General features: G+C 75.7%; 111 protein-coding genes and 4 tRNA genes (1 of these 115 cut by a window edge). 69 read left to right on the top strand and 46 right to left on the bottom strand.

The features are described 5' to 3' along the window. Both ACI78R_RS12815 and ACI78R_RS12810 read right to left on the bottom strand, forming a co-directional pair. Positions 1–1,033 carry the 5' portion of a hypothetical protein gene (locus ACI78R_RS12815; protein ID WP_457040998.1) on the bottom strand. Its footprint begins 11 nt before the window's first position, so only the first 1,033 of its 1,044 coding nucleotides appear in the window; it begins with the start codon at positions 1,031–1,033; the stop codon falls past the left edge of the window. Beyond that, a complete protein-coding gene (locus ACI78R_RS12810) occupies positions 1,033–1,986 on the bottom strand; it encodes an NAD(P)/FAD-dependent oxidoreductase (protein WP_457040997.1) in 954 nt (317 codons plus the stop codon). Before ACI78R_RS12810 ends, ACI78R_RS12815 begins: the two co-directional genes overlap by 1 nt. A gap of 50 nt (positions 1,987–2,036) precedes the next feature. Between ACI78R_RS12810 and ACI78R_RS12805 the strand changes: the two genes are divergently transcribed. After that, the gene (locus tag ACI78R_RS12805) at positions 2,037–2,837 is read left to right on the top strand and encodes a TrmH family RNA methyltransferase (RefSeq protein WP_083628212.1); all 801 of its coding nucleotides are present in this window, start codon (positions 2,037–2,039) and stop codon (positions 2,835–2,837) included. A 4-nt stretch (positions 2,838–2,841) separates the two neighbouring features. Here ACI78R_RS12805 and ACI78R_RS12800 read toward each other — a convergent pair whose 3' ends face one another. Together ACI78R_RS12800 and sepH are read right to left on the bottom strand one after the other, a co-directional pair. Continuing rightward, the gene (locus tag ACI78R_RS12800) at positions 2,842–3,315 is read right to left on the bottom strand and encodes a general stress protein (RefSeq protein ID WP_073418472.1); all 474 of its coding nucleotides are present in this window, start codon (positions 3,313–3,315) and stop codon (positions 2,842–2,844) included. Positions 3,316–3,372: 57 nt separating this feature from the next. Continuing rightward, positions 3,373–4,245 carry a septation protein SepH gene (gene sepH, locus ACI78R_RS12795; protein WP_457040996.1) on the bottom strand — a complete coding sequence of 291 codons (873 nt, stop codon included), beginning with the start codon at positions 4,243–4,245 and terminating at the stop codon, positions 3,373–3,375. Positions 4,246–4,411: 166 nt separating this feature from the next. On the opposite strand from sepH, the gene ACI78R_RS12790 reads away from it, so the two are divergent. Further along, a complete protein-coding gene (locus ACI78R_RS12790; RefSeq protein ID WP_083628214.1) occupies positions 4,412–5,665 on the top strand; it encodes an osmoprotectant NAGGN system M42 family peptidase in 1,254 nt (417 codons plus the stop codon). A gap of 13 nt (positions 5,666–5,678) precedes the next feature. On the opposite strand, the gene serC is transcribed toward ACI78R_RS12790, so the two are convergent. Both serC and ACI78R_RS12780 read right to left on the bottom strand, forming a co-directional pair. Beyond that, positions 5,679–6,794, bottom strand: a complete 1,116-nt coding sequence (gene serC / locus ACI78R_RS12785; protein WP_457040995.1) for a phosphoserine transaminase — start codon at positions 6,792–6,794, stop codon at positions 5,679–5,681. 98 nt (positions 6,795–6,892) lie between these two features. Next, positions 6,893–8,023, bottom strand: coding sequence for a citrate synthase 2 (locus ACI78R_RS12780; RefSeq protein WP_073418477.1), 1,131 nt, complete (start codon positions 8,021–8,023; stop codon positions 6,893–6,895). Between the two features lie 162 nt (positions 8,024–8,185). On the opposite strand from ACI78R_RS12780, the gene pdxH reads away from it, so the two are divergent. Further along, positions 8,186–8,833, top strand: a complete 648-nt coding sequence (gene pdxH, locus ACI78R_RS12775) for a pyridoxamine 5'-phosphate oxidase (protein ID WP_457040994.1) — start codon at positions 8,186–8,188, stop codon at positions 8,831–8,833. Between the two features lie 131 nt (positions 8,834–8,964). After that, complete coding sequence (locus ACI78R_RS12770; protein ID WP_457040993.1) at positions 8,965–10,251, top strand: MFS transporter; 1,287 nt, start codon at positions 8,965–8,967, stop codon at positions 10,249–10,251. Between the two features lie 63 nt (positions 10,252–10,314). Here the strand turns inward: ACI78R_RS12770 and ACI78R_RS12765 are convergent, their stop codons facing one another. Next, positions 10,315–10,992: a UdgX family uracil-DNA binding protein gene (locus ACI78R_RS12765; protein ID WP_457040992.1), complete on the bottom strand. Its 678-nt coding sequence runs from the start codon at positions 10,990–10,992 to the stop codon at positions 10,315–10,317. Between the two features lie 85 nt (positions 10,993–11,077). Here ACI78R_RS12765 and ACI78R_RS12760 point away from each other — a divergent pair, with 85 nt between their 5' ends. The 3 genes from ACI78R_RS12760 (at position 11,078) to ACI78R_RS12750 (ending at position 14,173) form a co-directional block, all read left to right on the top strand. Further along, the gene (locus tag ACI78R_RS12760) at positions 11,078–12,004 is read left to right on the top strand and encodes an ABC transporter ATP-binding protein (RefSeq protein ID WP_457040991.1); all 927 of its coding nucleotides are present in this window, start codon (positions 11,078–11,080) and stop codon (positions 12,002–12,004) included. Then, entirely contained in the window at positions 12,001–13,209 is a 1,209-nt protein-coding gene (locus ACI78R_RS12755) for an ABC transporter permease (RefSeq protein ID WP_457040990.1), read from the top strand. Before ACI78R_RS12760 ends, ACI78R_RS12755 begins: the two co-directional genes overlap by 4 nt. 103 nt (positions 13,210–13,312) lie before the next feature. Next, positions 13,313–14,173, top strand: a complete 861-nt coding sequence (locus ACI78R_RS12750; protein ID WP_457040989.1) for a tetratricopeptide repeat protein — start codon at positions 13,313–13,315, stop codon at positions 14,171–14,173. Here ACI78R_RS12750 and ACI78R_RS12745 read toward each other — a convergent pair. Then, on the bottom strand, positions 14,170–15,081 hold the full coding sequence (locus ACI78R_RS12745) for an SMP-30/gluconolactonase/LRE family protein (RefSeq protein WP_457040988.1): 912 nt from the start codon (positions 15,079–15,081) through the stop codon (positions 14,170–14,172). The genes ACI78R_RS12750 and ACI78R_RS12745 overlap by 4 nt on opposite strands. 57 nt (positions 15,082–15,138) lie before the next feature. Between ACI78R_RS12745 and ppc the strand changes: the two genes are divergently transcribed. After that, positions 15,139–17,946 (top strand): phosphoenolpyruvate carboxylase, encoded by a 2,808-nt coding sequence (gene ppc / locus ACI78R_RS12740; RefSeq protein ID WP_457040987.1) that lies wholly within the window; start codon positions 15,139–15,141, stop codon positions 17,944–17,946. 25 nt (positions 17,947–17,971) lie between these two features. Here ppc and ACI78R_RS12735 read toward each other — a convergent pair whose 3' ends face one another. Then, on the bottom strand, positions 17,972–18,901 hold the full coding sequence (locus ACI78R_RS12735) for a glycosyltransferase (RefSeq protein ID WP_457040986.1): 930 nt from the start codon (positions 18,899–18,901) through the stop codon (positions 17,972–17,974). A gap of 78 nt (positions 18,902–18,979) precedes the next feature. Here ACI78R_RS12735 and ACI78R_RS12730 point away from each other — a divergent pair, with 78 nt between their 5' ends. After that, complete coding sequence (locus ACI78R_RS12730) at positions 18,980–20,050, top strand: inositol monophosphatase family protein (RefSeq protein WP_457040985.1); 1,071 nt, start codon at positions 18,980–18,982, stop codon at positions 20,048–20,050. Here the strand turns inward: ACI78R_RS12730 and ACI78R_RS12725 are convergent. Next, positions 20,047–21,459, bottom strand: coding sequence for an NAD(P)-binding protein (locus ACI78R_RS12725; protein WP_457040984.1), 1,413 nt, complete (start codon positions 21,457–21,459; stop codon positions 20,047–20,049). The two genes, ACI78R_RS12730 and ACI78R_RS12725, sit on opposite strands and share 4 nt — an antisense overlap. 84 nt (positions 21,460–21,543) lie before the next feature. Here ACI78R_RS12725 and ACI78R_RS12720 point away from each other — a divergent pair, with 84 nt between their 5' ends. Next, a complete protein-coding gene (locus tag ACI78R_RS12720) occupies positions 21,544–21,852 on the top strand; it encodes a putative quinol monooxygenase (RefSeq protein WP_073418493.1) in 309 nt (102 codons plus the stop codon). A 96-nt stretch (positions 21,853–21,948) separates the two neighbouring features. Here the strand turns inward: ACI78R_RS12720 and ACI78R_RS12715 are convergent, their stop codons facing one another. Genes ACI78R_RS12715 through ACI78R_RS12705 form a run of 3 tightly spaced genes read right to left on the bottom strand, consistent with a single transcriptional unit; the run spans position 21,949 to position 24,493 of the window. Then, on the bottom strand, positions 21,949–22,758 hold the full coding sequence (locus ACI78R_RS12715) for an Fpg/Nei family DNA glycosylase (protein WP_457040983.1): 810 nt from the start codon (positions 22,756–22,758) through the stop codon (positions 21,949–21,951). Then, positions 22,751–24,124 (bottom strand): cryptochrome/photolyase family protein, encoded by a 1,374-nt coding sequence (locus ACI78R_RS12710; protein ID WP_457040982.1) that lies wholly within the window; start codon positions 24,122–24,124, stop codon positions 22,751–22,753. Before ACI78R_RS12710 ends, ACI78R_RS12715 begins: the two co-directional genes overlap by 8 nt. 48 nt (positions 24,125–24,172) lie before the next feature. Continuing rightward, positions 24,173–24,493, bottom strand: coding sequence for a GNAT family N-acetyltransferase (locus ACI78R_RS12705; RefSeq protein ID WP_073418500.1), 321 nt, complete (start codon positions 24,491–24,493; stop codon positions 24,173–24,175). Positions 24,494–24,992: 499 nt separating this feature from the next. On the opposite strand from ACI78R_RS12705, the gene ACI78R_RS12700 reads away from it, so the two are divergent. Next, complete coding sequence (locus tag ACI78R_RS12700; protein WP_457040981.1) at positions 24,993–26,630, top strand: alpha/beta hydrolase; 1,638 nt, start codon at positions 24,993–24,995, stop codon at positions 26,628–26,630. Between the two features lie 37 nt (positions 26,631–26,667). Here the strand turns inward: ACI78R_RS12700 and ACI78R_RS12695 are convergent, their stop codons facing one another. After that, entirely contained in the window at positions 26,668–26,964 is a 297-nt protein-coding gene (locus ACI78R_RS12695; RefSeq protein ID WP_457040980.1) for a hypothetical protein, read from the bottom strand. Positions 26,965–26,992: 28 nt separating this feature from the next. Further along, on the bottom strand, positions 26,993–28,537 hold the full coding sequence (locus tag ACI78R_RS12690; protein WP_457040979.1) for a PucR family transcriptional regulator ligand-binding domain-containing protein: 1,545 nt from the start codon (positions 28,535–28,537) through the stop codon (positions 26,993–26,995). A gap of 130 nt (positions 28,538–28,667) precedes the next feature. Between ACI78R_RS12690 and ACI78R_RS12685 the strand changes: the two genes are divergently transcribed. Next, positions 28,668–29,165 carry a nucleoside deaminase gene (locus tag ACI78R_RS12685; RefSeq protein WP_083628222.1) on the top strand — a complete coding sequence of 166 codons (498 nt, stop codon included), beginning with the start codon at positions 28,668–28,670 and terminating at the stop codon, positions 29,163–29,165. After that, complete coding sequence (gene codB / locus ACI78R_RS12680) at positions 29,162–30,481, top strand: cytosine permease (RefSeq protein WP_457040978.1); 1,320 nt, start codon at positions 29,162–29,164, stop codon at positions 30,479–30,481. Before ACI78R_RS12685 ends, codB begins: the two co-directional genes overlap by 4 nt. Before the next feature lie 30 nt (positions 30,482–30,511). On the opposite strand, the gene ACI78R_RS12675 is transcribed toward codB, so the two are convergent. After that, complete coding sequence (locus tag ACI78R_RS12675) at positions 30,512–31,228, bottom strand: phosphatase PAP2 family protein (protein WP_457040977.1); 717 nt, start codon at positions 31,226–31,228, stop codon at positions 30,512–30,514. 466 nt (positions 31,229–31,694) lie between these two features. On the opposite strand from ACI78R_RS12675, the gene ACI78R_RS12670 reads away from it, so the two are divergent. Continuing rightward, positions 31,695–32,426 carry a hypothetical protein gene (locus tag ACI78R_RS12670; protein WP_457040976.1) on the top strand — a complete coding sequence of 244 codons (732 nt, stop codon included), beginning with the start codon at positions 31,695–31,697 and terminating at the stop codon, positions 32,424–32,426. 5 nt (positions 32,427–32,431) lie between these two features. Here the strand turns inward: ACI78R_RS12670 and ACI78R_RS12665 are convergent. Further along, positions 32,432–32,507: transfer RNA gene (locus tag ACI78R_RS12665), tRNA-Arg, on the bottom strand. A 91-nt stretch (positions 32,508–32,598) separates the two neighbouring features. Between ACI78R_RS12665 and ACI78R_RS12660 the strand changes: the two genes are divergently transcribed. From ACI78R_RS12660 to ACI78R_RS12640, 5 genes are read left to right on the top strand one after another with little or no spacing between them, the layout of a single operon-like run. Next, entirely contained in the window at positions 32,599–32,925 is a 327-nt protein-coding gene (locus tag ACI78R_RS12660) for a hypothetical protein (RefSeq protein ID WP_139252798.1), read from the top strand. 45 nt (positions 32,926–32,970) lie between these two features. Then, positions 32,971–33,417: an SRPBCC family protein gene (locus ACI78R_RS12655; protein WP_073418522.1), complete on the top strand. Its 447-nt coding sequence runs from the start codon at positions 32,971–32,973 to the stop codon at positions 33,415–33,417. Positions 33,418–33,457: 40 nt separating this feature from the next. Further along, positions 33,458–34,312, top strand: coding sequence for an NAD-dependent protein deacetylase (locus ACI78R_RS12650; RefSeq protein WP_457040975.1), 855 nt, complete (start codon positions 33,458–33,460; stop codon positions 34,310–34,312). Beyond that, complete coding sequence (locus ACI78R_RS12645; protein ID WP_457040974.1) at positions 34,309–34,608, top strand: biopolymer transporter Tol; 300 nt, start codon at positions 34,309–34,311, stop codon at positions 34,606–34,608. The genes ACI78R_RS12650 and ACI78R_RS12645 overlap by 4 nt, the downstream gene beginning before the upstream one ends. A 31-nt stretch (positions 34,609–34,639) precedes the next feature. Next, a complete protein-coding gene (locus ACI78R_RS12640) occupies positions 34,640–35,602 on the top strand; it encodes an MSMEG_6728 family protein (protein WP_457040973.1) in 963 nt (320 codons plus the stop codon). A 30-nt stretch (positions 35,603–35,632) separates the two neighbouring features. On the opposite strand, the gene ACI78R_RS12635 is transcribed toward ACI78R_RS12640, so the two are convergent. Next, positions 35,633–36,052 (bottom strand): PaaI family thioesterase, encoded by a 420-nt coding sequence (locus ACI78R_RS12635; RefSeq protein WP_457040972.1) that lies wholly within the window; start codon positions 36,050–36,052, stop codon positions 35,633–35,635. Then, a complete protein-coding gene (locus ACI78R_RS12630) occupies positions 36,049–36,411 on the bottom strand; it encodes a VOC family protein (RefSeq protein ID WP_457040971.1) in 363 nt (120 codons plus the stop codon). The genes ACI78R_RS12635 and ACI78R_RS12630 overlap by 4 nt, the downstream gene beginning before the upstream one ends. A 90-nt stretch (positions 36,412–36,501) precedes the next feature. Here ACI78R_RS12630 and ACI78R_RS12625 point away from each other — a divergent pair, with 90 nt between their 5' ends. After that, entirely contained in the window at positions 36,502–37,200 is a 699-nt protein-coding gene (locus ACI78R_RS12625) for a YbaK/EbsC family protein (protein ID WP_457040970.1), read from the top strand. Here the strand turns inward: ACI78R_RS12625 and mscL are convergent. The 3 genes from mscL to ACI78R_RS12610 form a co-directional block, all read right to left on the bottom strand. Further along, a complete protein-coding gene (mscL, locus tag ACI78R_RS12620) occupies positions 37,197–37,622 on the bottom strand; it encodes a large conductance mechanosensitive channel protein MscL (protein WP_457040969.1) in 426 nt (141 codons plus the stop codon). The genes ACI78R_RS12625 and mscL overlap by 4 nt on opposite strands. Before the next feature lie 13 nt (positions 37,623–37,635). Beyond that, positions 37,636–38,235, bottom strand: a complete 600-nt coding sequence (gene cpaB, locus ACI78R_RS12615) for a Flp pilus assembly protein CpaB (protein WP_457040968.1) — start codon at positions 38,233–38,235, stop codon at positions 37,636–37,638. Between the two features lie 84 nt (positions 38,236–38,319). Beyond that, positions 38,320–38,658 carry an FmdB family zinc ribbon protein gene (locus ACI78R_RS12610; RefSeq protein WP_457040967.1) on the bottom strand — a complete coding sequence of 113 codons (339 nt, stop codon included), beginning with the start codon at positions 38,656–38,658 and terminating at the stop codon, positions 38,320–38,322. A 154-nt stretch (positions 38,659–38,812) separates the two neighbouring features. Here ACI78R_RS12610 and ACI78R_RS12605 point away from each other — a divergent pair, with 154 nt between their 5' ends. Beyond that, positions 38,813–39,391, top strand: a complete 579-nt coding sequence (locus ACI78R_RS12605; protein WP_073418550.1) for an MBL fold metallo-hydrolase — start codon at positions 38,813–38,815, stop codon at positions 39,389–39,391. On the opposite strand, the gene ACI78R_RS12600 is transcribed toward ACI78R_RS12605, so the two are convergent. Then, the gene (locus ACI78R_RS12600) at positions 39,388–39,795 is read right to left on the bottom strand and encodes a YkvA family protein (protein ID WP_073419508.1); all 408 of its coding nucleotides are present in this window, start codon (positions 39,793–39,795) and stop codon (positions 39,388–39,390) included. The two genes, ACI78R_RS12605 and ACI78R_RS12600, sit on opposite strands and share 4 nt — an antisense overlap. A 76-nt stretch (positions 39,796–39,871) precedes the next feature. Here ACI78R_RS12600 and ACI78R_RS12595 point away from each other — a divergent pair, with 76 nt between their 5' ends. Together ACI78R_RS12595 and ACI78R_RS12590 are read left to right on the top strand one after the other, a co-directional pair. After that, complete coding sequence (locus tag ACI78R_RS12595; RefSeq protein ID WP_457040966.1) at positions 39,872–40,351, top strand: SRPBCC family protein; 480 nt, start codon at positions 39,872–39,874, stop codon at positions 40,349–40,351. Further along, complete coding sequence (locus ACI78R_RS12590; RefSeq protein ID WP_457040965.1) at positions 40,348–41,028, top strand: maleylpyruvate isomerase family mycothiol-dependent enzyme; 681 nt, start codon at positions 40,348–40,350, stop codon at positions 41,026–41,028. The genes ACI78R_RS12595 and ACI78R_RS12590 overlap by 4 nt, the downstream gene beginning before the upstream one ends. An 11-nt stretch (positions 41,029–41,039) precedes the next feature. Here the strand turns inward: ACI78R_RS12590 and ACI78R_RS12585 are convergent, their stop codons facing one another. After that, the gene (locus ACI78R_RS12585) at positions 41,040–42,341 is read right to left on the bottom strand and encodes an aminotransferase class I/II-fold pyridoxal phosphate-dependent enzyme (RefSeq protein WP_457040964.1); all 1,302 of its coding nucleotides are present in this window, start codon (positions 42,339–42,341) and stop codon (positions 41,040–41,042) included. A gap of 245 nt (positions 42,342–42,586) precedes the next feature. Here ACI78R_RS12585 and ACI78R_RS12580 point away from each other — a divergent pair, with 245 nt between their 5' ends. Together ACI78R_RS12580 and ACI78R_RS12575 are read left to right on the top strand one after the other, a co-directional pair. Beyond that, on the top strand, positions 42,587–43,669 hold the full coding sequence (locus ACI78R_RS12580; protein WP_457040963.1) for an LLM class flavin-dependent oxidoreductase: 1,083 nt from the start codon (positions 42,587–42,589) through the stop codon (positions 43,667–43,669). Between the two features lie 9 nt (positions 43,670–43,678). Continuing rightward, positions 43,679–44,080 carry a VOC family protein gene (locus ACI78R_RS12575; RefSeq protein WP_457040962.1) on the top strand — a complete coding sequence of 134 codons (402 nt, stop codon included), beginning with the start codon at positions 43,679–43,681 and terminating at the stop codon, positions 44,078–44,080. Positions 44,081–44,190: 110 nt separating this feature from the next. Here ACI78R_RS12575 and ACI78R_RS12570 read toward each other — a convergent pair whose 3' ends face one another. Genes ACI78R_RS12570 through ACI78R_RS12555 form a run of 4 tightly spaced genes read right to left on the bottom strand, consistent with a single transcriptional unit; the run spans position 44,191 to position 48,913 of the window. Next, positions 44,191–45,708: a carboxyl transferase domain-containing protein gene (locus ACI78R_RS12570; RefSeq protein WP_457040961.1), complete on the bottom strand. Its 1,518-nt coding sequence runs from the start codon at positions 45,706–45,708 to the stop codon at positions 44,191–44,193. Then, complete coding sequence (locus tag ACI78R_RS12565) at positions 45,705–46,895, bottom strand: CaiB/BaiF CoA transferase family protein (protein ID WP_457040960.1); 1,191 nt, start codon at positions 46,893–46,895, stop codon at positions 45,705–45,707. The genes ACI78R_RS12570 and ACI78R_RS12565 overlap by 4 nt, the downstream gene beginning before the upstream one ends. Positions 46,896–46,911: 16 nt before the next feature. Continuing rightward, positions 46,912–48,273, bottom strand: a complete 1,362-nt coding sequence (locus tag ACI78R_RS12560) for an SLC13 family permease (protein ID WP_457040959.1) — start codon at positions 48,271–48,273, stop codon at positions 46,912–46,914. Positions 48,274–48,319: 46 nt separating this feature from the next. Then, positions 48,320–48,913 (bottom strand): 5-formyltetrahydrofolate cyclo-ligase, encoded by a 594-nt coding sequence (locus tag ACI78R_RS12555; RefSeq protein ID WP_073418558.1) that lies wholly within the window; start codon positions 48,911–48,913, stop codon positions 48,320–48,322. 81 nt (positions 48,914–48,994) lie between these two features. On the opposite strand from ACI78R_RS12555, the gene galU reads away from it, so the two are divergent. The 6 genes from galU to ppk2 all read left to right on the top strand — a co-directional run bounded on the left by galU (position 48,995) and on the right by ppk2 (position 54,361). After that, positions 48,995–49,909 (top strand): UTP--glucose-1-phosphate uridylyltransferase GalU, encoded by a 915-nt coding sequence (gene galU, locus ACI78R_RS12550; protein WP_073418559.1) that lies wholly within the window; start codon positions 48,995–48,997, stop codon positions 49,907–49,909. A 31-nt stretch (positions 49,910–49,940) separates the two neighbouring features. Next, a complete protein-coding gene (gene glp, locus ACI78R_RS12545; protein WP_454554280.1) occupies positions 49,941–51,335 on the top strand; it encodes a molybdotransferase-like divisome protein Glp in 1,395 nt (464 codons plus the stop codon). A gap of 1 nt (position 51,336) precedes the next feature. Continuing rightward, on the top strand, positions 51,337–51,963 hold the full coding sequence (locus ACI78R_RS12540; protein WP_073418560.1) for a GNAT family N-acetyltransferase: 627 nt from the start codon (positions 51,337–51,339) through the stop codon (positions 51,961–51,963). A 157-nt stretch (positions 51,964–52,120) separates the two neighbouring features. Further along, the gene (gene sepX / locus ACI78R_RS12535; RefSeq protein ID WP_457040958.1) at positions 52,121–52,840 is read left to right on the top strand and encodes a divisome protein SepX/GlpR; all 720 of its coding nucleotides are present in this window, start codon (positions 52,121–52,123) and stop codon (positions 52,838–52,840) included. Between the two features lie 70 nt (positions 52,841–52,910). Next, a tRNA-Ala gene (locus tag ACI78R_RS12530) sits at positions 52,911–52,984 on the top strand. A 135-nt stretch (positions 52,985–53,119) separates the two neighbouring features. Beyond that, a complete protein-coding gene (gene ppk2 / locus ACI78R_RS12525; RefSeq protein WP_457040957.1) occupies positions 53,120–54,361 on the top strand; it encodes a polyphosphate kinase 2 in 1,242 nt (413 codons plus the stop codon). On the opposite strand, the gene ACI78R_RS12520 is transcribed toward ppk2, so the two are convergent. From ACI78R_RS12520 to ACI78R_RS12510, 3 genes are read right to left on the bottom strand one after another with little or no spacing between them, the layout of a single operon-like run. Then, entirely contained in the window at positions 54,324–55,115 is a 792-nt protein-coding gene (locus tag ACI78R_RS12520; RefSeq protein WP_457040956.1) for an enoyl-CoA hydratase/isomerase family protein, read from the bottom strand. The genes ppk2 and ACI78R_RS12520 overlap by 38 nt on opposite strands. A gap of 42 nt (positions 55,116–55,157) precedes the next feature. Then, the gene (locus ACI78R_RS12515; protein WP_457040955.1) at positions 55,158–56,444 is read right to left on the bottom strand and encodes an MFS transporter; all 1,287 of its coding nucleotides are present in this window, start codon (positions 56,442–56,444) and stop codon (positions 55,158–55,160) included. A 42-nt stretch (positions 56,445–56,486) separates the two neighbouring features. After that, positions 56,487–58,013, bottom strand: coding sequence for a dolichyl-phosphate-mannose--protein mannosyltransferase (locus tag ACI78R_RS12510; RefSeq protein WP_457040954.1), 1,527 nt, complete (start codon positions 58,011–58,013; stop codon positions 56,487–56,489). Positions 58,014–58,067: 54 nt separating this feature from the next. On the opposite strand from ACI78R_RS12510, the gene rsmI reads away from it, so the two are divergent. Then, entirely contained in the window at positions 58,068–58,919 is an 852-nt protein-coding gene (gene rsmI / locus ACI78R_RS12505; RefSeq protein WP_457040953.1) for a 16S rRNA (cytidine(1402)-2'-O)-methyltransferase, read from the top strand. 66 nt (positions 58,920–58,985) lie between these two features. Here the strand turns inward: rsmI and ACI78R_RS12500 are convergent, their stop codons facing one another. The 3 genes from ACI78R_RS12500 to corA all read right to left on the bottom strand — a co-directional run bounded on the left by ACI78R_RS12500 (position 58,986) and on the right by corA (position 61,164). Next, a complete protein-coding gene (locus tag ACI78R_RS12500; RefSeq protein ID WP_457040952.1) occupies positions 58,986–59,633 on the bottom strand; it encodes a DUF559 domain-containing protein in 648 nt (215 codons plus the stop codon). Positions 59,634–59,657: 24 nt separating this feature from the next. Continuing rightward, positions 59,658–59,909 (bottom strand): hypothetical protein, encoded by a 252-nt coding sequence (locus tag ACI78R_RS12495; protein ID WP_457040951.1) that lies wholly within the window; start codon positions 59,907–59,909, stop codon positions 59,658–59,660. A 163-nt stretch (positions 59,910–60,072) separates the two neighbouring features. Further along, positions 60,073–61,164, bottom strand: coding sequence for a magnesium/cobalt transporter CorA (gene corA / locus ACI78R_RS12490; protein ID WP_457040950.1), 1,092 nt, complete (start codon positions 61,162–61,164; stop codon positions 60,073–60,075). A 135-nt stretch (positions 61,165–61,299) separates the two neighbouring features. Here corA and ACI78R_RS12485 point away from each other — a divergent pair, with 135 nt between their 5' ends. The 8 genes from ACI78R_RS12485 to ACI78R_RS12450 all read left to right on the top strand — a co-directional run bounded on the left by ACI78R_RS12485 (position 61,300) and on the right by ACI78R_RS12450 (position 70,454). Beyond that, complete coding sequence (locus ACI78R_RS12485) at positions 61,300–62,814, top strand: amino acid permease (RefSeq protein ID WP_073418567.1); 1,515 nt, start codon at positions 61,300–61,302, stop codon at positions 62,812–62,814. A gap of 102 nt (positions 62,815–62,916) precedes the next feature. Next, on the top strand, positions 62,917–63,531 hold the full coding sequence (locus ACI78R_RS12480) for a hypothetical protein (protein ID WP_454553983.1): 615 nt from the start codon (positions 62,917–62,919) through the stop codon (positions 63,529–63,531). Positions 63,532–63,568: 37 nt separating this feature from the next. Further along, positions 63,569–65,365: a methionine--tRNA ligase gene (metG, locus tag ACI78R_RS12475; protein ID WP_073418569.1), complete on the top strand. Its 1,797-nt coding sequence runs from the start codon at positions 63,569–63,571 to the stop codon at positions 65,363–65,365. Then, on the top strand, positions 65,362–66,234 hold the full coding sequence (locus tag ACI78R_RS12470; RefSeq protein WP_457040949.1) for a TatD family hydrolase: 873 nt from the start codon (positions 65,362–65,364) through the stop codon (positions 66,232–66,234). The genes metG and ACI78R_RS12470 overlap by 4 nt, the downstream gene beginning before the upstream one ends. Before the next feature lie 128 nt (positions 66,235–66,362). Next, positions 66,363–67,202 (top strand): hypothetical protein, encoded by an 840-nt coding sequence (locus ACI78R_RS12465; protein WP_073418571.1) that lies wholly within the window; start codon positions 66,363–66,365, stop codon positions 67,200–67,202. A 315-nt stretch (positions 67,203–67,517) separates the two neighbouring features. Continuing rightward, entirely contained in the window at positions 67,518–68,621 is a 1,104-nt protein-coding gene (locus ACI78R_RS12460; RefSeq protein ID WP_457040948.1) for a ubiquitin-like domain-containing protein, read from the top strand. A gap of 145 nt (positions 68,622–68,766) precedes the next feature. Continuing rightward, positions 68,767–69,498, top strand: a complete 732-nt coding sequence (gene rsmA / locus ACI78R_RS12455; RefSeq protein WP_454553987.1) for a 16S rRNA (adenine(1518)-N(6)/adenine(1519)-N(6))-dimethyltransferase RsmA — start codon at positions 68,767–68,769, stop codon at positions 69,496–69,498. Beyond that, positions 69,495–70,454: a 4-(cytidine 5'-diphospho)-2-C-methyl-D-erythritol kinase gene (locus ACI78R_RS12450; protein WP_457040947.1), complete on the top strand. Its 960-nt coding sequence runs from the start codon at positions 69,495–69,497 to the stop codon at positions 70,452–70,454. The genes rsmA and ACI78R_RS12450 overlap by 4 nt, the downstream gene beginning before the upstream one ends. A gap of 38 nt (positions 70,455–70,492) precedes the next feature. On the opposite strand, the gene ACI78R_RS12445 is transcribed toward ACI78R_RS12450, so the two are convergent. Beyond that, positions 70,493–71,116 carry a TetR/AcrR family transcriptional regulator gene (locus ACI78R_RS12445; RefSeq protein WP_457040946.1) on the bottom strand — a complete coding sequence of 208 codons (624 nt, stop codon included), beginning with the start codon at positions 71,114–71,116 and terminating at the stop codon, positions 70,493–70,495. A gap of 32 nt (positions 71,117–71,148) precedes the next feature. Further along, positions 71,149–72,138: an acyl-CoA desaturase gene (locus ACI78R_RS12440; RefSeq protein WP_073418576.1), complete on the bottom strand. Its 990-nt coding sequence runs from the start codon at positions 72,136–72,138 to the stop codon at positions 71,149–71,151. Between the two features lie 203 nt (positions 72,139–72,341). Here ACI78R_RS12440 and ACI78R_RS12435 point away from each other — a divergent pair. From ACI78R_RS12435 to ACI78R_RS12385, 11 genes are all read left to right on the top strand, one after another. Then, positions 72,342–72,414 (top strand) — tRNA-Gln (locus ACI78R_RS12435). 44 nt (positions 72,415–72,458) lie between these two features. Beyond that, positions 72,459–73,970: a bifunctional UDP-N-acetylglucosamine diphosphorylase/glucosamine-1-phosphate N-acetyltransferase GlmU gene (glmU, locus tag ACI78R_RS12430; protein ID WP_457040945.1), complete on the top strand. Its 1,512-nt coding sequence runs from the start codon at positions 72,459–72,461 to the stop codon at positions 73,968–73,970. A gap of 13 nt (positions 73,971–73,983) precedes the next feature. Continuing rightward, positions 73,984–74,964: a ribose-phosphate diphosphokinase gene (locus ACI78R_RS12425; protein ID WP_457040944.1), complete on the top strand. Its 981-nt coding sequence runs from the start codon at positions 73,984–73,986 to the stop codon at positions 74,962–74,964. A 169-nt stretch (positions 74,965–75,133) separates the two neighbouring features. Continuing rightward, a complete protein-coding gene (locus ACI78R_RS12420) occupies positions 75,134–75,838 on the top strand; it encodes a 50S ribosomal protein L25/general stress protein Ctc (RefSeq protein ID WP_073418580.1) in 705 nt (234 codons plus the stop codon). Between the two features lie 41 nt (positions 75,839–75,879). After that, positions 75,880–76,497 carry an aminoacyl-tRNA hydrolase gene (pth, locus tag ACI78R_RS12415; RefSeq protein WP_457040943.1) on the top strand — a complete coding sequence of 206 codons (618 nt, stop codon included), beginning with the start codon at positions 75,880–75,882 and terminating at the stop codon, positions 76,495–76,497. Between the two features lie 487 nt (positions 76,498–76,984). Beyond that, positions 76,985–78,277: a glycoside hydrolase family 26 protein gene (locus ACI78R_RS12410; RefSeq protein ID WP_457040942.1), complete on the top strand. Its 1,293-nt coding sequence runs from the start codon at positions 76,985–76,987 to the stop codon at positions 78,275–78,277. 99 nt (positions 78,278–78,376) lie between these two features. After that, complete coding sequence (gene mfd / locus ACI78R_RS12405; protein ID WP_457040941.1) at positions 78,377–81,916, top strand: transcription-repair coupling factor; 3,540 nt, start codon at positions 78,377–78,379, stop codon at positions 81,914–81,916. A gap of 56 nt (positions 81,917–81,972) precedes the next feature. Beyond that, a complete protein-coding gene (locus tag ACI78R_RS12400; RefSeq protein ID WP_457040940.1) occupies positions 81,973–82,977 on the top strand; it encodes a SurA N-terminal domain-containing protein in 1,005 nt (334 codons plus the stop codon). A 4-nt stretch (positions 82,978–82,981) separates the two neighbouring features. Further along, positions 82,982–83,884 carry a MazG family protein gene (locus tag ACI78R_RS12395; protein ID WP_457040939.1) on the top strand — a complete coding sequence of 301 codons (903 nt, stop codon included), beginning with the start codon at positions 82,982–82,984 and terminating at the stop codon, positions 83,882–83,884. A 117-nt stretch (positions 83,885–84,001) separates the two neighbouring features. Continuing rightward, on the top strand, positions 84,002–85,222 hold the full coding sequence (locus tag ACI78R_RS12390) for a glycosyltransferase (RefSeq protein ID WP_457040938.1): 1,221 nt from the start codon (positions 84,002–84,004) through the stop codon (positions 85,220–85,222). A gap of 20 nt (positions 85,223–85,242) precedes the next feature. Next, positions 85,243–85,404, top strand: a complete 162-nt coding sequence (locus ACI78R_RS12385) for a hypothetical protein (RefSeq protein WP_457040937.1) — start codon at positions 85,243–85,245, stop codon at positions 85,402–85,404. A gap of 166 nt (positions 85,405–85,570) precedes the next feature. Here ACI78R_RS12385 and ACI78R_RS12380 read toward each other — a convergent pair whose 3' ends face one another. Beyond that, positions 85,571–86,212 carry a hypothetical protein gene (locus ACI78R_RS12380; RefSeq protein WP_457040936.1) on the bottom strand — a complete coding sequence of 214 codons (642 nt, stop codon included), beginning with the start codon at positions 86,210–86,212 and terminating at the stop codon, positions 85,571–85,573. 169 nt (positions 86,213–86,381) lie between these two features. Here ACI78R_RS12380 and eno point away from each other — a divergent pair, with 169 nt between their 5' ends. The 4 genes from eno to ACI78R_RS12360 all read left to right on the top strand — a co-directional run bounded on the left by eno (position 86,382) and on the right by ACI78R_RS12360 (position 89,734). Continuing rightward, positions 86,382–87,662 (top strand): phosphopyruvate hydratase, encoded by a 1,281-nt coding sequence (gene eno / locus ACI78R_RS12375; protein ID WP_073418607.1) that lies wholly within the window; start codon positions 86,382–86,384, stop codon positions 87,660–87,662. Positions 87,663–87,666: 4 nt separating this feature from the next. Then, positions 87,667–88,200 (top strand): FtsB family cell division protein, encoded by a 534-nt coding sequence (locus tag ACI78R_RS12370; protein ID WP_336032869.1) that lies wholly within the window; start codon positions 87,667–87,669, stop codon positions 88,198–88,200. Between the two features lie 83 nt (positions 88,201–88,283). Continuing rightward, positions 88,284–88,787 carry a DUF501 domain-containing protein gene (locus ACI78R_RS12365; protein ID WP_217651104.1) on the top strand — a complete coding sequence of 168 codons (504 nt, stop codon included), beginning with the start codon at positions 88,284–88,286 and terminating at the stop codon, positions 88,785–88,787. Beyond that, positions 88,784–89,734: a Ppx/GppA phosphatase family protein gene (locus ACI78R_RS12360; RefSeq protein WP_175562778.1), complete on the top strand. Its 951-nt coding sequence runs from the start codon at positions 88,784–88,786 to the stop codon at positions 89,732–89,734. Before ACI78R_RS12365 ends, ACI78R_RS12360 begins: the two co-directional genes overlap by 4 nt. A 10-nt stretch (positions 89,735–89,744) precedes the next feature. Here the strand turns inward: ACI78R_RS12360 and ACI78R_RS12355 are convergent, their stop codons facing one another. Then, the gene (locus ACI78R_RS12355; RefSeq protein WP_073418609.1) at positions 89,745–90,038 is read right to left on the bottom strand and encodes a DUF4235 domain-containing protein; all 294 of its coding nucleotides are present in this window, start codon (positions 90,036–90,038) and stop codon (positions 89,745–89,747) included. Positions 90,039–90,101: 63 nt separating this feature from the next. Here ACI78R_RS12355 and ACI78R_RS12350 point away from each other — a divergent pair, with 63 nt between their 5' ends. From ACI78R_RS12350 to ACI78R_RS12330, 5 genes are all read left to right on the top strand, one after another. Continuing rightward, positions 90,102–90,902 (top strand): uracil-DNA glycosylase, encoded by an 801-nt coding sequence (locus ACI78R_RS12350; RefSeq protein WP_457040935.1) that lies wholly within the window; start codon positions 90,102–90,104, stop codon positions 90,900–90,902. Between the two features lie 9 nt (positions 90,903–90,911). Next, the gene (locus tag ACI78R_RS12345; RefSeq protein WP_457040934.1) at positions 90,912–92,279 is read left to right on the top strand and encodes an NAD(P)/FAD-dependent oxidoreductase; all 1,368 of its coding nucleotides are present in this window, start codon (positions 90,912–90,914) and stop codon (positions 92,277–92,279) included. Positions 92,280–92,308: 29 nt separating this feature from the next. Then, positions 92,309–92,382 (top strand) — tRNA-Leu (locus ACI78R_RS12340). 135 nt (positions 92,383–92,517) lie between these two features. Then, positions 92,518–94,149, top strand: a complete 1,632-nt coding sequence (locus ACI78R_RS12335; protein ID WP_457040933.1) for a M28 family metallopeptidase — start codon at positions 92,518–92,520, stop codon at positions 94,147–94,149. A 210-nt stretch (positions 94,150–94,359) separates the two neighbouring features. Beyond that, complete coding sequence (locus ACI78R_RS12330; protein ID WP_073419524.1) at positions 94,360–95,262, top strand: Bax inhibitor-1/YccA family protein; 903 nt, start codon at positions 94,360–94,362, stop codon at positions 95,260–95,262. Positions 95,263–95,379: 117 nt separating this feature from the next. Here the strand turns inward: ACI78R_RS12330 and ACI78R_RS12325 are convergent, their stop codons facing one another. Both ACI78R_RS12325 and ACI78R_RS12320 read right to left on the bottom strand, forming a co-directional pair. Then, complete coding sequence (locus tag ACI78R_RS12325) at positions 95,380–96,600, bottom strand: acetyl-CoA C-acetyltransferase (RefSeq protein WP_457040932.1); 1,221 nt, start codon at positions 96,598–96,600, stop codon at positions 95,380–95,382. A gap of 137 nt (positions 96,601–96,737) precedes the next feature. Next, positions 96,738–97,727 carry an SGNH/GDSL hydrolase family protein gene (locus ACI78R_RS12320; protein WP_245794265.1) on the bottom strand — a complete coding sequence of 330 codons (990 nt, stop codon included), beginning with the start codon at positions 97,725–97,727 and terminating at the stop codon, positions 96,738–96,740. 98 nt (positions 97,728–97,825) lie between these two features. Between ACI78R_RS12320 and ACI78R_RS12315 the strand changes: the two genes are divergently transcribed. Then, a complete protein-coding gene (locus ACI78R_RS12315; RefSeq protein ID WP_457040931.1) occupies positions 97,826–99,190 on the top strand; it encodes a DUF2252 domain-containing protein in 1,365 nt (454 codons plus the stop codon). Here ACI78R_RS12315 and ACI78R_RS12310 read toward each other — a convergent pair. The 3 genes from ACI78R_RS12310 to ACI78R_RS12300 are packed head-to-tail and all read right to left on the bottom strand — an operon-like array spanning position 99,156 to position 103,055. Next, a complete protein-coding gene (locus ACI78R_RS12310; RefSeq protein ID WP_457040930.1) occupies positions 99,156–99,614 on the bottom strand; it encodes a GNAT family N-acetyltransferase in 459 nt (152 codons plus the stop codon). The two genes, ACI78R_RS12315 and ACI78R_RS12310, sit on opposite strands and share 35 nt — an antisense overlap. After that, complete coding sequence (locus tag ACI78R_RS12305) at positions 99,611–101,590, bottom strand: VWA domain-containing protein (RefSeq protein WP_457040929.1); 1,980 nt, start codon at positions 101,588–101,590, stop codon at positions 99,611–99,613. The genes ACI78R_RS12310 and ACI78R_RS12305 overlap by 4 nt, the downstream gene beginning before the upstream one ends. A gap of 1 nt (position 101,591) precedes the next feature. Beyond that, a complete protein-coding gene (locus ACI78R_RS12300) occupies positions 101,592–103,055 on the bottom strand; it encodes a sigma 54-interacting transcriptional regulator (protein ID WP_245794266.1) in 1,464 nt (487 codons plus the stop codon). A gap of 76 nt (positions 103,056–103,131) precedes the next feature. Between ACI78R_RS12300 and ilvA the strand changes: the two genes are divergently transcribed. The 5 genes from ilvA (at position 103,132) to ACI78R_RS12275 (ending at position 109,401) form a co-directional block, all read left to right on the top strand. Then, positions 103,132–104,343, top strand: coding sequence for a threonine ammonia-lyase (gene ilvA, locus ACI78R_RS12295; protein WP_457040928.1), 1,212 nt, complete (start codon positions 103,132–103,134; stop codon positions 104,341–104,343). A gap of 115 nt (positions 104,344–104,458) precedes the next feature. Continuing rightward, positions 104,459–105,505, top strand: coding sequence for an ATP-binding cassette domain-containing protein (locus tag ACI78R_RS12290; protein WP_457040927.1), 1,047 nt, complete (start codon positions 104,459–104,461; stop codon positions 105,503–105,505). Further along, positions 105,502–106,311: an ABC transporter permease gene (locus ACI78R_RS12285; protein ID WP_336032855.1), complete on the top strand. Its 810-nt coding sequence runs from the start codon at positions 105,502–105,504 to the stop codon at positions 106,309–106,311. Before ACI78R_RS12290 ends, ACI78R_RS12285 begins: the two co-directional genes overlap by 4 nt. Before the next feature lie 145 nt (positions 106,312–106,456). Continuing rightward, positions 106,457–108,520: a M3 family metallopeptidase gene (locus tag ACI78R_RS12280; protein WP_457040926.1), complete on the top strand. Its 2,064-nt coding sequence runs from the start codon at positions 106,457–106,459 to the stop codon at positions 108,518–108,520. Beyond that, positions 108,517–109,401 carry a hypothetical protein gene (locus ACI78R_RS12275; protein ID WP_457040925.1) on the top strand — a complete coding sequence of 295 codons (885 nt, stop codon included), beginning with the start codon at positions 108,517–108,519 and terminating at the stop codon, positions 109,399–109,401. The genes ACI78R_RS12280 and ACI78R_RS12275 overlap by 4 nt, the downstream gene beginning before the upstream one ends. A gap of 76 nt (positions 109,402–109,477) precedes the next feature. On the opposite strand, the gene ACI78R_RS12270 is transcribed toward ACI78R_RS12275, so the two are convergent. After that, positions 109,478–109,798 (bottom strand): RNHCP domain-containing protein, encoded by a 321-nt coding sequence (locus ACI78R_RS12270; protein ID WP_457040924.1) that lies wholly within the window; start codon positions 109,796–109,798, stop codon positions 109,478–109,480. A gap of 14 nt (positions 109,799–109,812) precedes the next feature. Then, positions 109,813–110,313 carry a transcription elongation factor GreA gene (gene greA, locus ACI78R_RS12265; protein ID WP_073418623.1) on the bottom strand — a complete coding sequence of 167 codons (501 nt, stop codon included), beginning with the start codon at positions 110,311–110,313 and terminating at the stop codon, positions 109,813–109,815. A gap of 217 nt (positions 110,314–110,530) precedes the next feature. Between greA and mca the strand changes: the two genes are divergently transcribed. Then, positions 110,531–111,418, top strand: a complete 888-nt coding sequence (gene mca, locus ACI78R_RS12260; protein WP_457040923.1) for a mycothiol conjugate amidase Mca — start codon at positions 110,531–110,533, stop codon at positions 111,416–111,418. Then, a complete protein-coding gene (locus ACI78R_RS12255) occupies positions 111,415–111,732 on the top strand; it encodes a hypothetical protein (protein WP_073418625.1) in 318 nt (105 codons plus the stop codon). Before mca ends, ACI78R_RS12255 begins: the two co-directional genes overlap by 4 nt. Positions 111,733–111,801: 69 nt before the next feature. On the opposite strand, the gene ACI78R_RS12250 is transcribed toward ACI78R_RS12255, so the two are convergent. Continuing rightward, the gene (locus tag ACI78R_RS12250) at positions 111,802–112,356 is read right to left on the bottom strand and encodes an AMIN-like domain-containing (lipo)protein (RefSeq protein ID WP_457040922.1); all 555 of its coding nucleotides are present in this window, start codon (positions 112,354–112,356) and stop codon (positions 111,802–111,804) included. Positions 112,357–112,663: 307 nt separating this feature from the next. On the opposite strand from ACI78R_RS12250, the gene ACI78R_RS12245 reads away from it, so the two are divergent. Further along, on the top strand, positions 112,664–113,272 hold the full coding sequence (locus ACI78R_RS12245) for a hypothetical protein (RefSeq protein WP_457040921.1): 609 nt from the start codon (positions 112,664–112,666) through the stop codon (positions 113,270–113,272). Positions 113,273–113,413: the final 141 nt, after the last annotated feature.

The following is a 113,413-nucleotide window of genomic DNA, read 5'->3' as shown; positions in this document are numbered from 1 at the left end:
GGGCGCGCCGCCGCCTCGCCACCGCGTCGACCAGCACGATGAGCAGCGCCGGGACCACGCACCACAGGCCCAGCACCGCGTACGCCCGTGCCACCCCGTCGCCCTCGAAGTAGGTGACGCCGCGCAGGGCGCGCACGGCCACGCCGGGCGGCAGGATCCCCGCGAGCGGCTGCAGCCAGCCGGGCAGGTACTCCGCCGGGAGGTTCCCGGTGCTGGTCGCGTTGCCGAGGATGAGCAGCCCGACCGAGGTGACGAACGTGCCCGCGGAACCGATCAGCCGCAGCACCAGCGCCGCCGTCGAGGCGATCGACAGCGCGAGCAGGGCCACGAGCCCGCCCACCGCGAGGAACCCGGCCGGGACCGAGCCGAACGCGACGTCGGCGAGCAGCGCCACCGCGACCCCGGAGACGGAGGCGAACAGCAGCGCGCTGGCGATCCGCTTGGCCAGCCCGAGCTGCGGGGCGGCCTGGTAGGTCTGGATCCCGAAGAGGAAGCCGCCGAGGACGACGCCGAACGACGCGTAGAAGATCGCCAGCCCGCGGGTGTCGCCGGCCGCGAGCGGGACCAGGTCCTGCACCTCCAGCTGGGCGCCGGCCTGCTGCGCGACCGGGCCGAACGCCTGGGTCAGGGTCTGGGTGACGCCCTGCCCGTGCGCGCCGGCGACGAGCAGCTGCGGCGCCCGGCCGCCGAGCACGAGCGCGCCGTAGACGTCGTTGCGGCGCACCGCCTCCGCAGCCTCCGGGCCGCCGGCCAGCGGGACCACCCGCAGGGCGCCGGGCCGGTCCCGCTCCAGCCCGTCGCGCACCTGCTGGACCTGCTCCGGCGGGCCGGCCACCCCGACGGCCAGGTCGTGCGGGCGCGGGTCGGAGAAGGCGGCGAGGAACACCGCGACGAACGCGGTGCCCACGACGACGGCGATCAGGGCGGGCACCAGGACCGCCCGCACCGCGGCCTTCCCCCGCGAGCCGCCCGAGCGCTCGGCCTCGGCGTCCTCGTCCGGCGGGCCGGGCGGGGGAGCGACGCCGCCGGGCATCAGGCCCGGCCCAGCGCGGTGCCCAGCAGGTGCCCGGAGGTCCAGGCGCTCTCCACCTTCGACGGCGCCCGCCAGCCGTCGCCGCACGCCCCGACCCCGTCGGCCAGGCCGTAGGGCTCCTCCCGCGGCGCGGTCGGCTTCGCGTACGTCCAGCGGTGCACGTGCGTCCACGCCGGTGGCGCGTCGATGCCCAGCGCCCGGCACACCGCCGTGGTCACCTCGGGCACCGCGCGGGCGGGGTCGTCCAGGTGCGCGGCGGCGGTGCCCGGCGTCGTGTGGGCGACCAGCACCGGGGCGCCGTCGCCGCGCCGGTCGCCGTCATCGGCCACCCACTCGACCACCGGGTCGTCGTTGACGAAGGCGCCGTGCAGGTCGGCCGGCCAGCGGCGCGCGTCCCAGCCGAGCGCGACGGCGAGGGTGGGCTGCCAGCCGTGCTCCGCCTCGTCCCCGAGGAGCCGGCCCGCGAGGTCGGCGGGCAGCAGGCGGCGGGCCTGCGGGTCGGGCAGGGCCAGCACGACGGCGGGCACCTCCTCGCCGTCGACCCGCGGGCCCGGCCCCACCCGCTCGACGGCGTGCTCCTGCGCGACGTCGAGGCCCCCGGCCAGGTCGGCGACGAGCGAGCGCAGGCCGCCGGGGGCGGCGTAGCGGACCGGGCCGCTGCGGGTCTCGCGGATCCCGTCGGGCCCGGCCACGGCGAACGTGTCCGTCCACGGGCGGGCGAGCCCGCGGTCCACCCACCCGTCGACGACGGCGGCGAACGGCGAGCCGTCGGAGGCGGTCAGGTAGCTGGCGCCGAGGTCGGTGGCCCGGCCCTCCAGCGTCCGCGACGCCATCCGGCCGCCGGGCCGGCGCCCGCGGTCGAGCACGCGCACCGGCCTCCCCGTGTCCGCGAGCGCCCGGGCGCAGGCCACGCCGGCGATGCCGGCTCCGACGACGACGGTCTCGTTGCGCACCACTGGATCCTGCGGGGCGCACCGCCGCGGCGCTCGGGGAGGATGCCCCCGTGGCCGAGCCGATCCCCGACGTCGCCGACGAGCGGGTCGCCGACTTCCGCGACCTGCACGCCGGCGACCGGCCGGCCGGGCGGGAGCGCGGCACCGGCCCGGTGATCGTGGAGGGCGTGCCCGCGGTGCAGCGGCTGCTGGCCTCGCCGTACCGGGTGCGGGCGGTGCTCGGCGTCCCCGGGCGGCTGGCCGAGCTGGACCTGCCGCCGGGGGTGCCGGCCTACGAGATGGACAAGTGGGCTCTGTCGGAGCTCATCGGATTCCGGCTCACCCGCGGGGTGCTGGCCTCGGCCGACCGGCGCCCGCCGGCCGACCTGGACGCGCTGCTGGCCGGGCCCGACCCGGCCGCGCCCCGGCGGCTCGCGGTGCTCGAGGCGCTCAACGACGCGGAGAACCTCGGCTCGATCGCCCGCTCGGCGGTCGCCCTGGGCGTCGACGGGCTGCTGCTCGACCCCCGCTGCGCCGACCCGCTGTACCGCCGGTCGGTGCGGGTGTCGATGGGGCACGTGCTCGCGCTGCCCTTCGCCGTCCTGCCCGACTGGCCCGGGGGGCTCGCGCGGCTGCACGACGCCGGCTACCTCACCGTGGCGCTGACCCCGGCCGCCGACGCCGTCGACCTCGGCGACGTCGACCCGCGGGCGCACCCCCGCACCGCCGTCCTGCTCGGCGCCGAGGGCCCGGGGCTCACCCCGGAGGCGCAGGCGGCGGCGCGGGTGCGCGCGCGGATCCCGATGCGGGCGGGCGTGGACTCCCTCGGCGTCGCCGCGGCCGCCGCCGTCGCGTTCGCGACGCTGCGCTAGTCGCTCAGTTCCGCAGCGACCAGCGGGCGAGGATCGCGCGGGCGTCCTCGGCGCGCGAGGGGTCGCACATGACGTCGTACCGGCTCGCGGTCACCTGCGAGACGCTGGTGAAGTCGCGCTGGCCGCGGGTGGCGGCGTAGCCCATGGCGGCGAACAGCGCGCCGAAGACGAGACCGATGAGCAGGCCGGTGAGCACCGAGCTGATCCAGCTCGTGCCGCTCGGCGCGAAGATCCCCAGCAGCAGGCCGACGAACAGACCCCACCAGGCGCCGCTGGCCGCGCCCGCGGCGAGCGCGCGGCCCCAGGTGAGCCGGCCGGTGACCCGCTCGACCATCTTCAGGTCCGAGCCGATGATCGTGACGTTCTCGACCGGGAACTTCTCGTCGGACAGGTGGTCCACCGCCGCCTGCGCCTGCTGGTAGCTGTCGTAGGACCCGACCTGGACGCCCCCGAGGGGCATGGACACCGACATCGACATGCCCGGTGGGTACCCGGGCCGATCGGTCGGACACGTCCGGTCGGTCACAGCCGCAGGTCAGCGGTTGCGTCGGACCCCGAAGACGATGTCCTCCCAGGCCGGGACGCGGGCCCGCGGGTCCTCGTCCTCGCCGTCGGTCTCGCCGGTGCGCAGGACCACCGTGTCGTGCTCGGCGATCTCGTCGTCGGTGAGCTGCACGGCGTCGGTGCGCCGCTCGGCGGCCGGCGGGGCGACGGGCGCGGGCGGCTCCTCGGCCGCGGGGGCCGGCGTCCGCTCGGGGACCGCGGCGCTGCGGTGCACCGGCATGATCGGCCGCTCGGCCGGGACGCCGGGGACGACGCGCACCAGGCGGGTGCCCTCGGCGAAGTCGCGGGTGCCCTGGTCGGCCGGGGTGACGGTGCGCGCCGGGACGTCGTAGACCCAGAGGGTGGTGCCCTCCTTGGCGCCCGCGCGCCAGGCGGCGGTGACCACCCAGGTGCCGTCCTCGGCGCGCGCGGCGTCCCACCGGACGGCGTCGAGGTCGGCGCCGAGCAGCCGCAGCCGCTCGGCCATGAACTGCTGCAGCGGGGCGCCCGGGATGCCCTCGGACAGCCGGACCCGCGCCTCGCGGGCCTGCTCGGCCAGCCGCGAGCGCTCCTGCAGCACGGTGTGGGCGAAGCGCATGATCCGCTCGACCCGGGTGCCGGAGGACGCCGCGACCTGCTCCGGGGTCTCGCCGGCGCGGATGCGGGACTGGATGACCCGCGGGGAGAGCCCGCCGTCGGCCTCGATCTGGCCCAGCCGGCGGGTGTCGCCGCGGGCCGCGGCGCGCAGCCGGTCGTCGACCGGGAGCTCGAAGCGCTCGCCGTCGTCGGTGCCGTCGGCCCCCTCGGCGGCGAGTACCAGGCTGCGGCCGTCCTCGGACAGGCCCACGAGACGCAGGGAGCGCACGGCGGACCTCCTCGGACGACACGGACGGACCCGGTGACACTCCGGGCCTGGGGCGAGGCTATCCGCGTGGGCGCCCGCGCGGGTGCAGGCGGTCCGGCGTGGCGGGCGCCGCCCGGCGCTGCCCGCCCCCCGGTCCGGCCGCCGCGCCGCCCTAGACTCGGCTCCCATGCTGACCGGTCCCCGCGACGACGCCGGCCTCGTCCGCGACGAGTCCGCGCCCGACGCCGAGCCCGACGCGCGCTTCCTCCCCTCGCCGGTCGACGCGGGCCAGAAGCGCCTGCCGATCGACATGGACTACGTGCAGCGCGTGATGATGGAGCTGCTCACCATCCCGAGCCCGTCGGGGCGCACCGACCACGTCATGCAGGTCATCGGCGGCGAGCTGCGGGCCCTCGGCCTGGACTTCGAGGTGACCCGCCGCGGCGCGCTGATCGCCGAGCTGCCCAGCCGCGCCCCCGGTGCCGACCGCACCGTGGTCGTGCACGCCGACACGATCGGCTGCATGGTCAGCCAGCTCAAGGACAACGGCCGGCTGGCCATCGTCCCGGTGGGCACGCACAGCGCCCGCTTCGCCGAGGGCGCGCGGGTGACGATCTTCAGCGACGACGTCTCCGGCGACTACTGGCACACCGGCACGATCCTGCCGATCAAGGCCAGCGGGCACCGGTACGGCGACGAGGTCGACGAGCAGGGCGTGGGCTGGGACTTCGTCGAGGTCCGCGTCGACGAGGTGGTGCACAGCCGCGCCGACCTCGAGCGCCGCGGCATCCAGGTCGGCGACTTCGTGGCCATCGACGCCCAGCCGGTGATCACCAGCGGCGGGTTCGTCAACTCCCGGCACCTCGACGACAAGGCCGGCATCGCCGCGGCCCTCGGCGCGTTCAAGGCGATCGTCGACCACGGCGTCGAGGTCCCGGTCACCGCGCACCTGCTGGTCACCATCGCCGAGGAGGTGGGCCTCGGCGCCAGCCACGGCCTCGACGCCGACGTCGCCGAGCTGGTGAGCATCGACACGTCGGTGGTCGCGCCCGGGCAGTCGTCCTCGGAGCAGTGCGTCAACATCGCGATGCAGGACTCCACCGGGCCGTTCGACTACCACCTGACCCGGCACCTCATCGACCTGTGCCGCGTGCACGACGTCCCGCACCGCCGCGACGTCTACAAGTACTACCGCTCCGACGCGGCCTCCGCGCTGGAGGCCGGCGCCAACACCCGCGCCGCGCTGATCGGCTTCGGCATCGACGGCAGCCACGGCAACGAGCGCACCCACCTCGACGGCATCCGCAGCACCGCGGAGCTGGTGGCGCTCTACCTGCAGACCGACCTCACGTTCCGCAGCTGGGACCGCACGCCGACCGGCGACCTGCGCGACTTCCCGAGCACGGCGGTGCAGCCCGCCGACGGCGAGCAGGCCCGCTGACCTGCCGGTCCGACTACAGCCGCTCGACGACGAAGTCGACGCAGGCGGTCAGCGCGCTGACGTCGTCGGGGTCGACCGCGGGGAACATGCCGACCCGCAGCTGGTTGCGGCCGAGCTTGCGGTAGGGCTCGACGTCGACGACGCCGTTGGCCCGCAGCGTCCTGGCCACGGCCGCGGCGTCGACCGACCCGTCGAGGTCGACCGTGCCGACGACGAGGCTGCGGTGCGCGGGGTCGGCGACGAACGGGGTGGCGTACGGCGACGCCTCCGCCCAGCCGTAGAGCCGCCCGGAGGACTCCCGGCTGCGCGCGACGGCGCCGTCGAGACCGCCCAGGCCCAGCATCCAGCGCACCTGGTCGGCGAGCAGGAACAGCGTGGCCACGGCCGGGGTGTTGTAGGTCTGGTCCTTGGCGCTGTTGTCGACGGCGGTGGCGAGGTCGAGGAAGCCGGGGATCCAGCGGCCGGAGGCCTTGATCTCGGCCACCCGGGCCAGCGCGGCCGGGCTCATCAGCGCGATCCAGAGGCCGCCGTCGGAGGCGAAGGACTTCTGCGGCGCGAAGTAGTAGACGTCGGCCTGCGCGACGTCGACCGGCAGGCCCCCGGCGCCGCTGGTGGCGTCGACCAGCACGAGGGCGTCGTCGTCGGCACCGGCGGGGCGGACCACCGGCGCCATGACGCCCGTGGACGTCTCGTTGTGCGCCCAGGCGTAGGCGTCGACGCCGGGCTGCCCCTCCGGCAGGGCGAGCGAGCCGGGCGCCGCCGCCGCCACCACCGGCTCCTCCAGGAACGGCGCCTCGGCGATCGCCGAGGCGAACTTGGCGGAGAACTCGCCGTAGGTGCCGTGGGCGCTGCGCCGGCGGACCAGGCCGAAGGTGGCGACGTCCCAGAACGCCGTCGAGCCGCCGTTGCCGAGCACGACCTGGTACCCCTCGGGGAGGGAGAACAGCTCGCCGAGACCCTCCCGCACCTGCGCGACCAGGTTCTTCACCGGCGCCTGGCGGTGGGACGTGCCCATGAGCCCGGCGCCGTCGGAGGCCAGCGCCTGCAGCGCCTCGGGGCGCACCTTCGACGGGCCGCAGCCGAACCGGCCGTCGGCGGGGAGCAGGTCGGCGGGGATCTCGATGGTCATGCCGGGTGCCTCTCGGGCTCGGAGGGGGACCGACGGCGACGGCCCGGGCCCGCACGCAGCGGACCCGGGCCGTCGTCAGCCGGGAGTGGTGCCTGGTGTCAGGCGGGCGCGGCGGCGTCGACGGCCTTGACCTGGATGGTGTCGAAGCCCTCGACCTCCTCGGGCTTGCGCGCCGCGGGCCCGACGTAGCGGGCCGACGGGCGCACGAGGCGGCCGGTCTGCTTCTGCTCCAGGATGTGCGCGCACCAGCCGGCGGTGCGGGCACAGGTGAACATCGAGGTGAACATGTGGCTCGGGACCTCGGCGAAGTCGAGGACGATGGCCGCCCAGAACTCGACGTTGGTCTCGACCGGGCGGTCGGGGCGCCGCTCGCGCAGCTCCTTGAGCGCGGCCTGCTCGAGGGCCAGGGCGGCGTCGAAGCGCGGGGCGCCGAGCTCCCGGGCGGCCTTGCGCAGCGTGCGGGCGCGGGGGTCCTCGGCCCGGTAGACCCGGTGCCCGAAGCCCATCAGGCGCTCCTTGCGGTCCAGCAGGTCCTTCACGTACTTCTCCGCGTCGCCGCTCTTCTCGACCTCGTCGAGCATGTGCAGCACGCGGGAGGGGGCGCCGCCGTGCAGCGGGCCGGACATCGCGCCGATCGCGCCGGACATGGCGGCCGCGACGTCGGCGCCGGTGGAGGCGATGACGCGCGCGGTGAAGGTGGAGGCGTTCATGCCGTGCTCGGCGGCCGACGTCCAGTAGGCGTCGACGGCGGCGACGTGGGCCGGGTCGGGCTCGCCGCGCCAGCGGACCATGAAGCGCTCGACGATCGTCTTGGCCTCGTCGACGCGGCTCTGCGGCACGGCCGGCGTACCGATGCCGCGGGCGGACTGCGCGACGTAGGACAGCGCCATGACCGCGGCGCGGGCCAGCTGGTCGCGGGCCTCCTCGTCGGAGATGTCCAGCAGCGGGCGGTAGCCCCAGAACGGGGCGAGCATCGCCAGCGCGGCCTGCACGTCGACGCGGACGTCGCCGCTGTGCACCGGGATCGGGAACGGCTCGGCCGGGGGCAGGCCGGGGCCGAACTTCCCGTCGACCAGCAGCGCCCAGACGTTGCCGAAGGTGATCTTGCCGACCAGGTCCTCGATGTCGACCCCGCGGTAGCGGAGCGAGCCGCCGTCCTTGTCGGGCTCGGCGATCGTGGTCTCGAAGGCGATGACGCCCTCGAGGCCGGGTACGAAGTCGTCGGCCATCTCGCATGCTCCTCTGCGCGCGCGGACCTCGTGCCCGCACGTTCCGCGGCGCACGACTGCACCGCGACACTAGGCCCAGCAGCCGCCCGCCCTCCACGCGGGGCTGCCGCCCAGCGGGAGCCGCCCGGAGCCGTGCCGCGCGGGCGGTGTCAGCATGGCGGGGTGGCCGACCTCTCCCGCATGCGCAGGGACTACGACCGTCCGGGGCTGCGCGAGGAGGACCTCGCGCCCACCTGGCTCGAGCAGTTCGACCGGTGGTTCCGCGACGTCGTCGCCGCCGAGGTCCCCGACCCCAACGCCGTCGTGGTGGCCACCGCCGACGCCGACGGCGCCCCCGACGCCCGCATCGTGCTGCTCAAGGGCTACGACGAGGCCGGCTTCGTCTTCGGCACCAGCTACGCCTCCACCAAGGGCGCCCAGATCGCGGCCAACCCGCGCGCCGCGCTGGTCTTCCCCTGGCACGCGCTGCAGCGCCAGGTGCGGGTGACCGGCCGCGTCGAGCGGATCGGCGACGCCGCCTCCGACGACCTGTGGGACCCCCGCCCGCGCGAGGCGCAGCTGGCCGCCGTCGCCTCGGTGCAGTCGACCGTCGTCGACTCCCGCGACGAGCTCGAGTCCCGCGTCCGGCTGCTCGACGAGGAGACGACGACGGAGAAGGTGCCGCGGCCGCCGACGTGGGGCGGCTACCGGGTGGTGCCCGAGCACGTCGAGTTCTGGCAGGGCGGTCCCGGCCGGCTGCACGACCGGCTGCGCTTCGTGCGCGACGACGAGGAGGGCGGCGGCTGGGTGCTCCAGCGGCTCGCTCCATGACGAAGGACCCCGCTGCCCCCCACCCCTCGCAGGCTCGGGGCGGGCCCCTGCAGCAGGGCCGTTCCAGCACGTCACCATCGGGGGACGAGCTGCCCGTCGACCCGGTCGAGCCGGGGAAGGTCGCCGAGCCCGTGCCGGTGCCGGCCCGGCGGTCGTCGCGGAGCTGGACGATCGACACCAGCCCGCTGCGCGACCCCGGCTACCGGCGGCTGTTCTGGGGCCTGACCACCACGATGGTCGGCCAGCAGATGACGCTGGTCGCCGTCCCCGTGCAGGTCTACGCGCTCACCCGCGACTCGCTGCTGGTCGGCGTCACCTCGATCGTGTCGCTGGTGCCGCTGGTCGTCTTCGGCCTGCTCGGCGGCGCGATCGCCGACGCCATGGACCGGCGGAAGCTGATGCTGGTCACCGGCGTCGGGTCCGCGGTGACCAGCGCGCTGCTGGCGCTGCAGGCGCTGCTGCCCGGCGGCGGGAACCTCTGGCTGCTGTGGGTGCTGGTGGCCGCGGTGTCCGGGTTCACCGCCGTCAACCAGCCCGCCCGCAGCGCCGTCATCCCGGCGCTCGTCGGCCCGGAGGGGGTCGCCGCGGCCAACGCGCTGGCGATGACCGTGCGGCAGGTCGGCGTCATCGTCGGCCCGCTCGCGGCCGGCCTGCTCATCGGCCTCGGCGACCTGTTCCTCGCCTACGTCGTCGACGCGGTCACCCTGCTGGTCGCGGCCCTGCTGATCCGCGGGCTGCCGCCGCTGCCCCCGGCCGGCGTGGCCGGGCCGCTGCGGCTGGGCGCCGCGCTGCGCGGGGTGGGGGAGGGCTTCGGCTTCCTGCGGACGCAGCCGGTGCTGCTCATGACGTTCGTCGTCGACGTCATCGCCATGTTCTTCGCCTGGCCGCAGGCGGTGTTCCCCGAGCTGGCCGAGGGCCGCTTCGCCGGGTCGGCCAACGCCTACGGCTGGCTGTTCGCCGGCATCTCCATCGGCGCGCTGCTCATGGGGCTCACCTCGGGCTGGGTGTCCCGGGTCGACCGGCAGGGCGCGGTGGTGCTCGCCGCGATCGTCGTGTGGGGCGTGGCGATCGTCGGCTTCGGGCTGGCGCCGTCGCTGTGGCTGGCGGTGCTCTGCCTCGCCGTGGCGGGGGCCGGCGACATGGTCAGCGCGGTGCTGCGCTCGTCGATGCTGCAGACCGCCGCGCCCGACGAGATGCGCGGCCGGATGCAGGGCGTGTTCATCGTCGTGGTGGCCGGCGGGCCGCGGCTGGGCGACCTGCGGGCGGGCGCGATGGCCAGCGCGGCGGGTGTGAGCGTCGCGATGGTGTCCGGCGGGGTCGTCACCGTGGTGGCGATGGTCGTCGTCGCGCTCGCGGTGCCCTCGTTCCTGCACTTCCGGGCGTCGCAGAAGGGCAGCGCCTCACCGATCCGCAGTTAGGCCTCCCTGCAGGGTCCCGCCGCGAGCTCGCGAGTGGCGGGGGGCAGGGAGGTCCTTCGCCCGTTAGGCCAGCGCGCCGGCCACCACCCGCAGGTCGGCGACGAGCGCGTCGAAGGCGGCCGCGCGGGCCTCCTCGGGCGTGCGCAGGATCGCCGAGGGGTGCGCGGTCGCGAGCATCCACGTCTGCGCGGGCGCCTCCTCGTCGGCCTCGTCGTCGCCGGCCTCGGCCGCCGCCACCCCCGGCGGCGTCCACGGCATGAGCCTCCCGCGCTCCTTGGTGATCCGGAACGACGGCGAGATGAGGGCCTTGGCCGCCGTGGCGCCGAGGCAGACGACGACCTCGGGCTTGAGCACCTCGAACTCCGCCTCCAGCCACGGCCGGCAGGCGCGGATGTGCTCGGCGCCCGGCGACTGGTGGATGCGCCGCTTGCCGGTCGGGGTGAAGCGGAAGTGCTTGACGGCGTTGGTGACGTAGGCGTCGCGGCGCTCGATGCCGGCGTCGGCCAGCGCGCGGTCGAGCAGCCGCCCGGCCGGGCCGACGAACGGCTCGCCCTTCCGGTCCTCCTGGTCGCCGGGCTGCTCGCCGACGAACACGATCCGGGCGGTCTCCGGGCCCTCCCCGAACACCGTCTGGGTGGCGGGCTCCCACAGCTCGCAGGCGCGGCAGCCGGCGGCGGCGCCGCGCAGGCCCTCCAGCCCGACGCCCGACGGTGGGCTCGCGGGCACGTTCTCCTGGCTCATGGACCGATGACACCCCAGGTCAGCGGGAGCCGCGAGGCGGGACCGATAGCGTCGGGGCGCACGGGGACCAGCGGACGGAGGGGCAGTGCTCGAGTTCGACGGGCTCCACAAGAGCTACGGGGACAACCGCGTGCTGGAGGGCGTCGGCTTCACCGTCGCCCCCGGCTCGATGTTCGGCTTCTGCGGGTCCAACGGAGCCGGCAAGACGACGACGATGCGCATCGCGATGGGCCTGGCCCGGGCCGACGCCGGCGAGGTCCGCTGGCGCGGCCGCCCGCTCGACGAGGCCATGCGGCGCCGCATCGGCTACATGCCGGAGGAGCGCGGCCTCTACCCGAAGATGCGGGTCGGCGAGCAGCTCACCTACTTCGCCCGGCTGCACGGCATGGGCGGCGCCGACGCGGCCCGCGCGGCCGGGGAGTGGGCCGCCCGGCTCGGCCTCGGCGACCGCCGGGACGACCCGGTGGAGAAGCTGTCGCTGGGCAACCAGCAGCGCGTCCAGCTCGCCGCCGCGCTGGTCAGCCGGCCCGAGGTGCTGATCCTCGACGAGCCGTTCTCCGGCCTCGACCCGGTCGGCGTCGACGCGCTGGCCGAGGCGCTGCTCGAGCAGTGCCGGGCCGGCGTGCCGGTCGTCTTCTCCAGCCACCAGCTCGACCTCGTCGAGCGGCTGTGCGACTCCGTCGGCATCCTCGCGCGCGGCCGCATGGTCGCCACGGGCACCGTCGAGGAGCTGCGCCGCCGCGAGGCCGGCCGGGTGCTGCGGGTCGTGGTGCCCGACGCCGCGCCCGGCTGGGCCGCGGGCGTCCCGGGCGTCCGGGTGGTCTCGGAGTCGCGGGGCGACACCCTGCTGGAGCTCGCCGGTGGCACCGACGACCAGGCCGTGCTCGCCGCCGCGCTGCGCACCGGCCGGGTCACCCACTTCGCCTGGCGCGAGGCCACGCTCGTCGAGCTGTTCCGCGAGGCCGTCGCCGACCCGGCGCAGCAGGCCGCCCGCGAGCAGGTCGCCGCGTGAGCGCGCCGCAGGTCACCGGGCAGCCCACCTCGCCGCTGTCCAGCGGGCAGCTCGTCCGTCTGGTCGCCGCCCGCGAGATCTCCACCCGCATCCGCGACAAGACGTTCATCGCCAGCTCCGTGCTGATGGTCGTGCTGATCCTCGGCGTCCTGGTCTTCCAGGTCGTCGTCAACTCCGGGTCCGACACCCGCCGCGTCGGCGTCGCGGGTGGCGACGCCCAGCTGGGTGCCGCCCTCGAGGCCCAGGCGGAGGCCCTCGACCTCGACGTCGAGGTGGTCGACGTCGACGACGACGCCGCCGCGCGCACCGCCGTCGAGGACGAGGAGGTCGACGCCGCCGTCCTCGGCACCGGCGGCAGCGCGCCCGAGCTCGTCCTGCGCGAGCCCGACAGCACGCTGGAGGCGCTGGTCTCCGGCGCGGTCTCCGCCGTCTCCCTGGGCCAGGTGCTCAGCGAGGCCGGCGTCGACCCCGCCGACCTGCCGCAGGTCACCGTCACCACCCTCGACGGCGACTCCGCGGCCGACACCCAGCGCACCGTGGTCGCCGTCGTCGGCGTCGTCGTGCTCTACAGCCTGCTGATCCTGTTCGCCCAGTTCGTCGCCCAGGGCGTGGTCGAGGAGAAGGCGAGCCGGGTGGTCGAGCTGCTGCTGGCCACGATGCGGCCGTGGCAGCTGCTCGCCGGGAAGATCCTCGGCCTCGGCGTCCTCGGCCTCGGGCAGATCGCGGTCATCGCGGCCATCGGCATCACCGGCGCGCTGGCGTTCGACGTCGTCGACCTGCCCGGCGAGCTCGTCGGCACGGTGCTGTGGCTGCTCTTCTGGTTCGTGCTCGGCTACGCGCTCTACGCCTCGCTGTTCGCCGTCGCCGCCTCGCTGGTCAGCCGCCAGGAGGACCTCGGCAGCGTGCTCACCCCGGCGTCGCTGGTGCTGGTCGCGGGCTTCATCGTCGCCGTCCAGGCGGCGAGCGACCCCGACGGGACGCTGGCGACGGTGACCTCCTACGTGCCGGGCCTGTCGCCCATGGTCATGCCGGTGCGCCAGGCCGCGGGCGAGGTGGCGCCGTGGGAGGTCGGCGTGGCCGTCCTGCTCATGCTCGTGGCCATCGCGCTGGTGGTCCGGCTCGGCGGGCGGGTGTACTCCGGCGCCCTGCTGCGGACCGGCGGGAAGACCAAGCTGCGGGAGGCGCTGCGGGCCCGCGAGGGCTGAGCCGGGGCGGGGGACACCCGCGCGGCGGAGCGCCGGACACGTTGGGGTGACCTCACCCCGACGGAGGGCGTGCGCGCAGGTCGGGGCGGACATGATCGCTGCCATGACGGAGGACCTGGACGCGCGCCTCTGGCGGCTGCAGGCCTCCGAGGACGCCGACGAGCTCATCGAGCTGGGCTGCGACCTCGCCGAGGCCGGCCGGCAGACCGACGCCGAGTGGTGCTTCCGCCGCGCGGCCTCGCTCGGCGACGTCACCGGCTACTACGACCTGGGCAACAGCCTGGCCGCGCAGGAGCGGTGGTCGGAGGCCGTGGACGCCTACGAGGTGGCGCTGGCCGGCGGCGAGTCCGACGCCTGGCGCAACCTCGGGCTGGTGCTCGAGCAGCTCGGCGACCTGGCCGGCGCCATGGCCGCCTACCGCGGCGCGGCGGCGGCCGGCGACACCGAGGGCGGGCTGCAGCTGGCGTTCCTGCTGCGCGAGCAGGGTGAGCGCGAGCAGGCGCTCGAGGTCGCGCGGGGCCTCGCGGCCGCGGGCGACGACGAGGCCGACGCCGTCGCCGCCTGCTGGGAGTGGTGCGCCACCCTCGACCCGGCGCTGGAGGACCGGCTGCGGGCCGGCGCCGCGCACTTCGCCGCCGCCCGCGCCGACCTCGCCGCGCTGCTGCTGCAGACCGGCCGCGCCGCCGAGGCCCGCTCGGTGCTCGAGCGCGGCGCCAAGCTCGGCGAGCAGGTGGCCTGGCTGCCGCTGGGCAACCTGTACCGCGAGCAGCTGGGCGACGACGAGGCAGCCGAGGAGGCGTACCGTGCCGGCATCCAGGCCGGCGACTCCTACTGCCACCACAACCTCGGCGTGCTGCTGGCCGACCGCGGCGACATCGCGGGCGCGGCCGAGGAGTTCGAGCGCGGCGCCGCCGCCGGCGACCAGCTCGCCGCGGCCGCGCTCGAGCTGCTCCAGGAGAGCTAGACCGCCTCGCGGATGCCCGCCAGCGGGCCGCGGTAGGGGTCGGCCGGCGGTCCGGTGACGCCCGGCCGCACGGTGAACAGCCGCCCCGCCCCGTCCTCGTCCTCCTCGCCGGAGGCGGTGCTGACGACCAGCAGGTCGCGGCCGGGCCCCGCGAACGCGCAGCTGGAGGTGTGCGCGACGCCGACCTCGACGACGGCCAGCAGGTCGCCGTCGGGGGACCAGCGGCGCACCTGGCCGCCGCCCCACATCGCCGTCCAGAGGCAGCCCTCGTCGTCGACGGTCAGCCCGTCGGCCACGCCGTCGACGCCGCCGGTCTCCAGCAGCACCCGCCCGGCGGAGAACGTGCCGGCGTCCGCGTCGTAGGCGAAGGCGTGCACCAGGCCGGGGCCGGAGTCGGAGAGGTAGACGGTGCGGCCGTCGGGCGACCAGCCGAGCCCGTTGGAGACGGTGAGCCCGTCGAGGACGGGAGCGACCGTGCCGTCGAGGTCGAGCCGGTAGAGGCTGCCCGCGCCCGGCCGCTGGTCGAAGGCCATCGTGCCGGCGAAGAAGCGGCCCGCCCGGTCGCAGGCGCCGTCGTTCATGCGCGTGCCGCCGGCCTGCTCGCTGCCGCCCTCGCGGGCCAGGTCGACCAGCACGCGGGCGGTGCCGTCCCCGTCCACGTGGGTGAACCCGCCGCCGGCCGCGGCCACCCAGCCGCCCGCCGTCGCGGGTGCGGCCACCCCGACGGTGTCGCCGGCGCGGAACGAGCCGGTGTCGCGCAGGCCGCCGTCGTCGCCGACCGCGCCGCGGCGCACGACCCCGGCGGAGATGTCGACCCACAGCAGCTCGCCGCGGTCGGCGTCCCAGACGGGACCCTCCCCGTGGGCGGCGGGAGCGGGGGCGGCGGGCGTGGCGCGGAGGGTCTGCACGGGCGGCCAGGTGCCCGCGACACAGGCGCGTCACACGGACCCCGGATACTGCGCTGCATGTCGGAAGCAACCGTCGACGTCGCCGACCTCCGCCTGCCCGGGCGCGACCCGGAGGGCGACGGCCGTGCCGACGACGCCCCGCTGCGCGACGACATCCGCCTGCTCGGCCGCGTGCTCGGGGAGGTGATCCGCGAGCAGACCGGCGACGACGTGCTCGACCTGGTCGAGTCCACGCGCGTGCAGGCGTTCGCGGTGCGCCGCTCCGAGGCCGACCGCGCGGGCCTCGCCGCCCGCCTGGGCGACCTCGACGTCCGCGCGGCCAACCACGTCATCCGCGCCTTCAGCCACTTCTCGCTGCTGGCCAACCTCGCCGAGGACCTGCACCACGAGCGCCGCCGCCGGCACCACCGCCGCGCCGGGTCGCCGCCGCAGCCGGGCAGCCTCGCGGCCACCTTCGCCACGCTCGACCGGGCGGGCCTCGACCCCGACGCCGTCGCGCGCGAGCTCGCCGGGGCGCTGGTGGTCCCGGTGGTCACCGCGCACCCCACCGAGGTCCGCCGGCGCACGATCTCGCTGGTGCAGAAGCAGGTCACCGAGCTCATCCGCGAGCGCGACCGGACGGCACCCGGCGAGGTCGACGAGCAGGCGTGGTCGGCCGAGCTGGAGCGGGCGGTGCTCAGCCTCTGGCAGACGGCGCTGCTGCGGCTGTCGCGGCTGCGGCTGACCGACGAGATCGACGAGGCGCTGCGCTACTACGACCTGTCGCTGTTCCGCGTGGTCCCCGAGATCAACGCCGAGCTGCGCCGCCAGCTCGGGTCGCGGTGGCCCGGCAGCGGGCTGCCCACGCAGCCGGTGCTGCAGCCGGGCTCCTGGATCGGCGGCGACCGCGACGGCAACCCGTTCGTCACCGCCGACGCCGTCCGCCGGGCCAGCACCCGGCACGCGGAGACCGCGCTGGCCCACCACCTCGACGAGCTGGTCGAGCTGCGCAGCGAGCTGTCGATGTCCGACCGGCTTGTCACCCCGACGGCCGAGCTGTCGCACCTGGCCGACGCCTCCCGCGACGACTCGCCGTTCCGCGCCGACGAGCCCTACCGGCGCGCGCTGACCGGCGTGCACGCCCGGCTCGCGGCCACCGCGCGGCGGGTGCTCGGCCGGGTGCCCGGCGACGCGCCGCACGCGGAGCTGGAGCCCTACGGGTCGCCGGACGAGCTGCTCGCCGACCTCGCCGTCGTCGACGCCTCGCTGCGCACCCACGGCGCCGGCGCGCTGGCCGACGACCGGCTGGCCCGGCTGCGCGACGCCGTCGAGGTGTTCGGCTTCCACCTCGCGGGCCTGGACATGCGGCAGAACTCCGCCGTCCACGAGGAGGTCCTCGCCGAGCTGCTCGCCTGGGCCGGGGTGTGCCCCGACTACGCCTCCCTCGACGAGGCGGCGCGGGTGGAGCTGCTGGCCGGCGAGCTGCGCATGCGGCGGCCGCTGGTGCGCCCGGGCGCGCAGCTGTCCGACCTCGCGCGCGGCGAGCTCGACCTGCTGATGGCCGCCGCCGAGCAGGTCGAGAAGCTCGGGCCGCGGGCCATCCCGAACTACGTGATCAGCATGTGCGAGTCGGTGAGCGACGTCCTCGAGGTCGCCGTCCTGCTCAAGGAGGTCGGCCTGCTCGACCCCGACGGCGAGGACGGCCCGACCTGCCCGGTCGGCATCTCGCCGCTGTTCGAGACGATCGCCGACCTGCAGGGCGCCGGCGAGACGATGACCGCCGTCCTCGCCCAGCCGCTGTACCGGGCGCTGGTCGCCTCCCGCGGCGACGCGCAGGAGGTCATGCTCGGCTACTCCGACAGCAACAAGGACGGCGGCTACCTGGCCGCCAACTGGGCGCTGTACCGGGCCGAGCTGACGCTGGTGGAGGTGGCGCGGCGCGAGGGCATCCGGCTGCGGCTGTTCCACGGCCGCGGCGGCACCGTCGGCCGCGGCGGCGGGCCCAGCTACGAGGCGATCCGGGCGCAGCCGCCCGGCGCGGTGGCCGGCGCCCTGCGGATCACCGAGCAGGGCGAGGTGATCGCGGCGAAGTACGGCGAGCCCGACCTCGCCCGCCGCAACCTCGAGGCGCTGGTGGCCGCCACGCTGGAGGCCACCCTGCTCGACGTCGAGGGGCTGGGCGACGACGCCGAGGACGCCTACGCGCTGCTCGACGACCTCGCCGCCCGCGCGCAGGACGCCTACCGGGCGCTGGTGCACGAGACGCCGGGCTTCGTGGAGTGGTTCCGCGCCGCGACGCCGATCCGCGAGCTGGCCGAGCTCAACATCGGCAGCCGCCCGCCGTCGCGCAAGGCCGGCGACCGGATCGCCGACCTGCGCGCGATCCCGTGGGTGTTCAGCTGGTCGCAGGCGCGGATCATGCTGCCCGGCTGGTACGGCACCGGCTCGGCGCTGGAGTCGTGGATCGACGGCGACCCGCAGCGCCTGGCCCGGCTGCAGGACCTGCACCGCCGGTGGCCGTTCCTGCGCACGATCTTGTCGAACATGGGGATGGTGCTGGCCAAGACCGACCTCGACCTCGCCGCCCGCTACGCCGAGCTGGTGCCCGACGAGGAGCTGCGGGCGCGGGTGTTCGACCAGATCACCGCCGAGCACGAGCGCACCTGCCGGGTGCTGCTGGCCGTCACCGGCGACGACCACCTGCTGGCCGACAACCCGTCGCTGGCCCGGTCGATCCGCAACCGGTTCCCCTACCTGGAGCCGCTGCACCACCTGCAGGTGGAGATGCTGCGCCGCCGCCGGACCGGGGACGACGACGAGCTGGTGCGCCGCAACATCCAGCTGACGATCAACGGGATCGCGACGGCGCTCCGCAACTCGGGCTGAGTCGGGACCGGCTCAGGGACTCCGGCTAGAGGACGGTCACCGGGAGCCGCTCGCGCTCCAGCCACGCCGCCAGCCGGTCGCCGTCCCACGGGCGGCGCCGGCGGGCGGCGGCCAGCGCGAGCCCGCGCGGCAGCTCGAGCAGGGCCAGCGCGATGCCGGCCGCGCCGGGCAGGTCGCCGTCGCGGAGGTGGGCGAGCACGGCGCGGGGGCGGCGGGCGAGGAAGGCCGCCGTCTCCCGCACCGGCCGCCGCGCGTGCTGCGGGAGGAGCACCTGCGTCGTGCGGGCGTAGTGCCACTCGCGCAGGAACACCCCGCGGGCGCTGCGCCCGCCCTTGCCGTGCCGGAAGACGGTGCCGGGCACCCGCAGCAGCAGGTGCCCGGCCGCGCGCAGGCGCCAGGAGGCGTCGCGGTCCTCGTTGTAGAAGAAGTAGGCCGGGTCGAAGCCGCCGGCGGCGAGGAACTCCGCGCGCCGGACGAGCAGCGCGGTGCCGGGCAGGTCGCCGGCGGCGAACGGCGGGCCGGGCGGCTCGTCGGCCTCGCCGGGGCCGTGCACCGCGGGTGCGGCCCAGACCGCGCGGGGCTCGGCGTCCAGCACCTCGGCGAGCCGGCGCAGCATGCCGGGGTCGGGCTCGCCGTCGGAGTTGACCAGCGCCACGTAGCGGCCGCGGCAGGCGTCGAGCGCGAGGTCCATGGCGCGGGCGAAGCCGAGGTTGCGCGGCGCGGTCAGCACCCGCCGGTCGGCGTCCGGGTAGCGGGCCAGCTCCGCGCGGGCCGCGGCCGACGTGGCCGGCGCGGGGGCGTTCTCCACCAGCAGGGCCCGCCCGCGCCAGTCCGGGCCGGTGGCCGCCGCGACGGCGGCGTGGTGGCGGGCGAGCAGGGCGGGGTCCTCGCGGTGCACGAGGAGGACCAGGTCGACGTCGTCGAGGCCGGTGCGGGCGGGCACGGACGCGGGCACGGGTGCGGACACCTCCGCGCCCTACCCCGCCCGGTGGCCTACCTTGCCGGGGAGGGCGGACGGCGAGGCGGGGGGACCGTGACGGGAACGGGGACCATGCGGGTCGCGGCGTCCGGGGCCGACCTGCACGCCGCGGCACGGCTGCTCGGCGTCGCGCCCGCCGCGCTCGCGCCCGAGCTGCTCGACCCCGGCGCCCGGCTCCTCGTCGGCGACGACGCCGCCGCGCACCTGCGCCGCCGCTGGACCGACGAGGGCACCACCGAGGCGGTCGTCGTCCACCGGTCCACCCACGTCACCGACCGGGCCGCGCTGCTCGCCGTCGCCTCCGCCTGGGGCTGCGCGACGGTGCGCGACGCGGGCACCGGCCGCGTGCTCGAGGTGCCCCCGCCCGCGGCGGACGCCCCGCTGACCGAGCGCTTCGCCCACCTCGCCGCGCTGGCCGCCACCCGGGTGGAGGTGGCCGTGGCGCTGGCCCGCGACACCGGCCGCGACCACCGCAAGGACGACGGCAGCTGGTCGATCGCCGCCGACGACGCCGCGCACGACGCCGCGGTGGAGGTGCTGCGCCCGCTCGGCGTGCCGGTGCTGTCGGAGGAGCGGCCCGACCCGTCGGTGCGCGGCGACCAGCCGTGGATCGTGCTCGACCCGCTCGACGGCACCGGCAACTTCCGCGCGGGCCTGCCGCCGTGGGCGTTCTCGGCGGCGCTGGTACACGACGGCGAGCCGGTGGCCGGGCTGGTGGTCGACCTGTCGTCGGGGCGCCGCTGGGCCGGGGGCCGCGACGCCGGCGCGCAGCGGGACGGGGCACCGGCGTCCGTGCGCGAGGGGAGCACCGTCGTCGCGCCGTCGGGCCGGGTGGTGCGGGTGCCGGCCACCGCCTGGCGGGTGCGGGTCACCGGCTGCACCGCCGTCGACCTGTGCCTGGTGGCCGACGGCTCGGCCGGCGCCTGGCACGACCTCGACCGCAGCGGCACCCACGTGCACGACGTCGCCGGGGGCCTGGCCGTGCTGGCCGGGGCCGGCGGGGTGGCGCTGACGCCCGAGGGCGGGCCGCTGCGGCTGGCGCCCGACACGGAGACGCTCATCCGGTTCGTCGCCGCGGCCTCCGAGACCGGCGCCCGCGACCTGATCGCCGCGGTGGGGAGCTAGGCGGTCGGAGCCGAGGCGCGCTCCGCGGCGCGGGCGGCCGCGAGCAGGGCCTCCCGCTCGTGCATCGTCGTGCGGGCCCGGCCGCGGGTGGCGCCGAGCGCCACCTCGGCGGCGTCGATGGCCCGCCAGTCCTCGAGCAGCACCGGCTCCGCGCCGCGGGCGCGCAGCGTCTGCACCAGGTCGTCGCGGTCGCCGCCGGGGGCGATGACGCCGGCCTCGGCGTCGGCCAGCAGGGACGCGACGGTCTCCCGCGCGTCGTGCTTGTTGGTGCCGACGACGCCGCTCGGCCCGCGCTTGATCCAGCCGGCCACGTACTCGCCGGCCGACGCGCCGCCGTCGCGCAGCACCCGCCCGTCCTCGTTCGGGACGGTGCCGCTGCGCGGGTCGACCGGCAGGCCCGGCAGGCCCTCGCCGCGGTAGCCGACCGAGCGGACGACGAGGTCGGCCGGCACCACCTCGTACTCGCCGGTGCCCACCGCGCGGCCCTCGCCGTCGACGGCGGTGCGCTCGACCTCCACGCCGGTGACCCGGTCGGCGCCGAGCAGCCGCACCGGCCGCCGGTAGAACCGCAGCCGCAGCCGGACGCGGTCCCCGGCGGGCTCGTGGCCGGCCCACTCGCGCAGCACGGCGAGGTTGCGGGAGGCGTTGCGGTCGCCGGCGAGGCGCTCCTCGGCGGCGGGGTCGAGCTCGAGGTCGGCCGGGTCGACCAGCACGGTGGCCCGGTCCAGCCCGTCGAGCTCGCGCAGCTCCATCGTGGTGAAGCTGGCGTTGGCCGGGCCCCGGCGGCCGAGCACGGTGACCTCCTCGACCGGCGTCGCGGCCAGCACGTCGAGCACGTGCTGCGGCATGTCGGTCGGCTCGAGCTCCTGCGGGGCGCGCGCGAGCACGCGGGCGACGTCGAGGGCGACGTTGCCGACGCCGACCACCACCGCGCGCCGGACGCCGGCCAGCGCGGCCTCCACGCGGGCCCGGTCGGCGTCGGGGTGGCCGCAGTACCAGGCGACGAGGTCCGTGGCGGCGAGGCTGCCGGGCAGGTCCTCGCCGTCGACGGCCAGCGGCCGGTCCAGCGCGGCCCCGTAGGTGTAGACGACGGCGTCGACGTGGCGGCGCAGGTCCTCCAGCGCGATGTCGGTGCCCACCTCGACGTTGCCGACGAAGCGGACGCCGGGGTCGTCGAGGGCCCGGTGCAGGGTGTCGCGGATGGCGCGCATCTTCGGGTGGTCGGGCGCGATGCCGTGCCGGACCAGGCCGAACGGGGTGGGCAGGCGGTCGAGCAGGTCGACGGTCACCGGGACCGGCGCGCGGCGGGTGAGCGCCTCGGCGGTGTAGATGCCGGCCGGCCCGGCGCCGACCACCGCCACCCGCAGCGGCCGCTCGCTGTCCGGGGCGGGGGATCCGTCGTCGGCCACGACTGGCATCCTGGCCCCGCCGGGTCGCCGTGCGCCAGATCACCGTCCCGGCGAGCCCACCGACCAGAGCAGAGGGGACCGCCCGTGTCCGTCGTCGTCGTCGCCACCATCAGCCCGAAGCCCGAGCACGCCGACGAGGTCCGCCAGGCGGTGCTCGAGACGGTGCCGCGGGTGCACGAGGAGCCCGGCTGCGAGCGCTACGCCCTGCACGAGGGCCGCGGGCAGCTGGTGATGGTGGAGCAGTGGGAGAGCCCCGAGGCGCTCGCCACGCACGGCAAGGCCGAGGCGCTCACCGACCTCTCGAAGCGCCTCGACGGCAAGCTCACCGAGCCGCCGGCCGTCACGGTGCTCACCGCCGTCCCCGCCGGCGACCCCGCCAAGGGCGCCCTCTGACCCGAGCCGCCGCCGCTCGCGTCGAGTGGTCACCTGCCGGGGCATCCGCCGGCGGGTGACCCCGGTCGCCGACGACCGGGCGACGCCAGGGCTCCCTCAGACGGCCTGGCAGACGGGGCACCAGTAGAGGTTGCGGCCGACCATCTCCTCGGTCCGCACCTCGGTGCCGCAGATCCGGCACGGCAGGCCGGTGCGCCGGTAGACGTAGTGCGCGTCCTCCCGGCGCACCGCGCCCGAGCGGCGGGAGCGGTCGGCCGGCTGGGTGGTGACGATGCGGCCCATCCGGACGCCGGCGCGCAGGAGCACCACCAGGTCGTCCCACAGCGCCTGCCACTCCTGCGCGCCCACGTCGCGGCCCGGCCGGAACGGCGAGATGCGGTGCCGGAAGAGGATCTCGGCGCGGTAGACGTTGCCGACGCCGGCCAGCACCGCCTGGTCCATGAGCAGCGCGCCGACCGCCGTCCGGCTGCGGCCGACCTTCGCGTAGGACAGGGGCCCGCCGCGCCGGGTGCGCAGCGGGTCGGGGCCGAGCCGGTCGAGGATGGCGTCCACCTCGGGCTGGGTGAGGACGTCGCACGCGGTCGCGCCGCGCAGGTCGGTCCACACGCCCTCGCCCTTCGGCCCGTCGGCCACCCAGCGCATGCGCAGCGCGCCGCGTGGGGCAGGCGGGTCGCCGACGCCGGTCGTGTAGGTGCCGTAGAGGCCCAGGTGCACGTGCAGCACGTCGCCGCCGAAGTCGGCGAACAGGTGCTTGCCGTAGCTGGTGACCTCCTCGACGACGCGGCCGTCGAGCAGTGCGGCGCCCGCGGCGAAGCGCCCCTGCGGGCTGGTCACGTGCACCGGCCGGCCGGCGAACAGCTCCGACTGCTCCCTCGCCAGCCGGTACAGGGTGTGGCCCTCAGGCATCGCGCACCGCCTGGTAGCGGGCCAGCGCCACCTGGCGCTCCTCCGCGTGGTCGACGATCGGCGCCGGGTAGCCGTCCGGCGGGCCGCCGGGCATGGTCCACGGCTCGTGCACGTACCGGTCGGGGACGTCCCGCAGCTCGGGCACCCAGCGCCGCACGTAGGTGCCGTCGGGGTCGAACTGCTGGCCCTGCCGGGTCGGGTTGAACACCCGGTAGTACGGCGAGGGGTCGGTGCCGGTGCCCGCGACCCACTGCCAGCCGTGGTGGTTGCTGGCGATGTCGCCGTCGACGAGGTGGTCGTGGAAGTAGACCGCCCCGCGCCACCAGTCGACGTGCAGGTCCTTGGTGAGGAACGACGCGACGATCATGCGGACCCGGTTGTGCACCCAGGCCTCGCCGTGCAGCTGCCGCATCCCGGCGTCGACGATCGGGTAGCCGGTGCGGCCCTCCGCCCAGGCGGCGAAGTGCTCGTCGGCGACCGGGCCGGTGTCGTAGCGCATCCGCTGCATGTCCGGGTTGAACGCCGCGTGCGCGGTGTCGGGCCGGTGCCACAGGACGTCGGCGTAGAAGTCGCGCCAGATCAGCTCGCCCACGAAGCGCTCCACCGCCTCGCCGTGGTCCTCGGCCAGCGGCTCGGCCTCGGCGACCAGCGTGCGCGGGTGCAGGGTGCCGTACTTCAGGTGCGGCGACAGCCGGCTGGTGCCCGCGGTGCCGGGCAGGTTGCGGGTGTCGGCGTACCCGGCGAGCCGCTGCTCGCGGAACAGCGCCCAGGCGTCGTGCGCCGCCGCCTCGCCCGCCGGCGGCAGCTGCGTGCCGTCGAGGTCCTGGGCGGGCGGCAGGTCCTCCGAGCGGAGGCCCTCGGCCCACGGGATGGCGTCGGGCCGGGGCGCGGGGGAGTGGATGCCGCGGGCCCGCCAGGCCCGGGCGAACGGCGAGTAGACCTTGAACGGCGTGCCGTCGTTCTTCGTCAGCCGCCCGGGCGTGACGCCGTAGGGCGAGCCGGTGCGCACGAGCGGGACGTCGCCGAGCGCCCGCTCGACGGCGGTGTCGCGGGCGCGGCCGTACACGCCGGCGTCGAAGGACACGTGCACGCTCTCCGCCCCGGTCTCGCGGACCAGGTCGGGCACCACCCGCGCCGGGTCGCCGGACCGGACGACCAGCGCCCCGCCGGTCTGCTCGCGCAGGTCGGCGAGGCAGTCCCGGAGGAACTGCCGGCGCGGCCGGCCCGACGGCTCCCACAGCCGCGGGTCGACGACGAAGACGGGCACGACGGCGCCGTCCGCGCCGGCGGCCTCGACCGCGGCGACGAGGGCCGGGTGGTCGCTCAGCCGGAGGTCTCGGCGGAACCAGAGGAGCGCGGTGGGCACCTCCGCCAGGCTAGGTGGCCGGGCGCGACGCCGCAGGCCAGCGGCCGGTCAGGTGTCGGCGGTGGCCAGGCCGAAGTGCGGCTTGTCGTCGTCGGCCACCAGGTCCAGCGTCTCCGGGTGCTGCTGGATGTAGTGGCGGACGAAGGAGCAGTAGGGGAGGACGTGCAGCCCGCGCTCGCGGGCGGCGTCGAGCACGCCGCTCACCAGGACCGTGCCGATGCCGCGGCCGCCCATGCTCGGGTCGACCTCCGTGTGCGGCAGGGCCATCGTGCCGTCCTCGACGTGGTAGCTGGCCAGTCCGACGACCCGCTCGCCGACCCGCACCTCGAACCGCCCCTTCTCGGGGACGTCGACCACCGTGGTCTCCATCGCTGCGTTGCCACCTCCGCCTCGCCCCGGCGCCGTTGCCGGGGTCACGTCGTGCATCTGGAACGGTAACGCCTCGCAGCTCCGGGTGTTTCCCCTCGACGGGGTGTCCCCCCGGCGCGTCGCGGTAGGGAATCGCCGGACCGGAGCGACAGGGCGGATTCAGCGACCGGCGGATCGGGACCAGCCGCACGGTCCGGCGTCGCCAGGGCCTGCGAGGCGTCGAGGGGGTCTCCCACGGGCGGCGACCGCCGCTCCTCCGGGCGGCGCGAACACCGGGTCCAACACCGCGGACCACGGGACACCTCCTCATGCGAGGACCCGCACGTACCGCACCCGCGCCGCTCACTCGATCGTGTGACAACCGTCACGCAGTGCGGCGACGCGAGGGCGCGGCCCGAGCGAGGCGGACCGGTTCGTTCCTGGTGGTGGCCCTCGACCCCGCACGGCGGTTCGCTGCTCCCCCAGTCACAGGGAACTCACAGGAACGGTGGAGGCGGGGATGAGACGGGACTCGGGAACGGTGGTGGGCGTGCTCGTCGCGCTCGTGGTCGGGAGCGGGACGGTTGCTGCCTCGGCAGAGGAGGTGGTCCCGGCCGGGGTGCAGTCCGAGCCCCTGCTGTCCTGGGAGGCTTGCGGGCTGACTCCAGAGGCGGTCGAGGCCGCCGTGCAGTGCGCTGTCGCCGACCTGCCCCTGGACTACGACGAGCCCGGTGGGGAGCGGGTCGGCATCGCCGTCGCCAAGGTCCCGGCCACCGACCCCGAGCGCCGGATCGGCTCGTTGTTCTTCAACTTCGGCGGCCCGGGCGGGCCGGCCGTCGACTACCTGCAGTCTGCTGGGGCCGGCTTCTTCGCCACGCTGAACGAGCGGTTCGACATCGTCGCCTTCGACCCGCGCGGGGTCGGGCAGAGCACTCCGTCCATCGACTGCCGCGCCGACCAGGAGCGGCAGGGCGTCTACTCGATGCCGTTCCCCACTCCGCTGGACATCGACGTGCCGGCCTACGTCACCAAGTCGCAGTCCTACGTCGACGCCTGCCTGGCCAACAACGGAGAGGTGCTGGCCCACGTCTCCACGGCCAACGTCGCCCGCGACATGGACGCGCTGCGCGCCGCCGTCGGTGACGATCGACTCACCTACCTGGGCTTCTCCTACGGCACGTTCCTCGGGTCCACCTACGCGGCGCTGTTCCCCGGCCGCTACCGGGCCCTGGTGCTCGACGGGGCGGTCAACGCGGAGGCCTACATCGACGACCCGACCTCCCACCTGGTCGCGCAGACCGCTGCGTTCGAGATCGCCCTCACCCGGTTCACCGAGGCGTGCGCGCTCGACCAGGTGGCGTGCTCCGGATTCGGTGGCGCTGACCCCTACCTCGCCTTCGACAACCTGATCCAGACAGCCGAGGGGACGCCGATCCCGGCCCCGGGCTACACACCCGACCCGCGGCCGGTGACGGGTGACGACATCCGCGCGGCGACGTTGTCCCTGCTCTACGCCAAGCAGCTGTGGGGCATCCTCGCGCAGGCCCTCGCGCAGGCGGCCGCCGGCGATGCCACGCTCGTCCGCCAGCTGGTCGACGAGGTCTTCTACGGCCGGCTCGAGGACGGCACCTTCGATCCGGCGACCGATCGGTACTTCACCATCGGCGCGGCCGAGCAGGCGTACAGCACCGACGTCACGACCTATCTCGAGCAGGGCGCGGAGTCCTGGGAGGCCTTCCCCCACTTCTGGTTCAACAGCGGGTACGCCGAGATCCCGTATGCGTTGTGGCCGGCGCGTGACGAGGACGTCTACCGGGGGCCGTTCACGGTGCCCGGGTCCTCCCCGACGGTGCTGGTGATCGGCACGACCTATGATCCGGCGACCCCGTACCAGAGCGCCATCGCGCTGACGGCGCAGCTCGGCAACGCCCGTCTGCTCACGATGGAGGGGGACGGCCACACCGCCTACGGCGGCAACTCCGCGTGCATCGACGCGAGGACCGAGGCCTACCTGATCGAGCTCACGCTCCCCGAGCCAGGCGCGGAGTGCTCGCAGGAGGTGCCGTTCCTCGCGCCCGAGGAGCCGGCCGAGGCGCAGGGGACCGGCGTCCTGACGGAGCGGCCGATCACCCGGGCGCTGCTCGCTCGAGAGCGCTGACACCTCCCGCCCCTGGCCGCCGGCTGACAGGCGGCGGTCAGGGGCGTGGGTTCGTGCGGATCCAGCGGCGCTCGTCCCGGCGGCCGCCGAGCCCGGCGCGGCAGCGGCGGCAGACCTCCTGCACCTCCTCGGCGTGCCGGCCCGACTCGGGCTGGACGTCGGCCCAGGTCACGTGCGGGAAGCGGGTCAGCCGGGAGCGCGACAGCGACAGCCCGCACACCGTCTCGTTGCGCCCGGGGTCCCAGGCGTGCACCTCACCGGAGGGGTACCGGACGCCGTCGTCGGGGTCGACCCACTGGCCGCCGGCGGCCACGGCCGCGTTGCGCAGTGCCATGCCGCCGTCCCTACCCCCGGACGGGTGGTCAGTGCGGCCGGCCGGGCACCGTCTGCGGATCCAGCCCGGTGCGCACCCGCCAGGCGGACAGCGCCGTGCCCAGCCGCGTGCGCTGGCCGGGCTCGTCCACCGGCGCCCCGAGCAGGCGCTCGATGCGCTGCAGCCGCGCGTACAGCGTCTGCCGGCGGATCCCCAGCACCTCCGCCGTCCGCGTCTTGCTCATGCCGGTGGCCACGTGGGCGTCGAGGGTGCGCAGCAGGTCCGTGCCGTGGGCGGCGTCGTGGTCGAGCAGCGGCCCGAGCTGGGCGGTCACGAACGCGGCCAGCGCGGCGCCGTCGACGCTGCCCGCCAGCAGCCGGTGGACGGCGAGGTCCTGGGCCAGCACGACCGGGTGCCGGCCGCCGATGCGGCGGGTCATGGCGACGAGCTCGCGGGCCTCGGCCACCGCGTCGGGCACGGCCGCGAGGTCGGCGACGGGGTCGGCGACCGCCACGGTCCGGACGGCGGGGTCCGGCGTGCCCGCGCACAGCAGGGCCCGCATCCGCTCGGCGGCCTCTCGCTGACGCCGCTGCGCCGACCGCGGCCAGCCCCGGCCGAGGACGACGACGCTGCTGCCGGCGGCCCCGGCCAGGCAGCGGCCCAGGACGGCCTCGGCCGCCTCGCGCACCGCGGGCACCGCCTCGCTCGCCGGGGTGCGCCGGTCGAGCTCCACGGCGGCAACCAGCAGCGGCGTGCCCGCGGGGTGCGGCCAGCCGGCGGCGGCCAGGCGGTCGCGCAGGTCGCCGGCCGACACCAGCACCCCGGCGACCAGGTCGGTGACCACCGCCTGGGCCAGCGACGGGCGGGAGCCCGGGTCGGGGTGGCGGCCGAGCTCGAGGGCGACCGCCACCGCCGCGCGCTCGGCGACCCCGCTCCGGCGCGGCGTCGCCCGGCCGTGCAGCACCAGGCGGCCCACCGGCCCGTGCGGGCCGCGGACCTCGGCCCCGCAGCGCTCCGCCGAGTCGTCCAGCCCGTGCGGGCTGCTGCGCTCGACCACCCGGCCGTCGACGTCGAGGAGCTCCACCGGGCAGTCGGCCAGGCGGGACGTGGCGTGCAGCAGGGCGGCCAGCCCCTGCCCGGACACCACCAGGCCGAGCAGCTCCTGCCAGACCGGCTCCCCGGCGCGCCGCCAGGACAGCTTCCGGCGCAGCAGCAGCTCGTGGAAGTCCTCGACCATCCGCACGAACGGCACGACCTCGCGCAGCGCGAGCAGCACCATCCCGCGGCGCCGCGCCGTCTCCACCAGCTCCGCCGGGACGGCGGCGAAGGAGCGCCCGACCTCCAGCGCGAGGGCGGTGCAGCCGGCGTCGGCGAGCTGCTCGGCGTAGTCGGTGACCTGCTGCGCCGAGCGGCCGTGCAGCCCGAGGCCGGTGGTGAGCAGCAGCTCTCCGCCGGCCAGCAGGCCGGCCATCTCGTAGACCTCCGAGGAGTGCACCCAGCGGACGACGGCGGCGTGCGGGTCACCGGCCAGCACCTCGGGCGCAGCGGCGCGGACGGCGGGCAGCTCGAGCACCTCGGCCACGGTCGGCAGCACCCGCGGACCGTGGCCGGGCGGCGGACACCGTGTCAAGCGATCGGCCGCCTCGGCCGCACGCCGTGTCCCTTGTCCCGCGGGCGCGCTGCGACTTCGCTGCGAGGTCACGACGACGTCCCGAGGAGAGCCCGTGACCACCGTGCCCCTGCCCAGCGCACCCCCCGGCCTGTCCCCGGAGGAGCTCGACCGCTTCCACCTCGGCCTCGCGATCGAGCAGGCCCGCATCGGCTGGGAGGAGGGCGGCGTGCCGATCGGCGCCGCGCTGGTCTCCGGCGGCCGGGTGCTCGCCGTCGGCCGCAACCGCCGGGTGCAGATGGGCAGCCCCATCCGGCACGGGGAGACCGACTGCATCGACAACGCCGGCCGGCAGCCCGCGTCGGTCTACCGCAGCAGCGTGCTCTACACGACGCTCTCGCCCTGCTTCATGTGCGCCGGCACCGCGCTGCTCTACGAGATCCCCCGCATCGTCATCGGGGAGAACCGCACCTTCCAGGCGTCGGAGGAGCTGCTGCGCTCGCACGGCGTGGAGCTCACCGTCCTCGACGACGCCGAGTGCGTCGAGCTGATGCGCCGCATGGTCTCCGAGCGCCCGGAGATCTGGAACGAGGACATCGGCGAGGAGGCGTGAGCAGCGCACCGCGCACCGACGGGCGCGTGACCGGCGCCGACGAGGCCGCCGTCGTCGACCCCGACTACCCGGTCACCCCGGTCCCGGCGCACGCCCGCAAGTCGTTCTTCTCCGTCGCCGTCGTCCTGCTCGGGTTCACGGTCTTCACCCCGACGATGCTCGCCGGGGCGGCCCTGGGCCCGGCGTTCTCCTTCGGCGACCTGCTGCTCGTCATCGCCATCGGGTCGCTCGTGCTCGGGGCCTACGTCGCGGTCATGGGCTGGATCGGCGCGCGCACCGGCCTGACCACCGTCGTCATGGCCCGGTACACGCTCGGCTCACGCGGCGCGAAGCTCGCCTCGATCCTGCTCGGCGGCACGCAGATCGGCTGGTACGGCGTGGTCGTCGGCACCATCGGCGACCTGACCGCCGAGGCCTTCGGCTGGGAGTCCTACGGCGCCCGCGCCGCGGTGATGGTGGCGACCAGCGCGCTGATGTGCGCCACCGCGTACTGGGGCTACAGGGGCATGTACTGGGTGTCGCTGGTGTCGACGCCGCTGATCCTGGTCCTCGCGTTCTGGGTGCTGGCGCGCTCGCTGCAGGAGGTCGGCGGGTGGGGCGGCCTGGCCGGCATCGAGCCGACGACGTCGATGGCGATCGCCGTCGCGGTGACCACCGTCGTCGGCACGTTCGTCTCGGCCGGCACGCAGGCGCCGAACTGGACCCGGTTCGCCCGGACGGGCTCGCACGCCGTGTGGGCCTGCGTCATCGGCTTCCTCGTCGGCAACGGGCTGATGGTGTTCTTCGGCGCGGTCGGGGCGCTGACCTTCGGCGAGGGCGACTTCGTGCTCGTCCTCTACCAGCTGGGCCTGGTCGGCTGGGGCCTGGTGCTGCTGTTCGGCAACCTCTGGAAGAGCAACGCCGACACCGCCTACGCCTTCGGGGTGGCCGGCGCCGAGCTGTTCGACCGGCCGAGGAAGGCGCCGTTCGTCGTCGGCGGGTCGGTGATCGCCACCGCGCTGGCGCTGGCCGGCGTCGAGGACCACCTGGTCGACTACCTGGTCCTGCTCGGCACGTTCATCCCGCCGCTGGGCGGCGTCATCATCGGCGACTTCCTCGCCCGGTGGCGCTGGGGCATCCCCGAGGGCCACGTGCCCCCGGCGCTGCGCTGGCCGAACCTCGCCGCCTACGCGGTGGCCGCGTTCCTCGCCTGGCTCAGCGGCGAGCTGGGCGTCGGCATCCCGCCGGTGATCGGCATCGTCGTCGCGGTGGCCCTGTCGATGGCGCTCGCCCGGACGTCGCCCGCCGACCGGGCCGGGGCCGGCGCGCGGGGGTAGGACGGCGGCCCGCGGGTGCCGGGGGCGGGGTCACCGCGGTGCGGCACGGCGGCCGGCCCCGCGGGGCCACCGCGGGGCCCGGTCGAGGGCCGGCCGGCACAGGTGGACGACGAGCAGCACGAGGCCGCCCGCCACCCAGCCGGCCAGCACGTCGGAGACCCAGTGGGTGCCGAGGTAGACCGTGGTCAGCCCGACCGTGACCGCCAGCAGGACCGCCAGCCCGGCGGCCCAGCGGCGGCCCCGCCGCGCCAGGAACGCCAGCACGCCCCAGGTGACGACGGCGTTGGCGGTGTGTCCCGACGGGAAGATCGTCCCGTCGGTGAACACCTCGCTGCCGCCGGGAGCCAGCGCCCCGTGCCCCAGCTGCAGCGGCCCCAGCCGGCCGAGCAGGTGCTTCACCGACCCGACGGTGACGTTCACCAGCAGGGTCGCGAGGCCGAGGACGAGCAGGGGGCGCAGATCCCGGTCCCGCAGCGTCCTCGGCAGCAGCGCGGCCACGGCGATGGCCAGGCAGATCGCCCGCTGGCCGAGCAGGACCCACGCGTCGACGAGCGGCTCCAGCGCGGGCCAGCGCGCGGCCGGCCGCCAGCGGAGGACGGCGGTGTCCAGGTCGGGCAGGTGGTCGCCGAGGACCACCGCCGCCGTCAGGCCGGCGTAGAGGACGGCGAGCAGCCCGACGAGCGCGACGACGGCGTGCCGGCGCGGCCGGGGGCGCGCGAGCGGTCCGCCGGCCCGGGCCGCGGGCACCCGGGCGAGGGCGGTCGCCGCGCTCCCCGGCGCCCGGACGGTCCTGGTCAGGCGTCCGTGCCGGCGTCGCCCGGCGGCGGGGGAGAGGGCACGGGCAGGCTCCGATCAGGTCGGGACGGCGCCTGCCGGGGTCGGTGCGGCATGGCGCGTGCCCTCTGCTCGGGCGCGTCGTGGGAGGCGGGGCGGTGGCCCCGCGCGCGGGAACGGGCCGGCGTCCGCGCGGCGGGCCGGGACACGTGTCCGCGCCAGCGGTACCCGGGCGCGCGGCGGGGCAACCGGTGCCGCGTCCGAGGACGGCGGGAACCCCGTCGCCGCGCCGGCCCGGCCGGGCTACGGTCGCCCCCGCCGTGCCGGACGCAGCGGAGGGAGGACCCGTGGACAGGCAGACGTGGGTGCTCCCCCGCGGGGACACGGCCGGGCGGTAGGCCGCCCGGGAGCGCCGTCCGCACTCCGGGAGGGCACGACCGTGCAGACCACCTCGGAACACCGGATCGACGACGGCGCGCTCGAGCGCCGGTCCACCCTCGGCGGGGTCCCCGGCGTCCTCTGGACGCCCCCGCCCGCCCCCGCACCGGCCCCGCTGGTGCTGCTCGGCCACCCCGGCGGGCTCGCGCGGATGTACCCGCGCCTGCTGGCCCGGGCCCGGCACTGCCTCGCGGCCGGGTACGCCGCGGCCGCGCTCGAGCTCCCCGGCGCCGGGGAGCGGCCGCCCTCGGCCGCCGCCGAGGCGGCCCGCGCCGACCTGCACCGGGCCCTGGCGGCCGGACGGCCGGTCGACGACGGGATCGTCGACCGGCTGGTCCTGCCGCTGGTGGAGGCGGCGGTGCCGGAGTGGCGCGCCGCCCTCGACGAGCTGCTCGCGCTGCCCGGGCTCGGCGGCCCGGTCGGGATCTCGGGCGGCATCGTCTCGATCGGCGTCCGGCTGGCGGCGGTCGACCCGCGCGTCGCGGCCGCCGTGCTCTTCGCCGGCAGCCACGTCCCCCGGGCGGTCCTGGAGGAGGCCCGGCGGGTGACGGTCCCGCTGCTGGTGCTGCTGCAGTGGGACGACGAGGGCAACGACCGGCAGGCGGCCCTCGACCTGTTCGACGCGCTCGGCTCGCGGGAGAAGACGCTGCACGCGAACACCGGCGGGCACACCGGCGTCCCGGCGTTCGAGGCGGACGACGTCGACCGCTTCCTCGCGCGGCACCTGGGCTGAGGTGCTGGTGCCCCCGGCAGGATTCGAACCTGCGACACACGGTTTAGGAAACCGATGCTCTATCCCCTGAGCTACGGGGGCTCGTCGGCGCGGGGCCGACCCGGGGCGGACCGAGGCTACCGGGGGAGTGCGCGGGGTCCCGCGCAGCGTCCCCGGGGCCTACCGTCGGGTCGTGGTGCTCGCGGTGGTCGAGATCGTGGTGCTGCTGGTCCTGCTCGGCCTGCTGCTGTCCCGGCTGGGCGTCTGGACGGCGGGGCGGCCGGCCCTCGCGCCGCCCCGCGCGACCTGGGGTCCGGCGCACGACGAGGTCGACGGCGTCACCCGGGTGCTCCTGCGGCGCTCCCGCCCGGGGCCGGACGGCGAGCCCGTCGTCCTGGAGGAGCGCGTGTTCACGACCTTCCCCGCCGACGACCCCGCCTGGGAGACCCGCTTCACCGAGGCGATGGCCGGCGCCCGGTTCCGCTGCCGCTACCTCGACGCGGAGGAGTCCGCCGGCTGAGCCCCCTGCGGCGCGGCCGGCCGGCGGGCCGGGGAGGATGGCCGCATGGGACAGGTCGTGGCCACCGCCGAACGCGTCGTCCGAGCGCCCGTCGACCGGGTCCGCGCGGCCCTCGCCGACTACACCGGCGCCCGCTCCCGCGCGCTGCCCGAGCAGTTCAGCGACTACCGCGTCGAGGCCGGCGGGCAGGGCGCGGGCACCCGCGTGCACTGGCGGTTCGCCGCCACCAGCAAGCGCGTGCGCGAGCAGGACGTCGAGGTCAGCGAGCCCGAGGGCACCCTGGTCGAGCGCGACACCCGCTCGTCGATGGTCACCACCTGGACGGTCCTGCCCGCCGCCGGCGACGGCAGCACCGTGCGGGTGCGCACCACCTGGGACGGCGCGGGCGGCGTCGGCGGCTTCTTCGAGCGCACCTTCGCGCCGAAGGGGCTGCGCCGCGTCTACGACGACCTGCTCACCCGCATCGAGCGGGAGCTCGTCGCCTCCTCCTGACGTCGCGGCGCGGGGAGCGCGCGCGGAGGACGATGGGCCGGTGACCGCCGCCCTCCCCGCCGTCGAGACCCCGGCGGCCCTCGACGAGCTCACCGGCCTGGTCGCCGACGGCGACGTCCTCGTCCTCTCCGGCGCCGGCCTGTCCACCGACTCCGGCATCCCCGACTACCGCGGCGCCACCGGCTCGCTGCGCCGGCACACGCCGATGACCTGGCAGACCTTCCGGCGCGACCCGCGCGGGCGACACCGCTACTGGGCGCGCAGCTACGTCGGCTGGCCGCAGATGGCCGCCGCCCGCCCGAACGCCGGGCACTCCGCCGTCGCGCGGCTGCAGCGGGCCGGCCTGCTCGGCGGCGTCGTCACCCAGAACGTCGACGGGCTGCACCAGGCCGCCGGCGCCCGCGACGTCGTCGAGCTGCACGGCGGCCTCGACCGCACCGTGTGCCTGTCCTGCGGCGACGTCGCCCCGCGCGCCGAGCTGCACCGCCGGCTGCGCGCGGCCAACCCGGCGTTCGGCCCGCGCGCCGACGAGGTGAACCCCGACGGCGACGCCGAGCTGCCCGACGAGGTGCTCGACGGCTTCGTGATGGTCGACTGCCGCGCCTGCGGGTCCGGGCCCCTCAAGCCCGACGTCGTCTTCTTCGGGGAGACGGTGCCGCGCGACCGCGTCGACACCTGCTTCCGGATGCTCGAGGACTCCGGCGCCCTGCTCGTCCTCGGGTCGTCCCTCACCGTCATGAGCGGCTACCGGTTCGTGCTGCGCGCCGCCGAGCTCGGCATCCCGGTGGGCGCGGTCAACCTGGGCCCGACCCGCGGCGACGCCAAGGTCGACGTGAAGGTGGACGCCCCGCTCGGCACGGTGCTGCCCGAGCTCGCCCGCCGCTGCGGCGCGTGACCCCCCGGGAGGTCGAGCACACCGCCGACGGGCGCTGGATCGTCGTCGACGGGCGGCGGTGGCGGAAGGCCGACCCGTCGCTGCCCGACGACGTCCGCGCCCGGCTGCTGTCCCACCTCGGCGCCGCCCGCTCGGCGGTGCGCACGGCCGGCGACCCGGAGGCCGTCCGGGCCGCCCGCGACCGGGTGCAGCTGGCCAAGACCGGGCTGGGGGAGCGGGGCCCCGCCTGGTGGGACCAGGACGACGACGCCCGCCGCGCCCGCTGGGAGGCGGCGCTGGACGCGCTCGGCGGTTGACCGCCCGCGTCGCCGGGCAGGAAGCCCCGCGATGCAGACCTTCCTGCCGGTGGCCGACTTCGTGGAGAGCGCGCGGCTGCTGGACTCGCCGCGGCTGGGCAAGCAGCGCGTGGAGACGCTGCAGGTGCTGCGCGCCCTGGAGCTGCCCGACTACGGCTGGACCTCCCACCCGGTCGTGCACATGTGGCGCGGGCGGACGGCGGCGCTGGTCGTCTACGGCCTCGCGATGGTCCAGGTGTGGCGTGAACGCGGGTTCGCCGACAGCACGCACACGCTGATCGCCGAGTTCGCCCCCGACGTCGAGCACGCCTCCCAGGACGAGCTGGCCCGCGCCGGCCTGCTGCCCTCCTGGGTCGGCGACGAGGCGGTGCACCGCTCGCACCGGTCGAACCTGCTCGCCAAGGACCCGGACTTCTACCGGCCCCTGTTCGAGCCGCTGTTCGGCGTCGAGCCCGACGACCTGCCCTACCTGTGGCCCGGGCACGACGACGTCCCGCCGGCGCCCGAGCCGGAGGGCACCCGGGTGTGGGTCGTGCGGCCGCGGGCACACAACGAGCTCGGTGCCTGCCTGGCCGCCGGCGTCGTCGGGCTGGGCACCCAGTCGGGGGTCGACGTCGACGCCACCGGGCTGTCCCCGGTCGAGCTGCGGGCGCTGGCCAAGGAGCTGTCCGGGCGGCGGCCGAGCAAGGACCTGCGCCAGCTGTCGACCTTCCTCGACGAGATCCGCCCCGGCGACCCCGTGGCGCTGCCCATCGAGCACGGTGCCGGCCTGCTGCTGGGCGAGGTGCTCGGCGACTACCTCTTCGACGGCCGCGAGCTGCTGCCGCACCGCCGCCCGGCCCGCTGGGACCACGTGGTGCCCCGGGCGGCCGCCCGCCCGCCGGCCACGCTGCAGGACCCGCGCGCGCTGTTCTCCGTGGTGATCGACCCCGACGTGCTGCCGCCGTCGCTGGCCGGCACCACCTACCGGGAGCCCGCGCTGCCGCTGGTCTGAGGGGGGCGCCGGGCGGCGCCCCCCGCCCCGTCAGGCCCCGGGCAGCGGCACGTTCTGCAGCCGCACCTGGCCGCGGGCGACGAGCTTGCCGTCCTCGGCGCGGGTGAGCTGCACGAGCCACAGCTGCAGGGTGCGGCCCTGCTGGACGGGCTCCGCGACGACGTCGAGCCGCCCGGCGGTGACCGGCCGCAGGAAGTCGGTGCTGTTGTTGACCCCGACCGCGAACTGGCCGCGGTCGGCGACGGCGACGCTGGCCCCGATCGAGGCCGCCGACTCGATCACCGCGCAGTAGACGCCACCGTGCACGACGCCCCACGGCGTGTGCTGGTCGGGCCCGAGCTCGACGGTGCCGGTGACCCGGGTGCCGGTGGCCTCGGCGACGTCGAAGCCGGTGGCCGCCACGAAGGCGCTGGTCGAGGACCGGTCGACGCCGGGCAGCTCCGCGCTCACGCGGCGTCCCACACGAGGCAGAACGGGTGGCCCACCGGGTCGGCGTAGACGCGGAAGTCGCCCCCGCCGCCGGGCAGCTTCCGGGCGCCGAGCGCGAGGGCCCGCGGCTCGGCCTCGTCGATGTCGCGCACGAAGACGTCGAGGTGGAACTGCTGCGGCCGCCCCGGGTCGGGCCAGTCCGGCGGCACGAGGTCCGGCGCCTGCTGGAAGGCCAGCCGGTGCCCCTGCCCGGTGACCACCACCCAGTCGTCGCCGGGGGAGCCCTTGCTCACCTCCATCCCGAGCAGGTCGGCGTAGAAGGTGGCGAGCGCGTGGGCGTCGGGCGCGTCGATGACGACGCTGTGCAGCGAGCCGATCATGGAGCCCATCCTGGCCGGTCGGCGCCGTCCCCACCGCCGGTGATCGGGCCGTCCGGCGCAGGGATCCGGCCACGGGGGAGGATCGCCGACGTGCCCGCCCCGACCGACCAGCCCCCCGCCCTCGGCTCGCTGACCTGGGAGCCCGCCGCCGCCCGCGCCGACCTGCTCGGGGACGCCGTGGCCGCCGCGCTGCCCGCGCTGACCGGCCCCGCCTGGGTGGCGCCGGTCGACGACGACCTCGCCGACACCGCCGCCTTCACCGAGGCCTACGGCGTCCCGCTGGAGGCCTCGGCGAACTGTGTCGTGGTGGCCACCCGCCGGGCCGGGCAGACGGCGCTCGCCGCGTGCGTGGTGCTCGCCACCACCCGCGCCGACGTCAACGGGCTGGTCCGCCGGCACCTCGGCGCGCGCAAGGCGTCCTTCGCCCCGCAGGACGTCGCCGTCGCCGAGTCCGGCATGGCGTACGGCGGCATCACGCCGGTGGGCCTGCCGCCGTCGTGGCCGGTGCTCGTCGACGCAGCCGTGGCGGCCGCCGAGCTCGTCGTCGTCGGGTCGGGCACGCGCGGGGCGAAGCTCGCGCTGCCCGGGTCGGTGCTCGCGGCGCTGCCCGGGGCCGAGGTCCTCGAGGGTCTCGGCGTCCCGGTCGCCGACCAGCCGCAGCCGGCCCCGGCCGGGCCTGTCGAGCGGGCGCCCGACGACCGCGACGTCGGCTGGGGCGAGCGGCCCGACGACGCCGACGCCGACCGGCGCTACCTGGAGGACCGCCCGCCCCACTGGGGCAGCGACTAGAGGGCGGTCGAGCCCGGCCCGCCGGGACGCTCGCCGGGGCCCGCCCCCTGCTGCGCGCGCAGCAGGTCGCGGATCTCGGCGAGCAGCTCCACCTGGGTGGGCGCCACGGGGCCCGCCTCCTCGCCGCGCTTGCGCCGCTCGGCGACCTTCTTGAGCGGCAGCACCACGACGAAGTAGACGACCGCCGCGGTGAGCACGAAGGTGATCACCTGGCTGATGAACGCGCCGTAGGTGAACGTCTGACCGTTGACCGTGAAGGTGCCGCCCACCTCGCCGCCGCCGGCCACCAGGCCGATCAGCGGGGTGAGGAACGAGTCGGTGAACGCGGTGACGACGGCGGTGAACGCGGCGCCGATGACGACGGCGACGGCCAGCTCGACCACGTTGCCGCGCAGCAGGAAGTCCTTGAAGCCCTTGAGCACGGGCCCCATCTCCTCACGGCGGGGCGGGCAGGTTCAACGTCAGCGTGGCGGTGGTGGCGGCAGCGGCGAGTGTGGCGGCCGTGTCCTCGTCGACGGCGAGGACGAGCAGGCCCTCGTCGTCCGGCGCGGCGAGCACGAGCGCGCCCCGCGCGACCGTCGCGGCCGAGGGCGTCCCGGCGGAGGTGGCCAGCACGTCGACGCGGTCGCCGGCGGCGGCGAGGCGGGCGACCCCGAGGTCGGCCAGCCGCACCGGGGCGGCCACCTGGCCGGCGGGCAACAGCGCCGTCAGGCCGGGGCCGACCAGGCGGACGTCGGTGACCGGCTCACCGGCCCGCACCGGCGCGGCGAGCACCCGCCCGGCGAGCGCGGCCGGGTCGGCCGTCGACCCCGCCGGGGCGGCCGGCAGCTCGACGACCGCCAGGGACCCGGCGGCCAGCACCGACCCGGCGGGGAGGTCGGCCGCGGCCGTCACCACCGGGGTGCCCGGCGCCGGAGGGGCGGGTGGCTGCTCGGGCGGGCGGACCGCCAGCACCAGCGCGGACGCGACGAGCAGCCCGGCGACGACGCGGCGCAGCAGCAGGACGGGGGACCGGGGCCGGCGCAGGCGGGGCACCGGCCCAGGCTGGGTGAGTGCCTCCCGCCGCGGGACGGGCGGCGGGAGGGTGTGGAGGAGCCGTCCGGGTGTGGACGGCGCGGCTCAGGAGGCCGCGGCCTTGCTCCCGCCCGAGGACGACGAGGTCGACGACGAGGAGGAGCTGGAGGACTCCTTCGACGACGACGACGTGGAGGACGACGAGCCCGACGAGGAGTCGCTGGAGCCCGAGGCCTTCGCCGGCTCGGTGGAGCTGGAGCCCGAGCGGCTGTCGGTGCGGTAGAAGCCGGAGCCCTTGAACACCACGCCGACCGAGCCGTAGACCTTGCGCACGGGCGCGCCGCAGGTCGGGCACTCGGCGACCGCGGCGTCGGTGAAGGACTGCACCACCTCGAACTGGTGCTTGCCCTCGGGGTTGGTGCAGACGTACTGGTACGTGGGCACGGTGCGGCACTCCTGGTCGAGCGTGGGACGGGTGGGCCCGGCGCCGGCTGGCACTCGGGGCCCTCGACTGCCAATGATGCGCCACGTCCCGACCCGGCGTCCACGTGATCCGCGTGGTGTCGCCCCGGCGGGTCAGCGGCCCTAGCGTGCGCTCATGGCCGACCTCGCCCGCACCGCCCGCGTCGACGTCCTCGTCGAGGGCTACGCCCGCCTGCCGAACGTCGCCGGCACGGTGACCCTGGTCCGCGACGCCGGCCGGGTGGTCGTCGTCGACCCGGGGATGGTGGCCGACCGCGACCTGGTGCTGGCGCCGATGCGCGCGCTCGGGGTCGCGCCCGAGGACGTCACGGACGTCGTCGTCAGCCACCACCACCTCGACCACACGGTCAACATCGCGCTGTTCCCGGTGGTGCCGGTGCACGACTTCCAGTCGGTCATCGAGGGCGACGTGTTCACCCGCCGCCCGGCCGACGGCGTGCAGCTCACCCCGGCGGTGCGGCTGCTGGCCACGCCCGGGCACACGCCGCAGGACGTCACCACGCTGGTCGGCACCGCGGACGACGTCGTCGCGCTGACCCACCTGTGGTGGACCGGCGAGGGCCCGGCCGACGACCCCTACGCGCCCGACCGCGACCAGCTGCGGCAGCAGCGCGAGCGGGTGCTCGAGCTCGCCACGCTCGTCGTGCCGGGCCACGGCGCGCCCTTCCGGCCGGGGACCTCGACCCCGCGCTAGCCCGGGAGCCGGGTCGCCCGGCGCAGCGCGGCCAGCCCGGCACCGGTGCCGGGCCAGTGCCGGGCGACGGCGTCCGGACCGGCCCGGCGCACCACCGAGCGCAGCACGAGCGCCACGGCGACGGCGTCGTCGGCCCAGCCGATGACCGGGATGACGTCGGGCACGAGGTCGACCGGCATCGCGAGGTAGCCCAGCAGCAGCCACAGCCGCACCCGGACGCCGCGCGGCAGCGAGCGGTCTCCGGCCAGCCGGCGGACCAGCCGCAGCACGTCGGGCAGCAGCCGCAGCAGCTCGCGCGCCCGCAGCTCGTCGGGCCGGGCCGCCCACAGCGCCGCGAGCAGCACCAGCCAGCACAGCAGCAGGCCCGCGCCGACCCCGAGCAGCGTCCACGCCCAGTCCGGCACGGCGCCCAGTCTGGCGGGGCGCCGGCGGCGCGGCGAGGGTCCCCACGACGGCGGGCCACCCGGCAGGATCCGCCGGGTGAGCCTGCGCATCCCCCCGTCCGTGGGCGTCGAGGTCGAGGTCGCGGCAGCCCCGGAGGCGGTCTGGTCGGTGCTGGCCGACCCGACCCGGATCGGCGAGTGGAGCGGCGAGTGCGTCCGGGCGGCCTGGCTCCCCGGGTCCACGCGCGTCGCGCCCGGCGCCCGGTTCCGCGGGGAGAACCGGGTGGGCCGGTCGCGGTGGGCGCGGGTCTGCGAGGTCACCGAGGTCGACCAGGGCCGGGTGCTGGCCTGGCGGACCCTGCCGGGCGGGCCCTACCGCGACCGCACGCACTGGCGGGTCGTCCTCGAGCCCACCGCCACCGGAACCCGCATCGCCCAGCGCTACGACCTCACCGGCATGCCGGTCGCGATGGAGCTCCTGGCCGCCCTGCTCCTGCCCGCGCACCGCGACCGCTCCGCCGGCCTGCGCGCCGACCTCGAGCGCCTGGGCCGGGTCGCCGCGGGGGTCCCGGTGTGAGCGCCCTCGACCTGCCGGCCGCCCTCGCGGCCGAGCAGCAGGGCTTCGCCGCGCTGGCCCGGGGCGCCGACCCCCGCCTCCCCGTGCCGGGTTGCGCGCCGTGGTGTGTCGAGGACCTGGTCCGCCACCTCGCCGCCATCCACCGCTGGGCGGCGGCCTGCGCGCGCACCGGACCCGAGGGGCCGCTGCCCGACGACGAGCCGTTCGCGGAGGACGCCCCCGACTACCCCTCGGCCGCGGCCGAGCTCCGCACCGCCCTCGCGGACCCCCGCCGGACCTGTACGAGCTTCGTCGGCCCGGTGACGGCGGGATGGTGGACCCGCCGCCAGGTGCACGAGACGCTGGTGCACCGCCTCGACCTCGCCGCCGCCCTCGGCGTGCCGGCCGGGGCCGACCCGCGGGTGGCCGCCGACTGCGTCGCCGAGGTGCTCGACACGATGCACCCGCGCCAGGTGCGGCTGGGTCGGGTGGCCCCGCCGCGCTGCGCGGTGCTGCTCACCGCGCCGTCCGGATCCTGGGTGCTCGGGCCCGGCGAGCCGGTCGCCGAGGTCGCCGGGCCCGAGCTGGCGCTCGCCCGCCTGCTGTGGCGGCGCGCCTCGCTCGGTGACCCGCGACTCGCCGTCCGCGGGGACCGCCGGGCGGCCGCCGAGGTGCTCGCCGGAGCCCTGACGCCCTGACGCCCTGACGGTCAGGCGACGGCGAGCCTCCCGTGGCGCCGGTCGTCCCCGGCCGCCTCGCGGGTGGACTCGCGGGTGGCGAGCACCGCCTGCGCCACCGAGCCGGCCGCGGCCTGCAGCTGCTCGGGGGTGTGGGTGGCCATGACCGACAGCCGGAGCACGCCCTTGCCGCGCGGGACGGCCGGGTAGGCGACCGCGTTGCAGTAGACGCCGGCCTCGTAGGCGGCCCGCCAGGCGGCGACGGTGGCGGCCTCGCTGCCGGTCGGGACGGCGATCACCGCGCCGCTGCCGGGCAGCGGCGGCGTGCCGGCCACCGACAGCTCCACCCGCAGCTTGACGCCGTTCTCCTGCAGCCGGGTCCGGCGCTCCGGCTCGGCGCGCAGGATCCGCAGCGCGGCGAGCGCGGCGCCGACGCCGGCGGGCTCGTTGGCGGCGCTGAAGACGTAGGGCATGGCGCTGGCCCGGATGCCGTCGGCCACCGCACGGGACGTGAGCACCGCGCCGCCCACGCTGGCCAGCGACTTGCTGAACGCGAGGGTGATCCCGTCGACCCGGTCGAGCGCGCCGGTGGCCTCGGCCGCGCCCAGGCCGTGCTCGCCCAGCACGCCCAGGCCGTGCGCCTCGTCCACGACCAGGCGCGCGCCGTACTGCGCGCACAGCTCGGCGATCGCGGCCAGGGGCGCGGTCTCGCCGGTCATCGAGTAGACGCCGTCGACGACGACCACCGCGCCGGCCTCCGGGTCGAGCCGGGCCAGCCGGCGGGCCAGGGAGTCGGTGCTGTTGTGGGTGAACCGGATGACGGTGCCGCGGCTGGCGGCCGCGCCGGCGTGCACGCTGGCGTGGGCGTGCGCGTCGACGAGCAGCGCGTCGCCGGGGGCGCAGGCGGTCGACAGCAGCGCCACGTTGGCGTTGACGCCCGAGGAGGTCAGCACCGCCGCCTCGACGCCGTAGAGGTCGGCGAGCTCCTCCTCCAACTGCAGGTGCAGCCGGGTGGTGCCGTTGAGGACGCGGCTGCCCGAGGTGCTGGTGCCGTAGCGGCGCACCGCCGCGACGGCGGCCTCGACGACGCGCTCGTCGCCGGCCAGGCCGAGGTAGTTGTTGCTGCCCAGGTTCACCCGCGGGACGCCGTCGTCGTAGACGGTGACCGGCTCGGGGGCGCCCGCCGTCGGCACGCCGTGCGTGTTGGAGCCCTCCCGGACGTGCTCACGGAACAGGGCGGCGAGGGGGTCCTGCAGCAGCGGGGCGAAGGCGTCGCGTCGGCCGCTCCCGGTGTCCGGTCCGGTGCGCGGTCCGGCGGTCGGGGCGTGGTGCACGGGGGCTCCGTTCGGGATGTGCGGCGGAGGGTCCGGCGCTGCGACACCCTCGCCAGCGCCGTGACTCTCCGTCAACGGTGGGTCAGCTCACAGTCCGACCGGGTGACCCTCGTGCCCCCGTTGTGTGACACCCGGTCGTCGTCTGCTCACCGTGCGTACCACCTCGACCGGGTGGTGCGCGTCCGTACGGGTGAGACGCGCCGGTGCCGCTCGTGCCCGTGACCGCCCGGACACCCTCCGGCCACGTGGTCGACACCGGCGGGCGGGAAGGCGAGCCGGTCCCGGGGGCGTTGCCGCAGGTGATGATCGAGCCCGCGCCCCTGCCGCTGTCCGTCCTCGAGCTGGCCACCGTCGGCTCGGGGCAGTCCACCGCCGACGCCCTGGCCGCCACCACGCGGGTCGCGCAGGCCGCCGACCGGCTCGGCTACACCCGCATCTGGGTGGCCGAGCACCACAACATGCCGGCGGTCGCCAGCACCAACCCGCCGGTGCTCATCGCGCACCTGGCTGCCGCGACCGCGCGGATCCGGGTCGGCTCGGGCGGGGTCATGCTGCCCAACCACGCGCCGCTCGTCGTCGCCGAGCAGTTCGCGCTGCTGGAGGCGCTGCACCCGGGCCGGATCGACCTCGGCATCGGCCGCGCCCCCGGCACCGACGCGCACACCGCGATCGCGCTGCGCCGCGACCCGGCCGCCCTCGGCGCGGAGGACTTCCCGCAGCACCTGCTCGACCTCCTCGGCCTGCTCGGCGACCGGCGGGTCGAGGGCGGGCTGGCCGAGCGCTTCACCGCCACGCCCGCCCCGACGTCGTCGCCGGCGGTCGTGCTCCTGGGCTCCAGCGGCTTCTCCGCGCAGCTCGCGGGTGCGCTGGGGCTGCCGTTCGCCTTCGCCCACCACTTCGGCGGGCCGAACGTGCAGGCCGCCGTCGAGCTGTACCGGGAGTCGTTCCGGCCCTCGCCCGCGCTGGAGCGCCCGTACACGGTGGTGACGGCGAACGTGCTCGCCGCCGACACCGAGGAGGACGCGCGCCGGCTCGCCCTGCCCGGGCAGCTCATGCGCCTGGCCATCCGCACCAACCGGCTGCGCCCGGTGCCCAGCCTGGAGGAGGCGCGGACCGACCCCGAGCGCGCGGCCGCCGAGGCGATGCCGAGCAACGCCGTCGTCGGTGACCCGGGGCAGGTGGCCGCGCAGCTGCGCGAGCTCGCCACGGCCACCGGCGCCGACGAGCTGATGCTCTCGGCGTCCACCCACGGCGTCGCGGAGCGGGTGCGCAGCCTCGAGCTCGTCGCGGGCGCCTGGGGGCTGGTCCCGGAGGTCACCGCGGCCTAGCGTCCGGCCATGGGAGCGCGACTGGCCGCCTACCTGAGCTACCGCGACGCCCCGGCCGCCCTCGAGTGGATGACGGCGATCGGCTTCACCGTCGTCCGCCGGTCCGACGCGGACGACGGCACCGTGGCGCACGCGGAGGTCCGCTGCGACGACGTCGTCCTGATGGTCGCGAGCGACGACGCCGCGTACGTGCACCCGCCGCTGGTCGGCCGGTCCACGGGGTCGGGGCTCTACCTGGTGCTCGACGACCCCGCCGACGTCGACGACCGCTACGCGCGCGGCCTCACCGCCGGCGGGACCGCCGTGTTCGCCCCGGAGGACACCGAGTGGGGCACCCGGCGGGCGCGGCTGCTCGACCCCGGCGGCCAGGAGTGGAGCTTCGGCACCTATGCGCCCGGCGTCGCCTGGTAGCCGTCCCGGCTCACCGGGGCGCGTCCTGGCTCACCGCAGCGCGTCCTGGCGCACGGTCGGCGGTGAGCCAGGACGCGGCACGACCAGGCCGGCTGATCGTGCGCGGGCCGTCAGCGGCCGAGGTGGCGGTAGCGGTGCAGGCGGCTGCGGGTGCGCTCGGCGTCCTCGCGGCCCAGCAGCCCGGCCAGCTCCTCGCCGAGCACCCGCCCGAGCCGCCGGCAGAACTCCACCGGCTCGTCGGCGGCGTCGGGCCGCTCGGGCACCACGCGGTCGACGATCCCGGCGCGCCACAGGTCGGTGGCCCGCACACCCTGCCCGGCCGCCATCTCCGGCGCCCGGTCGACGGTGCGGTGCACGATCGCGGAGGCGCCCTCCGGCGGCAGCGGCCCCAGCCAGCCGTTGGCCGCGGCGAGCACCCGGTCGGCGGGCACCAGCGCCAGCGCGCCGCCGCCGGTGCCCTGCCCGAGCAGGACGGCGAGCGTGGGCGCCTTGAGCGTCACCAGGTCCTCCAGGCACCGGGCGATCTCGGCGGCCAGCCCGCCCTCCTCGGCCTCCCGCGACAGCGCGGCGCCGGGGGTGTCGATGAGCGTCACCAGCGGCAGGTGCAGCTCGGCGGCCAGCCGCATGCCCCGGCGGGCCTCCCGCAGCGCGGCCGGGCCCAGCGGCGCCGACATCGACTGCCCGCGCCGGTCCTGCCCGAGCACCACGCAGGGGGCGCCGCCGAAGCGGGCCAGCGCGAGCAGCAGGCCGGGGTCCTTCTCGCCGGCGCCGGTGCCCGAGAGCCCGACGACGTCGGTGGCCGCGGTGCGCAGCAGCCGCCGCACGCCGGGCCGGTCGGGGCGGCGGGAGGCGGTGACGACGTCCCAGGCGGTGCGCCCGTCCTCGGGGTCGGAGGCGTCGGTGCCGTCCTCGGGGGTGGGCCGCTCGGCGTCGCGGACGTCGAGGTGCCAGGTCCGGCGGGCCGACAGCACCGACAGCGCCCGGTCGGCGAGGTCCGCGACGTCCTCGTGCGGCACGACGGCGTCGATGAGCCCGCGCTCGGCGAGGTGCTCGGCGGTCTGCACGCCCTCCGGGAACCGCTCGCCGTAGAGCGCGGAGTAGACGCGCGGGCCGAGGAAGCCGATCGAGGCGCCGGGCTCGGCGATCGTCACGTGCCCGGTCGACCCCCAGGAGGCGAGCACCCCGCCGAACGTCGGGTCGCGCAGGTAGACGAGGTAGGGCAGGCCGGCGGCCTTGTGCCGGGCGATGGCGGCGGTGATGCCGATCATCTGCAGGAAGGCGACCGTGCCCTCCTGCATCCGGGTGCCGCCGGACACCGGCGCGGCCAGCAGCGGCAGCCCCTCCTCGGTGGCCCGCTCGACGGCCGCGACGAGCCGCTCGGCGGTGGCGACGCCGATGGACCCGGCGAGGAAGCCGAACTCCCCGGCGACGACGGCCACCCGCCGGCCGCGCAGCGACCCCTCCCCGGTGACGACGGCCTCGTCCTGCCGCGACCGCTCGGCGGCCGCCCGCAGCTCCTCGGCGTAGGCGGGGTCGACGTCGCGGTCCCCGATCGGGGCGTCCCAGCTCGTCCAGGACCCGGGGTCGAGGACGAGGTCGCGCAGGGTCCGGGCGTCCAGACGCGTCACGAGGTCAGCCAGGCGCGGATCTCGGCGTCGGAGCCGCCGAGCACCGGGGGAGCGGCGTGCTCGCGGCGGGTGGTCTCGGTCTCGCCGTCGGGTCCCGGGGCGAAGAAGCGCAGCGGCGGGCCGGGCAGCTGCAGCCGGCCCAGCGTGGCGTGGTCGACGTCGACCAGCAGGCCCTGGGACAGCGTCTGGTCCCAGGCGTAGACCTCGTCGATCGAGCGGACCTTGCCCGCGGGGACGCCGGCCGCGGCCAGGCGGGCGAGCAGGTCCTCGGGGCCGATGTCGGCGAAGGCGCGCTCGAGGAGGTCGACGACCTGCGCCCGGTTGCCCACCCGCTCGCCGTTGGTGGCCAGGCCGTCGGCCTCGGGGTCCAGGCCGAACTCGGCGCACAGCCGCCGCCACAGCCCCTCCGAGCCGCAGGAGAGCTGCACGCTGCCGCCCCTGCACCGGAACAGGCCGTAGGGGGCGATCGAGGGGTGGTGGTTGCCCTGCGCGCGGCCGACCTGCCCGCCGACCGTCCACGCCGTGCCCTGGAAGGCGTGCACGCCGACGATCGCGGCGAGCAGGGACGTGCGCACCACCTGGCCGCGGCCGGTCCGCTGGCGCTCGTGGAGGGCGGCGAGCACGCCGTAGGCGCCGTACATGCCGGCGAGCAGGTCGCCGATCGGCACACCCACCCGCTGCGGGTCGTCGGGGCCGGGGCCGGTCAGCGACATGAGCCCCGCCTCGCCCTGGGCGATCTGGTCGTAGCCGGCGCGGCTGCCCTCGGGGCCGTCGTGGCCGAAGCCGCTGATGGAGAGCGTGACCAGCCGCGGGTTGAGCTCGGCGAGGACGTCGGTGCCGAAGCCGAGGCGGGCCAGCGTGCCGGGGCGGAAGTTCTCCAGGAGCACATCGGCCCGGCGCACGAGCTCGCGCAGCAGCTCCTTGTCGGCGTCGTCCTTGAGGTCGAGGGTGACCGACTCCTTGTTCCGGTTGGTCGACAGGAAGTACGTCGACTCCCGCGCCGCGCCCTCCGGCTGCACGAACGGCGGCCCCCAGCCGCGGGTGTCGTCCCCGCTGCCGGGGTTCTCCACCTTGATCACGCGGGCGCCGAGGTCGCCGAGCATCATGCCCGCGTGCGGCCCGGCCAGCGCGCGGGTCAGGTCGACGACGAGGATCCCCTCGAGGGGTCCACTGCGCGGTCCGGTCATGCGTCCTCTCCCTGTCTCACAGCCAGCCGGGGACGACGAACACCAGCCAGGCCAGCAGCGGCCCCGCGGCGACGACGATCCCGGCGTAGCCGAGCATCTGCCGGTAGAAGCGGTCCCTGTCCACGTTCTGCGCGTTGGCGAGCACGAGCGCGCCGTTGGTCGAGAACGGGCTGACGTCGACGATCGTCGACGACACGGACAGGGCCACCACCACGCCGACGGCGCCGATCTCCCCGGCCTGCAGGAACGGCACCGCCAGTGCGATGGCGACGCCGATGATCGCGGTCGACGACGCGAACGCCGACACCACCCCGCCGATGTAGCAGAGCAGCAGCGCGATGAGCAGGGGCGCGCCCAGGCCGATGACGGCCTCGCCGACGTAGTCGATCGTGCCCGCCTCCTGCAGCACGAACACGAAGCTCAGGACGCCCGCGATGAGCAGCACGGTCGACCAGCTGATCTGGCTGACCGCGCCCTTGTGCCGGGCGGCGGCGAACAGCGCCAGCACGGTCGCCACGGTGATCGACACGAACCCGATGTCCAGGTCGAACACCAGCGCCAGGACGGCGACGGTGACCAGCCCGACGAGGGTGAGCACCTGGTCGAAGGTGACCCGCTGCGGTGCGGCGTCGTCGTCGGCGGCACCGTCGGCCGTGTCGCCGTCGCGCAGGGAGTCGGGACCGACGGCCGGTCCGGGCGGGGCGCCGTGGCCGGTCACCGCCGGCTCCTCGGCGTGCCCGGCGTGCGCGGGGACCTCGGCCGAGACCCGCCGGCCGATGAGGCCGCGGCCGCCGAGGACGAGGAACAGCACGACGCCGATCGCGATGTTGAAGAACAGGCTGCCGAGGAAGACCGTGACCGGGCTGGAGGTGAGCCCCTCGTCCTCGACGATCTGGTTCACCGTCACGCCGTAGACGCTGATCGGGGAGAACCCGCCGCCCTGGGCGCCGTGGACGACCATCATCCCCATCAGCAGCGGGTTGATGTCGTAGCGGGCGGCGAACCCCAGCGCGATCGGCGCGATGATCGCCACCGCGGCGGGGGAGAGGGCGCCGATCGCGGTGAGCAGCGCGGTGACGGCGAACATCACCCACGGGATCGCCGCGACGTACCCGCCGACCAGCCGCACCGCCCCGCGCACCAGCAGGTCGACGGTGCCGTTGTTCTGCGCGATGGCGAACAGGTAGGTGACGCCGATGAGCGTGACCACCAGCTCGGCCGGGAAGCCGCCGAGGATGTCGTCGGTGGAGAGCCCGACCGACAGCGTCCCCACGAGGAAGGCGGCGACGAAGGCGAGGGCGCCCATGTTGATCGGCAGGAACGAGGCGATCGCGAAGATGGCGACCAGCGCCAGGATCGTGACGATCTCCGGTGACACGGGCGGGGCTCCTGTCGTCGACGCTGACGGGACGCCGCCCACCGTGTCACCTACCGGTCGGTAGGTCCTGCCAGCCGCCGGAGGGGGTGACGACGGCGGTCACCGGGCGGTCGTGGTCGAGCGCCGGCAGCGCGTCGACCAGCTCGTCGTCGAAGACCAGCGCCACCACGACGGCGCCCGGCCGCGCGTGCCGCAGGGCGCGGTCGTAGTAGCCGCCGCCGCGGCCCAGCCGGGTGCCCGCGCGGTCGACGGCGAGCGCCGGCACGACGACGACCTGCGCGGTGCCCAGCGCCGTCGGCCCCAGCCGCGGCCCCACCGGCTCGGACAGGCCGAAGCGGCCCGGCGCCAGCCGCCCGGTGTCGACCGCCCACCGCAGCTCGGCCCCGGAGTCGGGCACCACCGGCAGCAGCACCCGCGCGCCGAGCTGGGTGAACGCGGCCGGCAGCCGGCCGGCGCCGGGCTCGGTGTCGTCGGGGACGAACGCCGCCAGCACCCGCACCTGCGCCAGGCGGGCGAGCAGGGCGCTGGTGACCGCCGCCGCGGCGGACGCGCGCGCGGCGGGGGAGCGGTCCAGGCGGGCGGCCACGAACCGTTCGCGCAGCGCGGCCTTGGCCGCGTCTCCCTCCGGCGGCGGGGTCACCCGGTCAGGCTAGGGCCGCACCTCCCCCGGAGGGGTCGGTACGGGATCGTCCGGTGCGCCCGCCTGGCTAGGCTGCCGCCCATGTCGACCCCGCAGCGCCCGGCGCGCAAGGCCGTCATCCCCGTCGCCGGGATGGGCACCCGGTTCCTCCCCGCCACCAAGGCGGTGCCGAAGGAGCTGCTGCCGGTCGTCGACCGCCCCGCGCTGCAGTACATCGTCGAGGAGGCCGCCCGCGCGGGCCTCGCCGAGGTGCTCATGGTGACCGGCCGCAACAAGGCCGCCATCGAGGACTTCTTCGACCGCACCCCCGAGCTCGAGGCGGCGCTGGAGAAGAAGGGCGACGCCGGCCGGCTGGCCGCCGTCCAGGAGTCCACCGACGTCGCGCAGGTGCACTTCGTCCGGCAGGGCGAGGCGCGGGGCCTCGGCCACGCGGTGCTGCAGGCGTCCGCGTTCGTCGGCGACGAGCCGTTCGCCGTCCTGCTCGGCGACGACCTCATCGACGCCCGCGACCACCTGCTCGAGCAGATGCTCGCCGTCCAGGCCGAGCACGGCGGCTCGGTGATCGCGCTGCTCGACGTGGGTGCGGAGAACATCGACAAGTACGGCGCGGTCGCGATCGAGGAGGACGTCCAGGAGGGCGTCGTCACGATCACCGGCCTGGTGGAGAAGCCCCCGGTCGACGAGGCGCCCTCCAGCCTGGCGATCATCGGCCGCTACGTGCTGTCGCCCGAGGTGTTCGCCGTGCTGCGCGAGACCGCGCCCGGCCGCGGCGGGGAGATCCAGCTGACCGACGCGCTGGCCACCCTCGTCGAGCGCGGGCACCCGCTGCACGGCGTGGTGTTCGACGGCCGCCGCTACGACACCGGCGACAAGCTCGACTACCTCAAGGCGGTCATCCGGCTGGCCTCCGAGCGCGAGGACCTCGGGCCCGCGCTGCGCTCCTGGCTGACCGAGTTCGTGGCCGACCTGCCCGCCGAGGGCGCGTCGCAGGCCTGAGGCGGCCCCCCGAGGGGGGACGATCGAGGCGATGAGCGAGAACGGCGCGGGCCGCGCGCCCCGGGACACGACGGCGCTGGACCTCCGCAGCGGGGCCACCGTCGACCCCCCGACGTCGCCGCGGCTGCCCGTGCACGCCACCGCCGCGATCGACCGCGGCGCGGTGCCGCCACCCCGCACCCTCGCCGAGCCCGAGCCGCCGGCGCCGCGCACCGTCGAGGCGCACCTCGACGAGATCCTCGCCGCGGTGCCGCAGCCCGAGCCGATCGAGCTCGCCGTCCTCGACGCGCAGGGCCTGCTCTGCGCCGAGGACGTCGTCAGCGCCCGCGCGCTGCCCGCCTTCGACCAGGCCGCCGTCGACGGCTACGCGGCCCGCGCCGAGGACGTCGCCGGCGCCACGCCCGACGCGCCGGTGGAGCTGGCCGTCGTCGGCGAGACCGTGGCCGGCGCCGCCGTCCCGACTGCCCTGGCGCCCGGGCTCGCCCAGCGGGTGGCCACCGGCGCGATGCTGCCGACCGGCGCCGACGTCGTCGTCCCCGGCGTGTGGACCGACGGCGGGATGGTGCGGGTGCAGGTGCACGCCGGCGTCGAGCCGGGCAGCTGGGTGCGCCGCGCCGGCGACGACGTGTCGCCGGGCACCAGCGCGGTCACCGTGGGCACCCCGATCGGGCCGGCGCAGATCAGCCTGCTCGCCGCCGTCGGCCGCGACCGGGTGCAGGTGCGCCCGCGCCCGCGGGTGGCCGTGCTCTCGGCCGGCACCGAGCTGGTCGACATCACCACGCAGCCCGCGCCCGGGCAGGTGGTCGACGTCAACACCTACGCGCTGGCCGCCGCCGCCCGTGACGCCGGGGCCGCCGCCTACCGCTGGGGCATCCTGCCCACCGAGCGCCGCCGGCTCACCGAGGTGCTGGAGAGCCAGCTGCTGCGCAGCGACCTGGTGCTCATCGCCGGCACCTTCTCCGCCGACGGCGACATGGTGCAGGAGGTGCTCGCCGAGCTCGGCCCGATGCGCTTCCGTCAGGTGACGATGCACCCCGGCCCCCTGCAGGGTTTCGGCCGGCTGGGCCGCGACGACGTCCCGGTGATCTGCGTGCCCGGCGAGCCGGTCGCGGCGCTGGTGTCCTTCGAGGTGTTCGTGCGCCCGGCGATCCGCTCGATGCTCGGCAAGCGGCAGCTGTTCCGCCGCACCGTGCAGGCGATCTCCGCCGAGCGGCTGCTCTCCCCGCTGGGCTACCGGCAGTACCTGCACGGCCAGGTCATGCGCCACCCCGACGGCGGCTACGTGGTCGAGCCCCTCGGCGGCGGCGACGAGGCGCTGCTCGCGCGGATGGCGCGGGCCAACTGCCTGATCGTCGTGGACGAGGACGTCACCGAGGTCGCCGAGGGTGGTCTGGTGACCGTCATGCCGCTGCTCCTGGGCGGCTGAGCTGGAACCCACGCCCCACCCCGGCTGGCCGGCCCGCCTGGCGTACGGCCCGGTCGAGCTGTCACCGCTCGGCCGCGGCGACGCCGTGGAGTGGAGCCGGCTGCGGCTGGCCAACGAGTCGTGGCTGCGGCCGTGGGAGCCGTCGGCGCCGGTGGCCTGGTCGGTGCGGCACACGCCGGCGGCCTACCGGGCGATGCGCCGGTCGGTGCTGCGCCGGGCGCGGGCGGGCACGTCGATGCCGTTCGCCGTACGGGTGGAGGGCCGGCTGGCCGGGCAGGTGACCGTGGACAACATCGTCCGCGGGGCGCTGCGGTCGGGGTCGCTGGGCTACTGGGTCGACCGCGCGGTGGCCGGGCGGGGGCTCGCCTCGCTCGCCGTCGCGCTGGTGTGCGACCACGCGTTCGGCCCGGGCGGGCTGCACCGGCTGCAGGCCGACATCCGCCCCGAGAACCGGCCGAGCCAGGCGCTGGTCGAGCGGCTGGGCTTCGCGCGCGAGGGGCTGCTGCGCCGCTACCTCGACATCGACGGCGACTGGCGCGACCACCTGTCCTACGCGCTGCTGGCCGAGGACGCCCCGGCCGGCGTGCTCTCCACCTGGCTCGCGCGGGGTCCGGGCCTACACCACTGACGCTCGGTGAGCGGCCGACCGCATGTCGACACGCCGCCTCCCCCGTCCCACCCGTCACGCAACACTCCCGCGACACGCCCGCGCGCCTCCCTCGTCCTGGGGATCTGCCTGCATAACCTGCCGCGGCAAGTGACTCGTGTGACGGGTGGTGTTCTCGATGGGGTCAGGCGTGCTGCTCGCCGCGCTGGTCGTTCTCTGGTTCGTCGTGCTGGTGCCGATGGTGGTGACCCGCGGCGACGGGAGGGTGGCCCGTGCGGAGGTCACCCCGGGCCGGACGCTGCAGCGGCGGCGGCTCGGTGACCCGGTGCGCTCGGCGGAGACCGAGCGCGTCTCGGTCGACCGCGACCTGCTGCGCAGCACCGGCGAGCTGCGGGTCGACGTGCACGCCGTCCGGCGCCGCACGCTGGCCGGCCTGGTCGCGCTGACGCTGCTGGCCCTGGTCGGCGCGGTGGTCGTCAGCCCGTGGCTGTGGGTGGCCCAGGGGCTGCTCGACGTCGCGGTGGTCGGCTACCTGGCCGTGCTGCGCGCCGCGGTCCGCCGCGAGCAGGCCGCCGCCCGCCGCGCGGCCCGCACCGCCGCTCGGGGCGCCGCCCGTCCCGCGCCGCGCCCGGCCGCCCGCCCGGCGGCTCCGGTCGACGCCCGGGTCGACGCCCGGGTCGACGCCCGGGTCGACGAGGAGCCGGTGCACCACACCGTCGGCCTGCCGCACCCGAGCCTGCCGCTCGCGCCGGTGCACCCGCTGCGGCCCGCCCGCGTGGTCGCCGCCCGCACCCCGGCGCCGGCCGGCTGGCAGGACAGCGCCGTCGTCGGCCTCGACGACGACGACATCGGCTTCGCCGACATCGACTACTACGAGCCGCGCGTCGTCAACGGCTGACCGTTCGACCCCGGGCCGCCACCCCCGTCGGCGGCCCGGGAGAGACGGGCGGTACTCTTGGCGCACGTCAGGGGCTGTGGCGCAGTCCGGTAGCGCACCTCGTTCGCATCGAGGGGGTCAGGGGTTCGAATCCCCTCAGCTCCACCCTGAGTCCGACGCCGTCGGGGCACCCGCCCCGGCGGCGTCGGTCGTTCCTGGCCCGGATCGCCATCGGCGGGGCCGCGACTTCGTCACAGGTGCTCACGGTCCGCAGGTGCGATCTCTCCTAGCGTGATCGGCATGGCGGCACACGGGGACCGGGTCGCCTCCCTCGGGGAGGTGCAGCCGGCGGAGCTGCACCTCGACGGCGCCTGGCGCGCCGCCGAGGTGCTGGGCTGGCGCTTCGACGACGACGGCCGCTGCCGCGCGCGGGTGCGCGTCGACTGGGCCGGCACCCCGCGCGTGGTCTGGGCGCCGCTGGAGCTGCTGCGGCTGCCGGAGGCCGCGCCCCCGTCCGCCGTCCCGTCCGCCGTCGCACCCGCCCCCGCCGCCGCCCTCGCCGCCGACGTCGTCGTGCCCCTGCCGCGCGACGCCGTCCCGCCGCCCGCGCTCCCGGCCCCGCACCGGGCCGCCGCGGCGCTGCCCCGCCCGCGCCGCGAGCCCGACCCGGGCCGCTGGACCGGCGGCGTGCTCGCCGGCGGCCGGACGACGGGGCACGGCCCGCGCCCGGAGACCTGGCGCGAGGACCACCCCTACCCGGAGCTGCTGCGCCGGCGGGAGTACGAGCCGGAGAAGCGCCGGCTCCAGATCGAGCTGCTCAAGCTGCAGGCGTCGGTCAAGGAGCAGCGCCGGCGCGTGGCGATCGTCTTCGAGGGCCGCGACGCCGCGGGCAAGGGCGGGGCGATCAAGCGGTTCACGGAGCACCTCAACCCGCGCGGGAGCCGGGTGGTGGCACTGGACAAGCCCACCGAGCGCGAGCAGGGCCAGTGGTACCTGCAGCGGTACGTGCAGCACCTGCCCGCGGCCGGGGAGATCGTGCTGTTCGACCGGTCCTGGTACAACCGCGCCGGCGTCGAGCGGGTGATGGGCTACTGCACCGACGAGGAGTACGCGGCCTTCCTGCGGGAGGCGCCGGAGTTCGAGCGGATGCTCGTCGCCGACGGCCTGCACCTGGTCAAGCTGTGGTTCTCGGTGTCGCGCGGCGAGCAGCGCACCCGCTTCGCCATCCGCCAGCGCGACCCGGTGCGGCAGTGGAAGCTCTCGCCCACCGACCTCGCCGCCCTCGACCGCTGGGACGACTACACGGCGGCCAAGGAGGCGATGTTCGCGGCGACGTCGACCCCGCACGCGCCGTGGACGGTGGTCCGCGCCAACGACAAGAAGCGCGCCCGGCTCGAGGCCATGCGGCACGTGCTGTCGGTGCTCGACTACACCGGCCGCCGCGACGACGTCGTCGGCACGCCGGACCCGCTCGTCGTGGTGCCGGCGGGGGCCGGCGAGGCGCTCAGGCCGACCGGAAGTCCGGTGGCCGCTTCGCGGTGAACGCGCGCACGCCCTCCCGGCCCTCCGGGTCGGCGGCGGACTCCGCGATCAGCCGCGCCTCGTCCTCGAGCTGCTCGGCGGCGGTGCGCGTGGCCGCCCGGCGCACCAGCCCGCGCGTGCGGACCATGGCCCGCACCGGGCCGGCGGCCAGCCGGCGGGCCAGCTCGACCGCGGCGCCGGGCAGTTCCTCGTCCTCCACCAGCCGGGCCACCAGCCCGTGCCGGTGCGCCTCGACGGCGGTGAGGGTGCCGTCGGTGAGCATCAGGTCCAGCGCCAGCGGGGCGCCCAGGGTGCGGGCCAGCACCCAGGAGCTGCCGCCGTCGGGGGACAGGCCCAGCGCGCCGTAGGCCGGGCGGAAGCGGGTCGAGCGGGCGCTGACGACGACGTCGCAGGCCCCCACCAGCCCCACGCCGGCCCCGGCCACCGCGCCCTGGACCCCGGCGACCACCGGCACCGGGCTGTCCAGCAGCCGGCGGACGACGGCGTGCCAGTCCTCGGCGAGGCGGCCGACGAAGGCGGGCAGGTCGTCGGCGCCGGCGAAGGCGCGGACGTCCCCGCCGACGCAGAACCGCTCGCCGCGGCCGAGCAGCAGCACCGCCCGTGCGCCCGCCGGGCGGACGTCGAGGGCGTCGGCGAGCGCGGCGGCCATGGCCGGGTCGATGGCGTTGCCGGCCTCGGGACGGTCCAGGGTCACCGTCCAGACGTCGCCGTCGAGCTCGGTGGCCACCCGCGGGCGGTCGGTGGGGCTGGTCATCGTCGTCCTCCCCGGTGCCGGTGCCGCCCACCGTAGGGCTGCTCAGGCGCGGGCGTGCTGCGCGGCCACCTCGCCGTCGACCGCGGCCGGGGCGCCGCCGAACTCGTCGGCCACCTCACCGGCGACGTCGGCGGGGTCGGGCTGCCCGTGGCCGCCGGCGAGGCCGGCGTCGGCGGCGGTGAGCACGCGGTGGCCGGTGGCGAGCACCACGACGCCGAGGGCGACGGCGCCCGCGCCGACGAGGAACGGGACGTGGATGTCCCAGGCGTCGACCATCTGCCCCGCGACGAACGGGGCGAGTCCGCCGCCGATGAACCGCACGAAGCCGTACGCGGCCGAGGCGACCGGGCGCTCCACGGGCGCCACGAGCATGACCGCCTGGGTGGTCAGCGTGTTGTTGATCCCGACGACGGCGCCGGAGGCGACGACGCAGGCGATGAGCGCCCACCGGACGTCGGTGTACAGGCCGATGAGCAGGAGCAGGACGGCGAAGGTGCCGAGCGCGCCGTAGAGCGAGGGTGCGGTGCCGAAGCGGGCCTGCAGGCGGGGTGCGGCGACGACGGAGAACAGGGCGACCAGCAGGCCCCAGGCGAAGAACACCCAGCCGAGGTCGACGGCGCCGAGCTCCATCGGATAGGGCGCGTAGCCCAGCATCGTGAAGAAGCCCCAGTTGTAGAGGAGCGCGGTGAGGCTCATGGTCAGCAGGCTGCGGTGCCGCAGCGCCCTGAGCGGCGCGGACAGGGAGGTCCGCTGCGCCGGCCTGGGGGTCTCGTCGAGCAGCACGACGGTGGCCAGCAGGGCGATCGCCATGAGGACGGCGACGCCGAAGAACGGCCCCCGCCAGCTCACGTCCCCGAGCAGCCCGCCGACGAGCGGGCCGGCCGCGATGCCGAGGCCCAGGGCGGCCTCGTAGAGCACGATCGCCCCGGCGAAGCCGCCGGTGGCCGAGGCGACGATGACCGCCAGCGAGGTGGCGATGAACAGGGCGTTGCCCAGGCCCCAGCCCGCGCGGAAGCCGACGATCCCGTCGATGGAGCCCGACAGCCCGGCCAGGGTGGCGAACACGACGATGACCGCGAGCCCGGTGACCAGCGTCCTCTTCGCGCCGATCCGGCTGGACACCCACCCGGTGCCGAGCATGGACACGGCGGTGACGACGAGGTAGCTGGTGAACAGCAGGCTCACCTGGCTCGGCGAGGCGTCGAGCTGCTCGGAGAGGGCGGGCAGGATCGGGTCGACGAGGCCGATGCCCATGAAGCTGACGACGCAGGCGAAGGCGACGGCGTAGACGGCCTTCGGCTGCTTCCACGTGCCGGATGAGGAACTCACGTCCTCTGGTTGTACTCCGCAACCAGTTGGCGGCTCAAGTCCTCAGAACCATGAGGGGAACCACATGCGGGCCACCCACTCCGCGTGCGAGAGCGGCAGGCCGGCGAGCACCGGGTAGAAGAAGACGAACGTGCCCGCGACGACGGCCACGTAGCCGCTGACGGCGGCCAGGCCCGCCGAGCGGCGCCACGGCGGGGCGCCCGGGCGGCCGAGCGCGTCCTGCAGCACCAGGACGACGGCGAGCACGAAGAACGGCAGCACCGGCGCCATGTAGAAGACGAACATCGTGCGCTCGGGGTTGAGGAACCAGGTGCCCCAGCCCGCGGCCACCATGACCGCGACGAGGATCGCCACGGGGTCGCGCCGGGCGACGACCCGCCACGCCGTCCACGCAAGCGCCGGCGCGAACGCGAGCCACAGCGTCGGCGTCCCGACCATGAGGATGTAGCGGATCACCTGGTCGCCCGCGGCGTCGGTGAGGCCCTGCGGGTTCCACAGCAGGATGGGCCGGCCGTTGACCAGCCAGGTCCACGGGCCCGACTCCCACGGGTGCGGGGTGGACAGGCCGTTGTGGAACGTCCACCACTCGGCGTGCATGTGCCACCAGGAGCGCAGCGCGTCCGGGACCCACGGGAACGCCGTCTCCGGGTTGCGCTGCGCCCACCAGCGACCCTGCGCCGTCTCGCCGAGGAACCACCCGGTGAAGCTGGCCAGGTAGGTGAGCACCGGGACGGCGGCCAGCGCCCAGGTGGCGCCGGGCAGTGAGCGGCGCAGCGTCGTCGCCGTCGGGTTCGGGACGCCGGCCTCGCGCCACGCCGCCCGGTCCCAGAACAGCGACAGCACGGTGGCGAAGGCGAGGAAGTACAGCCCGCTCCACTTGACCGCGCAGGCGCAGCCGAAGAGCAGGCCGGCGGCGATCCGCCAGCCGCGCGGGCCGAGCCGGAAGCCGGTGGCCGGCACGGGCAGGTGCGCGCGCACGCGGGCCCGCACGCGCTCGCGGTCGACGACCAGGCAGGCGACGGCGGAGACGACGAAGACCTGCAGGAAGACGTCGAGCAGGCCGATCCGGGAGACCGTGAACGCGAACCCGTCGAGGGCCAGCAGCAGGCCCGCGACCAGGCCGAGCAGGGTGCTGCCGGTGAGCCGCCGGGCCAGCCGGGCGAGGACGACGACCGTGACCGCCCCGGCCACCGCCGAGGGGAACCGCCAGCCCAGGCTGGTGTAGCCGAACAGCTGCTCGCCCGACGCGATGAGCCACTTGCCCAGCGGCGGGTGGACGATGAACGTGTAGCCGCGGTTGTACTCGTGGCCCCACTGCAGCAGGTCCCACGCCTCGGGCGGGTAGTACGCCTCGTCGAACAGCAGCGTGCGTGGGTAGCTGATGCCGACCAGCCGGCTGACCAGCGTCAGCAGCCCGAGCAGCCCGGTGAGCAGCCAGGACAGCCGCGCGTCGCCGGGCAGCGGCGGCACGCGGTCGACCCGCGGGTGGGGGAGCGGCCAGCGCCGCCGGGCGGGCGGCGGGCCGGCGGGAGGCTCGGCGGCGGTGCGCTCGGGAGCCAGGACCGCCATGGGCCTCAGGGTAGGTGGGCCGCCCGGGCGCACCGGCGTGACAGGCTCGACGCCGTGACCGGACGGCTCGTGCTCGGTGGGGCGCCCCTCGGCCAGCCCGGCGACGTCGGCCCGCGGCTGCGCCAGGCGATGGCGACGGCCGACGTCCTGGCGGTCGAGGACACCCGGCGCCTGCACCGGCTGGCCACCGACCTCGAGGTGACGCCGACCGGGCGGGTGGTGACCTTCCACGAGTCGGTGGAGCGCCAGCGGCTGCCGGGGCTCCTGGCCGCGCTGGCCGACGGCGCGACGGTCCTGCTGCTCACCGACGCCGGCATGCCCTCGGTCTCCGACCCCGGCTACACGCTGGTGCGCGCGGCGATCGAGGCGGGCGTCGCGGTGACCTCGGTGCCCGGCCCGTCGGCGGTGACGACGGCGCTCGCGGTGTCGGGGCTGCCGGTCGACCGGTTCTGCTTCGAGGGGTTCCTGCCGCGCAAGCCGGGGGAGCGGCGGTCGCGGCTGGCCTCGCTCGCCGACGAGCGCCGCACGATGGTCTTCTTCGAGTCGCCGCACCGGCTGGCCGACGCGCTGGCCGATGCCGCCGCCGCGTTCGGCCCGTCGCGGGAGGCGGCGGTGTGCCGCGAGCTGACCAAGACGCACGAGGAGGTCCGCCGCGGGCCGCTGTCCGCGCTCGTCGAGTGGGCCGCCGACGGCGTGCGCGGGGAGATCACGCTCGTGGTGGCGGGCGCTGTGCCCGAGCCGGTGTCCCTGTCGCCGGCCGAGCTCGCGGCGCTGGTGGCGGGGGAGGAGGCCGCGGGGGCCACCCGCAAGGACGCGATCCGCGCCGTCGTCGCCCGCACCGGCCTCCCGCGCCGTACCGTCTACGACGCCGTCGTCGCCGCCAAGGAGCCGCTGGACCAGGCATAGGAAGCTATCCGCACGTATCGGGCGCCCAGACGTGCGGATTGCTTCCTATGCCTCACCGGTGCCACGTCAGCCCACGCGGAGCTGCGCCTGACGGATCCGGTAGACCTCCGGGACCCGCCGACGCACGAGCTCGGGGTTCCGCCTGACGTCGGCGTAGGTGAAGCGCAGCACCAGCCAGCCGGCTGCGGCGAGCGCTGCGTCGCGAGCCAGGTCGCGCTGCCGGTCCTCGGGCGACGTGTGGTGACGGGCGCCGTCGAGCTCCACCGCGAGCTTGACCTCCGGCCAGGCTCGGTCGAGCCGGATGCCGCCCTGCGGCAGGGCCAAGCGGTACTGACCGATCCCCGGCGGGAGGGAGCAGTGCCGGAACACCCCGAGGACGCCGAGTGCCTCCAGTTCGCTCTCGCAGCCGTCGTGCACGAGATCGATGGCCTGCGCCAGGGCGCGGTGACCGCCGACGTTGGGGCGCTCACCCAGTGCCTCGAGCAGTGCGGACGGCGTCACGAGTCGTCGGCGCGCGGCGTCGAGCAGCAGGGGACGGCGATCGTCCACCGCCAACAACGGCCACGAGTCGACCAGCGAGCGGGCGAGGTCCGTCACCGGCAGGCCGTGGCGGAGGACGCACTGAGGAGCTTCGACGCGGAAGCGCAGGCGTCGGTGGATCACCAGGTCGGGCGCGCCCGCGCGTCGGGCGGCCTGGTCGATGGTCAGGTGCACCGGACGGCGGAGAGCGACGAGCCCCTAGACCGCCAGCGCCGACGTGTGACTGATGGCGGCACCCTGGCCCGCGTGCCGAAGGGCCGCGCGCAACAACAAGCGGTCGTCCACGCTCTGGCCGGCGAGGCAGTAGACGTGCGGGAAGATGCGGGTCAGCGTCCGCCGGCCGAGGAAGCCGTCGAGCACGGTCGCCGGTACCCGTGTGAGCAGCTCCTGCCGGCTCGCGATGCCGCCGTTCCCCGCGATGACCTCGGTGATGTGCTCGCGCCACTTCATGCGGTGACGGTGGAGCCTCGACCGGTTGCGATGGACGGCAGCGGCTCACCTGTGGGGCGACGGCTCCGTCCACATGCCTGATTGGACTGTCGAGGCATTGGAAGCTATGCCCACGTCAGGGGCCCCACTACGTGCGGATAGCTTCCAATGCCTGCCCGGCGGGCTAGAGCCAGCCGTTGCGCTTGAAGCCGCGGTAGAGCAGCGAGCACGCCACGACGATCACGATCCAGACCATCGGGTAGCCCCAGCGCCACTGCAGCTCGGGCATCCACTCGAAGTTCATGCCGTAGATCCCGGCGATCGCGGTCGGGACGGCGATGATGCCCGCCCAGGCCGAGATCTTGCGCATGTCCTCGTTGTCGTTCATCGACGTCCGCGCCAGCGACGCCTGCAGGATCGACGACAGCAGCTCGTCGAGCCCGGCCACCTGGTCGCGCACGCGGATCGCGTGGTCGAGCACGTCGCGGAAGTACGAGCGCATCGCGTCGGGCACGACGTCGACCTGCCGCTCCGACAGCTTCTGCAGCGGCAGCTCCAGGGGCCCGACCGCCCGGCGCAGCTGCATCAGCTCGCGCTTGAGCTGGTAGAGCCGGCCGATGTCATCGGTGCGCTGCGGGCTGAACACCGACGCCTCGAGCTCGTCGACGTCGTCCTGCACCTGCTCGGACACCTCGACGAAGGAGTCGACGACGAGGTCGGCCACCGCGTAGAGCACCGACGACGGGCCCAGGCACAGCAGGTCGCGCTGGTCCTCGAGCCGGCGCCGCAGGTCGGCGAGGTCGCCGTGCTGACCGTGCCGCACGGTGATCACGTGGTGGGCGCCGAGGAAGACCATCACCTCGCCGGTGTCGACCACCTCGCTGGTGGCGGTCAGCTCCTCGTGCTCGAGGTAGGTCGCGGTCTTGAGCACCATGAACAGGTCGTCGTCGTAGCGCTCGAGCTTGGGCCGCTGGTGGGCGTAGACGGCGTCCTCGACGGCGAGCGGGTGCAGCCCGTACCGCTCGGCGATCGCGCCGAGCTCCTCCTCCGTCGGCTCGAACAGTCCCAGCCACACGAAGCCGCCCCGCTCGACGGCGGCCTCCAACGCCTCCATCGGGTCCACCGGCGGCTCGCGGCGGCCCTCGACGTAGACGGCGCAGTCGACGACGGCGCCCACCCCGTCCGGCCGGGCCGGCGCCGGGCGCGGCGCACCGGCCGGCCGGGGGCGCGTCGTGGGCACGTAGGGGCCGGGCGCGCCCGTCCGTTCCTCGCTCACCCCGACCGCCTCCTCCCGCCCCGCCGCCGCGGCGGGCGTGCAGCAGCGTAGGCGTGCGGGCACGGGGCGCCCGTGCCACGCTGCCCGGAGGACCGGCGCCGCGCGGGAACGCCGGGCGACGAGCAGGAGGACGGCGTGGCCGCTGGCACGCGACGGGTCAAGTCCGTCGAGGACTCCATCCGGGACACCGACGAGCCGGAGCACCGGCTCAAGAAGAACCTCTCGGGCCTCGACCTCACCGTCTTCGGCGTCGGGGTGATCATCGGGACCGGCATCTTCGTGCTCACCGGCGAGGTCGCGAAGACCACCGCCGGCCCGGCCGTGGCGATCTCGTTCGTCATCGCCGGCGTCGTCTGCGGCCTGGCGGCGGTCTGCTACGCCGAGTTCGCCTCGACGGTCCCGGTGGCCGGGTCGGCCTACACGTTCTCCTACGCCACGCTGGGCGAGCTCGTCGCCTGGATCATCGGCTGGGACCTGGTGCTGGAGCTGGCCCTGGGCGCGGCCACGGTCTCGGTGGGCTGGTCGGGCTACCTCAACCAGCTGCTCGGCGACATCGGCATCCCGCTGCCGACCTCCATCGCCGGCGAGACCGCGACGGTCAACATCCCGGCGATCGTCATCGCGCTGGTGATGACCGGCGTCCTGGTGCTCGGCATCAAGCTCTCGTCCCGCGTGACCGGCGTGATCGTGGCGATCAAGGTCGCCATCGTCCTGCTGATCATCGTGCTCGGGTTCTTCTACACGAAGGCCGCCAACTACACGCCCTTCGTGCCGCCGGCCGAGCCGGCCGCGGCGGGGGAGAGCGGCTGGCACGCCCCGCTCATCCAGACGCTGTTCGGCTGGAGCCAGGGCAGCTTCGGCTGGGGCGGCGTGATCGCCGGCGCCTCGATCGTGTTCTTCGCCTTCATCGGCTTCGACATCGTGGCGACGGCGGCCGAGGAGACGAGGGACCCGCGCAAGGACCTGCCGCGCGGGATCATCGGCTCGCTGGTCATCTGCACGCTGCTCTACGTCGCCGTCAGCCTCGTCGTCGTCGGCATGCAGCCCTACGGCGAGCTGTCCACGGAGGCGCCGCTGGCCGAGGCGTTCAGCAGCGTCGGGCTGTCGTTCGTCTCCAGCCTGATCTCGGTGGGCGCGCTGGCCGGCCTGACGTCGGTCGTGATGATCCTGATGCTCGGCCAGTCGCGGGTGCTGTTCGCGATGAGCCGCGACCACCTGCTCCCGCCGGGGATGGCGACGGTGCACCCGCGCTACGGCACGCCGTACAAGATCACCATCGGCACCGGGATCGCCGTCGCCCTGCTCGCCGGCTTCCTCCCGCTCGGCACCCTCGCGGAGCTGGTCAACATCGGCACGCTGTTCGCCTTCGTGCTGGTCTCGATCGCCGTGATCGTGCTGCGCCGGACCCGGCCCGACCTGCACCGCGCGTTCCGCGTCCCCCTCGTGCCGGTGCTGCCGATCGTCTCGGCGCTGGCCTGCCTCTACCTGATGCTCAACCTGCCCGCCGACACCTGGCTGCGGTTCGCCATCTGGATGGCGCTGGGCTTCGTCGTCTACTTCGCCTACGGGCGGCGGCACAGCCGGCTCGCCGGCGCCGAGGGCGAGGCCGCGGCGCGGCGGCTGGCCGCCGACCGGGAGGCCCGCCGCTGACCCCTCCCCCCGAGGGGTGAGGCAGGGGGCGGCGGACCTCCTGCCGCGCCGCCCGCGGGACGACCTGACCGGTGACCGACGTCCCCGGCCAGGAGCGATCCCGTGGCGACCAGCGTCCTCGACGCCCCCCTCCCGACCACCGCCGACCCGCAGCGGCGGCCGGCGGCCGTGCTGCTGCTGGCCGCCGTCTGCATGCTGGAGGCGGTCGGGCTGCTGGCCGGCGCGCTGACCGGCCTCGACGGCCTGATGACGGCGACCCCGCAGCCCCCGGGCCTGCTCGTCGCCGCCGCGCTGGGCGGGCTGGCCGCGTGGATCGTGCTGTGCGCCGCCGGCGGCCTGGCCGCGCTCGACGGCTCGGGCCACCGGCTCCCCGCGGGGGTCGCCTGCGGCGAGATCGTCCTGCTCGCCGCGCTGGCCGTCCTCGCCGTCGGCAGCGACCTGGCCCTGCCGACGACGCTGCCCCTGCCGGCGCTGCTGCTGCTCGCGCTGGCCGTGCCGGTCGGCAAGCTCATGCTCACCTCGGCGCCGGCGACGGTCGCCTGGACCGCGGCCGGCCCGCGCCGCCGCCCGGCCGAGCCGCCGGTGACCCACCCGCGCACCCGGCTGGTCACCGTGGTGCTCATCGGCCTGGCCCTCGGCGCGCTCGCGGTCAGCACGCCCGTGGGGACCGACGCGGGCACCGGCGCTCCGGCGTCGAGCACCGCCCCCGGTTCCTGACGGGAGGCGGGTGGCCGGGCCTCACTACTCTCGTCACGTGAGTGATCGGCACATCCTGACCGCCGTGGCCTGGCCCTACGCCAACGGCCCGCGGCACATCGGCCACGTCTCCGGCTTCGGCGTCCCCTCCGACGTCTTCAGCCGCTACCACCGGATGGCCGGTGACCGGGTGCTCATGGTGAGCGGCACCGACGAGCACGGGACGCCGATCACCGTGGCCGCCGACGCGGAGGGCGTGAGCCCGCGGGAGATCGCCGACCGCAACAACCGGATCATCGTCGGCGACCTGCAGGCCCTCGGCCTGAGCTACGACCTGTTCACCCGCACCACCACGGTCAACCACGCCCAGGTGAGCCAGGAGATCTTCCTCGGCCTGCTCAAGAACGGGTACGTCTTCCCGCAGACGACGCTCGGCGCGATCAGCCCGTCCACCGGCCGCACCCTGCCCGACCGCTACATCGAGGGCACCTGCCCGATCTGCGGCTACGACGGCGCCCGCGGCGACCAGTGCGACAACTGCGGCAACCAGCTCGACCCCACCGACCTGATCAACCCGGTCAGCCGGATCAACGGCGAGACGCCGCGCTTCGTCGAGAGCGAGCACTACTTCCTCGACCTGCCGGCGTTCACCCGCTCCCTCGGCGACTGGCTGGACTCGCGGCGCGGCTGGCGGCCCAACGTCCTCAACTTCGCCAAGAACCTGCTCGAGGACCTCAAGCCGCGCAGCTACACCCGCGACATCGACTGGGGCGTGCCGATCCCGCTCGACGGCTGGCGCGACCGGCCCGACAAGCGCATCTACGTCTGGTTCGACGCCGTCGTCGGCTACCTGTCGGCGTCCATCGAGTGGGCCCGCCGCTCCGGCGACGCCGACGCCTGGCGCCAGTGGTGGCAGTCGCCCGACGCCGACGCCTACTACTTCATGGGCAAGGACAACATCGTCTTCCACGCCGAGATCTGGCCCGCGCAGCTGCAGGGCTACAACGGCGAGGGCGACAAGGGCGGCAGCCCGGGCTCGCTGGGCCGGCTCGCGCTGCCCACCGAGGTGGTCTCCAGCGAGTTCCTCACCATGGAGGGCCGCAAGTTCTCCAGCAGCCGCCAGGTGGTCATCTACGTCCGCGACTTCCTCGCCCGCTACGACCCCGACGCGCTGCGCTACTTCGTCGCGGTCGCCGGCCCCGAGACGCAGGACACCGACTTCACCTGGTCGGAGTTCCTGCGGCGCAACAACGACGAGCTCGTCGCCGGCTGGGGCAACCTGGTCAACCGCACGGTGTCGATGGCGGCGAAGAACGTGGGCGCCGTCCCGACGCCGGGGGACCTGACCGACGCCGACCGCGCGCTGCTGGCCTCGACGTCGTCGGCGTTCGGGCCGATCGGCGACCTGCTGGCCCGCAACCGGCAGAAGGCCGCGGCCACCGAGGCGATGCGGGTCGTGGGCGAGGCGAACAAGTACCTGTCCGACCAGGCGCCGTGGAAGCTCAAGGAGGACCCGGCCCGCCGGGACACCGTGCTGCACACCGCGCTGCAGGCGGTCAGCGACTGCAACGCGCTGCTCACCCCGTTCCTCCCGCACTCGGCGCAGAAGGTGCACGAGCTGCTCGGCGGCACGGGCGTGTGGTCGCCGGCGCCGCGGGTGGAGGAGGTCACCGACCTCGACGACGGCTCGCCCTACCCGGTCATCACCGGCGACTACGGCGACGCCCAGGCGGTGTGGGCCTCCCGCCCGCTGCCGTCGGGCACGCCGCTGTCCCCGCCCACCCCGGTGTTCCGCAAGCTCGACGAGTCGATCGTGGCCGAGGAGCTGGCCCGGCTGGAGGGCAACGCCCCGTGAGTCGCTCGGCCGCGTCCCGCGCCAACCGGCGGGGCGAGCCGCCGCCGTCCCCGGAGCCGCTGCCGGCGCCGGCGATCGACAGCCACACGCACCTCGACATCGTCCTGAACGGGTTCCGCACCGACGAACCCGCCGAGGACGCCGCGGTGGACGCCGAGATCGCCGCCGCGGCCGCCGTGGGGGTGCCACGGCTGGTGCAGGTCGGCGTCGACGTCGCCTCCTCGCGCTGGTCGGCGGAGCTCGCGGCCCGGCACCCGGCGGTGCTGGCCGCCGTCGCCGTGCACCCCAACGAGGTCGGGGAGGGGCTCGCCGACGACGACGCGCTGGCCGAGATCGACCGGCTCGCGGCGCTGCCGCGGGTGCGCGCGGTGGGGGAGACCGGCCTGGACCGGTTCCGCACCGGGCCCGAGGGCTGGGCGGCGCAGGAGGCGTCCTTCCGCGCGCACGTCCGGATCGCGAAGGAGCACGGGGTCGCGCTGGTGATCCACGACCGCGACGCGCACGAGGAGGTGCTGCGGGTCGTCGACGACGAGGGCGCGCCGGAGCACGTGGTCATGCACTGCTTCTCCGGCGACGCGGCGTTCGCGCGGGCCTGCGCCGAGCGCGGGTTCGTGCTGTCCTTCGCCGGCACGCTGACCTTCGGCAACGCCGGCTACCTGCGCGAGGCCGCGGCCCGCACCCCGGTCGGGCAGCTGCTCGTGGAGACCGACTCGCCGTTCCTCACGCCGATGCCGCACCGCGGCCGGCCCAACGCCTCCCGGCTGGTGCCGCACACCGTCCGGGCGCTGGCGGAGGTCACCGGGGTGGAGCTCGCGGAGCTGTGCGACGCCCTCACCCGCAACGCCGAGCGCGTCTTCGGCTCCTGGTGAGAGGACCCCCTGCCCCCCGTCACTCGCACGCTCGTGCCGGGACCCTGCAGGGGGCCGACCAAGCGGTCCCGTACGGGGCAGTCATCCATCCGACCGGCTGAGCGCCGGAGCGAGGCACACTGGTCGGCGTGGGCCGCCTCATCGCCGTCGTCCTCTTCATCGCCGTGCTGGTGCCCGGCGTGCTGCTGGCCCGGGCCTGGGCCCTGGCCGCCGGCCGGCGCGCCGTCGCGTCCGCGGCGATCGAGTTCACCACCCCCACGCCCGAGGGCGTGGCCACGCTGCAGCGGCAGGCGCAGCACGGCCGCCGGGTGCGCCGGCTGGGCCTGCTGCTCGGCCTGGTCGCCATCGGCGCGAGCATCGCGGTGTTCGCCGAGGCGTCGGTGTTCCTCTGGCTGCCCGCGCTGATCGTGGGCCTGCTCGTCGGCGTCGTGCTCGCCGAGGCCACCCGCCCGCGGCCGCGCTGGCGCCTGGCCGAGCCCGCCCGCCGGCCGCGGCGCAGCGAGCAGATCTCGCTGTGGCTGCTGTGGACGATGCGCGCCGTCGTCGTCGCCGAGGTCGTCGCCGCCGTCGTCACCTGGCAGCAGGGCGACCTGCGCGACGCCGTCGGCTGGACGGCCCTCGCGATCCCGCTGGCCACCTGGCTGCTCGCGGAGGTCGCGCTGCTGCGCGCGCTCACCCGGCCCCTGCCCGCCGACGGCGCCGACGTGCCGGTCGACGAGGCGCTGCGCACCTGGACCGCGCACCTGGTGACGGCGGCGACCAGCGTGCTGGCGCTGCTGCCCCTGGGCACGCTGCTGCTGGTCGGCGGCATCGACCTCGGCGACCGGGTCACCGCGAACGTCGACCTGCTGCCGGTCGCGCTGGTCGCCGGTGGGTTCGCGGGGCTCGCCGCGGGCCTCGCCGTCGCCGGGTTCCTGCTCACCTGGCTGCGGCCGGTGCGCGTCAGCGAGCGGGCGCTGGCCGGCTGAACCGAGCCGAGTGCCCCCGAGCGACGGCCGCCACACCGTGACCTCCGTCACGCACTGACCTCACCGAACGCGGTCGTCACACCCGTCCCATCCGGCGCGTCCGTCACACACCGTGTCGGCGCGGCGCCGAGTCGACATCTCACCCCGGTGGTTGACTCCGTGCGCACCGTTGCCACACGCACCAGGCTCGTTATCGTGACGTGACCGACCGGGATGGGGACCCTCCCGGGTGGCGCCACGGCCCGGGGGTCCCCTCCGAGCAGGCTGCCGCCCGAGGGCGACCCCGTGCCGGGCCCCCGACCTCGGAAGAGACCCGTGTCCCGAACGCTGAAGCTCGCCCTCTTCGCCCTGGTCCTGACCGGACTGGTGGGCGGCTCGGTGGCCTGGTACGCCGCGCAGAAGTCGCTCACCCTCACCGTGGACGGCCAGGTGCGCGAGGTCAGCACCTACGCCGACACCGTCGGCGAGGTGCTCGCCGAGGAGGGGCTGGAGACCGAGGCGCACGACGTCGTCCTCCCCGCCGCCGAGGCCGCGGTCGCCGACGGCGACACGGTCGTGGTCAACCGGGCCCGCCCGCTGCAGCTCACCGTCGACGGCGTCAGCAGCGAGGTCTACGTGACCGCCCTGTCGGTCGACGAGGCGCTCGAGCAGCTCGGCTACCGCGCCGACGGCATGGTGCTGTCCGCCAGCCGCAGCGAGCGCCTCCCGCTCGACGGCATGGCGCTGTCGATCACCACCCCGAAGGCCGTCACCCTCGTCGTCGACGGGGCCACCCGCGTGGTGACCACGACCGCGGCCACCGCCGGCGACCTGCTCGCCGAGCAGGGCGTCGTCCTCGGCGAGCACGACCGCACCAGCCTCCTCGCCACCCAGCCGCTGCTGGGCGCCATGCGCCTGCAGGTCTTCCGCGTCGCGGTCACCGAGCAGGTCGTCACCGCCCCGGTGCCGTTCCGCACGGTCGAGACCGAGGACCCGGACGCCTTCGAGGGCGAGGAGACCGTGACCCAGGAGGGCGTCGCCGGCGAGCAGGCCACGACCTTCCGCGTGACCGTCACCGACGGCGTCGAGACCGCCCGCGAGCAGCTCAACACCGCCGTCACCCTGGCGCCGGTCGACGAGCTGGTCAGCGTGGGCACCAAGGAGCGCCCGGCGCCGGCCGGCGGCGTCCCGGCCACCGCCGACGGCCTCAACTGGGCCGCACTCGCGCAGTGCGAGTCCGGCGGCCGCGCCAACGCGGTCAGCTCCACCGGCAAGTACCACGGGCTCTACCAGTTCTCGGTCGCCACCTGGCAGGCCGTCGGCGGCAGCGGCCTGCCGTCGCAGGCCTCGGCCGACGAGCAGACCATGCGCGCCCAGATGCTCTACGCGCGCTCCGGCGCCGGCCAGTGGCCGCACTGCGGCTCCCGCCTGTTCTCCTGAGCACGAGCCGCTGAGCACCCCCGAGCAGACCGACGGGCTGCTGGGCCCCGCCGCCATCCGCGAGCTGGCCCAGCAGCTCGGTCTGCGTCCCACCAAGACGCTCGGGCAGAACTTCCTGCACGACGCCAACACGATCCGCCGCATCGTGCGCACCGCCGAGCTGCGGCCCGACGACGTCGTCCTCGAGGTCGGGCCCGGACTCGGCTCGCTGACCCTCGGCCTGCTGCCGGCCGCCGCGGCCGTCACCGCCGTCGAGATCGACCCCCGGCTGGCCGCCCTGCTGCCGGAGACGGTGGCCGCGCGCCGGCCCGACCTCGCCGGCCGGCTGACCGTCGTCGAGGCCGACGCGCTGCGCGTGCGCGAGCTGCCGGGTCCGCCTCCCACGGCGCTCGTGGCGAACCTGCCGTACAACGTGGCCGTGCCCGTGCTGCTGCACCTGCTGGAGCTCCTGCCCACCCTGCGGCGGGCGCTGGTGCTCGTCCAGGCCGAGGTGGCCGAGCGGCTGGCCGCCCCGCCCGGCGGCGCCGCCTACGGCGTCCCGTCGGTCAAGGCCGCCTGGTACGGCACCGCCCGGCGGGCCGGCAACGTCGGCCGGCGGGTGTTCTGGCCCGAGCCGAACGTCGACTCCGGGCTGGTCGCCCTCGACCGGCACGACCCGCCGCCGGGGGACCGGGCGGCCACCTTCGCCGTCGTCGACGCCGCCTTCGCCATGCGCCGCAAGGGCCTGCGCGCGGCCCTCGCCGGCTGGGCGGGCAGCGCCGCGGCGGCCGAGACCCGGCTGCGCGCCGCCGGCATCGACCCGTCCACCCGGGGCGAGCGGCTCTCGGTGGCCGACTTCGCGCGGCTGGCGGCGACGTCCCCGGTGGCCGGCGCGTGAGCTGGTCCTCGCCGGGCGGACCCGGACACACCCGCGGCGACGGCGCGGTCACCGCGCACGCCCCCGCCAAGGTCAACGTCTCGCTGGCCGTCGGTCCGCTGCGCGAGGACGGCTTCCACGCGCTGCAGACGGTCTACCTCGCCGTCTCGCTGCTCGACACCGTCACGGTGCGGCCGGGCGAGGGGCTGTCGGTCAGCGTCACCGGCGAGGGCGCCGGCGGGCCCGACCCGGTGCCCACCGACCGGCGCAACCTCGTCTGGCGGGCCGCCGAACTGCTCGCCGAGCACGCCGGCGTGGCCGCCGACGCCGCCATCGCGGTCGACAAGACCATCCCCGCCGCGGCCGGGCTGGCCGGCGGCAGTGCCGACGCCGCGGCCGCCCTCGTCGCCCTCGACGCGCTGTGGGGCACGCACGCCACCCGCGGCGACCTCACCGCGCTGGCCGCGCAGCTCGGCAGCGACGTCCCGTTCAGCCTGGCCGGCGGCATCGCGATCGGCACCGGCCGCGGCGAGCAGCTCACCCCGGTGCTGGCCCGCCGGCCCTGGCACTGGGTGCTCGGCATCGCCGACGGCGGCCTGTCCACCCCCGCGGTCTACGCCGAGCTCGACCGGCTGCGCGCCGCGGGGCGGGTCCCCGACGGCACGGACACGCCCTCGACCGAGCCGGTGCTCACCGCCCTGCGCAGCGGGCCGGCGCCGGCCCTGGCCGCGGCGCTGGCCAACGACCTGCAGGCGCCCGCGATCTCGCTGCGGCCGGCGCTGCGGCGGGCGCTGCGGGCGGCCACCGACGCCGGCGCCGCGGCCGCCCTGGTGAGCGGCTCCGGCCCGACCGTGGCCGCGCTGGCCGACGGCGAGGACGCGGCGCTGCGGCTGGCCGCCGTGCTGGCCGGCGAGGGCGTGTTCCGCACCGTCCGCGTCGTGCACGGGCCGGTGCCCGGCGCCCGCCTCGTCGGCTGAGGCGCCGGCACCTCGGGCCGGCCCCTCAGGCCGGTGCCTCAGGCCGGTGCGGTGCCCGTCGTCCGCAGCACCGGGTCGGGGTCGAGGTGGGCCAGCCCCGAGTAGGCGAGGTCGACCAGCCGCGCGGCGACCTCCTCCTTGCCGGGGGAGCGGTGCTCGAGCCACCACTGCCCGACCAGCGCCACCATGCCGACGAGCGCGGTGCTGTACAGCCCGGCCAGCGCCGGGACGTAGCCGCGGGCGGCGAACTGCTCCGCGAGCAGGAACTCGACCCGGCGGGCGAGCTCGCCGAGCAGCGAGGAGTAGGCGCCGGAGCCGGGGGAGTCGCGGGAGAGCACCCGGAAGCCCTCGGTGTCGTCCTCGACGTAGTCCAGCAGCACCAGCGCCGCCCGCTCCAGGAGGGCCCGCGGGGTGCCGCCCTCGGCGAGGGCGCCGGTGAACCGGTCGAGCAGCCGCTGCATCTCGCGGTCGACGACGGCGGTGTAGAGGCCCTCCTTGCCGCCGAAGTGCTCGTAGACCACCGGCTTGCTGACGTCGGCGCGGACGGCGAGCTCCTCGATCGAGGTCCCGTCGTAGCCGCGCTCGGCGAAGACGGCCCGGCCGATCGCGACGAGCTGCTCGCGCCGCTGCGCGCCCGTCATCCGGACGCGCGGGCGGGGCATGCCGTGCGCGTCCACGGGCGGCCGGGCCCCGGTCAGGCCGCGGCCGGCTCGGCCGCGCGGCGCTTGGCGGCCAGGCGCACCGGGTCGGGCCACTTCACCGAGTGCGCCCAGCCCAGCTTCTCGAACACCCAGATGACCCGGGCGCTGATGTCGATCTGCCCGCGCAGGACGCCGTGGCGGGCGCAGGTCGGGTCGGCGTGGTGCAGGTTGTGCCAGGACTCCCCGGCGGACAGGACCGCCAGAGGCCAGAAGTTCGTGGCGCGGTCACGGCCCGGGGAGACGAAGGGCCGGTTGCCCACGACGTGGCAGACCGAGTTGATCGACCAGGTGACGTGGTGCAGGAGGCCGGTGCGCACCAGGCCCGCCCAGAAGAACGCCGACCAGGCGCCGGCCCAGCTCTGCGTGACCAGGCCGCCGATGACCGCGGGCAGCGCCAGGCTCAGGAACGCCCACAGGGAGAACAGCCGGCTGGTGATCCGCAGGCCGCGGTCCTTGAGCAGGTCGGGGGCGTAGCGGGCGGCGTTGGTCTGCCGGCGGTCGAAGAGCCAGCCCAGGTGGGCGTGCCACATGCCCTTGAGCAGCGCGCGGCTGTCGGTGCCGTAGCGCCACGGCGAGTGCGGGTCGCCGTCGCGGTCGGAGAAGGCGTGGTGACGCCGGTGGTCGGCCACCCACTGCACGACCGGGCCCTGGATCGCCATGCAGCCGATGATCGCCAGCGCGATCCGCAGGGGCCGCCGCGCCTTGAACGAGCCGTGCGTGAAGTAGCGGTGGTAGCCCACGGTCACCCCGAGCAGGGGGACGAAGTAGAAGGCCACGGCGAGAGCGACGTCCAGCCACGACAGGCCCCAGCCCCACACCACCGGAACGATCGCGGCCAGCGCCAGGAAGGGGACGACGACGAAGACGTAGAGGACCAGCTGCTCGAGGTGGCCCTTCTCCTTGCCGTACGCGGTGGCCGGGAGGCCGGCGTCGGGGTCGGCGGGACGGAAGGCCGTCGGCCGGGTGAGGGACGGGGCGGACACGGGGCGGTTGCCTCCTGGAGTCGGCCGGCCCGGTCGCGCGTCTCTGGACGACCGGTGGCTGGGTGCGCCGTAACCTACGACACCGTAGGGAGGTCCGCCGCCCGGGCTCCGGAGCCGCAGGTGGGGGCGGGGTCACCGCAGCCGTGCCGCGCGCGGGCGTGCGCCCTAGGCTCGTCGGGGTGTGGTGCCCCGCGGCGCCGCGGTGGGGGATGGGGTAATCGGCAGCCCGCCGGCCTTTGGAGCCGGGAAGTCTCGGTTCGAGTCCGAGTCCCCCAGCAGCGCCGGCAGGACCGCCGGCGTCCCAGCGTCGGAGGAGTCCCGTGAGCGCCCAGCAGGCAGTCGCCGCCGTCGTCGTCCTCGCCGCCGGGCAGGGCACCCGGATGCGGTCGGCCACGCCGAAGGTCCTGCACGAGCTCGGCGGGCGCAGCATGCTCGGCCACGTGCTGGCGGCCGCGGCGCCGCTGGGCGCCGGCGAGACCCTCGTGGTGGTCGGCTCGGGGCGCGAGGCCGTCGAGGAGCACCTGGCCGCGGTCGCCCCTGGCGCGCGGGCCGTCGTGCAGGCCGAGCAGCTCGGCTCGGGTCACGCGGCGCGGGTAGCGCTCGACGCCGTCCCCGACCTCGAGGGCGCCGTGCTGGTGGTCAACGGCGACGCGCCGCTGCTGCGGGAGCGGACGCTCACCGAGCTCGCCCGCGCGCACGTCGAGGCCGGCAGCGTCTTCACCGTGCTCACCGCCGAGGTCGAGGACCCGACGGGGCTCGGCCGGATCGTGCGCGACGCCGAGGGCGCGCCGCGGGCGATCGTCGAGGAGCGCGACGCCACGCCGGAGCAGCGGGCGGTCCGCGAGGTGAACGCGGGCGTCTACGTGGCCAACGCCGGCACGCTGCGGCGGGTGCTGGCCGGCCTGGCCACCGACAACGCGCAGGGCGAGCAGTACCTCACCGACGCGCTGGCCCCGCTGGTCGAGGGCGGCGCCCCGGTGGCCGCCGTCCGCGCCGAGGACCCCGCCGACGTGCTCGGCTGCAACGACCGCCGCGAGCTCGCCGCCCGCCGCCGCACTCTCAACGACCGCGTGCTCGACGACCTCATGCGCTCCGGCGTCACCGTCGTCGACCCGGCCACCACCTGGGTCGACGTCACCGCCGCCGTCGCCCCGGACGCGCTGCTCGAGCCGGGCGTGCAGCTGCGCGGGACGACGTCGGTGGCGGCCGGCGCCGTCGTCGGGCCGGACTCCACGCTCGTCGACACCACCGTCGAGGAGGGCGCCGCGGTGGTGCGCTCGCACGTCCTCGGCGCCGTCGTCGGGCCGCGCGCCTCGGTGGGGCCGTTCAGCTACCTGCGGCCGGGCACCCGGCTGGCGGCGGACGCCAAGGTCGGCGCGTTCGTGGAGACGAAGAACGCCGAGGTGGGCGAGGGCTCGAAGGTGCCGCACCTGTCCTACGTGGGCGACGCGACCATCGGCCGGGGCGCGAACATCGGCGCGGCCACCGTCTTCGTCAACTACGACGGCGTGGCCAAGCACCGGACGACGATCGGGGACGAGGTGCGCATCGGCTCGGACACGATGCTCGTGGCGCCGGTCACCGTGGGCGACGGCGCCTACACCGCCGCCGGGTCGGTGATCACCCAGGACGTCCCGCCGGGGGCCATGGGTGTGGCGCGGGCCGCACAGCGCAATGTGGCAGGCTGGGTGCGACGACGCCGTCCCGGCAGCGCCGCGGCGCGGGCCGCGGCCGCGGCAGAGGGCGCGGCCGGCCAGCAGGGGCCTGCGGACGCCGAGACCGGTGCCGGGGCCGACTCCAGGGCCGGTTCCGCGGCCAACTCCGAGCAGTGAGGGCACACAGCCGATGAGCGCGATCCGGCAGACCACCAGCAAGAGCCTGATGCTGTTCTCCGGCCGGGCCTACCCCGAGCTGACGGCGGAGATCGCCGGCCACCTGGGGGTCACGCCGACGCCGACCGCGGCCTACGAGTTCGCCAACGGCGAGCTGTTCGTCCGGTTCGAGGAGTCCGTGCGCGGCTGCGACGCGTTCGTGGTGCAGAGCCACACCGCGCCGATCAACACCTGGCTCATGGAGCAGCTGATCATGGTCGACGCGCTCAAGCGCGCCTCGGCCAAGCGGATCACCGTCGTCGCGCCGTTCTTCCCCTACGCCCGGCAGGACAAGAAGCACCGCGGCCGCGAGCCCATCTCGGCCCGCCTGGTCGCCGACATGTTCAAGACCGCCGGCGCCGACCGGCTGATGACCGTCGACCTGCACACCGCCCAGATCCAGGGGTTCTTCGACGGCCCGGTCGACCACCTCTTCGCCCTCGAGCTGCTCGTCGGCCACGTCAAGGAGCGCTGGGGCGACCGCGACATCACCGTCGTCTCGCCCGACTCCGGCCGCGTCCGGGTGTCCGAGCGCTGGACCGACGCCCTCGGCGGCGTCCCGCTGGCCTTCATCCACAAGACCCGCGACCCCATGCGGCCCAACGAGGTCAAGGCCAACCGCGTGGTCGGCAACGTCGAGGGCCGGGTCTGCATCCTGGTCGACGACATGATCGACACCGGCGGCACGATCGTGAAGGCCGCCGAGACGCTGTTCGAGTCCGGCGCCTCCGACGTCATCGTCTGCGCCACCCACGGCGTGCTGTCGGGCCCCGCCGTCGACCGGCTGAAGAACAGCCAGGTCAGCGAGGTCATCGTCACCAACACGCTGCCCATCGAGCCGGCCCGCCTGTTCGACAAGCTGACCGTCCTCTCGATCGCCCCGCTGCTCGCGCGGGCGATCAAGGAGGTCTTCGAGGACGGCTCGGTCACCAGCCTCTTCGGCGGCGCCAGCTAGCGGTCCCGGAGGTCGCGCGGCCGCCTCCTCACGGTCGCGTAGGATGGGCAGTCGCCCGGCGAGGGAGGCGGCCCGTCCGCACTCCGTGATCGACGTGCGTGTGCTCCCCGCGAGGTGTGCCGCGCCCGGCCGCCGGCACACCGGCCGTACCACCTGAGGAGCACACACCGTGGCTGACTTCCGCCTCGCCGCCGAGGCCCGCACCGAGTTCGGCAAGGGCAGCGCCCGCCGGACCCGCCGCGCGGGCCGCATCCCCGCTGTCCTGTACGGGCACGGCCAGGACGTGGTCCACCTGTCGCTGCCGGCCCGCGAGTTCGCCGCGGTGCTGCGCAACGGCGGCACCAACGCCCTGATCACCGTCGTCCTCGACGGCCAGGAGCAGCTCGCGCTGACCAAGTCCGTGCAGCGCGACCCGCTGACCCGCGTGCACGAGCACGTCGACCTGCTCGTCGTCCGCCGCGGCGAGCGCGTCACCGTCGACGTCCCCGTCGTCGTCGTGGGCGAGGCCGCCGCCGAGACCCTGGTCAGCGTCGAGCTGAACACCGTCTCGGTCGAGGCCGACGCCACCGCGATCCCCGAGACCGTCGAGGTCGACGTCACCGGCCGCGAGGCCGGCAACGGCGTGACCGCCGCCGAGCTGTCCCTCGCCGGCGGGGCCACCGTGCTCACCGACCCCGAGGCCCTGGTCGTCAACGTCATGGCCGCCCCGACCGCCGAGCAGCTCGACGCCGAGCTCGCCGAGGCCGAGGCCGAGGCCGGCATCGAGCGCGAGGAGTCCGCGCCGGCCGAGGAGGGCACCGGCGAGGGCGACGTCGTCCCCGAGCCGCAGGACCAGGGCAGCGGCGAGTCGATCGAGTCGACCGAGAACAGCTGAGGTCCCCGCTGACCGAGAGCACGTCCCGCAGGGGCGCCGGCGTGACCGCCGGCGCCCCTGCGGCGTCCCCGCCGTCGGACGGGCCCTTCCTCGTCGTCGGCCTGGGCAACCCCGGCCCGTCCTACGCGGGCAACCGGCACAACGTCGGGGCGATGGTGCTCGACGAGCTGGCCTCCCGGATCGGCGCGCGGCTGTCCCCGGGCAAGGGCAAGCGGGCCCGGACGCTGATCGGCGAGGGCCGCCTGGCCGGCCGCCGCGTCGTCCTCGCCCGGCCGACCGCCTACATGAACGAGTCCGGCGGCCCCGTGCGCGGCCTGCTCGACTACCACTCGATCCCCGCCACCGACCTCGTCGTCGTGCACGACGAGCTCGACATCCCCTTCGCCGCGGTGCGGCTCAAGCGGGGCGGCGGCGAGGGCGGCCACAACGGGCTGCGCTCGATCAGCCGGTCCACCGGCACGCGCGACTACCTGCGGGTCCGGGTCGGCATCGGCCGGCCGCCGGGCCGGCAGGACCCCGCCGACTTCGTCCTCAAGGACTTCTCCGCCACCGAGCGCAAGGAGCTCGACCTCCTGGTCGCCGAGGCTGCCGACGCCGCCGAGGAGCTGCTGGCGCACGGCCTCGAGGCGGCGCAGAACGTCGTCCACCCGCGCACCTGATCTCTCCCCTTCGGGTGACTGCTCACTCTCCGCATTGACCCGCCGGTAGCGTTCTTGTGAGCATCTCCCCTGCGTCGGGGGACGTGGGGCCAGATCAGGCAACACGACGATGCACGGTTCGTGACCGGATCCCCAGCGGAGTCGAGGACGAGGGTGACGTGGACGTGCGCCGCTCGACGTCCTGTCGTCCTCGCTCGGTCTCCGTGTCCTGATCGCGACAGGCCCTTCCTCCGAACGGGGAGAAGCCGAGCGTGACGCGTGTGGCCGGCCGTCGGTGACCCGCCGGACAACGGCGAGGTCCGTCGGCGAGCAACCGCCTGGACAGGAGGAGCGATCCGTGGACCGCTGGAACACCGCCTGGCTCCGGCGCCTGCTCCGAGCAGCGCCTGCGACAGGGTCGGCTGGATGGCCTGGACGCGACGACACCGCTCGGCGGCCGCGGACGGCCCTGTGGTCACTCGCTGCTGCGGTCCTGACGATCGTCCTCGTGGCGGCCTGGGTCGTCAGCCCGGGTGGGGCGGAGAGTGCAGAGGCGGTCGCCGGGTCAGGGGCGACGCCCTCCGACCCGCTGCCGAAGGAGGACGCCGAGGCGCCCTGCGCGTCGGCGGTCGCCTCGGTCGTCACTCCCGCCGCGGACGCCGTCCTGCGGTCGGGCCGTGTCCCACTGGTTGCGCTGCTCTCCGAGCCCGCGAAGTCCGCACGCTGGACGTTGGCGCGCGCGGACGGTGGACGTCGGTGGATCGACGACGGCTACTTCTTCGCGGTGTCGCCGGACAGAGGAGGTGCCTTCTCTGTCTCTCTCGACCTGGGCGTCGGGTCATACACCTTCCGCGTCGAGGCGGTGGACACCGCCGCCTCGGGATGTACCTCAGATGAGGTGACCTTCTCCGTGTCGGACGAGGTGGCCGGTGCAGGTTGGATCTCGGGCGCCTCAGGCGAGGGGGTGGCAACCGGTCAGTTCAGCTCGTGGCGGGGAACGCCCGTGTCGATCGCCGGCACGTGGGTGGACAGCAACGCGGGTCAGGTCGCACTGTGGACGATGCAGCCCGGTGCGGAGTTCGCGGACTGGGACGGCGACCTCGACGTCGCCGTCGGTGCGATCGGCGCACACGAGACTTGGGCGGCCGCGGCCCGCGGCGAGTACGACCAGCGGTGGGAAACCTCCCTCAGGTCGATGGCCCGCCTCCGGGAGGGCCGGACCGGCACCGTGTACATCCGCTTCGCTCACGAGATGAACGGAGACTGGTACCCGTGGAGCGTCACGCCCGAGACCTCCGGGGACTTCATCGCCGCATGGCAGCGGTTCCGCGCCCTGCAGCAGGAGTGGTTCCCCGCCGCCAGGCTGGTCTTCGCGCCCAACGACCGATCCGCTGGGGACGTCGACTGGCGGACGCTGTTCCCTGGCTCGCGGTACGTCGACGTGGTCTCCATGTCCTACTTCAACCACTACGTCCAGTCGGCCGACGTCGCCGGCTTCTGGGCACGCGCCACGTCTCGTGACCACATGGGTGCTCCCACGGGCATCCAGGGCTTCTCCGACTTCGCGCGCAGTGTCGGCCTCCCCTTCGCGGTGAGTGAATGGGGGCCGCACGCGGCATTCGGCGACGGAAGGGCCTACGTGGAGCAGATGTACCAGTGGTTCCGCGCCAATGCCGGTACCGGACCTGGGCAACTCCTCTATGAGGTGCTCTTCAACGTAGAACGCGACGGCAACGCCTTCGCGGTGTTCCCGACCAGCAACGTGCCGCTGGCGGCAGAGGCCTATCAACGACTCTGGTGAGGCGGAGGCGGCGCTCGCAGGCGGCGTCTAGCCTGGGAGGGGGCCTGCGCCGCACTCGGCGGCACCGCTGCGGGCCGTCGTCCCCAGGAGGAAGTCCCCGTGAGCCTGCGCGGCGTGCTCGACGTCGTCCTCAGCGATCCCGGCATGGCCCGCGTGGTGGCCGCCGCGGGGTCGGCCGAGCTCGCCGTCCCCGCGCCGCCGCCGGTGCAGCCGCTGGTCGCGGCCGCGCTGGCCGCGCAGGCGCCCGGGGCCGGCGTCCCGGTCCTGCTGGTCACCACCGGCGAGCGCGACGCCGACGTCGCCGCCGACCTGCTGCGCTGCTTCCTCCCCGGCCGCCGGGTGGAGACCTTCCCGGCGTGGGAGACGCTGCCGCACGAGCGGCTCTCCCCGCGCGCGGACACCGTCGGCCGCCGGCTGGCCGTGCTCCGCGACCTCACGAACCCGGGCCAGAACGGCACGGTCGACGTGCTGGTGGCGCCCGTCCGCAGCGTGCTGCAGCCGCTCGCGCCGGGCCTCGGCGACCTCGTGCCCGTGGAGCTGAAGCCGGGCGACACCGCCGAGCTCGACGACGTCGCCCGCGCGCTGGCCGACGCCGCCTACACCCGCGTCGAGCTGGTCGAGAAGCGCGGCGAGTTCGCCGTCCGCGGCGGCCTGCTCGACGTCTTCCCGCCCACCGAGCCGCACCCGGTCCGCGTCGAGTTCTGGGGCGACGAGGTCGACGAGCTGCGGTACTTCTCCGCCGCCGACCAGCGCTCCCTCGACGACCGGCCCGGGCGGCTGTGGGCCCCACCGTGCCGCGAGCTGCTGCTCACCGACGCCGTCCGCGCCCGCGCCGCGGAGCTCGCGGCGGAGCACCCCGGCCTCGCCGAGATGCTCGGCAAGCTGGCCGAGGGCATCGCCGTCGAGGGCATGGAGTCGCTGACCCCCGCGCTGGTCGAGGGGCAGCTGCAGCTGCTCACCGACCTCGTGCCCGCCGGCACCCACGTCCTGGTCGCCGACCCCGAGCGGGTGCGCAGCCGCGCCGCCGACCTCGTCCGCACCGCCGAGGAGTTCCTCGCCGCCTCCTGGGCGACCGCCGCGGAGGCCGGCGAGGCGCCGCTGGACCTCGGGGCGTCGTCGTTCCGGGCGCTGGAGGACGTCGAGGCCGCCGCCCGCGGCCGCGGCCTGCCCTGGTGGACCACCGGCGCGTTCACCCTGGGCGACCTCGACGACGACGCGGCCGCGCTGGAGGCCACGACCGTCGAGCGCTTCAGCGGCGACCTCGACCGTGCGGTCGGCACCCTGCGCGACTGGACCCGCGAGGGCTGGCGCGTCGTGCTGACCTTCGCCGGCCCCGGCCCGGCCCAGCGCGCCGCCGACCAGTTCGGCGCCGCCGAGCTCGGCGTGCGGCTGGTGCCCGGCCTGGAGTCCGCCCCCGACGCCGGGCTGGCCTCCATCACCCAGGGCAACCTCGAGTCCGGGTTCGCCTTCCCCGGCGTGAAGCTCGCGCTGGTCACCGAGCACGACCTCACCGGCCAGCGCGGCACCACGATGCGCGACGCACAGAAGATGCCCGCGCGCCGCCGCAACGCCGTCGACCTGGTGCAGCTGCAGCCCGGCGACCTCGTCGTCCACGAGCACCACGGCATCGGCCGCTACATCGAGATGGTCAGCCGCACCGTGCACGGCGGGCAGCGCGACTACCTCATCGTCGAGTACGCCCCGGGCAAGCGGAACCAGCCGCCGGACCGGCTGTTCGTGCCCACCGACTCCCTCGACCAGCTCACCCGTTACGTCGGCGGGGAGCAGCCGGCGCTGTCCAAGCTCGGCGGCGCCGACTGGCAGAAGACCAAGGGTCAGGCCCGCCGCGCGGTCAAGCAGATCGCCGCCGAGCTGATCCGCCTCTACTCCGCGCGCATGGCGACCAAGGGTCACGCCTTCGGCCCGGACACCGTCTGGCAGCGCGAGCTCGAGGACGCCTTCCCGTTCCAGGAGACGCCCGACCAGCTCGCCGCCATCGACGAGGTCAAGTCGGACATGCAGAACCCCGTGCCGATGGACCGGATCATCTGCGGCGACGTGGGCTACGGGAAGACCGAGATCGCCGTCCGCGCCGCGTTCAAGGCGGTGCAGGACGGCAAGCAGGTCGCCGTCCTCGTACCGACGACGCTGCTCGCCAACCAGCACTTCAAGACGTTCTCCGAGCGCATGGCGCAGTTCCCGGTGACGGTGAAGGTGCTGTCCCGGTTCCAGTCCGAGGCCGAGAGCACCGAGACCCTGCGCCAGCTCGCCGCCGGCGAGGTCGACGTCCTCGTGGGCACCCACCGGCTGCTGCAGCCGACCACCCGGTTCAAGGACCTCGGGCTGGTCATCGTCGACGAGGAGCAGCGCTTCGGCGTCGAGCACAAGGAGTACCTGAAGACGATGCGGACGGCGGTCGACGTCCTGTCGATGTCGGCCACCCCGATCCCGCGCACGCTGGAGATGAGCCTGACCGGCATCCGCGAGATGTCGACGATCCTCACCCCGCCCGAGGAGCGGCACCCCGTCCTCACCTACGTGGGCGCGTGGGACGACAAGCAGATGGCCGCGGCGATCCGCCGGGAGCTGCTGCGCGACGGCCAGGTCTTCGTCATCCACAACCGCGTGCAGTCGATCGACAAGGCCGCGGCGAAGATCCGCAACCTGGTGCCCGAGGCCCGCGTCGCCGTCGGCCACGGCCAGATGAAGGAGCACGAGCTCGAGCGGATCATGGTCGGCTTCTGGGAGAAGGAGTACGACGTCCTGGTCGCGACGACGATCGTCGAGTCGGGCTTGGACATCCCGAACGCCAACACCCTGATCGTCGACCGCGCCGACACCTTCGGCCTCTCCCAGCTGCACCAGATCCGCGGCCGCGTCGGGCGTGGCCGCGAGCGCGCCTACGCCTACTTCACCTACGACCCGTCGCGGCCGCTGACCGAGACCTCGGTCGACCGGCTGACGACGATCGCGCACAACACCGACCTCGGCGCCGGCATGGCGGTCGCGATGAAGGACCTCGAGATCCGCGGCTCGGGCAACCTGCTCGGTGGCGAGCAGTCCGGGCACATCGCCGGCGTCGGCTTCGACCTCTACGTCCGGCTGGTCGGCGAGGCGGTGGCCGACTACCGCGCCCAGGTCACCGGCGAGGCGGCGCCCGTCGAGCCGGTCGAGGTGCGCGTGGACCTGCCCGTCGACGCCCACCTGCCGCACGACTACGTGCCCGGCGAGCGGCTGCGCATGGAGGCCTACCGCAAGGTCGCGAGCGTGCAGGACGACGACCAGGCGCAGGCCGTCCTCGACGAGCTCACCGACCGCTACGGCACCCCGCCGGCGCCGGTGCTCAACCTGCTGGCGGTGGCCCGCTTCCGCGCCGCGGTGCGGGCGCTCGGGATCACCGAGGTGTCGCTGCAGGGCCGCGTCATCCGGGTGTCGCCGGTGCCGTTGCGGGAGTCGCAGCAGATGCGGCTGGCCCGGCTCGCCGACGGCGCCACGTACAAGTCGGCCGTCGAGACGATCTCGCTGAAGGTGCCCGTCGGTCCCGACCGGCGGACGCCGCTGCGCGACGTCGCCCTGCTCGAGCACCTGCACTCGCTGCTGCGCGCGGTGATCGAGCAGCCGGTGGCCGCGGCGAGCTGAGAGCGGGGGGCCGCGTCCTGCGACGGCCGTCACAGCGCATGTGGCAGCCTGCGGGCGTGCGCATCCGCCGTCCCGCCGCCCTCGTCCTGGGGCTCGTGACCGTCGCCGTCCCCGTGGCCGGCTGCCGGACCTCGCCGTCCGTGGCCGCCTACGTCGGTGACGAGCAGGTGACCGTCGCCGAGCTGCGGTCGGCCGTCGACGACCGCCTGGCAGACCCGGCGATCGCCGAGGCGGCCGGGGGAGGGGGCGCCGACTACACCCGCCAGGTGCTCACGCTGCTCGTCCGCGAGCGGGTCTACGCCGCGGCCGCCGAGGAGTACGACGTCGAGGTCACCGACGCCGAGCTCGGCGCGTTCATCACGCAGGCGCTCGGCGGCCAGGACGAGGAGTCGCTCTACGCCCAGGCCGCCGGGCAGGGCTACTCGCGCGAGGACGTCCGGGAGAGCGCCCGCCAGCAGCTGCTGCGCCGCGAGCTCGGCCAGGCCACCGGCCAGGGCGACGCGCTGTCGGAGGCCGCGCTGCGCGCCCGCTACGAGGAGGCGCGCGCCGGCCTGGAGCAGGCCGAGGTCGGCTACTTCGTCGTCCCCGACCAGGCCGCCGCCGACGCCGCCGTCGCCGAGCTGACCGCCGCGCCCGCCTCCTACCCGGCGGTCGCCGCCCGCTTCCCCGGGCAGAACTCGCTCCCGCAGGTGGAGAGCACGCCGGTGTCGGAGGTCAGCGGCCCGCTCGCGCAGGGCATCACCGCGGCCGCGCCGGGCACCGGATTCACCACCACGGTGCCCGGCGTCGACGGCGTGGTCGTCGTCTTCGTCGCCACCCGCACGACGCCCACCTTCGAGGAGGCCCGGCCCGACATCGAGAGCCAGGCCGCCAACGGGGTGGAGGAGGCCGGCGCCGCCGTCGTCGGCGAGGTGCAGGACGAGCTGTCGGTGACCGTCAACCCCCGCTACGGCGCCCTCGAGGACGACGTCGTGCAGGAGGCCGACGGCGGCGTCGTCCAGCTGCTGGACGAGGCCGGCACCGAGGCCGGCGCTCCGGCGCCCGCCACCGGTGAGGGCTGACCCGGTGCCCCCGGCCGTCGTCGTCACGGTCAGCCCGCGGCTCCCCGGGCTGTTCGGCCCGGCCGGCTGGGCCGCGCTCGCCGGCCGCCGGGTGGCCGCGCTGCCCGGCGCCGCGGCCACCGCCGAGGTGCTGCGCGCCGCCGGGTGGGACGTCACCGACGCCACGGACGCCGCCGCCCTCGACGCCGACGTCGCCTGCCTCGCCGCGCCGGGGGAGGTGGCCGGCCGGCCCGTCGTCGACGGAGCGCCCGAGCCGCCCGGCGCCCGGCTGCTCGACGTCGTCGCCGTCATGGACCGGCTGCGCTCACCCGGCGGCTGCCCCTGGGACGCCGAGCAGACGCACTCCTCGCTGCGCGGCTACCTGCTCGAGGAGGCGCACGAGGCCTACGACGCGATCGTCGACGACGACCCGGTGGCCATGCGCGAGGAGCTCGGCGACGTGCTGCTGCAGGTCGTCTTCCACGCCCGCGTGGCCGCCGAGGCCGGGGCGGACCGCCGCTTCGACGTCGACGACGTCGCCGGTGAGCTCGTGGACAAGCTGGTGCGCCGCCACCCGCACGTCTTCGGGGACGCGGGCCCGCGCGACGTGGCCGGCGTGGAGGCCGGCTGGGAGGAGATCAAGAAGGCGGAGAAGCAGCGGCGCTCGCCGACCGAGGGGGTCTCGCGTTCGCAGCCGGCGGCCGCGTGGGGTGCCGCGCTGGTCCGCCGCGCCGGGCGGGCCGGGTTCCCGCTGCCGGACGCGGCCGACCTGGGGTCGGCGTCGCCGGAGGAGCTGGGGGAGCGGCTGCTGGCCGTCGTCACCGCCGCGGAGCAGCGCGGCTGGGACGCCGAGGACGCCCTGCGTGAGGCGGTCCGCCGCTACGCCGGCGAGCTCGACGCCGAGGCCCGCCGCCGCGAGCGCTCGTAGGGCGCCGCTCACCCGTCCGGGTGGTCCCGGCACCTCCCGAGTGTATGGGTGGCCGCCGTCTGCCGTCGGTACCGGAGAGAGCCGGTGCATCCGCCGGCCGCGACGGAGGGACCCCGCATGGACGACCGGGCCGAGTCCGCGCAGCGCCACGCCCGCCTGGTCGTGCTGATCCCGGCGCACGACGAGGCGGCCAACATCGGCGCCACGCTCACCGCGCTACGGCAGCAGACGCGGCGGCCCGACCGCGTCGTCGTCATCGCCGACAACTGCACCGACGACACGGCCGACATCGTCCGGGCGCACGGCGCCGAGGTGTACGAGACCGTCCGCAACACCGACAAGAAGGCTGGCGCGCTCAACCAAGCGATCGTGCAGCGGTTCCGCCGCACCGCCGACACCGACCGCCGCGCCGACAGCCCGCCCCGCGCCGACCGGGGCCCCGACCGCCGCACCGCGTCCGGGTGGCAGGCCGCGCAGCCGGCCGCCGGGCCGTCGGCGGACCTGCGCGACGACGACCTCGTCCTCGTCATGGACGCCGACACCCAGTTGGCGCCCGAGTTCCTCGAGGAGGCCGCGGCCAGCGTCGAGTCCTCGCCGGACATCGGGGCTGCCGGCGGCCTGTTCTACGGCCACCCCGGCAGGGGGATGCTCGGCCAGCTGCAGCGCAACGAGTACCTGCGTTACAGCCGCGATGTGGCGCGCACCGGCCGCGTCATGGTGCTCACCGGCACCGGGACATTGTTCCGAGTCCGCGCGTTGCGTGAGGTCGCCGCCGCCCGCGGCACCACGTTGCCGGGCCGCCGGGGCCAGGTCTATGACACCCTCGCGCTCACCGAGGACAACGAACTCACCCTGGCGCTGAAGACCCTCGGCTGGCGGCTCACCAGCCCGGCGGCCTGCACCGTGGTCACCGAGATCATGCCGACCTGGCGAGATCTGTGGAAGCAACGCATGCGCTGGCAGCGCGGCGCTCTGGAGAACCTGCGCCACTACGGACTGACCCGCGTGACGCTGCGCTACTGGGGTCAGCAGGTGGGGATCGGCGTCGGCGTCCTCGCCTTTCAGGCCTACCTCCTGCTGACGGTGCTCGTCCTGATGGGGGAGGGCGGGCTGCAGCTGGACCCGTTCTGGGGGGGCGTGGGGCTGGTCTTCCTGGCCGAGCGGCTGGTGACTGTCCGCCGCGGTGGCCCGCGGGCCGTGCTCCTGGCGCTGCCGCTCGTCGTTGAGCTGGCCTACGACTTGTTCATCCAGGCGGTCTTCCTCCGCTCACTGCTGGACGTCGTCCGGCGCCGCGAGGCGACCTGGCACCACGTCGCCGCCGCCTCGGCGGCGACCTGAGACCCCGAGAGGAGGTGCGTGTGTACAGCAAAGCGGGTTACGTGACTGCCAGCGGCGTGGGCGGGTCGTCCACCCTCGCCTACACCGGGTTCAACACCCTGGCGTGGGTCGTCGCCGGCGTGACGCTGGTCTTCGCCGGCCTGGCGCTGCTCAAGCTCGTCCCCCGGCGCGCCAAGGGCTGACCGCACCGCGTCGACGGCGCCGCCGTGGCACCGCGACGGCCGGGGTGCCGCACCCGGGAACGGGAGTGGTACCCCGGCCCTCCGCCCGGAGCGGGCGAAGGAGTGACCGCGGGCTCGGTGACGACCTCGTCACCGGGTCTCGGGGTCAGGTGTGCTCGCGGGCCGGTCAGCCGACGGCGAGCGGTGCGTCGGGCACGGCGGTGACCCGCGGCGCGGTGAGCATGGCCTTGAGTGCGCCGAGCAGGCCGAGGCCGGCCACCGCGGCGGCGCACCAGACGCCCGGGCCGAGCGAGGCGGCGTCCCCGCCGGCGTCGACCAGCCGGCCGGCGACCGCGGCGGCCACGCCCAGCGCGACCGCCAGCGCGAGCACCCCGGACACCCGGTGGCCCCGCGCCGGGCGGAGCAGCAGGAGCCCGAGGACGACGAGCACGGCGCTCCCGGCCGCCACCGCCGCCGGCTGCCACAGGCCGGTGCGCCCGAGCTCGGCCGCCCCGTCCCGGGCCGCGCCGACCGCGCGCACCACGAGGTCCAGGCCGGTCGTCTCCCGGCCCTGCTCCCAGGGCAGCCAGGCGCTCGCCGCCCCGGCCACGCCCGCCAGCAGCAGGAGCACCCCGCCGGCGACGTCGGGGTGTCGCACGTAGGCCAGTCCCGGGCGCGCCGCGACACCGGCCACCTCGGCGCCGTCCGGGACCGGCTCGAGGTCGCCGGCGTCGTCGTCCCCGGGCGGCTCCGCCGGGAAGCCGAGGACGGACGCACCCGCCCCGGGGTCCGTGTCGACGGGGGTCGGGTCCTGCCGGCGCTCGGTCATCGGGTCCTCCGACGGTGTGGGCGCGGGGAGGCGCCCGAGGCCCGAGATTAGCGCCGATCCTGTTTCGATGGAGTCGCTCCGTGACCGCGCCGTGACCATCTGGTGACAGGTCCGCCGCAGCCACGCGCCGCGGACGGGTGCGCCCCCGGCCGTCGCTAGGCTGCTCCCCGTGCCGAGCATCGATGCCGTAGGCGCGCGGGAGATCCTGGACTCGCGCGGTAACCCCACCGTGGAGGTCGAGGTCGCCCTCGACGACGGGACGATCGCCCGCGCGGCGGTCCCGAGCGGCGCCTCCACCGGCGCCTTCGAGGCGGTGGAGCTGCGCGACGGTGGAGAGCGCTACGGCGGCAAGGGCGTCACCAAGGCCGTCGACGGCGTCCTCGACGTCATCGGCCCCGAGCTCGTCGGCTACGAGGCCACCGAGCAGCGCCTGGTCGACCAGCGGCTGATCGACCTCGACGGCACGCCGGACAAGTCCCGCCTGGGCGCCAACGCGATCCTCGGGGTCAGCCTCGCCGTCGCCCGCGCCGCCGCCGACTCCACCGGCCTGCCGCTGTTCCGCTACGTGGGCGGGCCCTCGGCGCACCTGCTGCCGGTGCCGATGATGAACATCCTCAACGGCGGCGCCCACGCCGACAGCAACGTCGACGTCCAGGAGTTCATGATCGCGCCGATCGGCGCGGCCACCTTCGCCGAGGCGCTGTCCACCGGTGCCGAGTGCTACCACGCGCTCAAGTCCGTGCTGAAGGGCCGCGGCCTGTCCACCGGCCTCGGCGACGAGGGCGGCTTCGCTCCCGACCTGCCCACCAACCGCGCCGCGCTCGACCTCATCGCCGAGGCCGTCGAGAAGGCCGGCTACTCGCTGGGCACCGACATCGGGTTCGCGCTCGACGTCGCCGCCACCGAGTTCCACGGCGAGGGCGGCTACGACTTCGAGGGCCAGACCCGGTCGGCCGAGTTCCTCGTCGACTACTACCGCGAGCTCGTCGACGCCTACCCGATCGTCTCCATCGAGGACCCGCTCTCGGAGGAGGACTGGGACGGCTGGGTCGCGATGACCCAGGCCCTCGGCGACCGCGTTCAGATCGTCGGCGACGACCTGTTCGTCACCAACCCCGCGCGCCTGGCCGACGGCATCTCCCGCGGCGCCGCCAACGCGCTGCTGGTGAAGGTCAACCAGATCGGCACGCTGACCGAGACGCTCGACGCCGTGAACCTGGCGCACCGCAGCGGCTACCGCAGCATGATGAGCCACCGCTCGGGCGAGACCGAGGACACCACGATCGCCGACCTCGCCGTCGCCACCGACTGCGGGCAGATCAAGACCGGTGCCCCGGCCCGCAGCGAGCGGGTGGCCAAGTACAACCAGCTGCTGCGCATCGAGGAGGAGCTCGACGACGCCGCGCGCTACGCCGGCGCGGCGGCCTTCCCGCGCCTGCGGACCTCCTGACCGGGTGAGCGCCGGTACGGGGAGGCGGCGCTCGACCGGCCGCCCGCTCTCGCACGCCGCGTCCCGGCCGGTCCCGGCCGGGACGCGGTCGGGCGCGGGCAGCCGTCCCGACGCCCGCCGCCAGGGCCGGCGCACCCCGCGCCCGGCGGCCCGCACCGCCTCGACCCGGCGGCCGCTGGTCACCGGGCGCGGCGTCGTGCTGGTCGGCGTGCTCCTGCTGCTGGCGCTCACCCTGGCCGGTCCGGTGCGCCAGTGGCTGGACGGCCGGGCCGAGCTCGCCCGGCTCGCCGCGGAGAGCACCGACCTCGACGAGCGCATCGCCGAGCTCGAGGGGCAGCTGGACCGGCAGTCCGACCCCGACTGGACGGCGCAGCAGGCCCGCGAGCGGCTGTCCTACGTGCTGCCCGGCGACCGGCTGGTGGTCGTCGTCGACGGCGCGGTGGCCGAGGGCGACGCCGGCACGCTGCCCGACACGTCCGCCGCCGCGCGGCCCTGGTACGAGCAGCTGCTCGGCTCCGTCACGGAAGCCGACGGATGAAGGACCCCGCTGCCCCCCAGCCCTCGCAGGCTCGGCCCGGGCCCCTCCAGCAGGGCCGTTCCAGTCCCTTCCCGGGACGCCCCGTGCGCGAGCCGATGACGCCGGAGGAGCACGAGACCGTCGGCCGGCAGCTCGGCCGCCCGCCGCGCGCCGTCCGCGCCGTGGCGCACCGGTGCCCCTGCGGGCAGCCCGACGTCGTGCAGACCTCCCCGCGGCTGGACGACGGCACCCCGTTCCCGACGCTGTACTACCTGACCTGCCCGCGGGCGTCGGCGGCGGCGAGCCGGCTGGAGTCGGCGGGCCGGATGCGCGAGTGGCAGGAGGAGCTCGGCACCGACCAGGACCTCGCGGCGGCCTACCGCGCCGCGCACGAGGCCTACCTCGCCGAGCGCGACGCCCTCGGCGAGCTGCCCACCCGCGCCACCGCCGGCGGCATGCCCGACCGGGTCAAGTGCCTGCACGCCCTGGCCGGCCACGCCCTCGCGGCCGGGCCCGGCGTCAACCCGATCGGCGACCGCGCCGTCGCCGGGATGGGGGAGTGGTGGGCCCAGGGGCCCTGCGCGCTCCCCGAGGAGGACCGCCCGTGACCCGCGTGGCCGCCGTCGACTGCGGGACCAACTCCATCCGGCTGCTGGTGGCCGACGTGCCCCCCGAGGGCGCGCACACGGATCTTCTGCGCCGGATGGAGGTCGTCCGGCTCGGCCAGGGTGTCGACGCCACCGGGCGGCTGGCCCCCGAGGCGATCGAGCGCACCCGCGTCGTGCTCGCCGAGTACGCCGCCCAGTCCCGCGACCTCGGCGCGACGGCGGTGCGCATGGTGGCCACCAGCGCCACCCGCGACGCGGCCAACCGCGCCGACTTCGAGGCGATGGTCCGCGACACCCTCGGCCTGCCGCCCGACGTCGTCCCCGGCGACGAGGAGGCCCGGCTGTCCTTCCTGGGCGCTACCGCCTCGCTCGACGCCGCGGCCGCCGCGCACGGCGGCCCGCCGCCCCGCCCGCCGTACCTGGTCGTCGACATCGGCGGCGGCTCCACCGAGTTCGTCCTCGGCGACGCCGGCGGGGTGCGCGCCGCGCGGTCGGTGGACATCGGCTGCGTGCGGCTCACCGAGCGGCACCTGCACGGCGACCCGCCCAGCGCCGACGAGATCGGCCGCTCCGAGGCCGACATCCGCGCCGCGCTGGCCGAGGTGGCCGCCGCGGTGCCGGTGGGCGAGGCGGCCACCCTGGTCGGCCTGGCCGGCTCGGTGACCACGGTCGCGGCGCTCGCGCTGCGGCTGCCGGCCTACGACGCCGCGGCCATCCACGGCTCGCGCATCCCGGTGGCCGCCGTCCGGTCGGTCACCGCCGGGCTGCTCACCGCCAGCCGCGAGCGGCGGGCCGCCGAGCCGGTCATGCACCCGGGCCGGGTCGACGTCATCGGCGCCGGCGCGCTGGTGCTGCGGGTGGTCATGGACGCGTTCGCGCTCGACGAGGTCGTCGTCAGCGAGCACGACATCCTCGACGGCATCGCCCTCCGGCTCGCCCGGGGCTGAGGGCGCCGGGTCAGGGCCCCTCGTTGAGGCCGGGGGGCAGTTTGCCGGTCAGCGACTGGTAGGCGGCCGCGGCGCCGCGTGCGGCGACCAGCCGGCCGGCGGCCACGACGACCCCGGAGAACGCCGCCCAGGCCAGCGCGTCGGGCCAGCTCACCCCGGGCGCCGCCGGGTTCTTCGGCGGGTTGGTGCCGCGGGCGGCGTACCAGGCGGCGTCGGTGAGCTTGCGGGCGGCGATGCCGGCCGGGACGGCGAGCCCCGAACCGAGCAGCTTCCAGGTCAGCGGCGCCTTCTCCTTGCGGGCCATGCGGTGATCATGCCCTGCCTCCCCGGCGGCCGCCCGTCCCCGCCCGGGTGGTCCACTGGGGCCGTGGCAGCCGACGCCCAGGGGTTCCCGGTCACCCGCAGCCCCGCTGGCGTCGCCCGCTCCGCCCGCGCGGCGCGGGACCTCGCCGTCCTCGACGCCCGCGTCTCCGGCTGCCGGGCCTGCCCGCGGCTGGTCGCCTGGCGCGAGGAGGTGGCCCGGGTCAAGCGGGCGTCCTTCCGCGACGAGGAGTACTGGGGCCGCCCGGTGCCGGGCCTGGGCCCCGCCGACGCCCGCATCGCCGTCGTGGGGCTGGCGCCCGCCGCGCACGGCGGCAACCGCACCGGCCGGGTGTTCACCGGCGACCGCAGCGGCGACTGGATCTTCGCCGCGCTGTGGCGGGCCGGCCTGGCCAGCCAGCCGACGTCGACCCACGTCGGGGACGGCCTGGAGCTCTCCGGCGTGCGGGTGGCCGCCGCCGTCCGCTGCGCGCCCCCGGACAACGCCCCGACGCCGGCCGAGCGCGACACCTGCTCGCCGTGGCTGGCCCGCGAGCTGGCGCTGCTGCCGGACCTGCGGGTCGCCGTCGTCCTGGGCGGGTTCGGCTGGACGGCGCTGTGGCCGGTCCTGGCCGGCGCCGGCTATGCCCTGCCGCGCCCGCGGCCGGCGTTCGGGCACGGCGTCGAGGTCACCGTCTCCGGGCCGCGCGGCGAGCTGACCCTGCTGGGCAGCTACCACGTCAGCCAGCAGAACACCTTCACCGGCCGGCTCACCGAGCCGATGCTCGACGCCGTCCTCGCCCGGGCCACCGAGCTGGCCGGGACCGGGGGCGCGCACGAGGGCGAGAGCGGGCCCCCGCGCCCCTAGGCTGGCCCCATGGCGACTCGTCCGGCTGCTGGGTCCCGTCCGGTGGTGCTGGTGGTCGGCGGCGGCTACGTCGGCCTCTACACCGCCCTGCGGCTGCAGAAGCGACTGTCCCGGGGCGGCGCCGAGGTGGTCGTCGTCGACCCGCAGCCGCACATGACCTACCAGCCGTTCCTGCCCGAGGCCGCCGCCGGCTCGGTGGAGCCCCGGCACGTCGTCGTGCCGCTGCGGCGCACGCTGCCCCGCTGCCGGGTGGTCACCGGGGCGGTGCTGTCGCTGTCGCACGCCGACCGGCGGGCCCGGATCGCGCCGGTGGAGGGGGCGCCGTACGAGCTGTCCTACGACGTGCTCGTCATGGCCGCGGGCTCGGTGGCGCGGACGCTGCCCATCCCGGGCCTGGCCGAGCACGGCATCGGCTTCAAGACCGTCGGCGAGGCCATCTACCTGCGCAACCACGTGCTGGCCCGGCTCGACGCCGCCGCCTCCACCGACGACCCCGCCGTCCGCACCCGGGCGCTGACGTTCACCTTCGTCGGCGGCGGCTACGCCGGCATCGAGGCCTTCGCCGAGCTCGAGGACATGGCCCGCTACGCCGTCGAGCACCACTACCCACGACTGTCGCCGAGCGACATGCGGTGGGTGCTGGTCGAGGCGACCGGCCGGATCCTGCCCGAGGTCGACCTCGACATGGCCGCCTGGACGGTCCGGCAGCTCACCGCCCGCGGCATGGACGTGCGGCTCAACACCCGCCTCGAGGAGGTCGCCGACGGCGTCGTCCGGCTCAGCGACGGCGACTCCTTCGCCAGCGACACCCTGGTCTGGACGGCGGGCACCAGGCCCAACCCGCTGCTCGCCGAGACCGACCTGCCCCTCGACGAGCGGGGCCGGGTGCGCTGCGAGCCCACGCTGCAGGTCAGCGGCCTGGAGGACGCCTGGGCCGCCGGCGACCTCGCCGCCGTCCCGGACCTGACGAAGGACACGCCCGGCGCCACCACCGCGCCCAACGCGCAGCACGCGGTCCGCCAGGCCAAGCGGCTGGCCGACAACGTCGTCGCCGTGCTGCGCGGCGAGGAGCCACGGCCCTACCGGCACGCCTACGCCGGGTCGGTGGCCAGCCTCGGGCTGCACGAGGGCGTGGCGCAGGTCTACGGGGTCAAGCTCAAGGGGTGGCCCGCGTGGTTCATGCACCGCGCCTACCACGTGAGCCGGGTGCCGACGTTCAACCGCAAGGCCCGGGTGGTCGCCGACTGGGCGCTGGCCTCGGTGTTCCGCCGCGAGGTCATCGCCCTGGGGCAACTGCAGGACCCGCGCCGCGAGTTCGTCACCGCCGCCGGGCTGGTCCCCGGCCGGCCGGGAGCCGAGCGGATGCAGGCCGGCTGACGCCGCCCGCGGGCGCCGGTCGCCCGCACGCCCCCGTGGCCCAATCGGCAGAGGCAGGCCCCTTAAAAGGGTCGCAGTGTGGGTTCGAGTCCCACCGGGGGCACCGCAGGATCTGCGGTGCACTACACCATGGACCGCAGGAAAGACAGGGCTTGACGTCCCCCGTGACCGATTTGGCAGGGTGACTCCCCGTGAGCAACGGAGCTCACTCCGCCGTCTCGAGGGGAACCAGACGTCCATGACCCAGTCCCACCCGTCCCGCCGGTCACGCGCCGCCGTGATCGGCAGCGCCGGTGTGCTCGCTCTCGCCGGCAGCGTCGTCGCCGCCCTGCCCGCCACGGCCGGCGGCAACGCCTGCGAGAACCGCAACAACAACACCGTCGCCAAGCTGACCGAGTGCGTCACGGTCGACGGCGTCACCCAGCACCTGCAGGCCCTCCAGGACATCGCCACCGCCAACGGTGGCACCCGCGTCTCGGGCAGCCCCGGCTACACGGCCTCCGCCGACTACGTGACCGGCCAGCTCGAGGCGTCGGGCTACACCGTGACCCGGCAGCCGTTCGAGTTCCCGTTCTTCGAGCAGACCGCGCCGAGTTCCTTCAGCCGGATCTCGCCCGACCCGGTCACCTACGTCGAGAACACCGACTACGCGGTCGCCACCTACTCCGGCAGCGGCACCGCCGAGGCCACCGTCCAGGCCGTCGACGTCGTCATCCCGCCGACCCCCGCGGCCAACGGCAACACCAGCGGCTGCGAGGCCGCGGACTTCGAGACCTTCGTCGAGGGCAACATCGCCCTGCTGCAGCGGGGCACCTGCGCCTTCGGCATCAAGGTGGAGAACGCCATCGAGGCCGGGGCCATCGGCGTCGTCCTGTTCAACGAGGGCCAGCCCGGGCGTGAGATCCTGCTCAACCCCACGCTCGGCGCGCCGATCGAGGACGCGGTGCCGGTCGTCGGCGTGAGCTACGCCACCGGTGTGGACCTGCAGGGCGACGTCGTCCGGATCTCCACGACGACGACCAGCGAGGTCCGCGAGACCGAGAACGTCATCGCCGAGCTGCGCGGCCGCACCAGCGACAACGTCGTCATGGCCGGTGCGCACCTGGACTCCGTCGCGGCGGGCCCGGGCATCAACGACAACGGCTCCGGCAGCGCGGCGATCCTCGAGGTCGCGCAGAACATCGCCAAGACCAAGCCGCAGAACACCGTGCGCTTCGCCTGGTGGGGCGCCGAGGAGTACGGCCTGCTCGGCTCCAACCACTACGTCTCGCAGCTGTCGGAGCAGCAGATCGCCGACATCGGCCTGTACCTGAACTTCGACATGGTCGGCTCGCCGAACTTCGCCCGGTTCATCTACGACGGCGACCAGTCGGCGTTCACCGCGCCGGTCACGGTCCCCGAGGGCTCCGACCAGATCGAGTACGTGCTCGAGGACTACTTCGAGCGGCGGCAGCTGCCCTACGAGGCCACCGAGTTCAGCGGCCGCAGCGACTACCAGGCGTTCATCCTCGCCGGCATCCCCTCGGGTGGCCTGTTCACCGGCGCCGAGGGCGTCAAGACGCCGGAGCAGGCCGCCGACTACGGCGGCCAGGCGGGCGTGGCCTACGACCCGAACTACCACCAGGTCGGGGACACGCTGGCGAACGTCAACCGCGTGGCGCTGGACACCAACTCCGACGCCATCGCCTACGCGGTGCTGACCCTGGCCTACGACACCTCGCGGGTGAACGGTGTGACGGGGCAGCCGGTCCCGGGCGGCACCTTCCAGGGTGACCCGGCCGACCGCGACTTCCGCCAGCCGGCCGGCAAGGAGACCGGCGGCGGCGGGCTCGCGCACGACCACGAGCACAGCCACGGCGACACCGTCTGACCCAGCTCCACGACCCGTGGCGCCGTCCCCTCCGGGGGGCGGCGCCACGGCCGTCCCCGGGGCCGTCCAGGGGCCGTCGGGAGGACCGTCTCCACCGCACGGGTGACCGTGTCGCGCGCGGAACGTCCAGGCCACGTGCGACGTTGTAGGAACCGAGTGGGATGCGAGGGTGCAGCCCACCGACCGACCAGTCACCTCGAGGAGATGACGATGCCCAGCTCCAACCCGGTCTTCGGCCGGGGCTTCGCCAACGCCGCCAACGGCAGCGGACAGCAGGGGTACGGCGCTCCCGGCTACGGCCAGCAGTACGGGCAGCCGTACGGCCAGCAGGGCTACGCCGCTCCCGGCTACGGTCAGCCCCAGCCCTACGGCCAGCCGTACGGCGCCCCGCAGGGCTACGACCAGCAGTACGGCCAGCAGTACGGTGCCCCGGCCCCGGCCGGCCCGGCCACCCGCTACATGACGATGGACGATGTCGTCCAGAAGACGGGCCTGTCCTTCCTGGTCACCGTCCTGGCCGCCGCCGTCGTCTGGGCCCTGCCCGGCCAGGCGGCCTGGGGCCTGGCGCTGCCCGCGGTCCTCGTGGCCTTCGTCCTGGGCCTGGTGATCAGCTTCAAGCAGATCGCCAACCCGGCGGCCACGCTGGCCTACGGCGCGCTCTACGGTGTCGCGCTCGGCGCGATCAGCGAGGCCTTCAACACCATCTACCCGGGCATCGTCGTCCAGGCGGTCATCGGCACCTTCGGCGTCTTCGCCGGCATGCTGGTGGTCTACAAGACCGGCGCCATCCGGGTCACCCCCAAGCTGACCCGCTGGGTCGTGGGCGCGCTGTTCGGTGTCCTCGCCCTCGTGCTGGTCAACCTGCTGGTGTCGTTCTTCGTCCCCGGCGGCCTGGGCCTGCGTGACGGTGGCCCGCTGGCCATCGTGTTCAGCCTCGTCGTGATCGGTGTGGCGGCCTTCACGCTGCTGCTCGACTTCGACATGGCCGACCAGGCCATCCGCCGCGGTGCCCCGGCCAAGTTCGCCTGGTACGTCGCCTTCGGCCTGCTCGTCACGGTCGTCTGGCTGTACCTGGAGATCCTGCGCCTGCTGTCCTACTTCCAGGACAACTGAGCACCGGCCCCGTCGCCCCGGCGGCGGGGCGCCCCACACGACAGTGGCCCGGTCCCCGCGAGGGGACCGGGCCACTGTCGTGTCCGGGGCCGGTCGGCGGACCGGCCCCGGCCCACGTCAGGAGAGGCGCTCGAGCACCATGGCCATGCCCATGCCGCCGCCGACGCACATGGTCTCCAGGCCGAAGGTCCCGTCCTTCGTCTGCAGGCCGTTGAGGAGCGTGCCCGTGATGCGGGCGCCGGTCATGCCGAAGGGGTGGCCCACGGCGATGGCGCCGCCGTGCACGTTGAGCTTGTCGATGTCGATGCCCAGGTCGCGGTAGCTGGGGATGACCTGCGCGGCGAAGGCCTCGTTGATCTCGACCAGGTCGATGTCGTCGATGGTCATGCCGGCCCGCTGCAGCGCGAGCTTCGAGGCGTCGACCGGGCCGTAGCCCATGATCTCCGGCGACAGGCCGGTGACGGCGGTGGAGACGACACGGGCCAGCGGGGTCAGGCCGAGGTCGCGGGCCTTGGTGTCGCTCATGACCACCACGGCGGCGGCGCCGTCGTTGAGCGGGCAGGCGTTGCCGGCGGTCACCCGGCCGTCGGGGCGGAAGACCGGCTTGAGGCCGGAGATGCCCTCGAGGGTGGTGCCGGCGCGCGGGCCGTCGTCCTTGCTGACGACGGTGCCGTCGGGCGTCGTGACCGGGGTGATCTCCCGCTCCCAGAAGCCCTCGGCGATGGCCTTCTCGGCCAGGTTCTGGCTGCGGACGGCGAACTCGTCCATCTCCTGGCGGGAGACGTCCTTGAGCAGCGCCAGGTTCTCGGCGGTCTGCCCCATCGCGACGTAGATGTCGGGGATCTCGCCGTTCTCGCGCGGGTCGGTCCAGGAGTCGGCGCCGCTCTCGGCGGTCTTGGCCACCCGGGCCTGCGCGTCGGCGAAGACCGGGTTGTGGGTGTCGGGCAGCGAGTCGCTGTTGCCCTTCACGAAGCGCGACACCATCTCCACGCCGGCGGAGATGAACACGTCACCCTCGCCGGCCTTGATGGCGTGCATCGCCATGCGGGTGGTCTGCAGCGACGACGAGCAGTAGCGGGTGATCGTCGTGCCCGGCAGGTGGTCCATGCCGAGGAGGACGCTGACGACGCGGCCCATGTTGTGGCCCTGCTCCCCGCCGGGGAGGCCGCAGCCCAGGATCAGGTCGTCGATGTCGGTGGGGTCGAGCGCCGGCACCTTGTCCAGCGCCGCCCGGACGATGGTGGCGGTGAGGTCGTCGGGCCGGAAGTCCTTGAGCGACCCCTTGAACGCGCGGCCGATGGGCGAGCGGGCGGTCGCGACGATGACGGCTTCGGGCATGGGGTCCTCCACGGTGAGGCGGGCTCCCGGCCGGTGCGTGCCGGGTGTCGGGTCACCCCGGAAACTACCCCCGGGTAGGCCGCCGGTCGCGGGTGCGGCCGGAACAGATCGCCGCTGTGTTCCGTGTCACGCGGCGGTCAGCCGACGGGCAGCCCGTCCGCCTCGCCGACCTCCGCGGGTACCGGCAGGTCGGAGGGCCGGCGGCGCAGCAGCCGCGCCCAGGTGCCCAGCGGGCCGGTGCCGGAGCCGCGCACCTCGGTGGCGCGGACCTCGGTGCCGGTGCGCCCGGCCGCGCGCGCCGCGGCGCGTGCCACCGGGCGGACGGTGCCCCGGCGCAGCCGCCGCCGGTCGGCCCGCTCTGGCCAGACGCCGACCGCGTCGGCCAGCGCCGGCAGCAGCACGGCGGCGGCCGAGGCGTAGCCGGCGGCGCTGGGGTGGAACTCGTCGACGCTGAACAGCGACCGGTCCTGGGCGAAGGAGGGGCCGAGCACGGACCCGAGGGACACGGTCCGGCCGCCGGCCTCCACGACGGCGATGGTCTGCGCGGCGGCCAGCTGCCGGCTCCAGCGCCGCGCGAGCAGCCGCAGCGGCTGGCCGATCGGCCGGATGGTGCCGAGGTCGGGGCAGGTGCCGACGACGACCTGCGCGCCGGCCTCCCGCAGCCGCCGCACCGCGTCGGCGAGGTGGCGCACCGACACCGACGGCCGGGTGCGGGAGGTGACGTCGTTGGCGCCGATCATGATCAGCGCGAGGTCGGGCCGTACCGCCAGCGCCCGCTCGACCTGCGGGTCGAGCTCGTAGGACTCCGAGCCGGAGACCGCGACCCGCACCAGCCGCACCGGGCGCTCGGCCAGCTCGGCCAGCGCCGCGGCGAGCAGGACGCCGGGCGTCTCCCCGGCCCGCTCGACACCGAGGCCGACGGCGCTGGAGTCGCCCAGCACGACGAACACGAGCGGCTTGACCCGCCCGCGCCCGCGGCCGTAGACGCCGTCGCCGGTCGGGGGCTCCTGCTTGGAGGTGCGGGACTCCACGCGCCGCCGCGCGGCGCGGGCCTCCAGGCGCAGCACGGCGAGCAGGCCGGCGCCGGCGAGGCCGAGGCCCCCGCCGCCGTACGCGGCACCGGCCACCAGCCGTCGTGCCCTTCCCGCTCGCGTCACCGCCACCCCGATCGTCGCGCCCCGCAACCACCTGTCCTGCAGGCTATCCAGCCTCTACGGTGCCCCCCGTGTCCGAATCCCCCCGACGGGTGTCCGCCGGCGGAACCCCCGGTGACCGGTCGCAGCTCATCGTCGACGTGCTGGTCGACGCCTTCTCCGAGCTGATGGCCGCCGACGCCGACGCGTTCCGCACGAAGTTCCGCAAGATGGCGGCCGACCCGTTCGCGTTCTACCGGGGGAGTGCCTGTCTGTTCTACGCCGACATGGACGTCCTCGACGACCGGTGGGCCGACGAGCGCACCAGCCGGGTGTGGATCCAGGGCGACCTGCACGCGGAGAACTTCGGCACCTACATGGACGGTGCGGGCCGCATCGTCTTCGACGTCAACGACTTCGACGAGGCCTACGTCGGGCACGTCAGCTGGGACCTGCGGCGGTTCGTCGCGAGCTTCGCGCTGCTGGCCTGGCGCAAGGCGCTCGGCGACGACGTCATCTCCGACCTGCTGCGCACCTACCTGACCGCCTACCTCGACCAGGTCGAGGCGTTCACCCGCTCCGACGACGACCGCTCCTTCGCCCTCACCGCCGCCGACACCGAGGGCGCGGTGCGCCAGGCGATCCTCGAGACGACGACGCGCACCCGCGCCTCGCTGCTGGACCGGATGACCGTCGTCGAGGACTACCAGCGCCGGTTCGCCGACGGCGGCCGGGCCCGCCGGCTCGACGACGCCGAGCGCGACCGGGTGCTCGCGGCGCTGGAGCGCTGGCGGGGGACCGTGCACCCGCCGGCGCGCCGCCGCGACGTCGCCTACGACGTGAAGGACGTCATCGGCACCGGCGGCTTCGGCATCGGCAGCGCCGGCCTGCCCGCCTACAACGTGTTGCTCGAGGGCTACGACCAGGCGCTGGAGAACGACGTCGTCCTGTCGATCAAGCAGGGCAACGTGGCCGCGCCGAGCCGCATCGTGCGCGACCCCGCCGTCGCCGCCCACTTCGAGCACCACGGGCACCGGACGGCGGTCAGCCAGCGGGCGCTGCAGTCCAACGCCTCGCAGTTCCTCGGGCACACCGAGATCGGCGGCGTCGGGTTCGTCGTGCAGGAGCTCTCGCCGTACGAGAACGACCTCGACTGGGACGACCTCACCGAGCCCGAGGAGATCGCGCCGGTGCTGGTCCAGCTCGGCCGGGCGACGGCGAAGATGCACTGCGTCGGCGACGCCGACAGCGACCACACGCTGGTCGACTTCCAGACCGAGGACGCCGTCGTCGCGCTCGTCGGCGGGCGGCGCGACGAGTTCCTCGACGACATGGTGGCCTTCGCGCACTCCTACGCCCGGCAGACGCAGGACGACCACCGGCTGTTCGTCGACGCGTTCCGGGCGGGGCGGATCCCGGGCATCAGCTCGAGCGGGTCGCACCCGGTACCGCGGTGAGCATGCCGACGTGCGGCCCGATCGGCGGCACGTCGAACTCCCCGGTGACCACGGTGAACCCCAGCCGCTGGTAGAAGCCGGCCGCACCGGTCCGGGCGTTGCACCACACCAGGTCCCCGCTGCGGTCGCCCACCAGCGCCAGCCCGGCCGCGACCAGCGCCCGCCCGGCGCCGGTGCCGCGGACGGCCGGGTCGGTGGCCATGGCCCGCAGCTGCCACGGCGCGCGGGCGTCGGGCCGCCACGGGCACGGGGCGGGGGAGAGGCGCACCACGCCGGCCACCCGCCCGTCGGCGGTGCGGGCGGCCAGGTGCACGGTGGCCGGGTCGTCGTCGCCGGGCAGGCCGGCCGGCCCGCCGTCGCGCAGCACGACGCTGCGCAGCGGGAGGACGACGTCGGGGCCGACCTGCCCGACCGTCACGGTCACCGCGCCCGGCGTCCCCTCCGCGTGCGCAGGTAGTCGGCGACGACGTACTCGCCGAGCCGATCGCTGTCCGGGGTGAACACCCGGCCGCCCGCGCGCGCGGTGATGTCGTGGACGAAGTGCACCAGCCCGGGCTCCGGGTCGAGCGCGAACACGTTGAGCGTCGCGCCGGAGCGGGCCACCCGCTCCACCTCGGCGACGGTCTTGGCGATCGTCTCGGGCATCGGCGGCCAGCAGAAGTACGGCGTCCCGTCCTCCTCCAGGTGCGCCGTCGGCTCGCCGTCGGTGACCACCAGGACCACCGGCTCGGCGTCGCGGTGCTGCGCCAGGAACCGGCGGGCCAGCATCAGCCCGTGCTGCAGGTTGGTGCCCTGCAGCGTGTCCACGCTGAGCTCCGCGAGCGTCTCCGGCCGCAGCACCTGCGCGGTGGAGGAGAAGCCGATGATCTGGATGGCGTCCTGCGGGAACCGCGTGGTCACCAGCGAGTGCAGGGCCATCGCCGTCGACTTGGCCGCGCCCCACGTGCCGCGCAGCGCCATCGAGTAGGAGAGGTCGACCAGCAGGGCGACCGCGGCCCCGGTGCGCCGCTCGGTCTCCACCACCTCGAAGTCCTCGACGGCGATGCGCACCCGCCGCTCGCCGCGCGGCTCCCCGGCGGTGCGGAGGACGGCGTTGCGGACGGTGCGGACGACGTCGAGCGGCTGCTCGTCGCCGAACCGCCACTCCCGCGAGCCGCCGGTGAGCTCGCCCGCGGCCCCGGCGTCGGCGACGTCGTGCTCGCCCCGCCCGGTGGCGTCGAGCTTCGCGAACACCCGCCGCAGGGCGGTGGCGCCCAGCCGGCGGACCGCCTTGGGGGAGAGCTCCAGCTTGCCGTCCCGCCGGACGAGGTGGCCCTGCCGCTCGAGCTCGCGCTCCATCTGCCGCAGCGCCGCGAGGTCGTCGACCGCCTCCCGGCCCAGTGCCTGCTCCAGCAGCTCCTCGTCGACGTCGGCCAGCGAGGCGCCGGCGTAGCCCTGGGAGAGCTGGTTGGACAGCGCCTCCAGGTCGGCGAGCTCGGCGACGGCGCTGGTGGCGTCGCCGAGGCCGAGGGCCTGCTCGCCGTCGGGCACCTGGCCGCGCTGGCCCCACGGCAGGTCGGGCCGCGCCTGGCGCAGCGCGTCCTGCAGGTGGGCCATCTCGCTGGCCAGGCCCATGTCGGACATGGTCTGGGCCATGAGGTCGGCCAACTCGGCCCGCTGCTCGGGGGAGAGGCCGGCCATCATCCGCTCCTGCGCGGCGGCCCGGCGGGCGAGGGAGTCGATCAGCTCGTCCACCGACTGCGGGTCGTCGGGGAAGAACTGCCCGTGCTCGTCCATGAACTCGCGGAACTGCTCGTCGGTGTCCTCGCCGCGGTTGTGCGCGTCGACCAGCCGCGACAGGTCGGCGACCATGTCGCGCACCGCCTGCACGTCCTGCTCGGTCGCGTTCTCCAGCGCCTGCTTCATGTTGGCGAAGGAGCTGTCGAGCACCTCGCGCCGCAGCAGGTCCTGGATCTGCTCGTAGGCCTGCCGGGCCTCGCCCGAGCGGAACGGGTAGTCCTTGAGCGCCCGCACGGCGCCCGCGGTGTCCTCCGGCAGCGCGTCGAGCTCGGCCTCGGCCAGCCGCGCGCCGTCGTCGGGGTCGGGGAACAGCTCGCGCCGCTCGGCGTCCAGCGCGCGGTCGAGCAGCTCGCGGACCTCCTGCAGCGTGCCGTCCATGCGCCCGGCGCTGCGGGCCTGCCGCAGCCGGTCGCGCACCGAGCGGCGCAGCTCGTCGAGCCCGCGCCGGCCGTCCATCCCGCGGCGCAGCAGCTCGCGCAGCGCCTCGCGCACGCCGCTGCCGCCGAGGACGGAGTCGCCGATCTCGTCGACGGCGCTGCCCAGGTCGTAGGGCGGGGCCAGCGGGTCGGGCCCGCCCCGCCAGCGACCGTAGCGGTACCCCTTGCCGGGCCGGCGTGGCACGTCAGGCCCCGTAGACCGTGCGGGTGCCGTCGGTGTCCTTGGCCAGCCGGCGGGTGAGGTAGAGGCCCTCGAGCGCGAACTCGACGGCGGCCGCGGCCTGCTCGGCCGACTCCTCGCCCTCCGGCACGCCCAGGCGCCCGAGCAGCTCGGCCAGGCGCGGGACGGTGCCGAGCTGGCCGAGCAGCGCCGCGCCGGGCACCAGCTCGCCGGACTCGACGGTCTCCCCGCCGGTGAAGTGCTCCTGCAGGCCGGTCAGGTCCAGCCCGCCGCAGCGGGCGCGGAACGTCTGCGCGGTGGCCTGCCGGAGCAGGTGCTCGAGCACCTCGAGCTCGCGGTCGTCGTCGGGGTCGGAGCCCGCGTCGGCGAACTCGACCTTGCCGCGGCTGGCCGGGACGATCCCCGGCAGGTCGACCACCCGCGCCACCGGCCGGGTCTCCCCGGCGATCGCGGCCCGCCGGACGGCGGAGGCGGCGACGGTCTCCAGGCCCGCGATGGCGAACCGGGCGCTGACGCCGGAGCGCTGGTCGACGTGGCTGGACTCGCGCACCAGCCGGGTGAAGCGGGCGACGATCTCCACGAGGTGCTGCGGGACGACGGGGGCGTCGAAGCCGTCGTGGCCGGTCGGCGCGCCCAGCCCGCTGGTCTGCGCCTCCTGGTGCAGCAGGCGGATCTCGTCGGCGAGCTCGATCGGGTAGTGGGTGCGCACCTCGGCGCCGAAGCGGTCCTTGAGCGGGGTGATGATCCGCCCGCGGTTGGTGTAGTCCTCGGGGTTGGCGCTGGCGACCAGCAGCAGGTCCAGCGGCAGCCGCACGCGGTAGCCGCGGATCTGGATGTCGCGCTCCTCGAGCACGTTGAGCAGCGCGACCTGGATGCGCTCGGCGAGGTCGGGCAGCTCGTTGACGCTGAAGATGCCGCGGTTGGTGCGCGGCACCAGGCCGTAGTGCACCGTCTCCGGGTCGCCCAGGGTGCGGCCCTCGGCCACCTTGATCGGGTCGACGTCGCCGATCAGGTCGCCGACGCTGGTGTCGGGCGTGGCCAGCTTCTCGCCGAACCGCTCGCTGCGGTGCAGCCAGGTGACCGGGGTGTCGTCACCGTGCTCGGCGATCTGGCGGTGCGCCCACACGCTGATCGGGGCCAGCGGGTGCTCGTTGAGCTCGCTGCCGGCCAGCACGGGCGTCCACTCGTCGAGCAGGCCGACGAGCGTGCGGATGAGGCGGGTCTTGCCCTGACCGCGCTCGCCGAGCAGGACGAGGTCGTGACCGGCGATGAGGGCCCGCTCGACCTCGGGGACGACGGTGTCCTCGAAGCCGACGATGCCGGGGAGGGTGGGCTCGCCGGCGCCGAGGCGGGCGAGCAGGTTGGCGCGGATCTCGGCCTTGACCGGCCGGAAGGCGGCCCCGCTGTCGCGGAGCGCGCCGAGTGTCGTGGGTGCGGGTGGGGTGTGCGCTGTCGCGACGTCCGTCACCTCAGCCACGGTACGACGACCTGCGGCGATGCGGGGATGCCCGGAGGCCGGCATCCGGCCTGGGAGGATGCCTGCCGTGGTGCGGCTGACCAGTGGCGACGACGTCGCGGCCGCGGCCGCCCTCCTCGAGGGGGTGGCGCGCCGGACGCCGCTCGAGCACTCGCGGGCGCTGGCCGAGCAGGTCGGCGGCCCGGTGCACCTCAAGTGCGAGAACCTGCAGCACACCGGCTCGTTCAAGTTCCGCGGCGCCTACGTGCGGCTGTCCCGGCTGACGGCGGAGGAGCGGGCGCGCGGCGTCGTCGCGGCCAGCGCGGGCAACCACGCGCAGGGCGTGGCGCTGGCGGCGCGGATGCTCGGCGTGCGCGCCACCGTCTTCATGCCCGAGACCGCGCCGCTGCCCAAGGTGGCCGCCACCCGGTCCTACGGGGCCGACGCTCGGCTGCACGGCGCCGACCTCACCGCCGCGCTGGAGGCCGCCGTCGCCCACGCCGAGGAGACCGGGGCGGTGTTCATCCACCCCTTCGAGCACCCCGACGTCATCGCCGGGCAGGGCACCGTGGGCCTCGAGGTGCTCGACCAGTGCCCCGACGTCGCCACCGTCGTCGTGTGCACCGGTGGCGGCGGGCTTGTGTCCGGGGTCGCCGCGGCGGTGAAGGAGCGGAAGCCGGGCGTGCGGGTGGTGGCGGTGCAGGCGGCCGCGGCCGCCGCGTTCCCCGGGTCGCTGGCCGCCGGCCGGCCGGTCGCGCTGTCGGGGATGGCGACGATGGCCGACGGGATCGCGGTCGGGTCGCCGGGCGAGACGACGTTGGCGCACGTGCGGGACCTCGTCGACGAGGTGCGCACGGTCAGCGAGGAGGACCTCTCCCGCGCCCTGCTGTTCTGCCTGGAGCGGGCCAAGCTCGTCGTCGAGCCGGCCGGGGTGGCGGCGGTGGCCGCGGTGCTCGCCGACCCGGCGGCGTTCCCGCCGCCGGTGGTCGCGGTGGTCTCCGGCGGCAACATCGACCCGGTGCTGCTGCTCAAGGTGGTGCAGCACGGCATGGCCGCCGCCGGGCGCTACCTGCGGCTGACGCTGCGCGTGCCCGACCGGCCCGGCTCGCTCGCGGCGGTGCTGTCGGTGCTCGCCGGCGTGGGCGCCAACGTGCTGGAGGTCGAGCACGAGCGGACGGCGACCCGGCTCGACCTCGGCCAGGTGGAGGTGTTCGTGGTGCTCGAGACCCGCGGCCCCGACCACGCGGGCGCCGTCGTCACGGCCCTGGAGCAGGCCGGGTTCGCCCCCACGGAGGACTGATCGTCGGCGTCGCGATGAGTTCGCGGTGCGCCCGCGGTCGACAGGACGTGCCTCAGCTACGCCGCCCGCGAACAGGGCTCCGGAAGTGTCGGTCCTCACACCTAGCGTGGCCCGCATGAGCGACGCGATCCTCGTCGAGGGACTGCAGAAACGCTTCGGGTCCAACACCGCCCTGGCGGGGGTGGACCTGACCGTCCCGGAGGGCAGCGTCCTCGGCCTCCTGGGGCCCAACGGTGCGGGCAAGACCACGGTCGTCCGCATCCTCACCACGCTGCTGCAGCCCGACGGCGGGCGCGCGGAGGTGGCCGGGGTCGACGTCGTCCGGGAGCCGGACAGGGTCCGCGCGGTGATCGGCCTGACCGGGCAGTACGCCGCGGTCGACGAGTACCTCACCGGGTTCGAGAACCTGGAGATGGTGGGGCGGCTGTACCGGCTCGGGAAACGGGAGTCGCGCGCCCGGGCGCAGGAGCTGCTCGAGCGCTTCGACCTCACCGACGCCGCGTCCCGGCCGGCCAAGACCTACTCCGGCGGCATGCGCCGGCGGCTCGACATCGCCGCCTCGCTCATCGCGCGGCCCCGGGTGCTCTTCCTCGACGAGCCGACCACCGGCCTGGACCCACGCAGCCGGCAGGGCATGTGGGAGTTCATCGCCGACCTCGCCGGCGGCGGGACGACGATCCTGCTGACCACCCAGTACCTGGAGGAGGCCGACCGGCTGGCCGACGGGATGGTCGTCATCGACCGCGGCCGGGTGATCGCCCGGGGCACCGCCGACGAGCTCAAGGCGCAGGTCGGCGGCCAGCGGCTGGAGTTCGCGGTCACCGACGCCGGGGCGCTGCCGCAGATGGTGGAGCGGCTGCGGCCGCTGGCGGTCGACGAGCCGCACGTCGACGAGCAGGCCCGCCGGCTGAGCATCCCGGTCAGCGGGGGAGCCGAGGTGCTGGCCGAGGCGCTGGCCCGCCTCGACGGGCACACCGCCGACATCTTCGACGTCGGGCTGCGCCGCCCCGACCTCGACGACGTGTTCCTCGCGCTCACCGGCCACGCCGCCGAGGACAGGGCCGCCGAGGACAGGGCCGCGGAGGACCGCGCCGAGGAGGCCGGGGAGCGCGGCACCGACCAGACCCCCGCCCAGCCGGTCCCGACGGGAGACGTGCGATGAGCTCGCTGTCCGCGACGCTGTCCGACAGCGTCGTCATCACCAAGCGCAACCTGATCAAGGTCAAGCGGGTCCCCGACCTGATCGTGTTCGCCACGCTGTCGCCGATCATGTTCGTGGTGCTGTTCCGCTACGTGTTCGGCGGCGCGATCGGCGGCCTGCCGCAGGGCGTGAGCTACGCGGAGTTCCTGCTGCCGGGCATCTTCGCCCAGACCGTCGTCTTCGGCTCCACGGTCACCGGCGCGAGCATCGCCGAGGACCTGCAGAAGGGGCTCATCGACCGGTTCCGGTCGCTGCCGATGTCCCGGGCGGCGGTGCTCGTCGGGCGCACGGTCGCCGACGCGGGGCTGAACGTCATCTCGATCGCGGTGATGGCGCTGACCGGCCTGGTGGTCGGCTGGCGGATCAACTCCTCGTTCGTCGAGGCGGTGGGCGGCTTCCTCGTCCTGCTCGCCTTCGCCTACGCGATCTCGTGGCTGATGGCGGTGGTCGGGCTGCTGGTCCGCACGCCCGAGGTGGTCAACAACGCCAGCTTCATCGTGATCTTCCCGCTGACGTTCATCGCGAACACCTTCGTGCCGCTGGAGACGTTCCCGTCGGTGCTGCGCACGTTCGCGGAGTGGAACCCGGTCTCGTCGGTGACGCTCGCCGCCCGCGAGCTGTTCGGCAACATGCCGGCCGACTACCCGGTGCCCGACGCGTGGGCGCTGCAGAACCCGGTGCTCTACACGCTCATCTGGACGGCGGTCATCCTCGCGGTCTTCGTGCCGCTGTCGGTCCGCCTCTACGAGCGCACCGCCTCGCGGTAGTCCCACCCGTCCCGGCGGCGGCGCCGCCGCCGGGACGAGTGGGCGCCGGACCGTGCCGGCGGACGTCGTACCCGGGTGGCCCGGAACCGGACCGGTTCCGGGCCACTGGTGTCCGACGGTCCGGGTCGGCGCAGGATGGACGCCGATGAGCGCCGAGCCTGCCGCCGCCCTGTCCGCCGACAACCCGCTGTCCGCCGAGTCGCCGCTGCCGTACTGGCTGCCGCCGTTCGCCGACGTCACGCTCGAGCACTGCCGCGAGGCGATCCTCGCCGGGATGGCCGGGCAGCGCGCCGAGCTGGCGGCGATCACCGGCTCGGCGGAGCCGCCCACCTTCGAGAACACGGTCGTCGCCTTGGAGCGCTCGGGTGCGCTGCTGCGCCGGGCCGAGGCGGTGTTCGGCAACCTCGCCTCGTCGCTGTCGACCCCGCGGCTGCGGGAGATAGAGCGCGAGCTCGCGCCGCTGGAGGCCGCGCACGCCGACGCGCTGCGGCTGGACCCGGTGCTGTTCGCCCGCATCGACGCGGTCCACGAGGCGCGGCACGGCGCGGGCCTCGACGCCGAGGCGGTCCGGCTGGTCGAGCGGCACCACCTCGACCGCGTGCTGGCCGGCGCCCGCCTGGACGACGCCGGCCGCGCGCGGCTGTCGGAGCTCAACCGCGAGCTGTCGGAGCTGTCCACGCAGTTCGGGCAGAACCTGCAGCTGGCCACCGAGGCCGCCGCGGTGCGCGTCGCCGACGCCGCCGAGCTCGACGGCCTGTCCGACGAGGAGGTCGCCTCGGCCGCCCGCGCCGCCGCCGACCGCGGCCTCGACGGGTACCTGCTGCCACTGCTGCTGCCCACCGGCCAGCCCGCGCTCGCGAAGCTGCGGAACCGGGCGCTGCGCCGGCGGGTGTTCGAGGCCTCGGCGGGCCGCGCGTCGGCGGGGGAGCACGACAACGGGCCGGTGGCCGCGCGCATCGCCCGGGTCCGGGCCGAGCGGGCGCGCCTGCTCGGCTTCGCCACCCACGCCGACCTGGTCCTCGCCGACCAGACCGCGGGCAGCACCGCCGCCGTCGACGCGATGCTCTCGTCGATGGTCGGCCCGTCGACGGCCAACGCCCGCGCCGAGGCCGAGGTGCTCGCCGAGGTGGCCGCCCTCGACGGCGTGACCGACCTCGCCGCGTGGGACTGGGCGTTCTACAGCGAGCGGGTCCGGGCCGAGCGCTACTCGGTCGACCGGGCGGCCCTGCGGCCGTGGTTCGAGCTCGACCGGGTGCTCGTCGACGGCGTCTTCCGCGCCGCCGAGCTGCTGTACGGCTTCCGGTTCACCGCCCGCCCCGACCTCGCCGGCTACCACCCCGACGTCCGGGTCTGGGAGGTCACCGGCCCCGACGGCGCGGAGGTCGGGCTCTACCTCGGCGACTTCCTGGCCCGCGAGGGCAAGCGCGGCGGGGCGTGGATGAGCTCGTTCGTCACCCAGTCGCGGCTGCTCGGCACGCGGCCGGTCGTGGTGAACAACCTCAACGTGGCGCCCGCGCCGGAGGGCCGGCCCACGCTGCTCACCCTCGACGAGGTGGACACGCTGTTCCACGAGTTCGGCCACGCGCTGCACGGTCTGAGCTCCGCGGTCACCTACCCGCGCTTCGCCGGCACCGCGGTGCCGCGCGACTTCGTGGAGTTCCCGAGCCAGGTCAACGAGATGTGGGCGACCTGGCCGGAGGTGCTCGGGCACTACGCCCGGCACGTCGAGACGGGCGAGCCGCTGCCGGGCGACGTCGTCGAGGCGATCGAGGCCGCCCGGCTGTGGGGCGAGGGCTTCGCGACGCTGGAGTACCTGGCGGCCACGCTGCTCGACCAGGCCTGGCACCGCATCACGCCGGAGACCGAGGTCGGCGACCCGGCCGAGTTCGAGCGGCGCGCGCTCGAGGAGGCCGGCGTCGCCTCCGACCTCGTGCCGCCGCGCTACCGGACGACGTACTTCCAGCACGTCTTCGCCGGCGGCTACGCGGCGGGCTACTACTCCTACATCTGGTCGGAGGTGCTCGACGCCGACACGGTCGAGTGGTTCCGCGAGCACGGCGGGCTGCGGCGGGAGAACGGCGACGTCTTCCGCGATCGGCTGCTGGCGGTGGGCGGGTCGGTGGACCCGCTGGAGGCCTTCCGCGCGGTCCGCGGCCGCGACGCCGACCCGGGCCCGCTCCTGCGCCGCCGCGGCCTCGCTCCGGCGTGACCCGGCCGGCGCACCGCTGGGTCTGGCGCGTCGCCGCCGCGCCCTGGGACGACGACCTCGTGGCGACGGGGTCGTGGGAGCGCACGGTCGACGTCTGGTCACTGTCCCGAGGCGGGCACGTCACCGGCCTTGACACCGTCCTGGATGCGGGCGGCACCCGGCTGGCCCTCGTCGCCGAGCCGGAGCCGGTCGTGGTGACGGGCGCCTGGACGCGGCACGGCGTCTGCGGCTACGCCCTGGACGGCTTCCGGATCTGGCAGAACCGCGCGCGCCGGAACGTGGAGGGACTGACCGCGTTGACCGGCGGCCGGGTCGCCGTCGGGTACGCGAGCCAGCCGACGCTCGTCCTCGACGCGGGCACAGGCCGGGAGCTGGCGTCGCTGCGGGGGGTCACCAACGTGGTCGCGCTGGACCGGCGGTCGACGCTACTGGTGGGGACCGGGTGGCTGCAGATGGCGGATGCCGACCTGACGCCGGTCTCGCGGCGGGTGCCGCTCGCGGGGTTCGCGGTGCTCACCGCCGCGGTGGCCCCGGAGACGGTCGCCGTCGCCGAGGCCGAGGAGGGAGGGTCCGTGCTGCGCGTCCTCGACCGGGACGGCGTGCCGCGCGCGTCCGTGACGTGGCCGGTGGAGGGGATCCGTGGGGTCGGCCGCGACGCCGCGTCGGGGACGTGGGTGGTCCTGCGCTCGGACCTCGACAGCCGCCGCTCGGTCCTCCTGCGGGTCACCGACGACGGTGCGGTGGTGGACCGGCGCCCCTGGCGGCCGGTCTCCGGGACGGCCCTGGTCCGGGACGGGCGCGCACTCGTCCAGGCGGACGACGACGGGGTGCACGTCCTCGACCTCGCCGACCTGGGCCTGCGGACCCTCGCCTCGGCTTGAGTGGAGCGACGGCGTTCCTCGCGCACCGCGGGTCCTGCAGGACCGGCGACGCCCGGGGAACGCCGTCAGTGGGAGGTCAGAGCCAGGGGAGGGTGAGCACCAGGTCGAGGTCGTCGGGGGCGTTGCCGTCACGGACGAGCCGGTTGGGCTGGCGGTGGCCGCACGCCGTGCAGCGGTGCACCACCTGCCAGCCCTTGCCCGACTTCTCGACCAGCCCGATCGGCTCCATCGGCTGCCGGCACTCGCTGGCCCGGTCACCGGGGAGGTCGTCGACGTGCAGCGACCACAGGCACACCGGGCAGTGGTTGCGGTAGTGCCCGTCGGTGTTGGCGGGGACGTCGGCGGCGCAGTGCACGCAGACGAAGCCGGTGTTCTCCGCCCGCCGGGAGCGGGCCACGGCGCGGACCCCGGTCAGGGGACGAACGGCTCGACGGCGACGACCTCGACGGTGATGTCGCGGCCGTTGGGCGCCTGGTAGGTGACCGTGGTGCCCGGCTTCGAGCCGAGGATCGCCGAGCCCATCGCTGACTCCGGGGAGTAGACGGCGAGGTCGGTGGTGCCGGCGATCTCGCGCGAGCCGAGCAGGAACTTCTCGGTGTCGTCGTCGCCCTGGAACCGGATGGTGATGACGGTGCCGAGCTCGGCGGTGGTCGCCGTCGTCGGGGGCTCGCCGACGCGGGCCTTGCGGAGCAGGTCGGTGAGCTGGCGGATCCGGCCCTCCTGCTTGCCCTGCTCCTCCTTGGCGGCGTGGTAGCCGCCGTTCTCCTTGAGGTCGCCCTCCTCGCGGCGGGCGTTGATCTCGGCGGCCATGGCCGGCCGACCGGCCACCAACTGGTCGAGCTCGGCCTTCAGCCGGTCGTGGGCCTCCTGGGTCAGCCAGATGCCCTGCTCGTTCTCAGTGGGGGTGGTCACGCGGGGTACTCCTGCAGCTCTCGGGGGCCGCCTCCCGGACGGGGGCGGTCGACGTCGATCCGGCCAAGCTAACACCGGCCGGAGGGCCCCTGCACGGACCCGCGGACCCGCCGGGAGACGGGACCGTACCGGAATCGAGCGTGACGGGCAGCACATCCACCCGTCCGGATGGGGGGCGTCACGGCGGCGGCCGCCCTCCTCGGGGGACACTGGCCGGGTGACCGAAGCGGACTCGTTGCGCCTGCTCGCCGTGCACGCCCACCCCGACGACGAGTCGAGCAAGGGCGCGGCGACCATGGCCAAGTACGTCGCCGAGGGCGTCCAGGTGATGGTGGCGACGCTGACCGGCGGAGAGCGCGGATCCGTGCTCAACCCGGCGCTCGACCGGCCGGAGATCTGGGAGCGCCTCCCGCAGCTGCGCGTCGAGGAGATGGCGCGCGCCCGGGAGATCCTCGGCGTCCAGCAGGAGTTCCTGGGCTTCGTCGACTCGGGCCTGCCCGAGGGCGACCCGCTGCCGCCGCTGCCCGAGGGCTGCTTCGCGCTGGTGCCCACCGAGGAGGCGGCCGCCCCGCTGGTCGAGCTGATCCGGCGGTTCCGCCCGCACGTGGTGATCACCTACGACGAGCGCGGCGGCTACCCGCACCCCGACCACATCAAGACGCACGACGTCTCGGTGGTGGCGTTCGAGGCGGCCGGCGACCCCGACCGCTACCCCGGCCTGGGCGAGCCCTGGCAGCCGAGCAAGCTCTACTACCACATGGGCTTCACGCTGACCCGCGTGCGCGCACTGCACGAGGCCATGCTCGAGGCCGGCGCCGACTCGCCCTACGCCGAGTGGCTGGCCACCTGGGACCCCGAGCGCGACATGTCGCACCGGGTCACCACCCGGGTGCCCTGCGCCGAGTACTTCCCGGTCCGCGACGCCGCCCTCATCGCGCACGCGACGCAGATCGACCCGAACGGCCGCTGGTTCGCCTGTCCGATGGACGTGCAGCAGCGGATCTGGCCCACCGAGGACTACGAGCTGGCCCGGTCGCTGGTCGACTCCCCGCTGCCCGAGGACGACCTGTTCGCCGGCATCCGCAGCGAGGTGCCGGTCCCGTGACCGCGCTCGACCTGGTGCTGGCCGTCCAGCAGCCCGAGGACGTCGGCAAGTCCGGCCCGCTGGGCGCCCTGCTCACGCTGATCCTGCTGCTCGCGGCGTTCCTGCTGGTCAAGTCGATGAGCAAGCACCTCAAGCGGCTGCCGGCCAGCTTCGACGAGCCGGACGCGCCGCAGGTCGTCGTCCCCGACACCCCGGCCGACCTGGTCGAGCCGCGGCAGCCGGGCCAGGACCTGCTCGACACGCTGCGCCGCGCGCCGCGCGCGATCGAGGGCCCGAAGCGCGACGACGGACGGACGGACCCGCCGGCGGGCTGATGCCGGCGGGGCGGGGGAGTGGGGGGGGGGGGGGGGGGGGGGGGGGGCCCCCCCCCCCCCCCCCGCGTCTCACCAGGTGTGCGCCACGTCGACGACGAGGCGGGACCCGTCGCCGGGGCCGTCGAGGACCATCACCCGGAACGGCAGCCGGGCGCGGACGCCCAGGCCCAGGGTGCTCTCGCCCTCGAACGAGTTCGCCCACGCGACCTGGCGGAAGGTGGAGTACCCGCCCACGTCCACGGCCTCGGCGTCGTTCGCCGGGTCGTAGGTGGCCGCGCCACTGCCCGTGTGGGCCGGGGTGTGCACGAGCACCTGCAGGTCGGCCCCGCCGCGCAGCGGCACCAGCTCGCCGGAGCCGTCCTTCCGCACCTCCCGCACGTAGCGCACGTCGTAGGACACCTCGGACGCGTCGACGCCGTCGAGGTCGAGGACCAGCCGGTCGTAGCAGGCGTGCCGGCCGGCGCGGACGTCGTCGAGCGTGCCCCCGCCGTCCTCGACGGCGGACTCGGGCAGCGAGCCCCAGGCGGTGCTGCAGCCCGCCGCCGAGGCCGACGGCAGGGCGACGCCGGTGAACGCCGCGGCGGCGGCGAGGACCAGTGCGGCGCGGGTACGGGTGGTGCTCATGGTGGGTCTCCCGGGGTCAGGGGGATGGGTGGTGCGGACGACGGGAAGGATCCGCAGACACGCCCGCCGGTGGAATGGCTCGCCTTGCCCGCGGATGTCGATCCGCAGGGCCCGTGCATGTGCACTGTTGACAGGAAACGGCCCTCTCCGGGCGACACGGATGAGCACATGACGTGCCCGTCGCCGGCCGGTGACGATCGGTGAGCGGCGGCACGGCGTCCGCTCCGGGCGTAGCGCCGGCCGTGGTGCCGCCCCGTCGTCGCGGTTACCGTGTAAGCGTGTAATCGCGACTCATCTGGAGGCCGTCGTGTACGGACACCACCGCTTCGCCGACTCTCCCTTCGCCCGCATGGGCGCCCCCGGGTTCCGCGGTCGCGGCCCCGGCGGCCGCGGGCGGGGAACGGACACCGCACCCCCGGTCGACCGCGCCGAGGTGGCCGGCTGGTTCGCCGGCCGGCTCCCCGACGGCTGGTTCACCGGGCCGGTCGAGATCGCCGTCGACCGGGACGAGATCACCGTCGTCGGCCCGCTGGCCGAGCCCGACGCCGGCGAGGGCGACCCGGCCGCCGCCCGCGCCGGGCGGATCGCCCGCTTCCGCGAGGACACCCGCGAGCAGCGCATGGCCGTCGCCGACGCCGCCCAGGAGCGCTACGGCCGATCGGTGGCCTGGGGCGCCTCGTGCGGCGACGTCCGCGAGGTGTTCACCAACGCCTCGGTGCCGGTGATGACCCGGCTGCGCCAGCCCGAGCGCCTGGTGCTCGACACGCTCGTCGACGCCGGCGTCGCCCGGTCCCGCTCCGAGGCGCTCGTGTGGGCGGTGCGGCTGGTCGGCCGCAACGCCGACGCCTGGCTCACCGAGCTGCGGGACGCCATGGCCTCGGTCGAGGAGGTGCGGGCGCGCGGTCCCCAGCCGTGATCCCTGCCAGGCTGCCGGGGTGAGCGCGGACCTGCTGCGGACCACCTACGCCGACCTCTCCGGCCTGGTCACCGGCCTGACGGCGGGGGGGGGGGGGGGGGACGGGCCCAGCGGCTGCGCGGGGTGGACGGTCGTCCACAT

Source organism: Geodermatophilus sp. SYSU D01106, assembly GCF_054049995.1.
This window is presented reverse-complemented; position numbering and strand designations above follow the sequence as displayed.

What these genes read in the sequence shown, in the direction of transcription:
- ACI78R_RS12800 (WP_073418472.1), bottom strand. Translation starts at nt 3,315, where the DNA reads ATGTCGATGTCGGTGTCCATGCCCCTCGGGGGCGTCCAGGTCGGGTCC.
- ACI78R_RS12790 (WP_083628214.1), top strand. Translation starts at nt 4,412, where the DNA reads ATGCTGACCGGTCCCCGCGACGACGCCGGCCTCGTCCGCGACGAGTCC.
- serC (WP_457040995.1), bottom strand. Translation starts at nt 6,794, where the DNA reads ATGACCATCGAGATCCCCGCCGACCTGCTCCCCGCCGACGGCCGGTTC.
- ACI78R_RS12780 (WP_073418477.1), bottom strand. Translation starts at nt 8,023, where the DNA reads ATGGCCGACGACTTCGTACCCGGCCTCGAGGGCGTCATCGCCTTCGAG.
- ACI78R_RS12765 (WP_457040992.1), bottom strand. Translation starts at nt 10,992, where the DNA reads ATGAGCCAGGAGAACGTGCCCGCGAGCCCACCGTCGGGCGTCGGGCTG.
- ACI78R_RS12750 (WP_457040989.1), top strand. Translation starts at nt 13,313, where the DNA reads ATGACGGAGGACCTGGACGCGCGCCTCTGGCGGCTGCAGGCCTCCGAG.
- ppc (WP_457040987.1), top strand. Translation starts at nt 15,139, where the DNA reads ATGTCGGAAGCAACCGTCGACGTCGCCGACCTCCGCCTGCCCGGGCGC.
- ACI78R_RS12715 (WP_457040983.1), bottom strand. Translation starts at nt 22,758, where the DNA reads ATGCCTGAGGGCCACACCCTGTACCGGCTGGCGAGGGAGCAGTCGGAG.
- ACI78R_RS12705 (WP_073418500.1), bottom strand. Translation starts at nt 24,493, where the DNA reads ATGGAGACCACGGTGGTCGACGTCCCCGAGAAGGGGCGGTTCGAGGTG.
- ACI78R_RS12700 (WP_457040981.1), top strand. Translation starts at nt 24,993, where the DNA reads ATGAGACGGGACTCGGGAACGGTGGTGGGCGTGCTCGTCGCGCTCGTG.
- ACI78R_RS12695 (WP_457040980.1), bottom strand. Translation starts at nt 26,964, where the DNA reads ATGGCACTGCGCAACGCGGCCGTGGCCGCCGGCGGCCAGTGGGTCGAC.
- ACI78R_RS12655 (WP_073418522.1), top strand. Translation starts at nt 32,971, where the DNA reads ATGGGACAGGTCGTGGCCACCGCCGAACGCGTCGTCCGAGCGCCCGTC.
- ACI78R_RS12640 (WP_457040973.1), top strand. Translation starts at nt 34,640, where the DNA reads ATGCAGACCTTCCTGCCGGTGGCCGACTTCGTGGAGAGCGCGCGGCTG.
- ACI78R_RS12630 (WP_457040971.1), bottom strand. Translation starts at nt 36,411, where the DNA reads ATGATCGGCTCGCTGCACAGCGTCGTCATCGACGCGCCCGACGCCCAC.
- ACI78R_RS12605 (WP_073418550.1), top strand. Translation starts at nt 38,813, where the DNA reads ATGGCCGACCTCGCCCGCACCGCCCGCGTCGACGTCCTCGTCGAGGGC.
- ACI78R_RS12575 (WP_457040962.1), top strand. Translation starts at nt 43,679, where the DNA reads ATGGGAGCGCGACTGGCCGCCTACCTGAGCTACCGCGACGCCCCGGCC.
- ACI78R_RS12565 (WP_457040960.1), bottom strand. Translation starts at nt 46,895, where the DNA reads ATGACCGGACCGCGCAGTGGACCCCTCGAGGGGATCCTCGTCGTCGAC.
- galU (WP_073418559.1), top strand. Translation starts at nt 48,995, where the DNA reads ATGTCGACCCCGCAGCGCCCGGCGCGCAAGGCCGTCATCCCCGTCGCC.
- glp (WP_454554280.1), top strand. Translation starts at nt 49,941, where the DNA reads ATGAGCGAGAACGGCGCGGGCCGCGCGCCCCGGGACACGACGGCGCTG.
- sepX (WP_457040958.1), top strand. Translation starts at nt 52,121, where the DNA reads ATGGGGTCAGGCGTGCTGCTCGCCGCGCTGGTCGTTCTCTGGTTCGTC.
- ppk2 (WP_457040957.1), top strand. Translation starts at nt 53,120, where the DNA reads ATGGCGGCACACGGGGACCGGGTCGCCTCCCTCGGGGAGGTGCAGCCG.
- ACI78R_RS12520 (WP_457040956.1), bottom strand. Translation starts at nt 55,115, where the DNA reads ATGACCAGCCCCACCGACCGCCCGCGGGTGGCCACCGAGCTCGACGGC.
- ACI78R_RS12510 (WP_457040954.1), bottom strand. Translation starts at nt 58,013, where the DNA reads ATGGCGGTCCTGGCTCCCGAGCGCACCGCCGCCGAGCCTCCCGCCGGC.
- ACI78R_RS12495 (WP_457040951.1), bottom strand. Translation starts at nt 59,909, where the DNA reads ATGAAGTGGCGCGAGCACATCACCGAGGTCATCGCGGGGAACGGCGGC.
- ACI78R_RS12445 (WP_457040946.1), bottom strand. Translation starts at nt 71,116, where the DNA reads ATGCCCCGCCCGCGCGTCCGGATGACGGGCGCGCAGCGGCGCGAGCAG.
- ACI78R_RS12425 (WP_457040944.1), top strand. Translation starts at nt 73,984, where the DNA reads ATGAGCGCGATCCGGCAGACCACCAGCAAGAGCCTGATGCTGTTCTCC.
- ACI78R_RS12390 (WP_457040938.1), top strand. Translation starts at nt 84,002, where the DNA reads ATGGACGACCGGGCCGAGTCCGCGCAGCGCCACGCCCGCCTGGTCGTG.
- ACI78R_RS12380 (WP_457040936.1), bottom strand. Translation starts at nt 86,212, where the DNA reads ATGACCGAGCGCCGGCAGGACCCGACCCCCGTCGACACGGACCCCGGG.
- ACI78R_RS12355 (WP_073418609.1), bottom strand. Translation starts at nt 90,038, where the DNA reads ATGGCCCGCAAGGAGAAGGCGCCGCTGACCTGGAAGCTGCTCGGTTCG.
- ACI78R_RS12345 (WP_457040934.1), top strand. Translation starts at nt 90,912, where the DNA reads ATGGCGACTCGTCCGGCTGCTGGGTCCCGTCCGGTGGTGCTGGTGGTC.
- ACI78R_RS12335 (WP_457040933.1), top strand. Translation starts at nt 92,518, where the DNA reads ATGACCCAGTCCCACCCGTCCCGCCGGTCACGCGCCGCCGTGATCGGC.
- ACI78R_RS12330 (WP_073419524.1), top strand. Translation starts at nt 94,360, where the DNA reads ATGCCCAGCTCCAACCCGGTCTTCGGCCGGGGCTTCGCCAACGCCGCC.
- ACI78R_RS12325 (WP_457040932.1), bottom strand. Translation starts at nt 96,600, where the DNA reads ATGCCCGAAGCCGTCATCGTCGCGACCGCCCGCTCGCCCATCGGCCGC.
- ACI78R_RS12290 (WP_457040927.1), top strand. Translation starts at nt 104,459, where the DNA reads ATGAGCGACGCGATCCTCGTCGAGGGACTGCAGAAACGCTTCGGGTCC.
- ACI78R_RS12285 (WP_336032855.1), top strand. Translation starts at nt 105,502, where the DNA reads ATGAGCTCGCTGTCCGCGACGCTGTCCGACAGCGTCGTCATCACCAAG.
- ACI78R_RS12280 (WP_457040926.1), top strand. Translation starts at nt 106,457, where the DNA reads ATGAGCGCCGAGCCTGCCGCCGCCCTGTCCGCCGACAACCCGCTGTCC.
- ACI78R_RS12250 (WP_457040922.1), bottom strand. Translation starts at nt 112,356, where the DNA reads ATGAGCACCACCCGTACCCGCGCCGCACTGGTCCTCGCCGCCGCCGCG.